Annotated in this window: 96 protein-coding genes (2 of these 96 cut by a window edge); 60 read left to right on the plus strand and 36 right to left on the minus strand. The window is 46.8% G+C overall.

All coding sequences use genetic code 11. From position 1 onward, the window contains the following. Both HB364_RS13620 and HB364_RS13625 read right to left on the minus strand, forming a co-directional pair. A protein-coding gene (locus HB364_RS13620) for a MauE/DoxX family redox-associated membrane protein (RefSeq protein WP_167288519.1) crosses the window boundary here: on the minus strand, positions 1-407 show its 5' portion. 67 nt of this gene lie to the left of the window's left edge; only the first 407 of its 474 coding nucleotides appear in the window; it begins with the start codon at positions 405-407; its stop codon lies off the left edge, out of view. A 483-nt stretch (positions 408-890) separates the two neighbouring features. After that, complete coding sequence (locus HB364_RS13625; protein ID WP_167288520.1) at positions 891-1895, minus strand: helix-turn-helix domain-containing protein; 1005 nt, start codon at positions 1893-1895, stop codon at positions 891-893. 592 nt (positions 1896-2487) lie between these two features. On the opposite strand from HB364_RS13625, the gene HB364_RS13630 reads away from it, so the two are divergent. After that, on the plus strand, positions 2488-3111 hold the full coding sequence (locus HB364_RS13630) for a hypothetical protein (RefSeq protein WP_167288521.1): 624 nt from the start codon (positions 2488-2490) through the stop codon (positions 3109-3111). Positions 3112-3163: 52 nt separating this feature from the next. On the opposite strand, the gene HB364_RS13635 is transcribed toward HB364_RS13630, so the two are convergent. Together HB364_RS13635 and HB364_RS13640 are read right to left on the minus strand one after the other, a co-directional pair. Continuing rightward, positions 3164-3346, minus strand: coding sequence for a hypothetical protein (locus tag HB364_RS13635; RefSeq protein WP_167288522.1), 183 nt, complete (start codon positions 3344-3346; stop codon positions 3164-3166). A 33-nt stretch (positions 3347-3379) separates the two neighbouring features. Beyond that, positions 3380-3682, minus strand: a complete 303-nt coding sequence (locus HB364_RS13640) for a hypothetical protein (protein ID WP_167288523.1) — start codon at positions 3680-3682, stop codon at positions 3380-3382. Positions 3683-5065: 1383 nt separating this feature from the next. Here HB364_RS13640 and HB364_RS13645 point away from each other — a divergent pair. The 8 genes from HB364_RS13645 to HB364_RS33130 all read left to right on the plus strand — a co-directional run bounded on the left by HB364_RS13645 (position 5066) and on the right by HB364_RS33130 (position 12202). Continuing rightward, positions 5066-6034, plus strand: coding sequence for a DNA cytosine methyltransferase (locus HB364_RS13645; protein WP_167288524.1), 969 nt, complete (start codon positions 5066-5068; stop codon positions 6032-6034). Positions 6035-6167: 133 nt separating this feature from the next. After that, positions 6168-6452: a hypothetical protein gene (locus tag HB364_RS13650; RefSeq protein WP_167288525.1), complete on the plus strand. Its 285-nt coding sequence runs from the start codon at positions 6168-6170 to the stop codon at positions 6450-6452. Between the two features lie 157 nt (positions 6453-6609). Beyond that, on the plus strand, positions 6610-6912 hold the full coding sequence (locus tag HB364_RS13655; protein WP_167288526.1) for a hypothetical protein: 303 nt from the start codon (positions 6610-6612) through the stop codon (positions 6910-6912). A gap of 223 nt (positions 6913-7135) precedes the next feature. Next, positions 7136-7540 carry a plasmid mobilization protein gene (locus tag HB364_RS13660; RefSeq protein ID WP_167288527.1) on the plus strand — a complete coding sequence of 135 codons (405 nt, stop codon included), beginning with the start codon at positions 7136-7138 and terminating at the stop codon, positions 7538-7540. Between the two features lie 21 nt (positions 7541-7561). Beyond that, complete coding sequence (locus tag HB364_RS13665) at positions 7562-8569, plus strand: hypothetical protein (RefSeq protein WP_167288528.1); 1008 nt, start codon at positions 7562-7564, stop codon at positions 8567-8569. Then, positions 8505-10118 carry a relaxase/mobilization nuclease domain-containing protein gene (locus tag HB364_RS13670; protein WP_167288529.1) on the plus strand — a complete coding sequence of 538 codons (1614 nt, stop codon included), beginning with the start codon at positions 8505-8507 and terminating at the stop codon, positions 10116-10118. Before HB364_RS13665 ends, HB364_RS13670 begins: the two co-directional genes overlap by 65 nt. Positions 10119-10166: 48 nt before the next feature. Further along, positions 10167-11273, plus strand: coding sequence for a YWFCY domain-containing protein (locus HB364_RS33125; RefSeq protein WP_246228489.1), 1107 nt, complete (start codon positions 10167-10169; stop codon positions 11271-11273). 74 nt (positions 11274-11347) lie between these two features. Then, positions 11348-12202 carry a TraM recognition domain-containing protein gene (locus tag HB364_RS33130; protein WP_246228490.1) on the plus strand — a complete coding sequence of 285 codons (855 nt, stop codon included), beginning with the start codon at positions 11348-11350 and terminating at the stop codon, positions 12200-12202. Positions 12203-12248: 46 nt separating this feature from the next. On the opposite strand, the gene HB364_RS13680 is transcribed toward HB364_RS33130, so the two are convergent. The 4 genes from HB364_RS13680 to HB364_RS13695 all read right to left on the minus strand — a co-directional run bounded on the left by HB364_RS13680 (position 12249) and on the right by HB364_RS13695 (position 16116). Beyond that, positions 12249-13523 (minus strand): hypothetical protein, encoded by a 1275-nt coding sequence (locus tag HB364_RS13680; RefSeq protein WP_167288530.1) that lies wholly within the window; start codon positions 13521-13523, stop codon positions 12249-12251. A 260-nt stretch (positions 13524-13783) separates the two neighbouring features. Further along, positions 13784-14194 carry a hypothetical protein gene (locus tag HB364_RS13685; RefSeq protein WP_167288531.1) on the minus strand — a complete coding sequence of 137 codons (411 nt, stop codon included), beginning with the start codon at positions 14192-14194 and terminating at the stop codon, positions 13784-13786. 10 nt (positions 14195-14204) lie between these two features. Further along, on the minus strand, positions 14205-15050 hold the full coding sequence (locus tag HB364_RS13690) for a hypothetical protein (RefSeq protein WP_167288532.1): 846 nt from the start codon (positions 15048-15050) through the stop codon (positions 14205-14207). A gap of 472 nt (positions 15051-15522) precedes the next feature. Then, a complete protein-coding gene (locus tag HB364_RS13695) occupies positions 15523-16116 on the minus strand; it encodes an RNA polymerase sigma factor (RefSeq protein ID WP_167288533.1) in 594 nt (197 codons plus the stop codon). 990 nt (positions 16117-17106) lie between these two features. Here HB364_RS13695 and HB364_RS13700 point away from each other — a divergent pair. From HB364_RS13700 to HB364_RS13715, 4 genes are all read left to right on the plus strand, one after another. Beyond that, on the plus strand, positions 17107-17724 hold the full coding sequence (locus HB364_RS13700; RefSeq protein WP_167288534.1) for an RNA polymerase sigma factor: 618 nt from the start codon (positions 17107-17109) through the stop codon (positions 17722-17724). 191 nt (positions 17725-17915) lie between these two features. Continuing rightward, positions 17916-19211, plus strand: a complete 1296-nt coding sequence (locus HB364_RS13705) for a FecR family protein (protein WP_167288535.1) — start codon at positions 17916-17918, stop codon at positions 19209-19211. Positions 19212-20137: 926 nt separating this feature from the next. Beyond that, positions 20138-23587 (plus strand): SusC/RagA family TonB-linked outer membrane protein, encoded by a 3450-nt coding sequence (locus tag HB364_RS13710; RefSeq protein ID WP_167288536.1) that lies wholly within the window; start codon positions 20138-20140, stop codon positions 23585-23587. A gap of 11 nt (positions 23588-23598) precedes the next feature. Then, on the plus strand, positions 23599-25038 hold the full coding sequence (locus HB364_RS13715) for a RagB/SusD family nutrient uptake outer membrane protein (protein WP_167288537.1): 1440 nt from the start codon (positions 23599-23601) through the stop codon (positions 25036-25038). Positions 25039-25186: 148 nt separating this feature from the next. On the opposite strand, the gene HB364_RS13720 is transcribed toward HB364_RS13715, so the two are convergent. The 3 genes from HB364_RS13720 to HB364_RS13730 form a co-directional block, all read right to left on the minus strand. Next, positions 25187-25468, minus strand: coding sequence for a hypothetical protein (locus HB364_RS13720; RefSeq protein WP_167288538.1), 282 nt, complete (start codon positions 25466-25468; stop codon positions 25187-25189). 405 nt (positions 25469-25873) lie between these two features. After that, the gene (locus tag HB364_RS13725) at positions 25874-28588 is read right to left on the minus strand and encodes a class III lanthionine synthetase LanKC N-terminal domain-containing protein (RefSeq protein ID WP_167288539.1); all 2715 of its coding nucleotides are present in this window, start codon (positions 28586-28588) and stop codon (positions 25874-25876) included. 17 nt (positions 28589-28605) lie between these two features. Further along, on the minus strand, positions 28606-29106 hold the full coding sequence (locus HB364_RS13730; RefSeq protein WP_167288540.1) for a TlpA family protein disulfide reductase: 501 nt from the start codon (positions 29104-29106) through the stop codon (positions 28606-28608). 476 nt (positions 29107-29582) lie between these two features. Between HB364_RS13730 and HB364_RS13735 the strand changes: the two genes are divergently transcribed. From HB364_RS13735 to HB364_RS13875, 29 genes are all read left to right on the plus strand, one after another. Next, positions 29583-30770 (plus strand): hypothetical protein, encoded by a 1188-nt coding sequence (locus tag HB364_RS13735; RefSeq protein ID WP_167288541.1) that lies wholly within the window; start codon positions 29583-29585, stop codon positions 30768-30770. A gap of 150 nt (positions 30771-30920) precedes the next feature. Beyond that, positions 30921-31760 carry an RteC domain-containing protein gene (locus HB364_RS13740; RefSeq protein ID WP_167288542.1) on the plus strand — a complete coding sequence of 280 codons (840 nt, stop codon included), beginning with the start codon at positions 30921-30923 and terminating at the stop codon, positions 31758-31760. 98 nt (positions 31761-31858) lie between these two features. Beyond that, positions 31859-32404: a hypothetical protein gene (locus tag HB364_RS13745; RefSeq protein WP_167288543.1), complete on the plus strand. Its 546-nt coding sequence runs from the start codon at positions 31859-31861 to the stop codon at positions 32402-32404. Between the two features lie 60 nt (positions 32405-32464). Further along, complete coding sequence (locus HB364_RS13750; protein ID WP_167288544.1) at positions 32465-32974, plus strand: hypothetical protein; 510 nt, start codon at positions 32465-32467, stop codon at positions 32972-32974. A gap of 224 nt (positions 32975-33198) precedes the next feature. Then, a complete protein-coding gene (locus tag HB364_RS13755) occupies positions 33199-33549 on the plus strand; it encodes a DUF4134 domain-containing protein (RefSeq protein WP_167288545.1) in 351 nt (116 codons plus the stop codon). Between the two features lie 124 nt (positions 33550-33673). Next, positions 33674-33994, plus strand: coding sequence for a DUF4133 domain-containing protein (locus tag HB364_RS13760; protein WP_167288546.1), 321 nt, complete (start codon positions 33674-33676; stop codon positions 33992-33994). Positions 33995-34000: 6 nt separating this feature from the next. After that, positions 34001-36547 carry a TraG family conjugative transposon ATPase gene (locus HB364_RS13765; protein WP_167288547.1) on the plus strand — a complete coding sequence of 849 codons (2547 nt, stop codon included), beginning with the start codon at positions 34001-34003 and terminating at the stop codon, positions 36545-36547. 73 nt (positions 36548-36620) lie between these two features. Further along, positions 36621-37001 (plus strand): hypothetical protein, encoded by a 381-nt coding sequence (locus HB364_RS13770; RefSeq protein WP_167288548.1) that lies wholly within the window; start codon positions 36621-36623, stop codon positions 36999-37001. 45 nt (positions 37002-37046) lie between these two features. Then, positions 37047-37724, plus strand: coding sequence for a conjugal transfer protein TraI (locus HB364_RS13775; protein ID WP_167288549.1), 678 nt, complete (start codon positions 37047-37049; stop codon positions 37722-37724). A gap of 19 nt (positions 37725-37743) precedes the next feature. After that, positions 37744-38175 (plus strand): hypothetical protein, encoded by a 432-nt coding sequence (locus HB364_RS13780; RefSeq protein WP_167288550.1) that lies wholly within the window; start codon positions 37744-37746, stop codon positions 38173-38175. Positions 38176-38246: 71 nt separating this feature from the next. Beyond that, entirely contained in the window at positions 38247-38906 is a 660-nt protein-coding gene (locus HB364_RS13785) for a hypothetical protein (RefSeq protein ID WP_167288551.1), read from the plus strand. Positions 38907-38932: 26 nt separating this feature from the next. Next, complete coding sequence (locus HB364_RS13790; protein WP_167288552.1) at positions 38933-39571, plus strand: TerB family tellurite resistance protein; 639 nt, start codon at positions 38933-38935, stop codon at positions 39569-39571. A 48-nt stretch (positions 39572-39619) separates the two neighbouring features. Beyond that, a complete protein-coding gene (gene traJ / locus HB364_RS13795) occupies positions 39620-40777 on the plus strand; it encodes a conjugative transposon protein TraJ (protein ID WP_167288553.1) in 1158 nt (385 codons plus the stop codon). 69 nt (positions 40778-40846) lie between these two features. Beyond that, on the plus strand, positions 40847-41461 hold the full coding sequence (gene traK, locus HB364_RS13800) for a conjugative transposon protein TraK (protein ID WP_167288554.1): 615 nt from the start codon (positions 40847-40849) through the stop codon (positions 41459-41461). Between the two features lie 3 nt (positions 41462-41464). Then, positions 41465-41962 carry a hypothetical protein gene (locus HB364_RS13805; RefSeq protein WP_167288555.1) on the plus strand — a complete coding sequence of 166 codons (498 nt, stop codon included), beginning with the start codon at positions 41465-41467 and terminating at the stop codon, positions 41960-41962. After that, positions 41959-43299 (plus strand): conjugative transposon protein TraM, encoded by a 1341-nt coding sequence (traM, locus tag HB364_RS13810; protein WP_167288556.1) that lies wholly within the window; start codon positions 41959-41961, stop codon positions 43297-43299. Before HB364_RS13805 ends, traM begins: the two co-directional genes overlap by 4 nt. A 25-nt stretch (positions 43300-43324) precedes the next feature. Further along, the gene (gene traN, locus HB364_RS13815) at positions 43325-44206 is read left to right on the plus strand and encodes a conjugative transposon protein TraN (protein ID WP_167288557.1); all 882 of its coding nucleotides are present in this window, start codon (positions 43325-43327) and stop codon (positions 44204-44206) included. A 105-nt stretch (positions 44207-44311) separates the two neighbouring features. Next, positions 44312-45097: a hypothetical protein gene (locus HB364_RS13820; RefSeq protein WP_167288558.1), complete on the plus strand. Its 786-nt coding sequence runs from the start codon at positions 44312-44314 to the stop codon at positions 45095-45097. 26 nt (positions 45098-45123) lie between these two features. Further along, on the plus strand, positions 45124-46371 hold the full coding sequence (locus tag HB364_RS13825) for a hypothetical protein (protein ID WP_167288559.1): 1248 nt from the start codon (positions 45124-45126) through the stop codon (positions 46369-46371). A 48-nt stretch (positions 46372-46419) separates the two neighbouring features. After that, a complete protein-coding gene (locus tag HB364_RS13830; RefSeq protein ID WP_167288560.1) occupies positions 46420-46977 on the plus strand; it encodes a hypothetical protein in 558 nt (185 codons plus the stop codon). A gap of 79 nt (positions 46978-47056) precedes the next feature. After that, positions 47057-49072 (plus strand): hypothetical protein, encoded by a 2016-nt coding sequence (locus tag HB364_RS13835; RefSeq protein WP_167288561.1) that lies wholly within the window; start codon positions 47057-47059, stop codon positions 49070-49072. Between the two features lie 18 nt (positions 49073-49090). Beyond that, positions 49091-51247: a hypothetical protein gene (locus tag HB364_RS13840; protein WP_167288562.1), complete on the plus strand. Its 2157-nt coding sequence runs from the start codon at positions 49091-49093 to the stop codon at positions 51245-51247. A gap of 84 nt (positions 51248-51331) precedes the next feature. Continuing rightward, positions 51332-53380 (plus strand): hypothetical protein, encoded by a 2049-nt coding sequence (locus HB364_RS13845; RefSeq protein ID WP_167288563.1) that lies wholly within the window; start codon positions 51332-51334, stop codon positions 53378-53380. A gap of 92 nt (positions 53381-53472) precedes the next feature. Next, the gene (locus HB364_RS13850) at positions 53473-55479 is read left to right on the plus strand and encodes a hypothetical protein (protein WP_167288564.1); all 2007 of its coding nucleotides are present in this window, start codon (positions 53473-53475) and stop codon (positions 55477-55479) included. A gap of 43 nt (positions 55480-55522) precedes the next feature. Beyond that, positions 55523-57541, plus strand: a complete 2019-nt coding sequence (locus HB364_RS13855; RefSeq protein WP_167288566.1) for a hypothetical protein — start codon at positions 55523-55525, stop codon at positions 57539-57541. Between the two features lie 44 nt (positions 57542-57585). After that, a complete protein-coding gene (locus HB364_RS13860) occupies positions 57586-59559 on the plus strand; it encodes a hypothetical protein (RefSeq protein ID WP_167288567.1) in 1974 nt (657 codons plus the stop codon). 69 nt (positions 59560-59628) lie between these two features. Continuing rightward, complete coding sequence (locus HB364_RS13865) at positions 59629-61614, plus strand: hypothetical protein (RefSeq protein ID WP_167288569.1); 1986 nt, start codon at positions 59629-59631, stop codon at positions 61612-61614. Positions 61615-61779: 165 nt separating this feature from the next. After that, the gene (locus HB364_RS13870) at positions 61780-63615 is read left to right on the plus strand and encodes a hypothetical protein (RefSeq protein ID WP_167288571.1); all 1836 of its coding nucleotides are present in this window, start codon (positions 61780-61782) and stop codon (positions 63613-63615) included. An 80-nt stretch (positions 63616-63695) separates the two neighbouring features. Beyond that, the gene (locus HB364_RS13875) at positions 63696-64520 is read left to right on the plus strand and encodes a DNA adenine methylase (protein WP_167288573.1); all 825 of its coding nucleotides are present in this window, start codon (positions 63696-63698) and stop codon (positions 64518-64520) included. Between the two features lie 533 nt (positions 64521-65053). Here the strand turns inward: HB364_RS13875 and HB364_RS13880 are convergent. Next, on the minus strand, positions 65054-66910 hold the full coding sequence (locus tag HB364_RS13880) for a UvrD-helicase domain-containing protein (RefSeq protein WP_167288575.1): 1857 nt from the start codon (positions 66908-66910) through the stop codon (positions 65054-65056). After that, on the minus strand, positions 66907-68889 hold the full coding sequence (locus HB364_RS13885; RefSeq protein ID WP_167288577.1) for an AAA family ATPase: 1983 nt from the start codon (positions 68887-68889) through the stop codon (positions 66907-66909). Before HB364_RS13885 ends, HB364_RS13880 begins: the two co-directional genes overlap by 4 nt. A 249-nt stretch (positions 68890-69138) precedes the next feature. On the opposite strand from HB364_RS13885, the gene HB364_RS13890 reads away from it, so the two are divergent. The 3 genes from HB364_RS13890 to HB364_RS13900 all read left to right on the plus strand — a co-directional run bounded on the left by HB364_RS13890 (position 69139) and on the right by HB364_RS13900 (position 74124). Then, positions 69139-70647 (plus strand): hypothetical protein, encoded by a 1509-nt coding sequence (locus HB364_RS13890; protein ID WP_167288580.1) that lies wholly within the window; start codon positions 69139-69141, stop codon positions 70645-70647. An 860-nt stretch (positions 70648-71507) separates the two neighbouring features. After that, positions 71508-72251 (plus strand): LytR/AlgR family response regulator transcription factor, encoded by a 744-nt coding sequence (locus HB364_RS13895; RefSeq protein ID WP_167288582.1) that lies wholly within the window; start codon positions 71508-71510, stop codon positions 72249-72251. A gap of 7 nt (positions 72252-72258) precedes the next feature. Further along, positions 72259-74124 carry a tetratricopeptide repeat-containing sensor histidine kinase gene (locus HB364_RS13900; protein ID WP_167288584.1) on the plus strand — a complete coding sequence of 622 codons (1866 nt, stop codon included), beginning with the start codon at positions 72259-72261 and terminating at the stop codon, positions 74122-74124. Positions 74125-74128: 4 nt separating this feature from the next. Here HB364_RS13900 and HB364_RS13905 read toward each other — a convergent pair whose 3' ends face one another. The 3 genes from HB364_RS13905 to HB364_RS13915 form a co-directional block, all read right to left on the minus strand. Next, positions 74129-74968 (minus strand): RteC domain-containing protein, encoded by an 840-nt coding sequence (locus tag HB364_RS13905; RefSeq protein ID WP_167288586.1) that lies wholly within the window; start codon positions 74966-74968, stop codon positions 74129-74131. Between the two features lie 744 nt (positions 74969-75712). Continuing rightward, positions 75713-76495: a hypothetical protein gene (locus HB364_RS13910; protein ID WP_167288591.1), complete on the minus strand. Its 783-nt coding sequence runs from the start codon at positions 76493-76495 to the stop codon at positions 75713-75715. Positions 76496-76507: 12 nt separating this feature from the next. After that, positions 76508-77188, minus strand: a complete 681-nt coding sequence (locus HB364_RS13915) for a hypothetical protein (protein ID WP_167288594.1) — start codon at positions 77186-77188, stop codon at positions 76508-76510. Positions 77189-77578: 390 nt separating this feature from the next. On the opposite strand from HB364_RS13915, the gene HB364_RS13920 reads away from it, so the two are divergent. Next, complete coding sequence (locus tag HB364_RS13920; protein ID WP_167288596.1) at positions 77579-78337, plus strand: hypothetical protein; 759 nt, start codon at positions 77579-77581, stop codon at positions 78335-78337. Here the strand turns inward: HB364_RS13920 and HB364_RS13925 are convergent. Further along, entirely contained in the window at positions 78334-78720 is a 387-nt protein-coding gene (locus tag HB364_RS13925; protein WP_167288598.1) for a hypothetical protein, read from the minus strand. The two genes, HB364_RS13920 and HB364_RS13925, sit on opposite strands and share 4 nt — an antisense overlap. A gap of 31 nt (positions 78721-78751) precedes the next feature. Between HB364_RS13925 and HB364_RS13930 the strand changes: the two genes are divergently transcribed. Beyond that, complete coding sequence (locus tag HB364_RS13930; RefSeq protein WP_167288600.1) at positions 78752-79903, plus strand: hypothetical protein; 1152 nt, start codon at positions 78752-78754, stop codon at positions 79901-79903. Positions 79904-80187: 284 nt separating this feature from the next. On the opposite strand, the gene HB364_RS13935 is transcribed toward HB364_RS13930, so the two are convergent. From HB364_RS13935 to HB364_RS13960, 6 genes are all read right to left on the minus strand, one after another. Next, a complete protein-coding gene (locus HB364_RS13935) occupies positions 80188-80997 on the minus strand; it encodes a hypothetical protein (protein ID WP_167288602.1) in 810 nt (269 codons plus the stop codon). Between the two features lie 127 nt (positions 80998-81124). Continuing rightward, on the minus strand, positions 81125-82465 hold the full coding sequence (locus HB364_RS13940; protein WP_167288604.1) for a hypothetical protein: 1341 nt from the start codon (positions 82463-82465) through the stop codon (positions 81125-81127). A 209-nt stretch (positions 82466-82674) separates the two neighbouring features. After that, entirely contained in the window at positions 82675-84411 is a 1737-nt protein-coding gene (locus HB364_RS13945; RefSeq protein ID WP_167288606.1) for a hypothetical protein, read from the minus strand. 76 nt (positions 84412-84487) lie between these two features. Beyond that, positions 84488-85210 (minus strand): DUF4974 domain-containing protein, encoded by a 723-nt coding sequence (locus HB364_RS13950; protein ID WP_167288608.1) that lies wholly within the window; start codon positions 85208-85210, stop codon positions 84488-84490. Between the two features lie 234 nt (positions 85211-85444). Continuing rightward, positions 85445-86515: a DNA-methyltransferase gene (locus HB364_RS13955; protein WP_208419952.1), complete on the minus strand. Its 1071-nt coding sequence runs from the start codon at positions 86513-86515 to the stop codon at positions 85445-85447. A gap of 124 nt (positions 86516-86639) precedes the next feature. Further along, complete coding sequence (locus tag HB364_RS13960; protein WP_167288610.1) at positions 86640-86975, minus strand: hypothetical protein; 336 nt, start codon at positions 86973-86975, stop codon at positions 86640-86642. A 293-nt stretch (positions 86976-87268) separates the two neighbouring features. Here HB364_RS13960 and HB364_RS13965 point away from each other — a divergent pair, with 293 nt between their 5' ends. After that, a complete protein-coding gene (locus tag HB364_RS13965) occupies positions 87269-88006 on the plus strand; it encodes a DUF4262 domain-containing protein (protein WP_167288612.1) in 738 nt (245 codons plus the stop codon). A 2-nt stretch (positions 88007-88008) separates the two neighbouring features. Here HB364_RS13965 and HB364_RS13970 read toward each other — a convergent pair whose 3' ends face one another. Further along, positions 88009-89736: a DUF262 domain-containing protein gene (locus HB364_RS13970; RefSeq protein WP_167288614.1), complete on the minus strand. Its 1728-nt coding sequence runs from the start codon at positions 89734-89736 to the stop codon at positions 88009-88011. Positions 89737-90022: 286 nt separating this feature from the next. On the opposite strand from HB364_RS13970, the gene HB364_RS13975 reads away from it, so the two are divergent. From HB364_RS13975 to HB364_RS13985, 3 genes are all read left to right on the plus strand, one after another. Then, positions 90023-90586, plus strand: coding sequence for an RNA polymerase sigma factor (locus HB364_RS13975; RefSeq protein ID WP_167288616.1), 564 nt, complete (start codon positions 90023-90025; stop codon positions 90584-90586). A 535-nt stretch (positions 90587-91121) separates the two neighbouring features. Beyond that, a complete protein-coding gene (locus HB364_RS13980) occupies positions 91122-91406 on the plus strand; it encodes a hypothetical protein (protein WP_167288617.1) in 285 nt (94 codons plus the stop codon). Between the two features lie 201 nt (positions 91407-91607). Then, entirely contained in the window at positions 91608-92381 is a 774-nt protein-coding gene (locus HB364_RS13985; protein WP_167288619.1) for a hypothetical protein, read from the plus strand. A 144-nt stretch (positions 92382-92525) separates the two neighbouring features. On the opposite strand, the gene HB364_RS13990 is transcribed toward HB364_RS13985, so the two are convergent. The 5 genes from HB364_RS13990 to HB364_RS14010 form a co-directional block, all read right to left on the minus strand. After that, positions 92526-92867: a hypothetical protein gene (locus tag HB364_RS13990; RefSeq protein WP_167288621.1), complete on the minus strand. Its 342-nt coding sequence runs from the start codon at positions 92865-92867 to the stop codon at positions 92526-92528. 286 nt (positions 92868-93153) lie between these two features. Beyond that, positions 93154-96087 (minus strand): DNA polymerase III subunit alpha, encoded by a 2934-nt coding sequence (locus HB364_RS13995; RefSeq protein WP_167288623.1) that lies wholly within the window; start codon positions 96085-96087, stop codon positions 93154-93156. 22 nt (positions 96088-96109) lie between these two features. Next, on the minus strand, positions 96110-97255 hold the full coding sequence (gene dinB, locus HB364_RS14000) for a DNA polymerase IV (protein ID WP_167288631.1): 1146 nt from the start codon (positions 97253-97255) through the stop codon (positions 96110-96112). A gap of 334 nt (positions 97256-97589) precedes the next feature. Next, positions 97590-97811, minus strand: a complete 222-nt coding sequence (locus HB364_RS14005; protein WP_167288633.1) for a helix-turn-helix domain-containing protein — start codon at positions 97809-97811, stop codon at positions 97590-97592. Between the two features lie 621 nt (positions 97812-98432). Next, complete coding sequence (locus tag HB364_RS14010; RefSeq protein WP_167288635.1) at positions 98433-100697, minus strand: hypothetical protein; 2265 nt, start codon at positions 100695-100697, stop codon at positions 98433-98435. Between the two features lie 616 nt (positions 100698-101313). On the opposite strand from HB364_RS14010, the gene HB364_RS14015 reads away from it, so the two are divergent. Beyond that, positions 101314-102357, plus strand: a complete 1044-nt coding sequence (locus tag HB364_RS14015; protein WP_167288636.1) for a GPW/gp25 family protein — start codon at positions 101314-101316, stop codon at positions 102355-102357. A gap of 101 nt (positions 102358-102458) precedes the next feature. Here the strand turns inward: HB364_RS14015 and HB364_RS14020 are convergent, their stop codons facing one another. After that, the gene (locus HB364_RS14020) at positions 102459-102812 is read right to left on the minus strand and encodes a hypothetical protein (protein WP_167288638.1); all 354 of its coding nucleotides are present in this window, start codon (positions 102810-102812) and stop codon (positions 102459-102461) included. Positions 102813-103447: 635 nt separating this feature from the next. On the opposite strand from HB364_RS14020, the gene HB364_RS14025 reads away from it, so the two are divergent. From HB364_RS14025 to HB364_RS14035, 3 genes are all read left to right on the plus strand, one after another. Further along, complete coding sequence (locus tag HB364_RS14025; RefSeq protein WP_167288640.1) at positions 103448-105436, plus strand: hypothetical protein; 1989 nt, start codon at positions 103448-103450, stop codon at positions 105434-105436. Between the two features lie 212 nt (positions 105437-105648). Continuing rightward, positions 105649-105816, plus strand: a complete 168-nt coding sequence (locus HB364_RS14030) for a hypothetical protein (RefSeq protein ID WP_167288642.1) — start codon at positions 105649-105651, stop codon at positions 105814-105816. Between the two features lie 100 nt (positions 105817-105916). Further along, on the plus strand, positions 105917-106228 hold the full coding sequence (locus HB364_RS14035; RefSeq protein ID WP_167288644.1) for a hypothetical protein: 312 nt from the start codon (positions 105917-105919) through the stop codon (positions 106226-106228). 54 nt (positions 106229-106282) lie between these two features. Here the strand turns inward: HB364_RS14035 and HB364_RS14040 are convergent, their stop codons facing one another. The 3 genes from HB364_RS14040 to HB364_RS14050 form a co-directional block, all read right to left on the minus strand. Continuing rightward, complete coding sequence (locus HB364_RS14040; protein WP_167288646.1) at positions 106283-106888, minus strand: DUF4240 domain-containing protein; 606 nt, start codon at positions 106886-106888, stop codon at positions 106283-106285. A gap of 437 nt (positions 106889-107325) precedes the next feature. Next, entirely contained in the window at positions 107326-107706 is a 381-nt protein-coding gene (locus tag HB364_RS14045; RefSeq protein ID WP_167288648.1) for a hypothetical protein, read from the minus strand. A 732-nt stretch (positions 107707-108438) separates the two neighbouring features. Then, on the minus strand, positions 108439-109284 hold the full coding sequence (locus HB364_RS14050) for a hypothetical protein (protein ID WP_167288650.1): 846 nt from the start codon (positions 109282-109284) through the stop codon (positions 108439-108441). On the opposite strand from HB364_RS14050, the gene HB364_RS14055 reads away from it, so the two are divergent. Both HB364_RS14055 and HB364_RS14060 read left to right on the plus strand, forming a co-directional pair. Next, entirely contained in the window at positions 109271-109630 is a 360-nt protein-coding gene (locus tag HB364_RS14055) for a hypothetical protein (RefSeq protein WP_167288652.1), read from the plus strand. The two genes, HB364_RS14050 and HB364_RS14055, sit on opposite strands and share 14 nt — an antisense overlap. A gap of 62 nt (positions 109631-109692) precedes the next feature. After that, on the plus strand, positions 109693-109851 hold the full coding sequence (locus HB364_RS14060; RefSeq protein ID WP_167288654.1) for a hypothetical protein: 159 nt from the start codon (positions 109693-109695) through the stop codon (positions 109849-109851). A 44-nt stretch (positions 109852-109895) separates the two neighbouring features. On the opposite strand, the gene HB364_RS14065 is transcribed toward HB364_RS14060, so the two are convergent. Beyond that, positions 109896-110426 (minus strand): hypothetical protein, encoded by a 531-nt coding sequence (locus HB364_RS14065; protein ID WP_167288656.1) that lies wholly within the window; start codon positions 110424-110426, stop codon positions 109896-109898. A gap of 130 nt (positions 110427-110556) precedes the next feature. On the opposite strand from HB364_RS14065, the gene HB364_RS14070 reads away from it, so the two are divergent. Next, positions 110557-111345 (plus strand): hypothetical protein, encoded by a 789-nt coding sequence (locus HB364_RS14070; RefSeq protein WP_167288658.1) that lies wholly within the window; start codon positions 110557-110559, stop codon positions 111343-111345. Positions 111346-111427: 82 nt separating this feature from the next. Here the strand turns inward: HB364_RS14070 and HB364_RS14075 are convergent, their stop codons facing one another. Next, positions 111428-111685 carry a hypothetical protein gene (locus HB364_RS14075; protein WP_167288660.1) on the minus strand — a complete coding sequence of 86 codons (258 nt, stop codon included), beginning with the start codon at positions 111683-111685 and terminating at the stop codon, positions 111428-111430. A gap of 727 nt (positions 111686-112412) precedes the next feature. On the opposite strand from HB364_RS14075, the gene HB364_RS14080 reads away from it, so the two are divergent. Both HB364_RS14080 and HB364_RS14085 read left to right on the plus strand, forming a co-directional pair. After that, a complete protein-coding gene (locus HB364_RS14080) occupies positions 112413-112694 on the plus strand; it encodes a hypothetical protein (RefSeq protein WP_167288662.1) in 282 nt (93 codons plus the stop codon). Between the two features lie 679 nt (positions 112695-113373). Then, complete coding sequence (locus tag HB364_RS14085; protein WP_167288664.1) at positions 113374-114768, plus strand: RagB/SusD family nutrient uptake outer membrane protein; 1395 nt, start codon at positions 113374-113376, stop codon at positions 114766-114768. Between the two features lie 121 nt (positions 114769-114889). On the opposite strand, the gene HB364_RS14090 is transcribed toward HB364_RS14085, so the two are convergent. Beyond that, positions 114890-115343, minus strand: the 3' end of a protein-coding gene (locus HB364_RS14090) for a terpene synthase family protein (RefSeq protein WP_167288666.1). It continues 572 nt past the right edge of the window; the window shows 454 of its 1026 coding nt (coding positions 573-1026); its start codon lies beyond the right edge, outside the window; the stop codon is at positions 114890-114892.

The following is a 115343-nucleotide window of genomic DNA, read 5'->3' on the forward strand; positions in this document are numbered from 1 at the left end:
GAAAGCAAATAGCCGGTTATACTAAAGCCGACAAAAATAAGGTTGAAATACAAATGATCAGGCCAGTCCAGTTTATTGATGACGCCACCGCAGGCACAGGGGATTCGACCGAATACTTTCATCAAAATTAACGCGATATAGATGGTGAAAGCTGTCATCAAAATCAGGCTGCCGAGAAACCCAAGATTTCTCCATCTGTCCGTTACCAACATCGCTGTAAGTACCAACTCAATGGCCGGGATGCCCCATGCCAATGGATAGGTGAGCCAGTCGACAAACGGCTGGTTGCGCATGGCCGTTACATACCTGTTATAATCCAATAATTTGGCTGCTGCCGCATAGACAAAGAGTAAGATGAGCGCATAGCAGCATACATTCACAAGGATAGATTTTGTTTTAACCGTCATTGTGGTTCTTGTTTTATTTCCATAAATAGGTTGATATCACCGGACAAGAATATTCGCTCAGCTACCTAACACCTGAAATAGAGCCACGGGCCCGGCCCTAAGGACCCTCAATTGCAATGGAGCATGTTTTAGGTCCGGTATGCCCGTAGCATCTTTATTCCGAATGTTGATTCATTTAAGGTAAAAAAGGGTATTATCGATAAATACAAAGGGTTAGTTTTGGCGCGACCTTAGTAGCATCCCCATTGTCCGGGGAAGTGCCGATGCTATTATCGCCTGCATCAGCAGCTACACCCGAACTGGGAAAATCTCATGTGTTTGTTGGTTGCCTCTTTTCTCTAATAACGGCAAACCATATATGAAATATGATGTCGGTTAACTACCTTTCCTGATTTCCTCCCACACTCGCTCCTGTCCTGGTTATAGGCAGTCTTCCCGTTTGCCTTTACAAATATATACCACTCACTTACGGATTAGAACACGTTAACCTGACTTTTGGTAGGCGAGGATTCCGAATTCATCATTGTTTTTTCTGAATTTAAGCCTATAATCATTGGGTGCTAATCCGAAAAACCGGGTAAACGCTCTTCGCAATCCGCTTTCATCTTTGTATCCCAGGGCCTTGGCAATGGCAGGCATTTTTTGACCAGCATTTAATTCCTTTTCCGTATAGGCCATCCTGGCCTCCAACAGCATGTTTTTCGTTGTCACCCCAAACAGCCTGGGAAAGAGATCCCTGACCTCATAATAGTTCAAATCAGCTAAGGCCGCCAGTTCCCTGAGGGTGTATTCGGTTTGCAGGTTGGCCATGATCGTCCTGCGCACCAGGTAATATTTCTCTATCTGCTCCTGAGACACCTGCAAGGGCTTGGCGGGCTGCCGGTGCAAGATCTTATTGAGCGCCATGTCCAGGACCTCATAGAGCAGGTTGACAGTGGATACATCCTCGGAGGACCGTTGCAGTTCATGGACCCTGGAAAGCAAATTATAGTCAGCAATAAAAGGCGTATCTGACACTGCCACCGGATGGGATGCCTTTATACGTTGGAGGATCACCCGAATATGGGGGAAACGTAAACCGAACGAATGAAGGTATGCCGGATCTATACAAATCAGCAGGCTGTGATTAGCCGAAAGGCCCGAAGCCACATGCGCCAGCCAAAACGGCACATAATAGAAGGTATAGGCCCTTTCATGCAATAGGATAGTGGAGAGACCTTCCACCGTGTATTGGATACTACCTTCCAGGCTCAGGTGGAATAGTAACACCCCTTTTTGGCACTGGGCCACCAGTTGATTAGATTCCAACTGGGAGATGTAGGCATCATGGATCATGGCCTCACTGGTGGGTTTGGACTGTAAAAGCAATTTATTAGCTCCCCACATACCATATTGCGGCTGGGCGCCTGGGACTTTGATGTGTTGTAACCCTTCGGGTACACGTGGAGATAATAGCATTTCACCCCGTTCGACGGATAGCTGGATCATACAATAAGGTTTATTGCGCCCACCCCTACAGTAGTACGCATGGTTAATAACAAATCAAAGTTCGAATGTGAGGTGATGCTCTGAGAAGAAGAATGCTACCAACTGCAAATTCATTATTTCCGATCACATCCACAAAAGATTTTAGCAGCAAACCGTTAAAAATTGATTAATCGCAAACCCTTGCTGGGCGGCTGTATGCGCCAGTGATGCAATCCTATCATTTTCAGGCAGCAAGGGATTTCTTCGGTTGAGAGACCCGGAAATGATCCGAACGATATGCCTAAGTGTTTTCCCGTAAACAGGATGGATAAAATTTCTTATCTGCGATTTTTGGTGTAGCATTGCAGGGTCAATATTCACTTGTACAACTATACTTCTACGTTTCTACTTGATCTTTCAACATAGGACTTTTACGACCCAACCAACGCTTCGTACCCCTGAAACATCTACCTGGTTAAGGCAACATATGCCGCGGTTCCGATTCATCAGTTTACCTGTCGTTCAACAGCCGGCGGAAAAAACCTGATCGCCCGTGGCGGATCATGCCATCCTGGCCGCACCTTCCGGGATGGTCATCATTAAATTGGTTGCTATGAAAAAAGTTATCATGGAACCCGAACCTAACCCATTAACGGCCATTTGTCAGGCCATTGATCCCTATCAGCCCACCGATGTGGCACACCTGCTGCACCAGCCAACAGGGAGGCACTTTCATATTCGAACCCTTGATGCCGCCCATGATCTGGATAAGCTCATCGACTGGCTGGGTCCCGACAGTCCGCCGATCCGCCAGCGGCCTGGAAGCGATTATCTGGATTCTTACCTGATGGTGGCCCAGCAGCCCGACATGCAGGCCTTTATGGTCCTGGTTGATCAAGAACCCGCTTTACAACTTGATGTCCGACAGGAACCGCTGTTATTTCAGCACATCAGCAACAGGACAGACAACCACCTGCTGACGTTAAACCTTTCCCCCCTGGTCACCATGGACGTAATCAACGATGCCCTGCAGGCAGCCGTATACGCGCTGTTTAGGATCCAGGCGGTGGACACTTTGTTTTTGGAACTGGACGGCAACCAGGCCTTCCTAGGAGGCTGGGTGAGGGAGGCGGGATTTTCGCTGATTGCCGTTAATGAGGAAACCGTTATACCGGTTCGTTACTATCAATTCCCGCAGCTTCCCGGATTTCTGCGGTTACGCCAGCTTTTTGCATAAGTTGTCACTGTGCTATGATATTCCCAGACCTGCACACTCAACTTTTGGCAGGTTATTGTCCCAGGCTTTCCCTGCTCTTCAGTTCCCCGCTTGTTATTTCCCTTTTCGGATGTAATTGTTGCCACACCAGTGCTGTAATAAAATTGATCATCTCTTCGGAATGGTTGGCGATCGCTGCTTTATCTGCTGGATGGCCATGCGTTTTCTCACTGCCTCTCACCAATAGTCTGGCCAAACCACGCTGCAACCGATCCCGTCCAAAGTGTTGCTACTCATAAGGCAGACCATAGGGAATGTGCGCAAATGCACGTACGCTGTTTAAGATTTGATCCAACATCTCGTCCAATAATTGCCAGGTTACGGCATAACTACTGTTGTAACCCATAAATGACCTTGCCCTTACCAGCTCCTGGATGGTGGACGATTGTGCGGCCAGCAGCTGCCTGAAGTCTTGGCAATGACCATTTTCTTTCGGAAAAAGCATAGTTACAGTTGCTGCTGTCTTTGGGAATTCCAAATCCCATTGTTGTGCGACATGCTGCGCAAGTTGTTGCCAGGTCACCTGTGCCATTTGCCATGTTTTGTGCCAGCCCCCATACCATGTAAGCGTTGTAATGCCGGCGTTGGAATGAATAGGAGAGTGACAACAAAATATAAACCTATTGTCTTAGCTGGTAATAGATAGGGAAGAATAGGAGAATGGTACATTCGCGTTCTTGGTTGTGAAGATCCGAATGCGCTCCTATGGTCAAACAAAAAAAAGAGGGGCAACCTTTGCCCCCCCCCTTTAAGTGCTGCGTGTATGGGCTTCTCATCCAATGCAGATTAAAGATAGATGAAGTGATACATTACGCTCTTTTTTCAAAGGCTTTACTTTTCCCCACAACATCCCCAATGAAATGTCCCGGTTCAACACTCTTGATGGAAAGATGGATATTGCCAGGTGAACGTTGCAGGTTATCAATTGTAAAGTATTAGACAATGGAAAAGGGCTGGATGGCCAATGGGAGCACCTGATCAATGTATCTACTGAACATGCCAAAAAGGGGAGCAGCCTATGCTCCCCTAAAGTGAAACTTGAGACCTTGCCTGTAAGAACCTAATGATAACGAATGAGCGATACTTTTAACTATTGTTTTCCCAAACTTCATCCCTGGATAATGTACCAGCAACTGAACATAGGGTCACTAAAATTAAAAAGTTGATCTACCTCCAGCCTCCATGACAATGGCTACTTCTTGGGCAATACGACCTACCATTTGCCTTCTAGCAACTGCTTCAGAGCATTTTTATCTATTCACAATTGACCCGTAGATTGTTTTGGATTCGTTCAGAATTGTGTGAGGGATTGGTTTTCCTGACGATAGCATTAGCCTGAAGGTGTTCTACAAAATTTGGATGCATCACTATTCCTAATGGTGGTAAGGTGAGCATAACGGGGATGCAAAATGCAGATGATCTGAGGAAAAATCATTCATCACAGCGGACCGGTATCCCAAAAAAGAGGGGCGCCTTTGCCCCTCTCAAGTTCTACGCCTGGGTCCTTCGGAATTGACCCTGATGGTGGTGACCACGTGAAAAACGTAAAAATGAACCTCCAAACCTGCTATTTTTTTTGTCATCCACCACACCTTTAGGCAGCACCATCCCGACATTCCTTCTGTAACAGGAAGTATTCCTGTTTGCACCCGAAGAACAAGATGACTGGCTAACCATCACTCCAGCCTGCTTCATAACTGTATACCTAATTTGTATTGATAGGCACCAATACTACCCGTTCCGCCATCGTACCGGTCAACTTTCACACACCTGCAACGGTCCATTTTTCACGGAGCAACTGCGGATAACTCGTTAGCATTAGCAACACACAACTCCAGGACCTGCAGCATTGAACACTGTCCATGCTGCCCGAAAGCCATGTTGTACTTTAAAAAAAATCCTTCTCCCTTATAGGATGATGTCGCGCTTCCTTCTCATGGTTTGGCGGAAGTTGCACAAGGATTGCAGGCAGCCCACGATTTATTCACCGCCTCCTTTCCTTTCAGAGAAAGGCGGCAACAACTACGGCAGCATGCGACATGGAAGTCTTTTTTCCGGCATCGGCGGGTTTGATTTGGCGGCAGCGTGGATGGGCTGGGAAAATGTTTTCTTTTGTGAAATCGATCCATTCTGCAGGGTTGTCCTTCAAAAATATTGGCCCCATGCGACGTGCATCGAAAACATCGAACAATTCCCCACAGATCCCTTTTCCATCGATGTCCTTAGCGGTGGATTCCCCTGCCAGGCATTCAGTGTCGCCGGAAAACGAAAAGGCATTGCAGATTCTCGTTACCTCTGGCCTGCAATGTTTAACACAATTAAACGCCTTAGGCCACCCTACGTTGTGGCAGAAAATGTTGTGGGACTCATTTCTTGGGAGCAGGGAATGGTCTTTGAACAGGTACATCTTGACCTGGAAAGTGAAGGCTACCAGGTCTGGACTTTTGTATTGCCAGCTGTGGCCACGGGCGCCCCACACGTGCGAAGTCGCGTCTGGTTCCTTGGTTATAACCCTGCCAACGACCACCGGCAACCTGAACCTTCAACCACACCATCCAGATCTGGTACCAGGAACGAAACTGGTGCTGCCCACACCGACCGCCAGGGATTGGAAGGGGCCACAGGCAAGGGCCAAAAACGGCCGCCCAGACGATCTGGGGGGCGTATTACGGTACCGGTATGGGATCATTGGCCAGCTGAATCCCCGGTTTGTCAGCGAGATGATGGGTTACCCGCCCGACTATCTGGTATTACCTTTCCTCGATGGCGAAACAAGTCCATAATGGCACTGGGCAACGCCATCGTTCCCCAAGTAGCCCTGCGCATCTTTACCTTCATCGCGGAACATCGTGCCCACTTCATCGAAAAACCACCTGCACTATAAAATGCCAGCGAACGCCTGCCGGGCGGATCTACTTTCCAACTTGCACCCCATAATTTTTCCTTCATAGGAACTTCTCAGCCAAATCATTTTCAAACCACAGCAGATTTGCGCACAAGCATTAATTCCGTTACACATGCCAGTAAAACCTTCAAAGCTATACTTAACCTACGAAGTTGAAATCGGAGGAACCACCTTTCATCCGAAAATTGCCATCGATAATATTGATCAGGCCGATAAGATCACCGCGGCCAAACAAGGTCATCCATCCAAAGAAATTACCTATGCCAATTTCAAGGTCATCCAGCGCCCTGGTAAGCTGGTGGTCAAGGATTATAATTATCCCCAGCGGGCGAGACTGACCATTGACGACCAGGTGGCCAATGGGATAGAAAAGGGACATGGCCCGCCGCGTTCGTGATACTTGTTCGTTTTATAATGGGAAGGCTCACTTGTTTATGACTTAAAAAACTCACGTTTTTATTGCTGGCTCCCGCATCGATGTTCTCCATCCTCAAAGGCATTTGGAGCTGCGCCGGATACAGTATATCACCAGAGAAAAATAAAAAGTGTTTGTTATGGCTATTATTAAAAAACGCGTGCTGATTTTAAGTTCATCCCGTCAAATAAAACTGTCAGGTCACACACTGTGTATATCTAACTCTTTTGAAATCGGAGAGGGCTTTACCAAAAACATCTTCAGCGCCGTGGAAGGAATCAAACCCGGCAGTGGTGTATCGGCAGTAGTCAATCCATTTGAGCTGACCAAAGATGACTGGTTTGAAATCGCCGATTATAAAATTTTTTTGTGGATGCATTTTAAAGATCGCATTCGTCAATTCGGTATCGATAACCCGCAGATCTTTAGAGGAAGTCTCTAGGATGTTGATTGCATCGGAATTGACAACTTGTCCGGAAAATCGGTTTCCTATGGCCATTGGCAAATGCGGAATGGCCCTGCGGGCCTTTTCCCTGGGATTGTGGACGCATTTTCTGCGTCGGCAAGATGTACAGTTGTGCACAACTATTATTGGCCTCCGGAGTCGGCCATTTTTAAAACTAGCGCCATTCCCGCTCTTTTGGCAGGAGTAAAAAGTTGAACTCATGAACAGGCATAAGGTAGCAGCAGATGAAGCCTTGCGATTTGATGTAAAAACCCGGATTAATACCCACCACTTTAACCGGTTACGGCAATTGTTATCTAGCTCCCACTACCGCACCATGAGCGAGCTATTGCGTGACATCATCTGCGAGGGAAGGGTAGTGGTCATCACCCAGGACGAAAGCCTGGACGTAGTGATGGAACAGCTGGTCATCTTGCGCAAAGAACTAAACGCCATTGGCAACAATCTCAACCAGATCGCCAAAGCGCTCAACACACCTGCGGAAAAAAAGCGGCAACCAGTTCCCACAACGGCCATCATTGAACAGATCCAGGCCCTTGGCGCAGATATGCAGCCGATTTATTCTCTGATTGCCAGACTCTCTAAAGTATGGCTCCAGGGGTAACACCATTAAACATGCAACGGAATGAAACAAGCAAACATCGATCAGATGCTGGCCGTATTGGAGCAGCAGTCGCAGGCTGGAAAGCCCTGGGTGGTCTATGAAAAATATAAATTACCGGAGCACCCCAGCGAACTGTCGTTCTTTGATTCTGCCACCGCCGCTGCCGCATTCTGTGAAGCAAACCAATGGGTGCGTGACCCGGAAGACGGCAGCTACAATGAGGGATGTTACCACTTTCACACGGCCGCTAACCTACAAGCTGAATACCAATATCTCAGTGGGGAGCCTCCTAAATTGCTGATTTCACCTGATGTGCTATGGCGGCATTTACTGGACAATAATATTCATCCGCACAATTTGTTTGACGAACGCAGTGCAATAATCAAGCTGGCCTATGGCAGGACAGAGGTCATGAGCAAACCGATCACCTTTATCCCCAACCAAGTCAGTTCCCAATACCATATCGTGCAGCATTCCCACCAGTCAGCCGGGTTGATCTACGAACTTGGGCACGGGACCAAGGTGTTGTATTCTAACAGCGATTACGCATCCGCAGTAGGGGAATTTTTCTCTTTGGGGGAAAGACTTCCTCCTGATCAAAAGGGCTACTCTATCAACCTAAATTTCATCATCCAGTACAAGGACCTGCCATTGATCCTGGACATGGAAGGACACCCGGCCAATAATTGTGGGCTAACGTTGGGATATGTCAACAACAGGAATGGACAGGTGGCCTTTGAGTTGGTGTGTGATCACCATCGTCCCATTATTACTAACCTTCAATTTTTTACCCGCTACGATCCTGAGCAATCCAGGCTGATCCACCTGGATGACCGATTGACGGAGATATCACCAGGTTCGACCCTGCTCTCCGTTTCTGAGCATTACTACCATTCCAGGATTGACAACAAACTCATCGATCAGGTGCTGTATAATAGTCAAAAATATCATCTCCGGTCTTCTCATGAAAATCCTGGCATGGCAGGACCTGATGGAGAACAACGCATGGACACCGGCCTCAAACCGTAATGAATATACCCGTAAATGTGGTTTTCAAATGATCGCCCGTATTACCAGCAGTAAAAGTTTTAGGCAAGTGGTTTACTACAATGAAAATAAACTGAAAGACAAATCAGCGCAGTGCATCGATGCCGTTGGTTTCGGGCAGGAACACTACACCCTGACCTCGAAAGAAAAACTGCAAAGGCTGCAGAAACAGGCTCGCAAAAACCGGCAGGTCAAAACCAATGCGATGCACATCAGTCTCAACTTTGAACATGGTGAAAAGTTATCCCAGTTCAAACTGCGGCAGATTGCGGCCAGTTACATGGACAAAATTGGTTTTGGCGGACAACCATACCTGGTCTATCTCCATAAAGATGCCGGGCATCCACACATCCATATCGTCACGACTAATATCCGGGATGATGGCAGCCGCATTCCCACCCATAACATCGGCGCCACCATTGGCATGGTAGCGCGCGAACAAGTGGAAGAAGAATTTGGACTGGTAAAAGCTGCCGGTCGCGGCAACGCCTACTTCCAAGGTATTGTACCGGCAGATATCGAAGGGATCCTGGGCGGTACTGTAAAGAACAAAGCGACAGTGTCCAATATCGTCCGGGCCGTGCTTTCCAAATACCAGTTTACTTCGCTGGGAGAATTTAATGCCATTCTCCGGCAGTTCAACGTGATGGCGGACCCTGGTGCCGAAGGCTCCCTGCTCCGTGAACGGGAAGGCATACTCTATAGCGCCATCGACAAAGAAGGCGAAAAAGCAGGGGCGCAAATCAAAGCCAGTAGCATCTACGTCAATGGCTGGGGGAATTTACCCAACAGTCCAACCACCCGGTTACTGAAAGCCAAGTATGAGCAGTCCGCTTATCGCAGACAGGCGTTCCGGGATGAACTTGCGGCTACCATTGAACAGATCCTGCAACAGGGCGTGCTCTTTTCTGAATTCAGGGAGCGGCTCCGGGCAAAAAAGATTGAGATAACGGTGCGCTATAACGTGAAGGGGCATATGTCAGGGATCATTTTTGTAGACCATGAAAACGGCGTAGCCTTCCAGGGTTCAGACCTGCGCAAAGGGATGGGCGCGGCCGGCATCGCCGCGCGGCTGGTCAGCGCAGAAAATATTACCCGCTCCTTTAACACCCGTCTGGTCAACGACACCCTGGCTGCCACTGTATATTCGGAGGGGTTTGTCCAGGTGCTACGGGCATGGAAAGATAGTGGGCTGCAAGTAGAAGCAAGGCAGTTGCCTGATGGTGCGGTGTACTTTTATATGGGCGCAACCCATCTTCCCACGGGCAGTTTCATCCCGGCTCCATCTCATATTCAAAAGTATTTACTGGTCAACCTTTCGCGTGCTGACAGCCGCACCAACCGTGGTTACCGCCGCCGGGAAGACAGCCCCGCCGAGATCCATGCCGCCGTGTCTACTTTGGCTTCTTCCGGGTTATGGTTGCATTCGATCATCCGCGAACTGGTGACCGCCGAAGAAGAACAAGGTCATCTGCCGTATGAATTATTAAAAGAAGCCAAGAAGCGCAAAAGAAAAAAGCGCTCCAGGTAATAAAGTTATTGCCCACACGCATTGCTCCACCTATAAAAAGTTACATCCATGAGCACCGGGGAAAACGACCAGATGCTCCGCGGGGTCATTGACCTATTGCGGCTTTCCAGTATCGTGTTACTGGGATTACACTTTTACATTTATTGCCATGGCACCGTTCTCGACTGGGGACTGACTGCCGATTTTCTGACGGGCATGATTCGCAAAGGACAACACAGCCCATTTTTTACCAACCCCCACCTGATGAAGGCAGGGGTACTGGGACTCCTGATTGTCGCCCTTATCGGACTGAAAGGGAAAAAAGACACCAAAGCAAAAGGCTCAAATATAATTTGGCTGCTGGCGATTGGGTCGATCTGTTATTGGGCCAGCCCCCTGTTGATGCATCCAGCGATATACAGCACCTGGAACGGACCATTGTATATCCTGCTAACAGCCTTCGGCTACATCCTTTTGCTCACCGGCGGTGCACGAATATCCCGGTTGATCAAAGTACACCTGGACAAGGACGTCTTTAACGAACTGAACGAGACCTTTCCGCAAGTGGAAGACTACCAGGCCAACGAGTACAGCATCAACCTGCCTGCCAAATATAACCTGAAAGGCAAAGTCCGAAAAAGCTGGATCAATATCCTGGCGCCCTTTCGCGCTACCATGATCATTGGCTCCGGAGGTGCGGGAAAATCCTATTTTATAATTCGTCATTATATCACCCAAATGATCTCGAAACATTTCACGATGTTTCTTTACGATTTCAAGTGGGATGACCTGAGCAAAATTGCTTACAATGCTTACCTAAAATACAAGGACACCTATCCTAAGGCACCAAAGTTTTACTACATCAACTTCGATGAACCATCGCGTACGCATCGCTGTAATGTAATTCCACCCGACAACATGATGGACATTGCTGATGCCGCCGAGTCCAGCAGAACCTTGCTCCTGGCCCTGAACAGGGACTGGACGAGGAAATCCGGCGAATTTTTCATCGAGTCGCCAATAAATTTTGTGACTGCAGTGTTCTGGTTTTTAAAAAAGTATCGCAATGGAAAGTATTGCACGCTACCGCATGCTATCGAATTTATGCAGCTACATTATGATGACCTGTTCCCGATACTGGGGACAGAAAATGAGATTGAAGTCTTAATAGGGTAGCGCTCATCCATCAACGTGGATGAGCGCTACCCTCCAGGATAAACCCGTTTATTTCGGCCTACCTGAACCGGGCCATGGAACAACTCGAAGGTCAGGTGGCCAGCGCCAAAATCGCACTGGCTCGTTTGGTATCACCCTATCTGTATTATGTGCTCACCGGTAACGACTTTTCACTGGACATCAACAATCCAGATGATCCAAAGATTGTCTGCGTGGGTAATAATCCCCAACGCGTACAGATCTACGGTGCGGTTCTATCGTTATACATCACTCGCCTCAGCCGGCTGATCACACAAAAGGGCAAATTACCCAGCACTATCATTGTGGACGAGCTGCCCACAATTTATTGGAATGGGGCGGAAAATTTGGTAGGAGTTGCACGAGGCTATAAATGCGCCTGTGTTTTTGCGGTCCAAGATTATTCTCAGTTGAAAAAAGATTACTCACGGGAACAGGCGGAGGTACTCGTAAATATTTGTGGCAATCTCTTCTGCGGCCAGGCGGTGGGAGACACCGCCAAAATGGTCTCTGATCGTATCGGGAAAATCATGCAGCCCCGCGATTCGGTGGCCATCAACCGGCAGGATACCAGTGTTACCAAAAGCACCCAGCTGGAAGTGGCCGTACCTCCATCACGTATATCCCAGCTATCAAGCGGTGAATTCGTAGGGATGCTGGCCGATACTCCCACTGAGATTATTAAACGAAAAGCATTCCATTGTCACATTCAAAATGATCATGCCGCCATTGCCGCCGAAGAAGCTGCCTACCAGGAGATTCCCATTGTAAAGGAAGTCAGCCATGCGGAGGTGATGGCCAACTTCCAAAAAGTAAAAGATGATGTCAATGAAATCCGCTACACCGAAATAGAAAGAATAAAAAATGACCCGAATCTTTCCCATCTCCTATTCATCAAACCGGGGCAGTAATCCTATTGCCCCGTCCTATTATAGAATACGGCGATTACAGTGGAGGCTATAAATCGCCCAAGGTGAGCCCCACAAAAGTTGATAGTGGCCGAAACCAGCTCCCATCTGTAAACAACGTGTTGGAATGAAAAATACGTCCTACCGAAATCGAGATATTATCGATAACCGGAACGGTGATCTTTACCAAGGGCGCCAGCCGCAATGGCCGGACCAGGGCATCTGATAGTTCCAGGGTTTGCGATTTGCTGCTGGTGTAATGGGGATACGAGGTCCAGGTAAATATGCCTTGCAGGCCGGTAGACAAGGATGGAGAAAACCGCGCCCCCGGCCATGGGGTATAGCAGACTTGCAGGGCTAAAGAGAGGTCAATATAGGCGGAGTTAACATCAGTGAGATGTTCTCCTCCCCAGGTAGGAATAGTGTCCATCGTATAAACATCATAGTAACTAAAATATCCCATGGCCTCCACCTTAAAGGCTATTTTCCCCCGCAACAGGGCTGGGCCCACCCGCTTGCCGATGGCGGCAACGAAGGGTAGCGCGCCAGGAATATGGTAAGGCAAATGCGGTCCCGATGATGACTGGTGCCGCAGTCCAGTCCAACCAATTGCGATCATCAAATAAGGCCCTTTGGGCTTGGGGAATAGCACTCCTTCCTTGCTGGCGTCATAAAGGATATCGGATTGGAGCATATTGAGCCTTTTGACAATACTGGTCAAGGGGCCTACTTCATAGGTTGCGTCCAGGATTTCCTTCTCCATGAAATGCAACTGAAATTCCTTAGCCAGATCCAGCAGCTTTTTTTTAAAGGCATTGTTGAACAATAATTCCTGTGATTCCTCTTTTGCCCCCACGCCATAGTCTAACTCCCTTATCATGATATCATTTGAATTACTGTATTGCCAGAAGAAATGGTCCTTATAATCCCGGTAATAGTACAGGTTCAGCCGGTAACCCTCAACCAGCTTTTTCAAAAATACGGTCGCCTTGCGGGTTCGCTGCTGACTAATATTAAGCAGCGTTGATCCCTCATCGACCGGCCGGTCATCTATTTCAACCTCCTTGCAGAGAAAGGCACAGAAACCGGGCATCTCAAACCCCTGCAGGTCCCGCGGGAAATACAACACCTCCCGGCGATCACCGTCAAAAGAAATGAAATGGACATTCTTAGGTGTTTGCATGCCTTGTTCGATCCGCAGTTTACCAAAAAGGGTATCTCCGTTTTTTTTGATGATATAACCATCCTGGGGCCGGTATTGGGCATGGCCAGTCAGGCACACGAGGCATAGCAGGGTGGCCGGCAATAAGCATTGCTTGAACATATCGTAGTTATTGTTTATGGTTAACAAAATCGTATAAGCACATACGCCCTGATCCAAGACGCCGCCGTATGCAACTGCTTCCCTGGTTGGTTAAAAAATAGAGGGTTACGATGGACATCGCCTCCCCCCATTGATGGTTGTTTTCAAGTGTGTAATGCGGATGTGCAGGCAGGGAGGGGTATTGTCCTTGTTATCTCCTCACGATAACAAATCTTTCTAAAAGTCTCTCATAGGGAAATATCCAATTTTGTTGCCCCAGACTAGAGTGTGTCTATTTGTACGAAACTAAAAATCTCTATTGCGAACAGTTCATTACCATCGGCCAGTTTATCCTTTACCAAATAAATTAGGTTTTCAAACATGCCGGCCTCTTTACCCATGGCATTTTTGATTCGTTTTGCCAGGTTAATTTTTGCCGTATCGAATTGCTGTGTATATTCCATTTTAGCCATTCTCAGCTCTACATCGAGTGACAGGTTTGTTGATGCCGAGTCCATCAGCCTGCAGGCAAAACGAAGGTCGAATCTTGGCATTTCCTTTCTTGCAAGACTATCTAGTCGCCTGAAAAAGTCCATGTTTAATGCTGGAGGCTTCACTGGTTTAGGCTGGCAGGCCGGTAGAAAGGGTAAAACAGCGGGTACCAGCCATAGGATAACGATGAGTTGTTTCATCTAAGCGTGTTTAATGATTAGTGGATGTTTGATGATTATGACGATGTTGAACTATATCCTTGTTATTCGCTTTGATTTTTGTCAACAGCAACATCTCGATTCTGGCAAGTTGCTTCGATAATCTGCATCCATAGTTAGCCAGTTCCTTATTGAGTTCCTCCAAATCTGACCCATCCGTGGCCAGCGACATATTCACCGGACCCGGCCAATGGCTCTTGTCCACCACCGGCACTCCCGGCGAAAAAGTATATTTAGTATTCAGGTAAGACACCAACTGATTGATCCCCTTATTTCGAAGGGTAATTCCATCACTGCCCACCTTAAACTGGGATTTTTCATGACCGGATGGGATAAGTGTTTTGCGATCATGGGTAAGGCACAGGCAATACATTGCCCGTGTAACGATTCTTCCCCGCAAACCATACATAAAACCGAAAAACCGGTTTAAGTCCTCCATCATTATCCTAAACAAGGTCGCTTCATGCACAGTGCTGATCCTTAAAGCATAAATAAAACCATGTTTGAGCCGCCAGGTTTTCTGGAACGATTCATCCCATACCGCAAGACTGGTCATCGGCGGCAGCACCAGCTCCTGCATCGCAGGCGGCAGCTCATCGATCATCAACCGGTTATAGGGCAGGTAACGATCACGAAAGCGACTGAGCGCGACCAGGTACATTTCCGCTATCGATAAATTGAGCAACTCCACCCGATCCTTCTGAATGCTGATCACTCGTGCAGCACCTGGCAACGCCGTACCTTTTGCAAACGTGCTCTGTTGCTGTAAAAAGACATAATCCGATTCTACCTGCAGCTCTCCGCCAGGCCATTGTAAAAGGACGGTTTCTACCTTCATCTTGTTTTGCTTTATTTAACAGCCACCAAGGATGTCGATGCTGGGGCAGGATCAGCACATTTAGGTTGCATCATCACGCTCAGCAAGTACCCAACAACACGATCTCCAGAACACGATCTCCACAATCCATAGATCACAACCAACCACACACCTGAAATCGATTTTACCACTATCCTCCAACCACTTCCCTCATCCCTCAGCGCCTCCTATAAGGAAACGGATGGAACCAGCCAATAACCAATATTGTTGATATTTTGACCTGTCCTCCACCAAACAATCTGTTCTGAGAACAAGGGGAACATCGAAACTAGGAATGGGGATACCTGTTTATATGGGCGCAAAGGCTGCTGCCGGCCATCGCGCCAGCAGCCTCCTGAGCGCTTGCGGAATACGCAACTCCTAATAATATAGAAAAACGTTTTTAGGTAAATAGTACCCCTGTGGAACCGGATTTTTTAGCCGACATGGAAGATTATAACTTTTTGGGGGATTTTCGGAGGTTTTGGACCTTTTTGCCGAGGGCCGCTGCCTTGCCTTGCAGGTATTTTACACCCCGTTTCTTCAGGTTTTTAACCGACTGGACCTGAATGTTTAATCTACGGGCAATTTCATTCGGCCCCAGGCCATGGAGATAGGATAGCACGATGATCTCCCGGTAAGTCTTTGGCAGATCGGCCAGTTGGGCGTCCAGCTGTTGGTTCAGCAATGCTGAAACCTCGGCATGAATGATCTCCCGCTCCAGGTCCGGGGTGGGCTCCTCGGACAGCGCCTCCAGGTAGGCGTTTTCACCTGTGAGCTTTTTCTTGTATTTCTTTCGGTAGTTTTTGCAATGGCCGAGCACCGAAACGTACAGGTAGCTTTTTACGCGGGCAAGGGTTGCGAACCGCTTATTCTTCAGTTTCCATAAATCCAGCAGGGCATCATGGACCGCCTCCTGGGCCTGGGCGCGATTGTCCAGCAACCGCTCCGCGAAATTTTGCAAACCCGGGCCCATCATGTCCCTGATCTCCGCCAGGGCCTTTTCGTTCTTAGCCATTAACCCCGCAATAATCTCCTGCTCTGTCATCGCTGTTTGTTTTACTAATCATTCCCCAGGATCCGCATCAGGGGTGCGGGTCCGTTTTTTGCTGTTTACACAACAGACCCGGCGCCACCAGGCATCCCGACAAGGGATGTGTCCGTATGGTATATGTAAGGACGGGGGATGGGTTCAATGTCTTCAAACCCGTACCTTACCTGTAACATATTCCATAACGCTTTAGACCTGAAATGCCACTGGCCTTTCAGGTCTGCACCCGTTACGAAAAAATTCATTATCAAATAAATAGCTGCACCCGTGTAATACCAGGTGATCGAGAAAGTATTGATCTATGAGGTTGGTTGGGAACCTACCGGCTTGCGCTGCCCGGCAAGGTTTGAAAGTGAACGGCTGCTAAGAAAGGAAAAAGGTGCAACACAGCAAAATAATGTGGACATTTTTCATGGAATTGACAATTGTATATTTTTTATCCACTAAGTGGTTATTGATTCGACAGGTTTTCGAATTATAAATTAAATGATATAAATTCGACTGAAGAACAGAAGGTGTAATAGCGTAAAAAATTAGTTTTATCGGGCTCAAGCGATTTTGCAGGAAATAGTTTATTTTGTCAGCGATAATTGCTGATACTTAGCGCTTAAAAAACAAATGACCCCTTCACCCTGCAATGTTTGCTTCAGCCTGAATAGCTGCAAAGGATTCAATATTGCCGGGCCGCAAAGGGCCATTTATTTTTAGAACACATCTTCCATACCAGACCATCAAACCTTATTGCAGACTCCAATAATTCAACATCCAAATTTACTTGGTTGGTTGGTTGTACTCTTTTTGAAGAAAGTTGCGGGTGAGCACAGGCCAGCGGCCTGATTCATTCCAATCGGTTAAGGCATAGATTAGACAGCATTTCCGTAAAATGCCTTTTAGTTGCCTGGCTAAAAGCCATACTGCATGTATTAACCTGATTGCATGATGCCCCACTGTTGGATGAAGCAACCGATTTTTCCGTATTGAACCACAATGACCAATTTACCGATGGGGACTACAACAAAAAATGATCTGGTAATCAAGTTCCAGGAAGGCTGTGCAAGGGCGTTTTCGGCTGTATACGATGAGCTGTCACCGTTTCTGTATTTGTACGCCCGTAAGCTCACGAAGGACAAAGCGATCGCCGAAGAAATTGTCCAGGACGCCTTCGTTGCCCTCTTTCACAAACGATCCGGACTGGACCTAACCAAGGGCCTGACCGGCATCAAAGCATACCTGATTGTCTGCATTCAACATCGCACCATGCGCACCCTGGAAATAAAAGCCAAAGCAGAAGCGCGAATCCGCGAATTAAGCCATCACATCCCGGTCGCCCAGGACCCGGAAGTCTTCCGCCAGGAAATCGTATCCTCCATCTACCATCGCATGCGCCAGGAAATTAAAAAACTCTCCAAGACCCAGCGGCAGGTCTTTGAACTGCTCTTTATAGAAGAAAGGACCCCAGAAGAAGCCAGCCAGATCCTGCACCTTTCCAAAAAAACGGTGGAAAACGCCAAGAGTCATATTGTCGGCATCCTTAAAAGTTCTGAACTACATTTCACGACCATCCTGCCGATTTTCATTGCCTTATACCTCGAGTCCTATAATTAGCCTTTTCCCTACGACTTACCTTACCAGGCATGGAATTCCTTCAGGGATACTGGATGCCTGATCATTTACGGTATTTGTAAGCCATTGATTTTTAAACAGCTTAAAAAAAGTTCAAAAAAAGTTCACTTTTTTCGGGAGGATTGACCCTGAAAATGTATTTATATATACAGAGGGTCTACCTTGATGTTAAGATGACCCTGGTAAGCGGGAATGAGAAATACGCCAATGTCAGCAATTATCAATTTTCAATTTTCCCCATGAGCAACAAAACAGACTACGATCTTTCTAAGTTGATATATCGCCGCATCAGCGGTGAGGAACTCAGCGATGAAGAAGATGCGTACCTGCAACAATGGAAAGACGCCGATGAGCGAAACGCTGAAACATACAACAGCCTAGTGGACTCAGCAAAAAGGCAGCGGGATTTTTTAGACGTGCTGATCACCACGCGTAAGATGAAAACCATCGTTGAGGACCGCCTCAAAGAAAGCTTTACCTCTGCGCGCAAGGGTCCCAACTTCTTCTGGAAAACATTGCCCTACTGGGCTGCAGCGATTCTGGTTATTGCTGCCGCTACCGTTTGGCTTTTAAAGCCTGATCGCCAGAATATAGTTAATACTGCAGGTAAACGTACGCCGGCCCTAATTCAACCTGGCACCGACAAGGCTATATTAACATTGGCTGATGGATCCACGCTGCCACTCAATGCACAAGATACCGGGTTGCTGACCAAACAAGGCAAGGCGGTAGTGGTGCAACAGGGTAACGGCCAATTATCATATCAAAATACATTGCCGACCGATGCCGTGGTATACAACATCATCACCACGCCCCGCGGCGGACAATATCGTATAGTCCTGGCTGATGGCTCGAAGGTATGGCTCAATAGCGCCACTAAACTTCGTTTCCCTTCAAGTTTTGAGGGCAACCATTCCCGGACGGTAGAGTTATTAGAAGGCGAAGCCTATTTTGATGTCAGTCATAACAAGCAACTACCCTTCATCGTAAAAGTGCTGCTGCCTTCGATGTCCCATCCCATGGAAGTAACCGTGCTGGGTACGGAGTTTAATATCATGGCCTATCCCCGCGAAGGGACCGTGCGCACCACGCTGGTCGCCGGGAAAGTGGCGATCACCAATGGAGCTTCCAGGTACGAGCTGCGGCCCATGGAGCAGGCGATCTCCGATACCAGAGTTGATAAGATGAACGTTTCCGCGGTGAACAATATTGATACGGTCGTGGATTGGGTACATGGGATGTTCGAATTCAAAAACGACAACCTGACCACCTTCTTAAATAAGATTAGCATGTGGTACGATATAGACGTAGAATATGCGAACGCTACCGAAGGGCAGGCTAGTTCCAGACGAAAGGGCATCACCGCCAGTATCCGGCGCACGACCAGCCTTAGTGAAGTGCTGCTGGCATTGCGTGGGGTAGGAGTAAACTACGAAATCAAAGAACGAACTATTATCGTGTTCTTGTAAATAGGTTTTCAACTTTGTTGGTCCTCGATTTAGATTTTGGTAAATGACTCATGTGTTAGAGGACCCGCGGTGCGGGTGCTGAAAGGCAGTACAGCCAATCGTGGTCCATACAAACACATGGGCTATCCCATTACAACAGAGGATTCGGTGTCGCTCTGACTCCTCTTTTAATTTTCTTTATCTGACTAGTGATATATTAAAAGAAATGAGCAGGAATTTATTCATAGAAAATGCAACGCATGCATGTAATGATGTACTACGCAGCCATGCGCCCCTGTGCGCCGGCAGCGTATTGCACCGTCTATATATTAGGGGAACTGTTTTTCACCATAATGGGAATACAGGTTTTCGAACCTTTTACTTGGTGTTGAAGTTGAATACTATTTTTCACCTGATCCGGCAAATGAGGAACGCCGGTGATCCAACACAGAAAAGGATCCCCTTCATTTTTCATCATCCAACCATTAACCAAAGCCGAATCCACGAACTGATGCAAAAAACTGAAAGGTTTTTATCCTGGCGTCTGTTCCCCAAAAAAATGCAATGTTACCTCGCTGTTTCTCCTGGTTCCGACCCGTTTCCGGTTCCAGGGGAGGCAGCGGGTATTGCCTTTTATGGACAGTAGGCACTATCAACGATTGTTTCTCCATTTTATCCCTTTGCCATTACACTTATCCCATGGATCCTTCATCTTATGAGGATAGCGGCAGGTGCAAAACAACTGCTGGGCAACATGAATAGGGAATTTAGCCATAGATAAGAACACATGTGAATTGTAACATCGAGAATCCTGGAGTTTTGGGAGGAATATGGGAAGCTAATTGCCTGCAGACCAAGCAGCACCGGGGACTATTTTATAAACTATAAATCAATTACGGTTATCCGGCATAAAAAACCGCGCGGGTTAGAGCCCCGAACGGTTTTGGGTGTCAGGAAAATTACCAAAGAAAAATCTGGCTAAGGATTTTGCTTATTTAATTAATTCACCTAACAACGACAAAGTTATGTATTCCTCTACTTTCAACCAAGTGGCGCGGCCTGCCGTGCGCGATCGCTCCATGATTAAATTGTTGGTTATGAACAGCTTTACTTTTATCCTTTTATTCCTGTCCTTCCAGCTTTTTGCAGGCGATGGCCTGGCTCAGCGTGTAACATTGAATTTTAGGAACGCGAGGGTGGAGGATGTGATCAAAGAAATCCAACGTCAAACCACCTATAACTTCCTTTACTTCGAAAGTGATCTCAGGGATGCAAAAGCTGTTACACTTCAATGCAAGGATAATCCCTTGGATCAGGTGCTGGAAGTGTTGAAGACAAATCAGCCGTTTGATCTGGTCGTGGAAGGAACAACGATTTTACTCCGTTCGCATAGCTCCAAGGAACCTATTCCAGAACAAGTGGGACCTCCTGCAGTGAATATTTCCGGGCGTATCACGGATCCTAATGGAACACCGTTAGGAGGTGCTACGATCATAATTAAAAGAACACAACGTGGTACACAGGCTAATGCCAATGGTGAATTCAAACTCACTGAAGTGAGAGAGGACGATGTTTTGATAATATCCTTCGTAGGTTTTCAATCAAAATCTGTTACGGTTGGAAAAGGCCAGCAATTTCCAATAGTACTGGAGATCGCATCTAAGGAGTTAGATATGTTTGTCCGACGTGGATATGGCGTGGTAAGTGAAAGGTTTAACGTAGGTAACGCCACAGTTGTTAGAGGGGAGGAAATAGCCAGGACGAATGTATCAAATCCGATGCGCGCCTTAATTGGCAAAATTCCAAATGTGGATGTTTCAGCGACAGCGGGAAATGTTTACGCACCTACTAATATTGAAATTAGAGGAAGGGAATTTATTGGATCCAATCTTGCCCCCAATCCTTACATCCTAATAGATGGTGTTCCAATGACAATTTTGGATATTGGTGGCCAATCAGGTGAAGATGGTTCGAGGGGCATTACGCAGAATAAGTTTAATGGACCAGCAAATGGTCAAGATTTAATGTTCAACTTGAACCCAGAGGACATTGAATCAATTACAGTACTCAAGGACGCCGCAGCGACTGCAATATATGGATCACTTGGTGGGAGTGGTGTTATTTTGATTACTACAAAGAGGGGCAAACCTGGAAAATTAAAATTAAATATTAGTGCGTCATCGGGTGTTAGCAGAGTAACAAGGTTTCATGATATGCTTTCAACTGAACAATATGTGGAAATGAGGAAAGAGGCACTGAAAAATGATAATCGACCTATAAATAATTCGACAGCTCCAGATCTGACGCAATGGGGGGAAAAAAATTACACCGATTTTCAAAGGTTTCTGTTTGGAAAAGATGGCAAGAATAATTCGATTCAGGTTAGTTTGTCAGGAGGTGAGAAAAACACGGTATATCGAATTAGTGGAGGATTTCAGAAAGTGGCAAACATTACAAATTATAGTGGTTCTAATGATAAGGCGTCATTACAGTCAAGTTTTCAGTATGCAACAAACAATCAAAAAGTGAAGATAGGACTCGTTAGTTTGTTTAGTTATTCCAAAGTGGACGAAATTTCTACTTTTTCTACTCAATCATTACTTCCACCGAATGCTCCTGCTATTTTCGATTCTCTTGGTCGACTAAACTACCAGGGATGGCAGCCTCTAACTGGTTACTTCGGATTTAGCAATTTGCTCATGGGGTATATTTCTAAGACAGATTTTTTTACTTCCCAACTTTCAATTGAGTATGAGCTGTTGAAAGGCCTCAAGCTTTCAGCAAATTTAGGTTTTTCAACGATTCGGAATGGTCAGATTCAAAAAACTCCAATTATATCACAAGATCCTGAGTTTAGTCCTACTGGATCAGCTCAATTCGGTAATAATAATAGTAGCAGATGGATTGTCGAGCCTCAGCTTACGTATCAGCGGTTGATCGGGCAGGGGAAATTGGAATTACTATTGGGTACTACAATTCATAAAAACACACAAAATGGAAATTCAATTATTGGTTTTGGGTATGTTAACGACAATCTACTCAACTCCGTTTCTAATGCTCCAGGTGTTGAGGTATCCGATGGTTGGGGGCAATATAGATATGCTGCTGTATTTGGTAGGCTTAATTACAATTTTAGAGATCGCTATTTGCTGGAAGTTTCCGCAAGACGCGATGGTTCTTCGCGGTTTGGCCCAGGGAATCGATATGGGACTTTTGGTGCAGTTGGCGTTGGCTGGATACTATCGGAAGAAAAATGGATGCAATTCGCATTTCCTGTCTTAAGTTTTCTAAAGTTGCGCTCTTCTATTGGATCAATTGGTACTGACAATATTGGAGATTATTCATATTTAAGTAGGTGGAGCGCATCAATTAACTATGCAAAACCCTACCAAGGTACTCAAGCTTATGTTCCATTACATCACACAAACCCCGATTTAAAATGGCAAATAAATAAAAAATTTGAAGTAGGTTCTCATTTGGGATTTTGGAATGATAGAATTTTCTTGCAAGCGACATGGTATAGAGACGATTGCGGTAACCAGCTTGTTACAATGCCCATTTCTGCCATTACTGGATTTTCCACAGTCAATGCCAATCGTAATGCGGTTGTTAGAAATTCCGGGTGGGAGTTTTCACTTCAATCCACCATTCTAAAAGCAAAGGATATTAGCTGGATAGCTAATTTTAACTTGGGTTTGAACCAAAATAAGCTTGTATCATTTCCTGATCTTGATAAATCTCCTTATGCTACTGTTCTTGTCGTAGGCGAGCGGCTGTTTCGACCATCACGATTAAGATTTTTAGGTGTTGATCCTCAAACTGGATTATATGTGGTTGAAGATGTTAATAAGGATGGCGAAATTTCACAAGTTCCCATTAACCAAGGTGGAGATAAATACTACTTGGACGATGCACACGTAAAATACTCTGGAGGTTTCGGGAGTGAATTTAGGTTCAAAGGACTAGAGATTAATGTTTTTTTTAATTATGTCAGAAATCCCAGATTAATAAGTGGGATATATTCATCAACTATCCCTGGCCGCCTAAGTGCTTCTGGGAATCAATCAGTAAAGGTTTTAGATAGGTGGCAAAAACCAGGTGATATCGCACGTTTCGCAAAATTTACTTCAAGGTCTGATCTTACCTATAGCTATTTATTGGACTCAGACGGAATATACTCTGATGGTTCTTACATCCGCCTCCGGAACATCTCTTTCGGTTACGAACTTCCTGATCATTGGATAAATAAATTAAACATCAAGAGTGTTAAAATTATCGGTAAGGCAGATAATATTCTAACATTTTCCAAATTTGAAGGTGTCGATCCTGAAATTCCGACTTTTGGTTCTGTGCCCTCTCAGAAAGTAGTCACTTTCGGAATTCAAATAATTCTCTAAAAAATTGCAGTATGAAAAAGACATTAAGAATATTCAACCAAGGCTGGAATATAATAATAGCTTTTATTTTAATTGGATTATTGTTAGGATGCAATAAGTTAGTTGAAGTTGATCCCCCTGCAAATTCAATAGTTACAAAACAAGCATTTGTGGATGACGCAAATGCAAACGCTGCAATATCTGGAATTTACTCTAGTTTTATCAGTAAATCAAGCGCGAATCGTTTTGGAAATGGTTGGATGACCTATTTTTGTGGACTATCTGCTGATGAACTTGTACCTGTTACCCTAACTGGAAGTCCAGATGTTTATTATAGAAATGTTGTACAATCAGATGATGGAATTATTCATTCCGTTTGGAGCCAAGCATATGGAATAATTTATCAAGCTAACGCCTGTATTGAAGGGGTTAACAACTCAAAGAATATCTCAGAAAGTGGGAGGCGTCAATTCATTGGTGAAGCGTTGTTTTTAAGAAGCTTAAGTTATTATTACTTGACATCAATGTTTGGAGATGTTCCATTTATTACTTCAACTAACTGGAAGGAAAACATGGCTGTTCCAAGACGAAATGTTTTAGAAGTGCAAAATGAAATAATTAAAGATCTTTTGGTTGCTTCCGATCAACTACCAATTAATTATAGTTTATTCCAAGATGAGAGAATTCGAGCCACGAAATGGGCCTGCTATGCATTGCTATGTCGCTTGTACTTAGAGCATAAAAAGTGGACTGAATGTAACAGGATTGCATCCTTAATTATTGAAAATACTTCCTTGTTTGGTCTTGAGGAACAATTAAATAACGTGTTTTTGAAGAATTCGAGAGAGGCGATCTTACAATGGCATAGTTCGAGTGATATATCCACTTATAATGTCCTTCCTGAAGCTAGTCTTTTACTGCCAGTTTCAAATGCTGCAAATCTACAGGTTTACCTATCCAATGGTCTAGTCAATTGTTTTGATTCAATTGACCTTAGGAGAATAAATTGGATCGGTGAAGTAACAGATGGGGCAGATACATTTTTATACCCTTATAAATATAAGGTAGGTCGTGGGCAGATGCAGGTGAATGCTCCAGTTTTGGAATACTATATGGTTATAAGGCTTGCAGAAGTAGTTTTGAATAGAGCTATAGCGAGAGTCATGAATAATGATTTTTCAGGTGGATTGGCTGATTTGAATTTGATTAGGACCAGAGCTGGACTCGCAAGTTTGAACTCAACCTCCCAAGATACTATTCTGAATATGATTCAATCCGAATCTAGAAAAGAAATGTTTTGTGAATGGGGGCACAGATGGTTTTCTTTAAAGCTGAGTGGCGCGCTTGATAGTGTAATGTCAAAGGCTGCTATTGATAAAAATTCACAATGGGCTTCGTTTAGGCGATTGTTTCCAATAAGTTTGGTAGAATTAAATAACAACCCGGCAGCTACTCAGAATCCGGGTTACTGAGTGTTTAGATAGGAAAGCGAGTTCAAATTAGTTTTTAGATATAAAGTCCGCCCGGAATTAATAGAATCTCCTGAAGAGGGGCCAGGGTTAACTTATCAAAAAAAGGGTGGGGATGTACCACCCTTTTTTTCTTTTTCTGCAAATGATATTATGGATTGAATTTTAATTCTACTCCATTACAATCGCTATCGGCGTTATTTACACCGACACCTGTGTAGATTAATCGATCAGTACCGCCGGCTGATTTTATGGATGCACTCAGTCCGCCACCACTTGTTGAAAGATAGTTGTTTGTTACATCAATTGCAATGCAACCAACAGATGAATTGGCCCAGTAATAGCCGCTAGTCGCAAAAAATTTGTCTTTTGCAATTACAGTACCTGCAATTAAGAATAATGCACTTCCTGCAATAATTAACGTCTTTTTCATAATCGATAAAATTGGTTTAAATGAAATACCTACTCTTTTCTAAAGGTTTTCGGTTTTCCCTTTTCCCCATTTGCTACTGGTGTTTATTAGTACACGGGAATTGTACCACCCAGTTGTCTTAGGTAGCTACTAAGTACACTTTATTCGAGTATTTTCAGCATATCTAGTGTCGTTGCATATTGTTCCTCGTAAATTGGTTTTCAATTCGCCAACAAATTGGTTATTCAGATTGATGTAATGTATGAGTACAGCTCCTTCTGTTTGTAAATGAGTTAGTGGGTACCGATCTGGAAATGCTGTAAACTCAAATTGAACGACGTGGGTTAATCTTGATTTATAATTAAAGGATTCTTTTCAGTCACTTTTTGTAAATTCCTTAAATTCGATTCAAATAAATAATTTGCGTTACACAATATGGTTTATATTTTCAATTGGGAAAGGTAATCTATTGGCTTGTATTGATTTTTCACATTCTGGAAATCCAATTTCTTTTGGAAAGCTATATTTTAAAAATAAATGAATAATTCCCGCACTTCCATTGATTAGACCTGGTAATGGATTTGATCTATTGTTTCCTGTCCAGAACAATGCTCCATCTACCGTTGATTTATGGCAATTATAGACTAAGTCTATTATCCATTCTGCCTTCGTTTTCCATAATTTATTGTTGGTAGACTCGTAGGCTGCCAAGTAAAGCTCTCCAAGGCCACATAATCCTGTGTTTTGGGAAAAGTTGTCTGAGGATATGCAGTTTGGAAATGATGAAAAGATAGATTCGAATATATCCGTATAGGTTGAGTCTTTTAGGACTTCTGCAGCACATATAAGTATTTTTCCTATGCTAAGTGTGTTCTCGGACACTTGATAGCCTTCTCCATATATCTGCGACATTCCTTTTTGACTGAATTTTAGTATTTTTCGTTTTATTAGAATGTCTAAAGAGTCTAAGTATTTAAGAACAGTTTTTCTGACTTCAGCGTCTTCAAATTGCGACAGGTAATTTAAGAGAAAGTATGTAATACCTAATTTACCTTGGTATATACTTTCTGAAATGTTGCTCAATTTGGTTTTACTACATTTTAGCCAATTCTGATCTGAATTAACATTTTCAAAAATTTGCTTGATTATATTCCGCAGTGTACTTTGGGTTTTCTCCGCAGGAAAATACTCAGAATTTCGCAGTAAAAGAAGCCCAAGGCCTGATAATCCGGATCCAATTGTTAGATCGTTTGATTTTTGTGGCAGACATTTTAGCAATAAATTTCTATTGCTTTCATTATCTGTCAAATGGCCAGCCTTTATGCTAGACGTTATTGCAATGCACATACCAATGAAATCACGACTTAATTCATTGTTTGGTTTATTTGAAAAGGTTAAATTTACGGCATAACTTAAGTTTCGTTGATATATATCATAAAGTGGCGTGGTGTCAAATTTTAGCTGTTTAGCGAGGTCAATAATATATGTAATACCGAATATTCCGTAATAATAATTTTGTAAAACGGTGTGCTCAAGAATTTCCTCATTTTGTAAGCTCTGGTAGCCTACCGAAGTTGTCCAATATTTATTTTTATTATCATAGAGTGGATCCTTACCTAATGCATATATGCAAGATTGAATGAATCCATGTTTTAATTCATTATTTAGTGATGTAAAGGACCTTAGCTCTTGAGGATGATTTTTTTCATTGACTAAATTTTTTAGACAAGTTGAAAGTGAGTTAATAGTTGGCCTTTCCTCAGGATGCTTACTTAAACCTCTAGTACATAGTTTCGAAAATGTACTACTTTTTGTAAGAAAGAATATAGTTCTCTCCGTGTCTTCCGGATTGGAAATTGGTATTGTTAATGGTGATATTCCGGTTACACAATGTAATATTGTAGCAGATAAACCATATATATCTTCCTTTGGGGTGGGTTTTTTTACCGCGATTTGCTCTGGAGACATGTATCCTTTTGTTCCAAGTTCAAATGGTGGTGTAGGGTAGTCTTCTACCATCGAATGTGCATATTCAAGATCTATTAGATGAACAATTTTTCTTTTTGAAACCATATAGTTAACTGGTGTAACATCTCTATGGATGATTAATTGATTGTGTAGTTCTGATGTTGTGCTACATACTTGGGAAAGGAGATCGATTATTTGTATTTTCTGTTTCTTAGATAAATCAAAGAATGCCAATTGGTTTTTATTGATTAATCTCATTTCCTCCAGAAGTGTTTTTCCATTAATTTTCTTTATTACAAGAAATGCAGCATCATCTCGTTCTATAAATGCATAGGGTTTTGATAGTTTTAATTTTGATTTTAATTTGTTAAGCAGTATGAATTGCCACTTAAGTCGGTCGCAGATATCCAGGTTTTTAGAATTGGAAATCATATGACGTTCTCCACGCTTTACAATTGCAACTATTGGTATCATCCCGAAATGTCGATAAATGCACTCAAAGACGCTTCCCTTACCGGATTGTTGTAGGAGTTTCGTAGGTATAAACGGCATTTTGGGTAAATTTTTCTTTCGGTCACTTTGTGGTGATTGATCAAATGGCCACATTAGTCTAGGATTATATCGAAAAGGTATTGGTTGGATATCTTCGATTAATCTTTCCTGTTCACCTAGATAGAATGTCTTTCGTTTTCCATTCTTGTCTATCGAAATGATTTGTTTGTGAGCTCCATGCCTACAATAAACACATCCACCCAAATGGAAATCAGTAAGTACTTTAGGGCCGAAAAAATCTCTAGTAATTTCGATAAGTTCATTTGCGATGTTTCTCGCAGTTTCGGTTGAATCTGGATATATAGTTACTACTTTACCTATCATTTCAAATCCTAATGCCCCATCGAGAATCATGCTTGCATGTACTTTATCTTCTGGTATTCTAAATGGAATTTTTGCTGAAGTTAAAGACGGAATAATGCTAGTAATTAATTGACTGACCTGCGTGATGACAACAGAAATGTGGAGAATCCAGCCACTCGTATTTTTTATTTCACCTACCTGTAAATAACTTCCAAATTCAGAATACTTTAGACTGTGTTCGTCCAGTAGTGAAGAATATTGGATTACTTCGTCCAAAAGTATGTTTGAATCTGGTGGTATGAATGTAGGTGCCTCCATTTTTATAGTGATGGTTGTTAAATCGACTCTCCAATGTATTGTAGTAATATTTCCAATGTAACTTCCCCCATGAAAATTTTCTTAAGTTTTTGCCTGCCTGTATAAAGAACCAATAACGGAAACTTTCCCGTTTCGATGAATTTCGTGAATGAGTATGTATAATCCTTTGCAATTGTTGCATTAGGCAATGATGAAATTCTATAGGTCGAATCATATTTCCGTATTTCTTTTAATTCTGCGTATGAAAGAAAAATTAATTTTGCCGCCTTTTGGATATTAACATTTTTTGTCAGGAGTTCTGTCTCCCTTCTGCAATATTCACAATCTGGACTGAAATAGTATATTAACGTTGGCTTATTTGCAGTAGTTTCCCTCGTAATTATTGTTTGCGTACTGTCTAAGAGAAGTATATTAATTTCTGGTAAAGTTTCAATTTCAGAAATATTCTTTTTAGCAAGTTTGTTTTGATAATCGTTTCCGCATGTCAATGTTAGAAAGCTATATATCAAAATTAGCACGAGATGGATTTTTGTCTTGCAACGCATTTTTCATTTGTGTGATTATAAAGTTATGCTGTTATAATAATGAGAGTGGTAATGACTTCAAAAAAGAAAAAATATCTTGTAACAGTATATCTGGGGAGTAAATTTGCATTAACGTTATGCTGTAGATGGGAATTTATACTTGTACTGTTTTTATGGCCATCGGCTTACCATTTTTCTTTGCCGCGGTTGTATGAGGAATTGTGCGCCCTTGCCGATTTCATTGTTTTGCCACCATTTGGTATACTTGACTTAATTTTAGATTCTTAAATGATGGTTCCATTTCTATTTTTAAGTTATTGATAGGGGTTTGAGGTTAATAAATCTACAGCCCCGGTATTTAGGTTGGTAAATTAGCCGGTGGATCCCTAATTGTTACCCGGCTGAAAAAAGTGCAGGACACCATTTGGGCGGTGGCTGCACTTTCCTATATTTGTGGAAACCTAACACCTATGCATGCAGCCTTGTCTGAGTTGGATAACCTCATTCGCCGCAAGCTCGACCCCAACCAAATTGAATTATCCGAAGGCATCACTAACCTAAAGACTGAAATCCCACAACATGTCCGGTCAACCCTTGAGTCAATTCGAAAGTTCTCCCTTGACGCTGTAGATCAACTAGTTGATAAAGATGCCACCTATCGGTTCGTTACTCATGTGGCCACAAACTGCGTCCACCATTTTCAAATCCTTGAGATCTATTCCAAACTAGGGGAGAAGGTTTTTACCCACAAGGCCAAAACGGTTTACCGAGCCATCCACTCTTCAGTTTGTAAGGATCTGGACGGTTTTATTTCATTTTTGCAGTTCCAGTTTAGGCCCTATTTTGACCTTGACTTACCCGTTCCATACACCCGTGTAGAGAAAGCTCAGGTATCGTTTAAAAACAGGATAGAAGCACTTAACCCACTGCGTGAATTTTTGGGGGAATTTGAACAACTGCTGGACGTTTGCCTTATGCCAATTCAAACACTTATCACCCGAGGCGGCACCGTTACCTTTCGGCAAATGGAATATCATCTAGTTTTACTGGATCGGCTGGAGAAACTTTTGGAGAATCCTCCCGTGGACACCAATCTCGCTCTTCATCAGACCTTGGTTTCGATTAACTATAATAACCAGGATTATATCCAATACTGTATAAGGCAGCTCCATTCTAAATATGCTGATCTTACACTACTACAACAGCTTGAGAAGTATAACTGGTATATCAAGGCTCAGCGACAGGTGGAGAAGGATCCCGTTTTAGTTTTCCAACCAGGTAATGCCTCAGCCTTCGATCAGCTCAACAACTACCTCATACACGAAATTGAATACATTCAAACCTTAATTAAGCTGGACGCCGGCTATATTGACGGCGTAAAGGTGTCAGAAAATGGCCACCATAAACTCCGCCTTAACATGTCTGTAGACGTAGCAGCTGCCTGGTTAAATTGCCTTTGGGATACCCATACTATACTTGCTCAAAGCAAAGAAGAGGCTATAGAGGCCTTCGTAAAGGTATGTAGTACCGTTGGAACTGATAACGTGAGCTTTAAAAGTCTCCGATCCAAATTTTTTAGTCTCTCGCAAAACTCCGTGTCCCAGGTAATGGATCTGCTCCATAAGCAACGAGAGGCATCCCGCACATACATGAAATAGTTCCCTACAAGAATTCGCCCACTAGGGTCACTAACCCAGCCCCCTTGGCTGGGTTTTTTCTTTTTAAGTATTTGCGCACAAATCCCCATAAGGCCCTGTGAATACACGATTTTAATCCTGCCCTGATTCATTCACCATTAAACTCCCACTATGGAACAACTGCCGCCGCAGTCCATCCTGGCATCATTGGACCAGGAGCTGGACAAATATTCGTTTGCCCCACCAGGAGATCTTCAGGGATTATCCGCCTGTATTGACATTGTTTGTAACCACCTGCATGAGCTATTCAAATGGGCCCGTCAGCACACCTTCCCTGACACCGAAGCGGAAATTCATTACTTTAAACACCAGCAACCAGGTGTGGAAAGTAAACTCTTCTTCTACAGCCAGGCATTGCTGCTGGAGCAATACCTGCCCACCCGCGGAATGGATGAAAAGCTCGACTATTATCGGCAGGCCTATCGTAAAATTGATCGTGCCCTTACCGAAATGGCAGAATTTTACCGGTACTTTCAACTGGGGGCCACCCACCTGGACGCGGTGTATTTTGTAAGGCCGGCTGGAACACGGCCACCTACCTGTAGCGATTTTCTGCTCAGTGATCCCGCACTGCGGGCCCCGCGTAGTCTGGACCAGGCACGCATCATGGGATACAAAGCCCTGGAATCCTACCTGGATACCCGCATATGGCTGCTGCAGCAACCTACCGGCAGCCGACCAGGACCCGCACCGCTGCGTTGGCAAGCCTCCCGATCTGCCCTGACTGAACTGATTTATGCCCTCCTGGAGGTTAAGGCCTTCGGGAGCGATGCCCCGGATGTAAAGCGGGTCAGCGATTATTTCCAGCAAGTATTTCACATTCAGATTTCCAATATCTACGCCACCTACGAGGATAACCGCCTGCGCAAGAAAAACCGCGTACCCTTCCTGGACTCCTTGAAAACAGCGCTGGAACGCCGCATGGATCAAGACGATCTGCATGCGCTGTAATTATTTTTCTCCTACATAGGCGTATCGAAGAATGATGGGGCGCATCGCGCCCCATTTTTGTGTCCGAAGCAAAAGCAATCACCCAAAAAATTGATAACATGCTTTCTCAAATCAGCTGGGCGCAATTTTTTCTTTTTGCAGGAGGCGCTACCGTTGTCTGGGTATTATTTGTACTCCGACATCATATTCTCGGACGACACCCGAAACAACCAGACAATGAAGGTGAAACACCCACTTCCACCCGCCGCATCTGGAGTGTAAAGGAGGATGGCCAACAGGTGAATCACGCTCCCATCAATGAGCCACCTCCACAACAAATGCCACCCAGATCCGGATATGCGTACCCCTCTGATATCGTAGATGAGAATGAGGAAGAACTTCGGGAGCCAGAAGATGAAGAAGACACGACCGATTACCAGGCCCTGGAAACCCTGGCCTTGGAAATCCATGAGCTGACCGCCAGCCTCGGCATTGCCACAACAGAAGAGAAACTCCTTGAAGCTCTCCGGTATACGATTCATCGCTACCCGATGCTGGATAAACCGGCACAACAAAGTGCCATTAATCACCTTGTCATCCGCTGTAGTCTGCAAGACTGTCGTATCACCCTGCAGGAAGCAACATTGGCCAGCCTTTGGGAATAGGAGTGGAGCCAAGTAGAAGAAAACTAAAACACAAGAATCACCGTACAATCACCAACAGCCATGAGTAAAAACATGCTGCCTTTCCATCCGGACACCATTTCATTATATAGAACATTACCCGGCGTAGATGAACTACGGGAACGACTAAACGGAAACATTCCTTTTGAAGACATGAACGGCCAATCCTTTTATGTCAACATCCGGGACATGGAACATCAGCCCAGAAGCTTCGAAGATCGAGTTGGGATCTGCCTCAATATGCAAGCCAATTTGGGGACAAGTAAACTGCCAATTACTTTTTGCTGCAACCCGACCATCAAGAGCGAAACGCAGTGTAATTGCAATAAAGGGAACCTGTCGAATGGCATCGTGATGATGGTAAAGCTACCTGATCTCTATAGCCTGAATCCGATTGGTATTGCCGGGTATGACCATCAACGCCCAACACACTATTTGAGCACGCATGTACTGGTGGTGCATCGGGTCAACGATATCAAGGCACAGAAAAACTCCATTCAACTAGCACACTTCATGGTAGACATCCCACATGGTGAAGGCTTACGAACATAGATGATCGCTTAATTATCCCGCTGCATGGACGACCAGCGTCCGCACCGCCCACATTTCATTTCATTTCATTTCATTTTTCTCCCCACACTTTTCTCAGCAAACTGATTTTTCAACTCAGTGTATGGGCCCGGCTTGCCGGTGCTCACCCGTGCATCGCTTGATTTCCTCTGCTTCCCTCAAGCGGGCAGGCCGGCGCTCATACCACTACTTTTTAACACTGTTTTATGTCAAGTAACTGTATTAAAGCCATTTTCAAACCCATGCCGCGTATGAGCCACGCAGATATGGTGTTCAACCTTTTGCTCCTGGGCTGCCTTATCACCACGCGCCTTCTTGCGCAAAGTGGAGAAGACGGACTGGAAGCGGCCATCGAAGAAGTGAGCGGTTATTTTCAACTGGGGGTGGACCTCATGTACGCCATCGGCTCCGTAGTAGGATTGGTGGGCGCTGTCAAAGTCTACAACAAATGGAACAGCGGCGACCAGGACACCTCGAAAGTGGCGGCGAGCTGGTTCGGATCCTGCATTTTTTTGATCGTAGTAGCTGTCATCCTGGAAGGATTCTTTATCGGATAACCCATAGCCACAACTGCTTACCAACTCATCATTTAACCATCAGTAGGTGTAGCAAAAACCACAGGACGGTGTAAGCCGCCTGTGGTTCAAAAAAAAAAGTTTCATTACCATTAAGCCAATAAACATGAGTATCGTATACGAAATCAACCGGGGAATAAACCGGCCCATAGAATTCAAAGGCCTGAAAGCACAGTACATCTGGTGGCTGGGCGGCGGACTGGGAATTCTGCTCGTGTTGTTTTCGATAGGATACCTAGCGGGGGTGCATCTGTATGTGTGTATAGCGATCACGGGAATTCTAGGGTGTGGGCTGTTTTCCCAGGTGTATCGCTTGTCACATAAATATGGCGAACACGGCCTTATGAAGGCTGTAGCCTACAAGCAGGTGCCCTCCGCTATTTGTTGTTATAGCCGGCTACTATTTACCACCCTTCGCTCCAAATAATAACTCATGGCCTTTCTAATTACCGTGGCACTCCTGGTTGTCGCAGCGATTCTATTGCAGCTGCGCGAACGAAAACCGGTAGCCAAAAACCTGGCATCGCTGCTACCCGTCTATAAGATCGAAAACGACCTGCTCGTTAGCAAACATGGCGACATCACCGCCGTCTTTAAAGTGGAACTGCCGGAACTGTTCACCCTCTCCTCAGAGGAATATGAAGGGCTGCACCATACATGGGTCCGCGCCATCCGGCTGCTACCCGCGGGCACCATCCTGCACAAACAGGACTGGTTTGTTGAAGCCAAATTCCAAGGGAAGTTTGAGCGCGAAGAAGCACCTACTTTCATTCAACAGGAAAGTGAACGTTTCTTCCACGAACGCCCTGTCCTGGACCATGACTGCTACGTGATGATCACCCGCAAAGCCAACGGCCGCAAACCTTCCAGTAGCGTATTTTCTAATTTGCTTCGATCCAGTATCGTTCCACAGGATGCCGTTACCGGCCAGGCCCTTCATGACTTTACCGACAAGCTCGGCCAATTTGCCCGCCTGCTCAGCGATGGCGGCTGGATAAAAGTAGAACGTATGACCGGTGACCAACTGGGTGGAAGCGATACCGAAGTAGGTATCCTGGAACGCTATCTTTTTTTACACAACAAACAGGAGAAACCACTGATCCGAGATATCCGGTTTAAACCCGAATTCATGGTCGGTGAAAAATACTGCCAGATGTTTGCCATGGCAGACGTGGAGGATATGCCCAGTCTGGCCGGATCCCGAATCAATTATGACAAGTACAGCACCGACAAAACCAAATTCAGCATTGGCTTTGCCGCTCCTTTAGGACAGATACTATCCTGCAATCATATCTATAACCAGGTGATCGTAGTAGAGGATACGCAGAAGGTGCTTAAAAAACTGGAGTCCAAACGGCTCCGCCTGCAATCCCTCAGCGCCTATTCGCGCGAAAACGCCATTAGCCGCGAAGCTGTCAACGCTTTCCTGAATGAAGCTATCAGCCAGGGACGCCAACCCGTACGGGCACATTATAACCTGTTGGTATGGTCGGAAAAAGCCAGCGACCTGAAAGAACTTCGTAACAAGGCTGCCTCCGCCCTGGCACAAATGGATGCCAACCCTCGCCAGGAAATTGTCGGGGCCCCGCAGATCTTCTGGGGATGCATGCCTGGCAATGAAGCTGACCTGCCCGACAATGAAATGCTGGACACCTTCGCCGAACAGGCCGCCTGCTTTTTTACCATGGAATCCACCTACCGCGATTCCATCAGCGACTTTGGCCTTCGCGTGGTAGATCGCTCCGGGCGACCCATCTGGCTGGATATATCCGACATCGTGATGCGCAATGGCACCGTCACCAATCGGAACAAGGCAGTGTTTGGTGGCTCGGGTTCTGGCAAAAGCCTCCTGATGGCGCACCTCCATAGGAGTTACTATGAGCAGGGGGCACACATCGTTATCGTAGACGTGGGCCATAGTTACAAAGGTTTATGCGACCTGGTGAATGGATATTATTTCACCTACTCGGAACAGAACCCCATCAAATTCAATCCATTTTTTGTCGATAGCTCCGACATTATGGACACAGAATTTAAAGAGAGCTTGAAAACACTCATTTTGTCGCTCTGGAAAAAAGATGATGAACCTTTTCGTAGGTCCGAGTACGTAGCCATTTCTAATGCGCTCCATTATTACTACGAATATCTTGGCCAGCACCCGGAAGTTTTTCCCTGCTTCGATACCTTTTATGAGTGGGTGAAAACCGACTATGTACAGATCCTTGACAAACAGGAAGTAAAGGAAAAGGAATTCGATGTAGCCAACTTTCTCTATGTTCTGCGGCCCTTTTACGGCGATGGTGAATTCGGGTACCTGCTCAATGCCACCGAGAAACTGGATCTGCTGCATCAACGGTTCATCGTGTATGAACTGGACAATATCAAGGACCATGCAATTTTATTTTCTGTGACCACGCTGATGATTATGTCAAATTTTATCTCGAAGATGCGCAAGCTCAAAGGCGTGAGAAAGGTGATCACGATAGAAGAAGCCTGGAAGGCTATCGCCAAAGCCGGGATGGCGGAATTCATCAAGTATCTCTACAAGACGATAAGAAAATTTTACGGTGAGGCGATCGTTGTGTCTCAGGAAATTGATGACGTGATCTCCAGTCCCATTATCAAGGAAGCGATACTGAATAATGCGGATTGTAAGATACTTCTGGACATGCGCAAATTCGCCAATCGTTTTGATCAGATTCAAACTACGCTCGGTATGCAGGATAAGGGCAAGATGATGGTGCTCAGCCTGAACAAAGCCAATGACCCAGCCCGTAAGTACCGCGAGTTTTACGTGGACCTGTCAGGCCAGGTAATGAAGGTCTATGGCTACGAACCCAGCCCGGCCGAATACTGGGCTTACACGACCGAAGAAAAGGAAAAGCTGCAGGTGCAACAGTATGCTGCCAAATTTGGCGGTGATATCAAACAAGGCATCCGTGCTTTATTGGCGGATTTAAAGGAAAATGAAAAAAAATAGGCTTTATTGGCAGCAAACGCTTTACTGGCGGCGTTTTTGCTCTGAAATTGTTCATTCTAAAACCTGTCAACATATGCGCAACATTCCTTTTATCGCCCTGCTGGGCCTGCTTGCCGCCTCCGCCGGCTGCAAACAGTCCGGCACATCACCCAAAGGGTTAACCGGTACCTTCATCCGACCAGACACCACGCCCGTATTTATTCAGGGTGATACCATCACGATCACGGTCAGCGCCACCCCCAAAGGTATGCAATACAATATTGAACGCAGGGTGGGGACGGATTACTTCGAAGCCGATGTCAGGGACCGTTATGAGGTGAAGAACTATTTGGGTAAACCCGGCGCGCAGCAAAACGTGATCGATGTGCTGCAAACCGAATGGCATTGGATCATTGACGACAAACTGGGTATCCTGCAAAGCGGCAAACGGATCTATTTCCGCGTGCAGGATTAAGCACCAAGCAGAGGGTATTGTTTCATTTTATAAATGATACCCATCATGAAACGGATTTTTTTTACTTTAGGACTGACTATGACCCTGTGTCTGGTAAGTATCCGCCCGGCGCAGGCCGAACCGATTACGGTGATCATTACCACCGCGGTAAAGAAAATACTTAAGGCCATGGACCTGGCCGTGCAGCGGCTGCAAAACGTGACCATCAAACTCCAGAATGCACAAAAGGCTTTGGAGAACGTCATGAGCAAGCTGAAGCTGGACGAAATATTTGAGTGGACAGAAAAGCAACGGAAGTTATTTGCGGGCTATTACGAGGAACTCTGGAAAGTCAAAAATGCCATCGCCACCTACAAACGTACAAGGGCGATTGTCGACAACCAACTGGCCGTACTGGCTGAATACAGAAGGGCCGTTCGCCTGTTCTCCGGTGACCCGCACTTTACGCAGGAAAAGCTGGACGACATCATGGAAGTCTACCTTGGAATCCTGAACGAAAGCCTTAAAAACGTGGAACAGATCTCCATTGTGATTAATGGCTTCACCACCCAGATGTCAGACGCCAAACGGATGGAGATCATCAACGCAACGGATGATAGGGTAAAGAGGAACCTTATCGACATTCGCAAATTTACCAATGACCAGGTCATTGCCAGGGTGCAAAAGGCCCGTGACGAACAGGAACTGGCGACCCTGCAACAGTATTATGGAATAACGGAATAAAACTGCCAATGTAACATAGATGGACAAGATCACCCAAGACATCAACGCCATGGCCGTCTTCATGCGGCAAAAGGGCTACACCGGTAACTTTACCCTTGAAGCCGATGAGCTCCGCAACAAGTTTACCGGTGATATCAGGCGGGTGCTGACGGCACTCTCCCAACACGCCGCCCAACAAGAAACGCCCATGGGGTCTTTTATCCTGTCCACCTTTGCACAGTATAACCATCACCAAGACTATATCAAAACGCAGTTTTATATAAGCCATGAACCAAAAAATGGATTTGTAATTTCTCAACAGCACTTCTCCCACAACGCGCAGTACCCGACCAGGATGCATATCGCTTCTCACCACCAAGTGTTAGGCAGCCAGGCACTCATCAACCGCTATCCCAAGCCCAAACCCTGGGATGACCTCCGCAAAGGAAGGCCGTGGCGCCCCGGTCGATAATCAACTACGCGTGCAATCATTGCCCAGACGTGTGTTCAAATTTTATTTGATCACCGCATAAACACCTTTTTATGAAAATGTGTGTATGGGCCGCCGTGTGCCTACTGGGGGTGATGATCACTCAACCCACCAGCGCGCAAATTAGCTTTAATTGGAACGAATGGTTTAGACAGAAAAAGACAGAAAAACGATACCTGGCGCAGCATATTGCCCAGTTGCAGGTGTACTTGCAACTCGTAAAAGAAGGGTACCAGGTAATAGACAAAGGTGCGAAGTTCATCCACCAGGCCCGCAACGGGGAACTAACCCTGCATGATCTTTTTTACCTCTCGCTCAAAATGGTAAATCAGCGGATTAAAAACTACCCGGCGGTTTCAAAGACTATCGATCATCATTCCTTCATTGCCCGCAAAAGTCAGGACCTGCTGAACCGCATTGATCAATCGGAATTTTTGCGCGCCGATCAAAAAGAATATGTCCACCAAACCATGGGTCGATTGCGCAGCGACATGAGCGCCAGCCTGGATGAACTGGTGACCGTTTTGAGCGATTACGCGCTGGAGATGGAAGATCATGAGCGGATCAAACGTATCGAACGCCTCGAGGCATATGCCCTTGAACGGGTACTGTTCATGAAGTCCTATTATGGCCATGTGCTGGCCATGGTTGGCCAGCGCATGAATGAAACTGTAGACATCTCTGTATTGGGCAACCATTACGGCATGCCCTAATCATCCCCACAGCAAAAATTATCATCATGAAAACGATTTGTACATGGGGGATGATCCTGCTGCTGCAGTTACCCCTCTTTGGATCCAGGCTTTACGCCCAGTCGCATGAGGCCGCTGTTCTGTTGCTCAACATTGAAAAACTCAATCAGCTACGCGAAATCCTGGACAAAATGTATGACGGCTATAAGCTGGTCTCCGATGGCTATACCAAAATTAAAAACGTCACCAGTGGCAACTTCCAGTTGCATGACCTGTTCCTGGATGCCCTTTTTGTGGTCAATCCAACGGTAAGAAAATACCGGCGTGTAGTCGATATCGTAGAGTACCAGTTGCGGATTGTACAGGAGTACAAGGCCGCCTACCGCAGATTCCAGCGAAGCGGCGTATTTAAACCTGAACAGTTGGTATATATCGCCGAAGTATACGGGAGGCTTACAGACGACAGCCTCAAAAACTTAGACGAACTGCTATTAGTGATCACCGCCCGCAAACTACGAATGAGCGATGACGAAAGGATTACCGCCATCGACCGAATATTTAGTGATGTCCAAAAACAACTGATGTTTCTCAGGCGGTTTAATAACCAGCAAAACATGCTGGCTATTGAACGGACACGCGAACAAACAGAACTCAACAGCGTGAAAAACTTATACGGCATTGAGTAACTGTACTCCCATATAAAGTCCAATACCGTAACGACAAAAACAACATGTATGCGAATACGTATAATCGTCACCTTGGCCACTTCTATCCTTTTACCCTGCCTGGCACAGGCCCAGGGGGTGCCAGAAGAGATCCACAGCCTTCATGACGTGCTGGATGATCTCTTCGATGAAATGCTCGTCATGAGCGAAGAACTGCTGGACGCCAGTCGCGTCATAGCAGGTTTTGCCGCCGTGTTTTATATCGGCTATCGCGTATGGAAACATATCGCCAATGCGGAGGCGATCGATTTTTTCCCTTTGCTACGCCCTTTTGCACTAGGATTTTGTATCTCGATTTTTCCGCAAGTCATCAGCCTCATGAATGCCGTGTTATATCCCACAGTAGCAGCCACCAGGGCCATGGTGGAGAGCTCTAACACCAGCATCGAAAAACTCATCGTGCAACGGCAAAAAGAACTGGAAGAGACCAAGTCTTATAAAATGTATGGCGTAAACGATGGGGAAGGAGATCGTGATGTCTGGATGTACTACACCCACCGAACAGAAATCGGCGATGAGGGCCTGTTTGGTGGCATCGGGAACGACATTGAATTTTCCATGGACAGGGCTTATTACAACCTGAAAAGCTGGTTTAAGGACGTCATTTCATTTTTACTGCAGTTGCTCTATGAAGCGGCCGCGCTTTGTATTAACACCATCCGTACGTTCAACCTGCTTATTTGCGCATTGCTGGGACCCTTCGTCTTTGCACTCTCCATTTTCGATGGCCTGCAACACAGCCTCACTGTCTGGCTGGCCCGCTACATCAACTTCTATCTCTGGCTGCCAATCGCTAACGTGCTGGGTTCCCTGCTCGGAAAAATACAGGAAGGCATGATCAAACTCGACCTGGAACAAATGGAGCGATTCGGCGATACCTTTTTTACCACGGCCGATATCGGGTATTTAGTGTTTATGATTATCGGAATTGTCGCCTTCTTTACCGTACCCAACCTCTCTAACCTGATCATCAATACCGGCGGCGGCTCCATCCTCACCTCCAAAGTTACCAATATGACTATCGGCAATGTCAGCTCGTTGGGCATGGCTGCCGCTGGCGGTATCGGCATGGCGGCAGATGCCTTTGGTAATAATAACCTGCGCATGACCAAAGGCGAAAGCGGCCATGGCGTAGGCTCCGGGTACTTTGGTGATAAACTGGGGTAGGGACCCTGACAAAAAAATGTGCATTTTTTTCATTCGTGTTTTTAAACCTATTGAAAATTATTGAACGTCATGCAACAACTTAAAAATATTGATTCGGCCTTTAAGCATGTGCGGCTTTTTACCCTGGTGCTCATCATCGCATACACCGCCCTGTTGGGTTATGGCGTATACCGCTATACCGATCAACTATCGCACGCTTCGGAACGAATATTTATCATCAATGACGGCAAAGCCCTTGTGGCCACCAGTTCCACCCGCCGCGAAAACATTCCGGTCGAGGCGAAAGACCATGTCAAAACCTTTCATGCCCTGTTTTTCACCTTGAGCCCGGATGACAAAGCCATTGAAGCTAATATTCGCGCAGCCCTGAGCCTGGCCGACCGCAGTGCCAAGGCACAATATGATGACCTGAAAGAGAAGGCCTACTACAGTGGCATTATTCGTGGTAACATCAGCCAGGAAGTGAGCTGCGATTCCGTTGCTTTTTCCATGGCCAGCTATCCCTACCGCTGGCGCTACTTTGGTAAACAACGGATCATCCGCACCACCGCCATCCTTACCCGAACCATAATCACCGAAGGCTTCCTTCGCACCATCGAACGTACTGAAGATAACCCACATGGCTTTTTAATCGAAAAATGGACCACCCTGGAAAACAAGGACCTCCACCTCGAAAACAGATAACATATGTGGAAACGAAAGAAAACCGGCGAGCAGCGGCGGCCCTCCCCGCTGGTGGAAAAAATAGGGGGCAAACTTTTAGCCGTCCAGCATCGATGGGCTACAGGACTCAATAAGCGCACAGCCCATTGGTCACGCCAGCAACAGATCCTATTCGTTGTGCTGGCCTGCGGGGCCCTGTCAGCCCTGAACCTGGTGGCCCTCGTGGATAAGTCCCCAACCACCACCACGCTGCACCAGAAAGCCAATGTCGTGCCCATTCCCAAACACTGGGTATTGCCCAACACCGGCCCGCAGTTTAACCGCCAGGACACCCTCACCTTCCAGGCACTGCGTCAGCGCCTTGACTCTCTGATGGCCACAGATACCGGCAGACAACAACTGCAGGCGTTTAACCAACGAAGGCCCGGCTTCCTGGACTCTCTGCTCCATATCGAACGACAAATATTTCCCACTCTACCACCCATCAACATTTTTTCACCTGACAAAACGCAAACACCATGACACAGCCGACAAACGAAAGGCCGAATAAAACCAAATTATTATTGGCCGCACCTCTGGTGGTGATACCATTTTGTGCCCTTTTTTTTCACGCCCTCGGCGGCGGCAAGGGTACCGGGGACAAACAGCAGGCAGAGCAACCCAAAGGGCTTAATACCTACCTGCCTTCTCCTAAAATCAAAGACACCCGCCAGGATAAACTTTCACTCTATGAGATCGATGAAAAAGACTCAGCGAGCAAACAAAAACAACATCGCGGGAGCCTTGATCTCTTTGAAATGGAAACACCGCCGATTCCTGGCGAGGCCGTCCACGATGAGCAAACAGCAGACATAGATCCCTATGGCCGCGTGACCAACCCCTTCTCAAGTGGAGGTGCCAGCGAAAATCGCCGCCGCAGGGGCAACCGGGCCGAAATGGCAGAACAGCCCGCCGATGAACTGGAACGCAAGCTGAACGTGCTCCGTTGTTCGCTGCAACATGATACCTCCAACCAACCTGAACCCGCCGAGCCGGCTGACGAACCCACTCCGCAAAACGATGCCGTATTTAAACAGCTGGATGCTGCGATGGCCGCCATCAAGGATGGCACCGATGGCGGACAGCCCGATCGGGAACTGGGTATGATGAGCGGCATGCTAGATAAAATTCTGGACATTCAACACCCGGACCGCGTAAAAAACCGGCTGGAGAAACAAACCACCAGCGAGAACAAAGGCATGCGCGTGGCCGCCATTTCCACGCCTTCATTGATAGATCCGTTATTACAAGCCACAGATCCCAGCACAACACGTTATTCCGTCTCCACAAAGCCACAGCAGGTTGATGGTTTTTATGAACTGGGTGACCCGGCCCAGGCTGGTACTGATGCCGTCCCTTCCATTGCAGCCGTAGTCCATGGCACTCAAACCCTGGTCAACGGCGCCTCCCTGGAAATCCGGCTGGATCAAGACGTGTATGTCCGAGGTCAGCTAATACCTAAAGGGACATCCCTACACGGAAAATGTTCTCTGTCAGGAGAGCGGTTACAGGTCAGCTTCAATATTATCCGGCATGGACAGCTGCTGTTTCCAGTAGACCTGGAGGCCTATGGCCTTGATGGCATCCCCGGCATCAGGATACCCGGCTCTATCACCCGCGATGCAGCCAAGCAGGGGACCAATGAAGCTATCCAGGCCATCGGCCTTTCCACCATGGACCCCTCGCTGACTGCGCAAGCCACTGCCGCCGGCCTGGACGCGGCTAAAACACTGCTCACTAAAAAAGTGAAACTCGTAAAAGTAACTGTCAAAACTGATTGCCCCCTCCTGCTCAGGGACGGCACTAAAAACAATAAATAATTGATCACCCAAAACATCCTCCAACATGCACACCATTTTGTTTATCCGCATTATTTCTGTAACCGCCCTGGTGCTGGCCAGCCAGCTCAGCGCCGGCGGCCAAACCCCATTTATTACCAGGGCCAGCGATGTGATCACTACCCACATGGAACTGTCCACCCAGCGTACCACCGTAGTGGTATTTTCAGCACCCATCGCCGAAAATGGTGTTGACCGCGGCAGCGCTCAGGTATTGGCTAAAACAGTAGATGGCGTGGGTAACGTCATCAAGGTGAAAGCCGCCTCTGACAGCCTGCTACCCACCAACCTCACCATTTTTACCAGTGATGGCCGTGTATACCGCTTCCTGGTAGAATACAACGCATCGCCCCGTCAGGATTTTTATGATTTCAGTGGGCTGCCCGGTCAGGCGGCCAGCAGTGGCGTTCGCTTTCTTCCGGACCGCATGAATGAAGCTTCCATTATCCGTACATCCACTCACATTACCGAATTGCCTGCTCATCGCCGCCGCCCCACCAGTAAATCCAACGGGGACATGAAGCTCAGGACCAAAGGCATCTTCTTATCGGAAGGCGTGCTGTTTTTTCATCTCAGCCTGGCCAATAGCTCAGCGATTCCCTATGAACTGGACTTCATTCGCTGTTATCAGCGGGACCGGAAAAAATCCAAACGTACCTCTCAGATGGTAAAAGAGGTCAAGACACTGGCCACCAGCTTTGTAGGCAAGCCTGTCATCGGTGCGGGTGACGCAGGGTTCTCCATGGTGCTGGCCTTCGAAAAGTTCACCATTTCGGACAGCAAATATTTTATGATTGAGCTGTTTGAAAAAAAGGGTGACCGCCATTTGGTGCTCAAAATTAAAGGCGATGATATCCTCAAGGCCAAACCGCTACTGGTAAGCAAGTAAAGCTTCCGGTTACGCGCCAAAGCGATTTTTAAGGTGCAACACTTCCGCCAGTTCTGGCCAACAGCACTCACCAGTGGTTTTTAGCATCCCATAAAACATTATGTTATGAGTGACAACAGAGTTAAAAACGATATCGATGCATTCTGGGCCAACCTTCAACAGGAATACGCCCAAAACCCAAACAGGGCAAACAGCCCTGGTTATTTGAAAGGGCAACTGCAACTACTGGACGAGATGTTGAAAAAGTATAAAAATCCCGCCACCTTGAGTCCATCAGAAAGGGCCTCGCTGGTGACCCTCAAATCCGACAGGGATGAATTTTACAAACGCGTCCATCTTAACAGCCCCGGCAACCTGCTGAAAAATATAGGCAAAATTTCCGGCAGGGGAGTAAATGGCCTCATCAAGGGACTCGGCAACTTTCTCTATAACGGCGCCACCGGATCCAGCGCCAATATGATGCAACGAGCCCCCTGGTTGGTGCAAATTCTCTTTAATATCGCCCGGTTAATCATAGCCCTTGCTGGTCTCGCACTGATAGGTGCCGGCAAAACCCTGGACTGGATCCTTGGTAAAAAACCTGACACTGGAAATCCTAACCAAACCATCTCTCAGCCACCCACCCCCCAGCCGCGGCAACAGCAGGCAGGCAAACAAAAACAAGCAGGTCAGCAAAGCTCCGAACAACAACAACAGCCACCACTACCTGGCCCCAGCCAAAGACCCACCCAGCCTGGCGACCCTTCCCAGTCGCCCGCAAGCCCAGGACAAGGCCCGCAGTTACGCGCCGATCAAAAAAACGGGCAATCCAGTGCCCAACATATCAACCGCCGCGTTCGCGTCATCCACCCACCCAATAACAATAACCCATCCCAAGGCCCACGCCGCTGATTTACTCACTTTAAAATGCAATGATTATGACACCCGAACAACAATATCACCTGGACAACGAACATAAATACGCAGGATTTGGTACCCGCCTTAACCAACAGGTTGTGGAACAGGTTGCCCAGGGACTCACCCAACTGGACCTGCGAAGCCAGGACGTGCATGGCATGGACCGCATGTTTTACAAAGTGTCCTCCCGTATCGGTGATACACAGGCATTTTACAATGGCTTTGAAGCTATCATCATTAAGAACATGCCGGCAAACTTTAAAGTGGATGGCCTGGACCTCAAGGACCTTGAAATAAGGCTCTCGGCACCGCCACAACCTTTTCATGGCAAAAACGATCCTGCGGGGCAGTTTGAAAAGGTGCTGGAGGAATATCAGGTCGGTGTGAAAGCCGACATGGCCAAACTCTATCACCAAAACAAAGACCTGTTTTATAAAGTGGCATTTGCTTATAAGGAAGTGCTTGAACCTTTAATCAAGGCCGATCGCAAGGCCGAAGTAGACCAGGGTATTGCCGCACTCATGGGCAACGACATTCGCAAGCAATGGTTTCCAGCAGATCAGGGTATTACGCGCGTGGAAGCCTTTAACCTGCTCGATGAAATCGATCACCAGCGCGCTGTGTATAAAACCTATCGCGTACACGAAAAAAAGGGTGGGGAAGAAGCAGCAACCGCTCCGGTCCAATCTCCCGAAGGCGAGAGCGCCACAAAAGAAGCACGCAAAACCTACGGGGTTTGGCTACTGCTGGACTATGTAGATGTGGAAGCCAATCACCCGGAAGGGAAACTGCAAAACCCTACCAAACATGGTAACCGGCTCCTTGAAAGGATTGATGACAATTATGGCTTTGACATCCGCGCCGTCCTACCCCGTTTTGGATGGAAGGGAACTGATAGCGATAAGGTGATCGATGACCTGGCCAAAGCCCTGGAAAAAGGCAACAAAGTGGAAGTGGCCCCTATCGATCAAAGTAAGTATGAAACGGTCTTCATTTATGCCAACCCACGCGCCAAAACCATCACCATCGAAGACCATGAAGGAAACCGCCTGCCCCACGCGATGTTCTTAACCGAAGCCGCCCGCCAGGAACGTTCCGAAAAACATCAAAACCAACCCTTTAACGGCCATGCCTTCCGGGTTGCCAACCGGCCAACACAAAAAGCCGCCGGTGCTGGGGAAGAAGGGGAGGCGCACGAAAAAAAAAACAGTAACCCGCACGCGCGGATAGTCCAGGATGGAAAAGGGAAAGGCCATGGCGTCTCCTAATTACCAAGGTGAATAGAACGAATCAAATTCTTAAAAATATTTACGCTTATGAACAGCCTTCCTACTGCTGACCCATCAATGCATGAACACTATGTCCTCGGAACCCGCCCCTATGAGGGGGCAGAATCCGACCAGAACCCCGCAGCTGTTTTCCAGCAACCCTTTGGGACACTGTCCGGCGCCTTGTTAGCGTTGCTGGATAGCAGCCTGGCCCTGCTATGCCCTGGGCTGGCCACTTCCAAAAACGCACCTGCCCTGATCGGCAGCAACCAGATCCTGTGTATACCCTCTGGTTACAAGGTCAGTCTTGGATTGAGCGATGACATCTGGATGCTGGACGGGCAGCGCTGCTTCAAAGTGGGCATTATATCAAACATGCCTAAACGATTATTTCAACAGTGGACAGGCCTGGGTGATCCCGTTTTTGCCGGCCGCCGCTGGCCCGTTTTTATTCCGCTCCTAACAATTAACGAGAACAACCAGCGCCAAGCCCATCACACCCGCATCGCCAACATTAAAGCACAACTCAGCAGTCGGGAGGCCCGACAGGCCAAAAACCCGCACAGGCTTTTGCCGCCCAGCCACCACCAGGGCATCAAACCCTAACGTGCGGACGATCATTGCCCCGCCAGTTGAACGACAAACGGCAGCCCCCCATTTTTTAAAACATGGTAATACCAAGAAGATGGAAAACAATATTTTGCTCGATAACGGTGAATTCCCCGGCCAGGGCCCTGCACAGCACCTGCGATTTATCCTCGCTGAAACCAATATCCCCATCGGAGAGGGTGAGGCGGTCAGTCAGCAATCTGTGTTTTTTTCACTCCATCATGCCTTCTGTAAATTGCTGGCCGGTAACCTCGAAAATGTTGAATTACGCCTAGCCCGGCAAAAGGGTCTCACACATTATGGCTCCCGCAGTATCACCTCCGTTAACGATGGGACCCTATACGGAAAAATCGTGGGTATCCTTCCAGGTAATGACCAGCTAGCCGCTCCCCCCGGCATTTATCTGCAATCGGATTTCAGCGCGGACGAACTACGACAGATGACGGGCATCCCCTTTCCATCCACCCAAAAAATGGATAGCGATTTTCTAATCCCACTTAGGACCTATAATGAGGATTTTACTGATACGTCTCCCAATGTGTATTTTGAAAGTATCCAGGAACATGTCAGGCAATTTTTAAATGCCGCCCAAACTGCGGACGCCGGCCTGGACTATCACCTGACGTTTAAGGGTGCCTTTATGCAAGCGTCGTCCGCTGGAGAACATCTCTATGTACAGCGGCATTACTTTGACAATCTGTTTGAGCCCGTCAAAAAACTGCTCAGTACAGATCCGCTGCTGTTTGACGATAAGTGCGCCGATAACGAATATGAAATTGTTCATCATTATGCCTACATCAACCGTCCTGGTACCCAAGAACTCATCTCCATTAATGTCATGCCGATTAACGATGCGCTGGATGGCATGCCCACTGCAGGGATTTACCTTCATATGGAGGAAGACATCCAAAACCTGGAACGCGATACCGGAATCGGCCTGCACAATGCCCACTTCTACGATGAGGGGCTTCCCTTTTTGTTGCTGGCAGAATACGTGTATAACCGAGGCCTGCGGCTGGTACCCGATGAAGGCATCGTGGAACTGGCCCGCAACCTGCAGGACCAACACTATAACGGAAAACAACAACCCAACAGCCCCTACGTCCTCACGGTTGCCTATGATTTCAACCTGGAAACTGCTGCAAAACCAGCTGTTTCTACTGCCTGGGACAAATATCATTACCAGCTATTGGAACAAGCAATTTTCAAACTGGTCACGACCGACCTGCACCTGTTTGGTGATCCACGCCATAGGGTGGATGCGCCTTACAGCATCACCTCCGCTGAAATATGTGATTCACAACAACGGCCCATGGCCAGCCTACAACTGGCGCCTGCCAATGTCGAGGGACATGCGCAAATGCACCTTGTCATCGAAGGGGCCATGGCAGACCTGGCCCCTGCCATCTATCAGGCCATGACTTTATTGTTTACCGGCCACCTGGATGTACAGCGGCCACCTATGGCCCTCCATATACCTGTTGCTCATTATAACCGAGAGGGACAATATCTTCCCCATCCGGTTAACCAGCAGGAAATATTAACCTTCCTAAGTTCGGCCATGACGGAGCGAATTTCCCGCAAAATTGCCTCGGACCATTCCCCTATATCGACAACCAGTGCAGGGGGGAGCTATCATATTAACCTGGAATGGAGTGAGCCTGCCCCACCCACTAACGCAAGCACCACCAGCATTCACCAACCCGACCTGGACGTGGCCCACCGCTACCTGCAGCAGATGCATCCACAATTGTTTTTGCACACCAACCCTGGCGGCCCACAACGCTATATCGTACGCGCCAGCCTGGTGGACAGCGATACCGATCAGCCCATCGTCTCTCGTTTTTACCACCCGGCCTCCGACCCGGTATTGGCTGCAGGGTTTTACCTCCAATACCATTTGGACCATCCTGCCAGTTCCCAATTAAAGCCGGCAGCTGATGGCCACACCAAGATGATGGAGGCTGCTTCCAGCATTCATTTGGCCACCTATGCTCAACCTGTCATTTTACCTGTTCACCTGCAAGCCACCCACCCGCGCACCTTGATGGACAACGAAGGCCGAGACACCGGACCCGGCATTAAGCTATAAGCTACCGGATATTTTTTTATGGATACAAAAGCCGACAGGGCGCATGGTTTCACTTCATTTTTAATAACTGTTATGGATAATTTCTTAGGCATTTTTGATGGCGACTTCGCAGGCGAGGGCAATATAGATTACCTGCAGTTCCGGTTGGAACGGATCCAGCGATCCCGCCAACCGGACAAAGAACCCATCCACAACCTGGAAGGTTTTTTCTCGCTAAAACTGGCCCTGTGCACCATGCTGATGACTAAACCGGACTTGGTCGACCCCGACCTGGTAGATTCCCAAAAGAAAACCTATTATCACAGCATGCGCATCCTTCGCGCTGAAAATAATGCCACACTGGCCACCCACATCTGTGTCAAACTATATGACAAACAGTATCACGGTCTGCCTCCCGGTATTTACCTCCAGACATCCTATACAATGGATGAGTTGCGGCGATTGACTGGCATTCCCTTCCCACCCAGCGGGGCGCTTCCCGATGATCACATGATCTGCCTGGCCCATTATCATAGCGATTTTAAAGCCGCCATTCCCACCTCCTTTTATGAAAGATTGGCCACCTATGCCAGTGACATTTTGGAGATAACCCGGCGGGACATGGAAGAGTTTACCCATCAACTTACCTATAAGGGTACCTACCGGGGCAATGATCATCAGCCTATGAGCGGAAAGGGAAGCAAATACGTAGAACAACACTATTACAACAACCCACATGAACCGATAAAAAAGTTGTTACTAACTGATCCCTTTAAGTTTGATCACCTTTGCAAATGGAACAGCTATCTCGCACTACATGACCATGGCTACGTTACCAATCCCAATGAGGACGTCATCGCTACTATTGAGGTAGTCGGATTCAATCCATCGCCCACTTCCCAACTCACCCCCGGCATTTATTTTCACTGCTTGGATGAGTTGGTAAAATTTCAACAACAGGCGCAGTTGGACCTCCGATTTATGTCAGACTATGTTGACAGCCAAACCACGCTGGCACTGGCCCACTACCAATTTCAACAGCGATATTCCCTGCATGTGGCATCCCCGCTCGTAAGTTTTAAATCCAACTACCTTACAGGTCAACTGGACATGGGCGCCGTACCGCACAGCCCATTTACTACCACGACCACTTATCAGTTCGATCCATTTGCGCCCACTGCACAGCCATTCCGAATCGCCTCGGACTACTATCACTATGAGACGCTGGAGATGGCTCTCGCCAAATTGCTGGGAACCGACTTTACCTTGTTTCAATCCACTATGGCCCAATCCGTGGGCTATCATATTTTGCAGGCCATCGTTTTCGGCAAGGATGCCACCCCACTGGCCAGCCTTGAACTGATGCGACAGCCACCCCCTCCCGGCATGACAGAGCCTCTGCCATGGCATATCTACCTGCAACTGCATCAAAATATTGAGCTGCCCAATGACATCCGCTCAGCTTTGGCGACGCTGGAAGGGAGCCATGTGTTAACCCAAAACGAGGAGCGACATCTCTGCATTCCGGTGGCGCGTTTAACGGCTGACCAGGTCATGGAACCGATTCATCAAAACCTGCGTACCATTTGTGCAATGCTGGGCCGGCCAATGCCCGATAAAACACTGGACGGCGATCAGCGTCACGCCCAAAGAGCTGTCTCCTCCACCTCCGCAGAATCCGATTACTTTACGTTATGCTTTGATAAGGCTAAACAATTACCTGGAGAGGGGCCTTCCATCGAACAGGAACTGGTGACCATAAAGGGACTCTCCAATGCCTATGCGCTGCTGCTGCTGCTGGACCCTGAATCCTTTCAACCCGGCAACAGTCGTTATGGGAATGCCCACCTGGCCCGCGTCCGGTTATATGAGGGCACGATCCCTGCGGTTGCCGAGGGTAACACGAGTGTCGTGTGGACCCAACCATCTCCTGAAAATCTCCTGGTCACGCGTTTTTATCAAACCTACACGGCTTCCGACAGGCCACCGGGTTATTGTCTACATTTCAACGAAAGTCATCCCAAAGCCATCCATTTGGCCATGTCAGAACTTCCGCCGTTGTTAACGGCGGCCTGCGAACAACACCACCTGGTGTTTTCACTAAATGCCGCGCAAGCACCGGACACCCACAAACCACACCCACGAAAAATACCAGACCCTGACGGCAACAGCCAGGCACCCGGACCTAAACTTTGATGTTGACCGACCACTTTCTTCATTTAATGATTCGCATCGCCCACCTGCAAACAGATAACCATCACACTTAAACGAATCCGCAATATGGACCATCAATTTATCAGCACGCCACCCGATCTTTTGAAACAAGGGCCCATTGATTACCTGCCTTTTCACCTGCAGCGTACCCAACTGGACCCCGCCAGCGGCACCGAGACCAGCGCAACCAGGTTCGCTTATTTTACTTTGAAGGAATGCCTGTGTGAGCTGTTGCAGACACCGCTGGCTTCACTGGATCCCAACACTGCCAACTTCACCAAATTGCGCCGCTACCAGCGTGTTGACATCAAAGACGCGGGAGATCTCAAAAGGGCATCCCTGGTGGCCATCCGGCCCGGTCTGCCGTATGAATTCGAAGCAGCACCAGGCATCTACCTCTTTATCAGCCGATATTTAGGAGGTCTTGACCAGGTTCGCCAGATCACCGGTATGCCTTTCCCGGATGCTGATACCCTGGAAAAACCTTATTTGATTCCACTGGCCTCTTATCATCCCAATTATACCGCCATAGAAGTGACGCGTGAATACCTGGACCTTTACCATTTTGCCCAGATCTACCGTCAGCAATTACATCAGCAACGAACATCCTTCACCCATCAACTCGTTTTTAAAGGGGAGGTCAGGCCAACAGATGCTGCCCCGCATGATCCATACTCCAAGCCCTATCACCTTTTAAAACATTACTATGATAACCTGCATGAACCTGTGAAAGCGTTACTCAGCACCAACCTGTATTTATATGACCCGTTTTGTGTTTCGAACACCGTAGCCGACATTCACCATCACGCATTTGTCAAAGACAATAACAACTGTTGCCTTGCACGCATTAAGGTTATACCAATTGATCAGGCAATCAGCGGCCCGCCCTTTGCCGGCATTTACCTGCAAGCTCATCCTGATATCGCTACCCTGGAAACCATCGCGCAGCTGCGATTTCATACTCCTGTGGAAAATATGGGTAGTGACGCTGAACTGTTACTTGCCGCCTATCACTATAATCAGGGCTATCGCATGGCCTTTAACAAACATACAGGTGAAGGGGAGGCCCAATTCCATTTTGATGTGAGTGGCAACTCTCTTCCGAACAGTCCCTACACCGTTGGGCTTTTTTATTTATCAGATGATGACCGTTATTTGCAACAACGCTATGGTCTTGTCAACGAACATTACCATTTTTCTGATATCCGCAAAGCCCTACAATGGTTATTACATACTGATTACGCGCTGCTGTCAGACACGCCTCAACCGCGGCAGATGTTGGGATATAACCTCTCTGCTGCTGGCATCTATGATGACCAACCCGGTCCCATCGTCTCGCTTCGCAGGGTTGCCCACCATCCATCACACACGGAAAGTGGCGTGATCCTGTTACATTTCCACCGTCCAGGCCAATTGCCCCCGGATGTCATCTCGGCCATTGCCGCACTTGAAGGCAGCAGCCAACCCCTGAAGGGCGGCCAGGATGGAGAATTTTATTTTGTCCTTGGCCATCGGGATCCAACCGGAATTAACGTTCTCCATAACCACATTCTAAACGCGATGGAACGCATATGCGCGTTACCCGAACAAATAGCGATGGTCCCAGAAGTGACCAATGTTGCCACCAAGTCCCAGAGTAATCCTTCGGATAAATTTACCATCGAGCTTCAATGGCGTCTTCCCATTTCTTCACAGCATGAATCCCAACCTCCACCTGAGGAACTAACAGTAACAGGACTGGATAGCGCCCATCAGGTCCTGCTTGCGCTGGACAAGGAAATAATCCAAGTGGCCGAACTTTGGCCAGATACCATCTGGCTGGAGCGTGCCCGCCTGCTGCATGGGGAGGCCAAAGCGGAAATTGCCTCCCGCTATTACCAGTCGGGGGAGAGGACGGATGAACTACCCGGCCATTTCATCACCTATAATTTGGCCCACCCACTGGGTGAAAAACTGGCACTGGCCCAGCAGCACCTCGACATGGTGCTGATTCCTGCCAACCCACATACGGTTACATATATGCTGTCTCCACCGCTTACATTGCCTGCACCCGCGCGTCATCCCCGTGTGATGGGCCCACCGCCAGATCCAGACAGCCCAGGTCCGAAATTATAAAACCGGGCAACCGGCCTGAAATCCCGAGCAAATTCGCGCCATCACTCCCCACACCACGGCCTACTTTATCAACACCACCCTCAATTATTTTTATGTACCATCCACTACCCATTACGGCTAATAATCCTCCGGGCCCCGGCACCTTCGATTACCTGCAATTTAATTTGACCACAATTACCACCGACATGGTCACTGAAAGAGAAACGACAACCATGCGCGCCTACTTTCATCTTAAACATGCGCTGTGCCAACTCCTGGAGACAGACCTTCGACATATCGACCCCAATGTGGCGAGGTTTTCCGGGCTGGACCATTCGCTTCGCGCCTACGTGCGTACCCCTGATAACTATAACGACTATGCTACTCTGATATATCACCATCCGCATAGTGATAATTCACATAAGATTACCCCTGGCATTTATTTGTACTCTGATTTATTATCAAACGAGCAAATCTATACTACACTTGGTCAGCCGATGCCTGCGGCCATCAAAACGGCCTTCCCGTTTAATATGCCACTGGCCTACCTGGATAGACATCAACGGGGCTTAGTCTTGCTGGAGCATTATGAAAAACTTCGCAACTACGCCACCGAGTACCTGCAAATGCTGCAGTCGGTTACCAACGGCATGGACCATCAGCTGGTTATCAAGGGGCAGTACCGGAGCCGCAAAAGCCAGGAAGGAAAATTTGTCCAACACGCCAAATATGTGGAGCATCATTACTTTGATAACGCCCAAAGGCCAGTTCAGGCCCTGCTGGACACCAATCTCCTGAGCCTCGATGGTTATGTCGCCGACCAGCAACAACAAAAACATCACCAGCATGTCTACACGCTCGGGGTTGACCAGCAACTGACCGGCTCCATCCAGGTGGTCCGCATTGGGGATGACAATGACAAATATCCCACCGCCGGCATTTACCTGCTGGCCTATCCCGATCTGCACACTCTGGAGAAAACCACTGGTATCCCCTTTAGCCGTATTACTCACTGTGACACCAGCAGTGGCCATTTACTGCTGGCATCCTATCACTATAACTTTGGCTATAGCCTGGAACCTGGGGATGGCCTGCTGCAGTTAATGCAGCAACAACAGCTTAACCGCAGCGCCGAGACCCACCACCCCGCTCCCACCTACACTGCCATCAGCACTTATGAATTCAGGGAAGGCCCGGACACCTTGCAGCCTTTTAAACACGCCACCGCATTCTTTCATTACGACCGACCTTCGCTGGCCTTGCTGCAACTGCTGAGCCTGGATTTTGCACTTTTCTGTACATCCAATCCCAACAGCCCGCATAAAATGTCGCTGCAAGGCGCTGGAGTACAGGACAGTGCCGGTGCCGTCCTGGCCCACCTGCAAAAAATACCCGGCCCCGAACAGGGACTTCACCAGGTGATACTTGTCCTGGAAGGCGCCCTGGCTACAATCGTGGCAGCCGCCCATCACCCGCCGCGCACGGACGACATCCATACCAGCGGCGAGGCCGTACACCTGCGGATGGGTCATTTTAACGCCGAAGGCGTTTTTGAACATGCCCATGACAACCTGAACTTTTTGAAGGGACTGCTGCAACAACCCATATCGATGCTGGACCATGCCATGCAGGTGCATCAGCCTATTCTCATGCCGGAAACGCCCACCAAACCTTTTATAGCCTTACAATGGCAACATGGCAATCAGCCCCCTGGGTCAGGGACGGTCACCCATATTGTGCGACATTCCCTGGAAGATGCGCATCAATTTCTGCTGGCCATTGATCCGAAGTGGTTTTGTCCTGACCCTGATCATCCCGGTGTACCTCACCTGTTAAATGCCCATCTTTTCGATGGGGGTGATCCTCAAATGATGGCCATCCGGTATTACCTGCCTATGGCGATAGGCTCAGTACCTGAGGGGTATTATATCCATTATAACGCAGACAGTGCCAAAGCCCTGGCTCTGCCATCCGGACAGCCAAGTCTTGAACGGATAGAGACGGCCTCTAGCGATCATTACCACACCTACCGGCACCAAACTAAACTCACTCCATCCGTAGAAGGCCTTCACCTCCGTGTGTTTGCCCGACAGGAGCCTGGCAAAGGTCAAGGCCTTTAGCTACATGCCGATTATCCGATTTCTGTTTTTAAACCCATGGATTATGACCATTAACAATGACCGTTATCTGCTGCGTATCGAATACCTCCCGGTCAACACGGAGATACAAAGCCAAGGGCAGCCACCCCTTATCAGTGCCCGACCTACGCTGGAACAAGCTTTGGTAGACCTGCTGACCCAACCGATGGACAGCTTCCATCCGGCTTCTGCCAAACAAATGGGTATGGACTACTTTATCCATCAGGCAAGGATCATGGATATGAAAAATGGTGAGCATGTGATCACCTTCCTGCGGATGAACAATGACATGCCTGTATTGGCAGATATTGCTGTTTATTTGGCTATAGAACCCGGCCAGGCCACTGCTGCCATCTCCAGAATGACGCAGGTATCCCAGGAAATACTCCATCGGCAGGGAACCAAACTGCTGCCTCTGCTGGCCCTGGAACCAGTGGGCCAGTTCCTATATCCGATGACCATCTACCGCCACCTGGCTGCATCTGCCTTCCATGATGTCTACCACCTGGAAGCAGCGCTATTCCCCTGTCAATTCCTGACCCGCTTTGATGGCATCAGTTTAAACGAGTCATCGGTCCGGGAAACCGGCTATCAACAAAAAGGTATAAGCATTAAGCATTTTTATCCTACAGAAAAGGATGCGTTAGCCAAATTGCTGCTGACGCCGCCGCTGTTTTTTGACATCGCAGGATCGGCCAGACAGGATGCTCCTTATTATTTTATCGCCGCGTGTGCAGGTAACATCTCATCGGAGGAATATACCGCTGCCACTCACACCATTCAACCGCCTACATTGGATGACGATCATACCTACAGGGACGCCGGCCGTTATCTCGCCTGCCCTGAAGGATGGGCATCCTTATTGGATAAAATAGGCTTCCCCTACGACCCCGACCATATTCCGAACTTCGGCGCTACCCTGCTTAAGCTAGATTACTGGAATACCGCTATCATCCCTGCACTGGTGAAAACCGAACTCTCCGAAAGGATCACCGAACACCTGGAAGCACAATTAAACCTTCAGCAGGTAGATCAGACCTATCTCAGCTATATCCGAAGCACTCCCCAGATGCACCTGCCCGAGCTGGACAACGGAAAGGTCTCGGTGGCCGATAACGAATTACATAGCCATTCCAATAATCTGGCTACCGCCCTGGCTCAGATGCTGATCCAAGACTTCCGTGAATTTGACCTTAACCTGGTGACTGAGAAAAATCTGGCCCATCACATTACCAGCGCCTACCTGTCCGATCCCGCCGGCAAGGAGCTTATGCATTTCCGGCACGTGGCCCAGGACGGGCCTGATTTGAAAAGAGGCGTTTATATGGGGGTGCATAAAGACCTCGTGGGCGACCCTGCATTTGCAATGATGGAACCGCACATGGTGGCCCAGGCGGAACGGCTTCGCGGCAACCAGAAAGGCGATTATGTTTACCTGCAGGTAGCCAGGTACAATAGGCTTGGAAACCTTGTAGAGATGCCTCTTTATGACCGCTTTTTTGTCTCTGCCACGCACCGCCAGATTGCCCTACAAGCAGACATCGATCCGGCTTTATATAAAACGATACCCAATACTCTTCCGGCAAACATGGCCTACAAGGTGCAGCTGCAATGGGAATATCTGGGCAACCCGGCACCCGATGGACCCTTGCGCTTTTCATATTTCCAGGGGTTCGGCACACCGGAGCGGGCCATGCAGGCTATTTCAAAACTATCCAATGAGTTATTCGACAGCCACAGCCAACTACAAAAGGACACCCCATTCCGGATAGTGGATATCACCCTTTTTAACCAGGATAACAAGGCCATTTTAATTAAGAGCGGTGAAATGGATGGTCCCGGCATCTATCATGAAAAATTCCTGGATTACCTGACACCCAGGATTCAGGCGGCCTATGACCATTTTTTGGGAAGGGGGAGTAGTGCCGGGCAGCAAAAGGGACAAGACCCACCGGATAAACATGCCAAACAACACACCCGCCACCGGCCCCGGATACAACGAGGTAAAGATGGGCCAGGCGAAAGCCAGGGCCGCGGTTTGTAATCCAGCAGATTATCCGCCATTTCAATTTTTAAATGTTTAAGATCATGTTAGAACTTCACAATCGATACCTGCTATTGGTGGAATGCGGCGATGCCAACACCGCAGAGCATAATACCCTGGACTATCAGACCGCGTCCGCCGCCACCCTGCATGAGGCACTGCTGCACCTCTTTAAAATCCCGCCGGACCAATTTCATCCCGATGCCGCCATTCTCAACGATCAACCATGGTTTGTAAAAAAAGCCCACATCCTGGACCTGGTGGATGGTACACCCGTAATCCACACTCTCCATGAGCCCCATCCCAAGCAACCAGCCTTTGACGGCATTCTCCTGGTCATCGTCGAAGGAATTCCAGTTTCAGCACTCAAAGCCCAACTGGGAGAACCATCCAACCGCACCAGCCTCGATCAACCCGCCATCTTTGATTTTCTCAAGTGGGACCGCGATGCTGAGCACATGGTTCCTACGCCGGTTTTTTCGCAGCTCTTTAGCGCAGCCGTCCATATGTCGATCGCCGGAACGGCTACTCTCATTCCGCACCAGTTTGCATATACCTTGGAAGGGTTTAAGATCAAAGCTGATGCAGATCCCGACGGTCACCATTTTGCGCCCGCGTTTACCGAACATCATTATTTTGAAACCCTGGCCCATGCCGTGATAAAACTCTTGCTAACCCCCTCCTCCCGGTTTTCCTATACCCAAAGCCGCCAGAATGGTGCCCTCACCTTTTACGATAATGCCACGATTTCCCCTCTTCCCCCGGCCACCGATAAACCCTTGGCCAGTTGCTACCTTCAACCACCCGCTCATCAGCAATCCGCACCTAACACCCCAGTGCCAGGAAGATACCTGGAATTCGGCCCTACCATCGCTGAGGTTCTCCAACGACTGGGCATCGAGCCTGCTTATTTTAATTCCATCGGGGACCGCCAAACGCTGCAACTGGATCAGTATTCCCGCCATGCAACAGACACGCTTGCCCTTTTGGAACATCTCCAGGTCCCAACCGTTGGCTTAATGTATGCATTTGGGCCACAGGGCCCCACACTCGACTATGAGGCTGTCGTCGGCCATCGCATTGCCCTTCCAGCGCCTCTGGGGGAGGGCCAGCATAACGCACTGGTGGAACAAATCATTCATACCCACACTAACGACCCACTGCTGGCCCTTTTTCAAATGATCTCTCATCCGGTAGCGGTCTTTGATGAAATAAAACCTGATACTACCGGCTTTCAAATAACGCAAGCCAGCATTATTGATTCAGAAAAAACAATGGTGCTGACGATTACATCCCAACCACCGGATACTGAACGTATGGCACCTGGTCTATACCTGGCCGTTGCTCCCCAGCTGATGATTCACCCAACCTTCCGTCACCTTCATCCCGGCCAGTTAGCCGCTGGGGGAGCTGCCTTTCAACAACATGGCGCCCTGCTATACATTCCCATCGCCTATCCCGAAGAAGGTGGCCTGCGCATCAGCCCCGGTTATCAGGGCTTTTCTGCCACCGCACTGGCGCACTATTTTATCGATCAACTTGGACAGCGGCCCGAGATGCAAAAGTTTGCCTCCAAGACCCTTGAAGATGATACACCCTACCTTGTCACGCAAACCTGGGTGATAGATACCGGCCATCTCACCGACCATTTTACCATCGTCCGAGCCAGTCAGGACCCAATCTCAAGCCTGCGCCAAATCGCCCGTCTTGCCCCGGAATTATTTACACCCAAACCACTCGGGGATCTTGGTATCCCTATGCGCCTGGTCAGTGCCAACCTGGTACAACGCCAGCAGGGTGAACAACAAACCCTTGTACGAAAGTTCGGCCATCCGCTGGACGAATCACGATTTAATTACAGTCTTCACAGCAAGGACCCTATCGTTACGGCGGCATTTACCGAAGTATTTGGTGGTGAACATTTGAAGGCGGCTATAAGGACCGCCTCCAGGCTGGACCGCATTGAACGGATGTTTCGCTCAACGCCCCCAGGTCCATCACAGGGCCTCGGACCCTGAGCTGGCCAGGAGGGTGCTATCCCCATTGTTGATATTACCATTACTGTTCGTTTTAAAAATTCAACACATATGCAGATCAACCATCCATATCTGCTCTATATGGAGTTTGCCTCACCCCACTCACCGGAGGACCCTGCCCAGGTGGATAGCCATGCAGTTACATGCGCAGATATCTGGCATGGCCTCAAAGAATTGCTCAAGGTACCACTCGATCAGCTCCACCCTGAAACGGCCATTACTAATGGCTACCCGCGGTTTTTAAAAACGGCCAGACTCGTGGATTTCAGGGAAGTGGAGGTGGTGGCCCAGCTGCTGGTCCATCCCCCTGTAACGGGTGACGATATTGGCGACCATGTATTTTTGTTGATCAAAAGTGAGCTGAGAGATGTGCTGGCAGCCGAAGGGATCCGCGCCGATTTCCATGGGGGGGATATGGGAGAGCGGTTATATTTTACCCTGGCGGTGCGATCAGAAGACCAGACACATCTGTGTCCCACCAAATCCTGTGATGAACTGGTGACAGCCACTATGGACATGATCATTCACAGCGATTCCGGCATCATGCCACATTCCTGTACGCTGCGATTTAATGGATTTGACCTGAGCATGGCCAGCGCTGTCGGTGATAACATCGAATACCAGGCACTGGCCGAACATCACTTCTGGATGGATGAAAACGAGGCGCTGGTACACCTGCTCAAAACGCCCTCCGCCCACTTTGATAAATCTTCTGCCTTTGATGCCAACCTGGACCGGTATTTTTTGCAGGCGATTATTACTTCTGCCAACAACAAAGACAAAAAGATTGCAGAAACAGCGACCAGTCCAAAACTCGTCTGGAGTCCTCAAGATCCTGCCCAAACAGGCCGCGTGCTGGCGATTGAAAACCGGTTCATCCCCCTGCTTGAAAAACTTGGATTTAGCAAAGAAGAATTTCTGTCCTACGGCCACCACCAGGTCGTCCGGCTGGATCGTTGGGATCCCGTGCATCATTTGCTCAGGCCCAGCGAAAACTTTGATCGAGTATTACAGCAATTGCCCCACACTACATCGGACCTGCGCACTGCTTTTCCTTTTACGAGCATCTACCGCAAAAGGATAACCCATCCATCTATCGGCACCCACCAGGCTCCCAGAGTGGCGGAGCATTCCGTGTTTTTTTACTGCCAGGACCTGCTGCCCGCCTTATTTCAAATGATGGTGCGAATGCCAGAGAGTTACGATGAAGCCCTTGTGAAAGCAAAAAAACTGGATAGCTATACTATTCACAACGGCATTTATGACGCCAAGGGTAATCAACTGGCCTATATGGGGCCGGCACCTTCCAACCTCCCAGGTGCCGAGCCTGGCATATATGTAGGATGGGATGCGCAGTTGCTCCGGGAACCAGCCGTGATTAAACTCGACCCTGGTCAACTCAGCCAGGGCAGCCAGCAACAAGTGCTCATGGACCATGCCATGTCGTACATGCAGGTGGCCTATTACCGTGACAATAAACTCTTGGCCACTACCGGCTATTCCAAATTTGTGCAACTACTGCTCATCCATCATCTGGATGGTCTTATCCGGCAGTGTCCGGAAAAAATGAGGATTGCGGACAGTGCCCTACTTCCTGCCAGTCCCTACCAACTGCGGATGGAATGGGCCTTGCAACACGCAGGGCAAGCCAGTATCGACCATTTTTCCTTTCGCATTCCTGTCGACACACCGCAACAGGGATTGGATGCACTGGACCTGATGCCACTGGTATTGTTTCAATCTTACATGCAGGCACAAGAAGGCGTACCGTTGCAATTGGTGACAGTAGACCTGTTATCCAGTTCATCCCAACAGGTCATCATGGCCAAACAGCCAATCATTGAAAAGGGGCAGCAATATCATTACATAGCCAATCGGCACCTGATGGACGCTGCCTTCCTGGAAGCATTTATCGCCTTTGAACAAAAATTGGCCGGTCAGGCTACCTTCCAGGTCAAAACCCTCGGCCTTCCACCGGGCCCTCAACAGCGAATTTTCATCTCACCAAATCCTGAAAAAAAGAGCCGCGGGCTATAATCATAGGGTAGCCTTTGGCAGCAAACTTACATGATCATGTCAACAACATTATTTCAATACCTGGTTGCCATCACCTTCACCCACTCCGGGCGAGGCACCCACCCTGTCCCGAAAGCGCCGATTATTCAGCCCTGCCCCAGTATCCAACATGCACTTAAAGCACTATTGCTACTGCCCATGGACCAGTATCACCCCGCCACCGCCGGCCCCTATGGATTAGACCATTATATCGACAAGATGAGCATCATCGACCTGCACAACGGACAGTCCGTTGCCTCGATTATTAATAACACCATCCTGACAACCGGTGGGGAGATCGCCGTGAGCCTGGTATTTACGCCTGGTGCACCTCCCATTCTTCCGGATGGAAAACCCGCCGACCCTACAAGGCCCAACCCCATCGAACCCCAAACCATCCCCCTGATGCTGTACAGCAAACAGGACAACTGCCTGGTCCCCACTGGTGAATATAATGCCCTCTTTGAGACTACCCTGCATGGCTGTATCCACCCTGACGCGGTTGTGGAACCCGGGAAATACTGCACGGCTTTTGAAGGCACCCAGCTTGATAAGGCATACGTGCAGGGCGATGCGCTCATTTATCCCAACCTTCAACATTATCATTTTTACGATAGCCTTGCTGCCGCCTTTTCCAAACTGATCGCCGAACCAACCGTAAATTTTGATATGGCACATGCCGTTAGTAGTGGGGCGCCTTTTTATTTTGAAAAAGGACTCCTTACCACCATTGCTACTACACCCGCCATTATCGCCGAAATTACCCTGGTCCCTCCACCGGGTCTCTCCCAGGGAACCCCGCTGCCACTCACGGGCCGATTTCTGGATGTTTTTCCTCCTATACCCGAACCACTTGTTAGCCCGACCTTTCAGACACGGATGAGGCGCAATATTGACTTTAGCCATGTGCAGTTGGACGAATGGGTCCTGGACGAAAACTATATTCTGCAGTCCACCCGGAATCTGCAATCCTTTATCGCAACCCTTGGAATTCTCTCGCCGCAAGCGGCCCACCGCACAGACTATGTGTGCAAAAAGTTGCACCTCTTCCGTCAAAAGGAGGATGACCCGGCATCCAAAACACGAGAAGCCATCTTTCACCTGCACACGGACGAATTTTCGGCGGCCTTCGCTGAACTTATCGATCACCCTGTTAACCAACATGACCCCGGCCTGGTGATCAGTTACAATTTGGATAGCCAGGTGCTCAGCGGGGCCATCACCGATCGTGACGGTCATATCATCGCTGAATATACCAACGAACAGCCCGCAAAATGTGAAACACCCGGCCTTTACCTGGCCATTCGTCAGGACTATTTGCAACACCCTGCCTTGATGCCCCTCTGCTCTAACCAACTCATGCAGGATTCTCCCAACTGGAATGTGGAAAGAGGGGAGATGGTTTATTTTCAAATCGGTCAGTACGATGCAGGTGAACTTCGTTCTACGCTGGGTTATCTTAAATTTCAACTATTGCAAAAAGCCATTTTCATCGATGAGCTGCTGCAACGCCACCCCGACAAGGCCGCGACCATCCCACCTCCAGATGTTACCGAACCCTATAGCCTTCGACTACGATGGGAGCTTCGGACGCCAGGCCAACCAGTTCAACAGTTTTTCTCCCAGAGGACCTGCCCGGCTACAGCAGTTGCACTTGTGGAATTTTTTAGCCTCCCCAATGACCTGTATACCGGTAAAGCACCTGCACTGGCCCCATACGATCTGCGTTTGGTAATCGCCGAAGTCCTGGAAGGGCCCGATCGTCATGTGGTGTTAAAATCCCACCTGAGTAAAGATGATCCGGGGAAAGTGGCTTATTTCTATAACCCGGAAGATGCCTCAGCTCACCTTCGCCAATTCATCGAAAGTGGCACGGGTCAAGACACGCCGTATCCACTCACTTCTGCTGCTGCCCACCGGCCCCGTAATATCGCACCTGACCCGCCCAGCTCCCAGCAACAGCAGAAAGGGCCATCACCTTAATGCATATACGTAAACCTTCCCATACTCCACCCACACTTCCAAGCGCCCACCAAATTTTTTAACATCATAAATGATTTGGTATGAAAAGCCTCCTGACTTATTATGGTGGAAAGCAGAAACTCGCACCCCTTATCAATACCCTCATCCCGCCGCACCAGCTATACGGGGAGCCCTTCGTTGGTGGCGGCGCCGTTTTCTGGATCAAACGGCCCTCGGAGGTGGAAGTGATTAACGACAGCAATGGTGAACTCATCAACTTCTATCATGTGGTCAAACACAACTACGATGGACTCATTAGCCTGATCAACGATACCCTTCATCATCGCCGCCAACATATCCACGCATGGGTCATCTACCTGAACCCTGAGCTATTCAGCCCTGTCCAACGCGCCTGGGCCGTCTGGGTGCTGGCCTCCCAATCTTTTGCTGCCCGGCTGGATGGCAACTGGGGATTTGATTTGGAATTTAACGTAACCACAAAAAAGATCATGCACAGCCGAGATGAATTTACCCGGCTCTATGCTACCCGGTTGGAACAGGTTCAACTTGAATCCAAAGATGCCCTCTATATTATCCGCAGCAGGGACACTGTCGATTCATTTTTTTATTGCGATCCTCCTTATTACAACAGTGATATGGGTCACTATAAGGGCTATACGAAAAGAGACTTTTACGAACTACTGGAGACGCTGGCATCCATTGAAGGGAAGTTTTTGCTTAGCAGCTATCCTTCCTCGGTGCTGGCTGCCTTCGTTAGCCGATATGGCTGGCACCAGCAGACCATTGAGCAAACTGTCTCCATCAATATTAAAAGCGGAAAAGGCAAGCCCAAAACTGAAGTGCTCACCGCCAACTACATCCTCGAACCTCAGGCGCCCCAACTGGTACTCTTTGACGACTTCTAAAGATCTTGGCCGAAGTGGAGCGGGGCTCTGCTGGAGAGCAACCCTGCAAGTGCTACGCCAAGCAAGTATGGGCCTGCCCATGAGCCTGGAACCATCTGGTTCCGGGCTTTTTTTATGCTCATCGCTATTTGGCCTCCTGCCACGAAACCCATCTGGAACTTGAGCGAGTTCCCAATTTACAACTGACAACCTCCCTCCATTAAAATAATACGTCTTGGTGGTTATGCTTTCGACTCAAACGTTATAGTTTTTTCATCGGATCAAGCTGGTTAGCTTGGTTGATGGAATCGATTAGCAAAAAAGGGGTGGCCTGTCCAGGCTGCCCCTCTATATTTTGGGCGGTCCGCTCGGGAAGCCACCAGATCCTAAATTCCTGCAACAGCTCCAGTAAACATGGTTAATTCATCGTTCAAAACGTTCTAAGTTGTTATCGGAGCAAGCAATAATGCTTGCTATTAGCAATTAAATAGCAGAAAAAAAGAGGGGTGACTTTTCCAGGTCGCCCCTCGCGGTTATTGGTCATTACTATGGTGCTATGTTTTTGCACTGCCCCTGAAATCCACGACCACCGTATCATTAAAACCCATGATAATATCGTGGATGACCTGGATGTTATCTGATTTTTGCTTTCGGGAGTCGAAACTCCTTTTTTCGCAAAAGGTGAATAACACCCGCTCCCTGGCCCTGGACAAGGCAACAAAGACCAGGTTGTTATCCTGCACTGCATTGTCGTGATAGGTCCAGAATGCCGCGTCCTCCAGCCCGATAAAAATCACCGTGTGATACTCCAGCCCCTTGCTTTTATGGGTGGTCATCACCGGAATGGTATCAGCCCCAATCAGGGTATCGAGCGCTACCAGCATGCTGCCTGATTCGCTAAACCGATCCCGCAAATAGTGTAACAGTGTATTGAGCAGTTCCTTCAGCCAGCTGCCCTGCGCGTATTGAGGGTAGGTGCTCTTTATCCTGGCGACTCCAGCAAACTGGAGGATCTGCTTAAACACGCTCAGGATGGATTCGGGGGTTAGCGTTGCCGCACTATATTGGGCCTGCATTTTCTTGCAAAACGCCAGGTACTGGCGCTTTAAACGCACCAGCGCGCTATCCTCCAGGCTGGCATTGATTCCAGCCAGGAAATGAAATGCCTGCTCACTTTCTGGACCGAACTTGCCAGAAAATATCACCCGCAGGATAGCCGTCATAAAAATCGTTACCTCCTCAGTGAGCAGATCCTGCAGACTGCTTTCATCCCTGGCCTTGATGCCACTGGCGGCAAGCAGGCCAATTAAATCCTTTGTATAATTCTCAGGTAACTGTTTGACCAGGATGCAGATGTCGCGCGGCACCAGCCCCTGTTCTAACCAGCCCTGGACCTGTTTTAGCAAGTAACCCATCTCTTCTGACTGGCTGGCAAAAAAGCACATACGCGCCTCTCCCTGGTCCGGTTTCCAGCGCTCGGAAGGAACGGCAAAATCTGTTTTATGGAGCAGCTCCTTTACCAAGTGATTTTGAAATGCCACCAGGCGCGGCGCCGACCTGAAATTGGTGCGCAAGGGTATCCGCTTCGCCTGCGTATCCTTTTCAAACACGCTAAAAATATCGGTCATTGCCCCGGCCCATCCCATAATCGTCTGCTTATCGTCTCCCACTGCGGTATAGTAGGTATAACTGCCAGCGAAACCGGTTTTTAAAAAATCATACTGTACAAAAGTCGTGTCCTGGAACTCGTCCAAAAAGACATGGGAATAAGTTTGTTGCAGGTGTGCTTTCACCTTCGGGTTGGCCACCATCATGTATTCTGCCAGCCGCATGATCATCGCAAAACTCAGCATTGGTTTTTGCGCCCCACTGAGCCGCAGCCACGCTGCCCGCATTACAGCCATGGCCGGTTGTGTTACATCGTAGGGGAGGGGCACACTGGTCAGGTACGTATTGTAATCATGGGTATTAGTTTGAAAATAATGGTTGTCCACTGCGCGGAAAGCCTCCGCGATTTCTACCCGAGGACGCCCCATGATCGCATAACCCGCCGCCGGCTGGTAGGGGGTGGGGATACCTAAGCGGAAACGGTCCAAGAGTTGTTTGGCAAAGCCGTCAAAGGTAAACGCATCAAAACGCTTGCTCAATTCCTGGCCACACCGTTTTTTGACCCGCTCACGGATGTTGGCCGCCGCATCCCTTTTGAAACTAAGGGCAAGGATCCTTCGCGGATAAGGACAAGCGCCTGTCTGCAACAGGAATCCCGCCTTTTGCGCTAGGAGCTCTGTTTTACCCGAACCTGGACCTGCCACCACCAGCACATGGCCAGGGGCTGTGACCGCCTCCCTCGCATTATCTTCCAAATGCAGTCCATCTGCCGGCACCCATTCCTGTGGCGCTATCTTTTTCATGACCGTAACAGTTGATCCATTTTTTTAAAAATATCGGTGAACACCTGGGGCAACATCGTCTTTAAGACCCCATCCCTTATCCTGGACAGCACCTGCAAGTGGGTGACTGGCTTACCTCTTCCAAGGAAATGATATTTGTACCAGATCATCAGCGCCTTTTCCTCATCAGTGTAATATTCGCCTCCTGCATTTTCGACCTTGAGCGTAGCATCGATGGCAGCCTGTAGGTATTTTTCATAATGCTGTTGCGCAGCCTCCTGGTCTGGGATCCTGGGGCCTCCGCCATCTGGATAGGACCATTTAGCAGTATACCAACCCTCGTAGGCCACCAGCATCAAAAAATCCAGATCAAGTGGGTAAGAAAAATAGACGTTGTAGTCCTCCAGCCTTGCCATCCAGGATTTAATTAACCTCATGTTTCTATAGCTCCAGTTATGCATATCGTTAAACTCTGCCTCCGACAATTCACCGTCCGTGATTGCCAGTAACGCCGATCGGTCCCCACCCGCTGCAATCAACTCCCGCAATGCATATTGCACCCTTCCCCAGCCACCGCCAGGCCGTCCCAAATCCAGGTCCAGCAGTGTAATGTGAGGGATATTTATTTTTGCCAGCAGCTTCCAGATATGGGCAACAAAACGATGGCCGAGCGGAGCGAAGGTGATGAAGTTGTCATCCAAATCCTTTTTCAACAACTTTGTCAAATGGTTAAACACCACCTCCTCACTGTCCCCCTCGCCAATGAGGACCAGGCGTGCAAAATAAATTTCCGGAAAATTCTGGACCGCCTCCTTGACATATTTATACGCATCGTCTTGCCGATCGGGCAACTCTATCCGGTTGACCTCCGTGGACAGTTCCGTAGTTAACTGGAAATGAAAAATCATCTCCGGATCCAGCCTTTTTACAATGGCCGGGGTATGGGAGGTCAAAAACACCTGTGTATTGTTGTTGCCGGCAATCTCCATCAGGATATTAATTACGCGCCCCAGAATTTGGGGCGCAATATGATTTTCAGGTTCCTCCACGGCCAGCAATGTGAGCAGCGGCCTGATGTCTCCTTCGATATCAGTATCGGGGGCGAGTTTGTCCTCCATTTCAAGGACCGTGCAGACCAGGGTGATATAAAAAAGAGAACGATAGCCATCTCCCAGGTTGTCAACCCCGAACTTGCGATCCTGGCCAGGAGCCGGTGTAAAACTGATTTCCAGTTTTCTGAGAATTTCATCGATTTCACCAGTACCAAAACTCATCGCCGCATCGCGGTACCGGCTGTCCTTATGAAAGCGCGACCATAAACCCTGTAGAGATTCCTGAATGGCCCCAATGCCCGGTAAGCCTGAAAATAAATCATTGACCGCCTCCACTGCCTCCTTGTACTCCTGCTTGAATGCATCACTATATTCCACCGTCCTGAGCAACCGATGCAACATCGACCCGGATGCATACCGCAACTGGTCAGTGGTCTTTCGCAGTGCCGGCACATACACCACCTGGAAAAGCTGATGCATGAAGCGCGGGAATTCCTTTTTTGCCAACTCATCCTCTTGTTCCCCCTCCGCCACCTGGATAATAAATAGCCTGGCATCAATCACCCCCATCATATCCGTGACGGAGGGCTCAAAGTCAGCTTCGAGCCGAATCCGGATGTAAGGATCTTCACCCGGTGCCGGGACCACCATATCGGAAAAGAAATCAGCGGAGCCAAGATCCTTTTCCTCAAACTTAATTTTGGCCTCTATCTGCAGCTTTTTAGCAGGAAGGGTGGCCGGATCTTCGTCATGGGCAACATGAAAATCCTCCTTGCTAACCCTGCGATCCGTTGTATCGCCAAAGAGTTTTTTTAGCGCCTCCAGCCCAGCCGTCTTACCAGCGCTGTTCATACCAATAAAACAATTGAGTTTATGATCAAACCGCAAGGTCTGCTGCTGGGGGCCAAAGGATCGGTAGTTGGCAATCGTCAGTGAGACTATTTTCATTCAATTAATTTTGGTGTTCTCCAAACATTGTCACAATAAAGGTATCAGGCAATTTAATTAAATATTTCTGCAACCTGCCGCTACTGTAAGTACCCGTTTGAAAAAGTACCCCTGAAACATCAACTTTATTTTAAATATAGTTTTTCTTTTGCGTGGTTGAGTAAAACCTGTATCCGTTCTTTACAATGCCGCCGCGCGCCTGTGAATCCTAACAGGCTTGCAACGCGATGGCATCATAACCATTACCATATGATCAAATACTTAACCTTGTCGCTGCTATTGCTCTGCATTTTTTGCTGCAAAAAGGACGGCGCCTATGATTGGTCAAAACACATCGTGATAGACAGCACCACCCTCATCGGTTATAATCAGCTTCGTATCAAAGTCAGTATTCACAACCTGGCCGATTCGCAAGTCCTGGAGGCAGGCGTCTGCTGGGATCATGTTCGCGAGGATCCTACCAAATACAGCCAATTCATCACGTTTGCGGACCGCACAGACATGGATACCCTGATTACCGGGCTGCTCCAGGGGAGGCCTATATATTTTCGCGCATTTGTGACAACAAAGAAGGGAACAATTTACAGCCAGGTTGTTATAGTCAATACACGCAGCATTACCAAGCTCTGGGAGGAAGACCACCCTACCCAGATACAACACATCAAACAGATTGAACAAGTGCCTGGACTTGGATTTTATATCCTGGCCCAAGATTCTGCTACGGATAAACGATGGCCCGAATTGCTACTACTCAATTACCAGGGTGATCTGATATGGCACAAGCATTATTATCGAGATCAGGCCCACACCACACCGGACTACCTGATGGCCCTCCCTGACGGGCTGCTGGTGGCCACCACTCACCATACACCCACGGGCGATAAAACCTTTTTGATGAAGACCCAAGCGGATGTCGACCCTATTTGGGATAAAGCATTTACGCAATTGTATCATAATGAATTTGTCCGCCTACGGCCCGGCCCCAACAACACCATAATTCTCACCACGAAAAGCTGGGATAAACCGATCGCCGGCGTGGATACTAAATATTTTCTGGTGGATCACCATATCGACATGAACGGGGACCACACCCAACCCAATACGATTGTTCCATTAGATCCCATTTTTGCCAGGGCCAACCTTACCGGCACAACTGATGTGGGCAGCAACGGATTTGTTGCAGTCACGCATATGCCGACCGATATCAACGATGCCGGCAGCCCATCGGATATTTTCCTGCACCGCTTCGACAATAATATGATGGTCAGCCAGCAAAAATTTGGCGGGATTAAACCGGACGCACCCGTCTCCATCATCACCTCCACTGCCGGTAACCCAGTGGTTTTAGGATATAGCCAATCAAAAGGAGCGATCGCGCAAAGTGCCTGGCTATTTGAGTTAGACGCCGCCAGCGGCAATCCGCACTGGGAGTTCCTCTACCAAAATTCTTTTTTTGGTTTTCCTTCTCGAATGTATCCGCTGGGGCTGCAACCTGTTAAGACGGGCGGATATTTAATTGCAGGCAACATAGGTATGTCCCGTTACTCCGCTTTTACGGATGGATTTTTTGCCTTCATAGACGGTAATGGCCAACTGCGGTGGGACTGCTTTATAGAACACGATAACAATCAAGACCTATATATTGATTATCCAAAGGACGTATTTGAAATCAACGGTATGCTTTACGTAATCGGTACCCTAAATGGGTATGATGACGATGATGTTAGTACACTTTACATGATTCAATATAAACCCTAATCGGCCGTGTAAGGATTTTCATATGGCACATGGATAAGGTGAGCATTCAAAGCTCCCATCAGGTGGTTTTCTATCAAGGGCATCGGCGGCGTTTTTGCCGGTGCCTTTCCTTTCCACCCTACAGCGGCTGGAAGTAATTATGATATTATCGTTGGTTAAGGTTACATGGTCACCGTAGTGTTTGGTTTATAATTTCTTTTACGCCTTCCCCGCTGTAAACCTTTTACAGCAGGCAAAGCCTTGGTTTTTTAGCCAGGGCTTTCGGTGTTATATGCGCACTAACGGAAATGTAACAACGCTGCACGAATATTATTGGTCATCTTGCATTGTTGCTGTAGCTTACCACCATGTTGTTGCGATAGAGCCAGCATCCATCTGCTCGTATCAACGTGGGAAGCCTCATTATCATATGTGGTATGCCTGTTTTTAGAACGACTCGCGTCCCACGCAATAACGGCTGAGTTTCTCAGCGTACGGATAACACTGTTTATTTAGGCCTTTTGTTATTTGGCTTAAGACCCCGCTGAGGTACGCGGGGTCTTTTTTTACATTCCTATCACCCAATGCGTCCCTTCCTTAAAGTTGTCCAGCCTTAAATACTGCCAACAAATATTACACTTCAATTATACTTTTTTGCTTATATTTCGGATAGTCATTATCGGTATTTAGGATTAGAACATGCAGCCACCGACAGGCGAAACACCCACCAGATGCAATTTGTGAGGACCCGAAACTATTGCCCGCATCCGCATGCTATCCAGCATCCCTGAATGGGAACTGACAGTATAGATATAATTGCCGGCGGCCACCCTGTAATGGTGTCACCACAATTCCTTCTTGGTATTTATTCATCCAAACTTATGGCATATCAGAATGTTAGAGTAATCGTGGTAGAGGACCAACCAGCTCCAGCGGCCCGTTTAAAAAACCTGCTTGAACGGCAGGAGGGGTTCAGTTATATCGGCACCGCCTCCAGTGTACGGGAAGCTGTCCTGTTGATCGCCGCCAGCGATCCACAACTGGTGATCCTGGACATTGAATTGGGTGATGGCACCGCCTTTGATATCCTCAAACAACTGCATCCTTTTCCCTTTCAGGTCATCTTTGCCACCGGCTTCCAGGAATACGCGATTAAAGCGATCAAATTTGGCGCCATGGACTACCTCCTTAAACCAATTGATGAACTGGAATTCGCTGCCGCTTTGTGCAAAGTGCAAACTCCCGGACCAGGAACCGCACAACTGGAGTTGATGCACCAACATTACCTGCAACCTGAACGCACGCGCCGCATGGCCTTGCGCAGTGGTGCCATTTTAAAAATCGTGGATATCGACCAAATAATGTACCTCGAAAGTGGGACCGATACCACCTTTCATCTCCATGGTGCAGGAGCCGTGCCTACCCACAAAACCATCAAGGACTTCGAAGATCTGCTGGACGGCACTCAGTTCGTGCGCATACATGCCTCCTACCTGGTGAACATCCGTTTCGTAGACCACTACCGGCCCCCCGGCTCTATCGTACTGCAAAATGGCATACAACTGCCGGTAGCAGCCAGGCGAAAAGATAGCCTGGTAGCCTATTTGACCGGAAAATATAAATAATTCCCTTATGAAACACCTCTGTTGCTTTCTGCTGGGGGCAGCCATCGCCTGTCAGCCATCCACACCTTCGGCCAATACTCTCACTGACTCACTTTATCAGCAGGTAAAAACGCGCATCGGCCTGATCAAGGGCTACGATCAGGCCCCGTTGTTGCTCAAGCATTTGGATACACTCATCACATTATCTATGCGCGACCATCCGGAAATGACCGCCTATCATCGCGGGTATAAAGGTTATGTGCTGGCTATTACCGGGCTGCCGGATTCAGCGCGCCTATACCTGACTTCCCTGCACCAGCTTGACACCACCACTTCCCAGAAAGACTCAGTGGGTTTTGTTAATGCTATGGGTTATGCGACCCTCTACCGGATGGAGAAAAAAAGGGACAGCGCCCTGGCCGCCGCCATCAAAGCCTACCAGTACTCCAGAAACCTGGGCGCCGAAAAGCGCCTAAGTGCCATTGCCTATCTCTGTGATATGTACATGACCATTGGCGAACATGCCAGCCTCAGAAAATTTATCGATGAAGGCCTGTCGCTGGACCCTGTCCCCGCCCAAAAGGTCCTGCTGCTATCTTACCTTGCCGTTGTGCATGAACGGGTGGGGAAGCCTGATAGCGCCATGATCACCTTTCAGCAGGTAGTCAACCTCACCCCGAAAGATAACCTGCAGCTACAAGCTATCAACCTTTGTAACCTTGCCAACGTAAAAGTGAAGATGGGCCTTTATGCTGCCGCCATGAGGGATATGCGCAGAGCCTTTGACCTGTTTCATACCGTAGGGTGGGTGCATGATGAAGCCTATTATAACATGGCCAGACTGCTGGTCAGAATGGGCCAACGGGAAAGGGCGATCCCCTATTATGATTCGGCCATCGCTCGCGCCCGCAAATTACAGGACTTCGATCAGGTGGATGACTTTACCATGGAAGTGAGCGAACTGCAGGCACAGCAGGGGAATTTCCGCAGCGCCTATGCCTATGCCCATCAGGCGCTCAACAATGTCAAAATCCGCGACAGCGTGGCCCTGAAAACCAAATTGTTTGAACTCGAGACCAGGATGGGTGTTCAACTCAAAGATGAACAAATCCAACGCCTTGCCCTCATACAAGCCGCCACCCAGGCCACCAGCCAAAAAAGGGTTATCATCATTATCGGCCTGAGCCTGGCCGTAATCATGGGGGCCGCGATCGCCATCCTGTTATTCCGACGCCAGCGCACCCAACGGCAGCTCTCCGAATTTCAACTCGAACAAAGGTTGTTACGTACCCAAATGGAGCCGCATTTTATTTTCAATGCACTTTCCCAATTGCAAGCCCTTGTCCACGCCCGCCAAATAGAAAAATCCCTGGCATACCTCCTGCAATTCTCGCGCCTGCTGCGGGTCATTTTAGTCAATACCCGCAAGGGATTTGTGCCGCTTACCGATGAAATAGAAGCGCTGGAAAGTTATCTGCACCTCCAACAACTTAACCTGGATGGTGCATTTAGCTATGCGCTGGACCTCTATCCGGATTATGCCGAGGATGTCATATTTGTGCCGCCCATGGTGATACAACCATTTGTCGAAAACGCCTTCCATCATGGCATCGGCACCCTGCCTTCCGGGGGGATCATTCAAATTCACATCACCAAACACGGCCAGGCGATCCATTGCCGGATCGAGGATAACGGGCCAGGACTCGGCCAACGCAACCCCAGGTCTCAGCGGCCCTCCCTGTCAACCCATAATACCCGCGACCGACTGGCCCTACTGCAGAAACAAACCGGCACACCTGCCTCCCTGACCATTACCGACAAACAAGCAGCAGACCAAAGTGGCGTGATCGTGGAACTTGTGATTCCCTACCGGCTCAGCCCACTGGGTAAGTGACCAGTCATCCCAGCGCATGCTCATCATCGTAATCATATTTATCGTTTAAAAACTTGCGCAGTTTTTCAAGAAATGGCGTCCTGTTTTTTTTCCGCATCCGGTTATCTTCATGGGTGGCGTAGATGTTGGATATCTTGATATGAAATACCCGGCCCAGGTATTCGGACAATTTTTTAATGTCCTGCGTTTTATCATTAAAAGCCGCCACCTCATTAAGCGCATAAATCAACTCCACCAGCTCAGCTTGTGAGCCGGTCCAGATCAACTGATCGTCCCTGCTCCTGGCAGGATCCCAGAATGCCTGCTCCAACTGGTAATTGAGGAATTCTGTTACCAGACCGTAGGCGAAAAAATGAGCGAACAAATTGCTTTTGCGGCTATGAAAACGTCCATCCACGAATAGCAACATACCATCAAAGACCGGCCAGTCCCCATCGCCGCCACGGGTGAAATAATATTCGTCCAGGTGAGAGAAATTTAATCGGTAATACATGTGCAATTCCGCATGCTCCCGGTAGAACTGCTCGATGGCCACCAAATGCGTCTTAAAGTAGTTGCGCCGCTCCTGGAGATCGGAGATGGGGGCCAATTGTAGAATGGTCAATAGCCGCAGGTAATACAGTAGCCTGCCATCGACCTGTGGTTTGCGTTGCTTGAAAAAATGAATTTCTTCAGCCTTGTCGGTGAAGGTATAATCCAAGAGCCTGTCATCCAGCTCCTTGACTGCCCCCGCCGCCAGACGGGCGCACTCCATCATGGCCGGCAATTCATTATCGGTGATATTGATCTGTTCAAGGCCGAGCAGCAAACGCTCCAGCAGCTCGCCAACATATTGATTGATCATGGGTACTCGTGTGGGTTTAGTGATGATTGGAATAAAAAAAGCGGGTGTGATCACAGTATCAAAATTACCGGTGCAACCCACACGTTTTCCCATTTAGTAAACCAGGCAAAATCAACCGATATGGTCTGCAATTCAGGATAGCGGCTGCTTTCGGGGCGCAAAAAAAATATTAATTTGGGATGGACGGCTACCCGGCGGGGACAATCGTAGCAGGAAAAAAATAATCGTAGTTAAATCGGGAATTTTTGCGCGGGGGATCATGCGCAAAAAAATGGAGAAGCCATCAGGCTTCTCCAAACGGCAGGTGATATTTCCCATTAAAAACATTAAACCTTACATCACGATGCCGCTTCACTCGGAGATGAAAAATTCTCCGATATAAGTTAATCGAATAGGGGTGGGGCCTCACCAGGGCTATTTTAAGCGCAGAAATCTAACATATTCCGCGTAAGCGGCCAAAAATTCCTGTCGACCACAACGGGTCAGGCCACTAATAAACTTCGCAAAATCATCCCTGCTTCCCTGCTTCCCTAAATCCCATTGCAGGGTTTTTCGCTCCCAACGCATAGGGGTGTAGTAATTGACAGGCACCCAACAGGATATTACCCTTGCCATGGCATAATTCCCAGCGACCTTCGTCCACACCCGCACTCGCTGACGCCGGGACAGACACCTGTAATATTGATGCTCCATTTGCATGCCGACAAATAATTAACCACCTTTTTTTAGTAGTTCCAATATTGCTCAAGGCAGTGGATGAAGGGCCACTTTTCCACGCAGTTCGGGATGGCAGGCGTAAGCCTCGCTGTAAGAGGTGTAAGAATTATCCCTAGAGGATACAGCATACCTTACCCCCTTAAAATCTTTGTTCGTTTTATTTAACACCCAGTGGTCCACCAGCGCATGCCATCGGGCGCTTCTTTGCGGCAACCACACGGGCGTACCATAGAAAACAGAATCCATCATCATCACCACCTCCAGGGTATCACCACGATCATAAAATCGGCCTAAACCGTTATCCTGGGCAAATGAGGTTAGAAAGACCCTGAGCTTCTGATCCCAGGTCAGGGGATAGACCGGCAATTGATAGCGCTTAGTGGCTTCCGGTGACAACTTCGGATCCAACTCGAGTATAAACGGGTCAATGCCTGGCCAGCGTTTACCCAGGCCATCTGTAAAATCAAGCATATAGCTCGGGTAATATTGCAGGCTGTCATCACCGATATAATCAAGGGCTAATAAATGAAATGCTGCTTTAGACATGTCGTAAATCATATCTGTTTTTTTTCGGGCGATCATCCAGGTCAGGTGCATTCCTCCATCTCCTGGTTCGGTGTGCGGAATCGCAAGGATATTTTCCCCAATGGCCCCAGCCACGATTTTGCCTCTTTCATATACCGTATGGTTTCGAAGATTTGGAGCCGATCGCTCCTGGTGTTGGCGAGCTCCACCATTTGGATTGTCCTGGGGATTCAGGCAGGACCAAAGTATGAACATAAACAGGTAACAGGAAAAGTGTTGGCGCATAATTGTATTTGTTTAGTGTACCGTCCCTTGGAGGACGCGCGTGGAAATTTTTAGTTGTCCGGCTATGGTATTTTTGATGATGCCACGATGCGCCGGATCCTGAAGTGTGGGCCAGGCATCTACCACTACCTGGCAGCTGTGGTATCCCTTTTTATTGAGTTGGAACATTTCCTCCCGAATACGATGGAGCGCCGAATAGTCATCGAGTAACTCATATCCGGCCTTACATGGACAGGTGATCCGGTTGTTGTCCCAAGCACCAAAATGTGGATGTGGCCTACCGATGCTGGCCAGATCGGCCATCCTGCGTTGTTTTAATTCTGTCAATGCCGTTTCTTCGTCCACTTCCAAATGAAGGACAAAAGGCCTGACCCTGGCCATCATCTTTCGGTATTTCTCATTAGCCGGTAACAGCGGCGTGGCACCCAGCAACAAGGGATGGGAACCGCTGCGACCATCCATGATATATTGTAATAAACAGACTTCCGCTGCCCTGATCATGGCAGGCGCCCTGTCTCCCATTTGTAAATAGACCGTGTTCAGATCGGCGTACCCCAGACATTTAGCCAACCACTTGCGTGCGAAGATCACCTCCAGGTCCTGACCATGGAAACTGGCGAACTCTTCGAGCAAACTCACCACCGCCCGCTGTGCGTAGCTCGTCAGGATAACCACCGGAGAAATATTTATCATGGCATGGATTGAGGTAACAAAATGGTAGCCCTGCTGACCCGATCACCCCTTCATGGTATCATCAGCAGCGGCTACCAGTGTCAATGTGTCAATATCACTTGTTCTAACTTATAAAACGAACGACCCGCGATTTTAACCCAATGATTTCGTCAAAAAGTTGAAAAATATTTTCTTTCGTTTGTTAGAGGCAGGTAGGATGTTTTTTAGTACGTTTGTTATCCAACCAAACCTCCCGTTTTGCGGCAATATAGTTTTTTGTAAATCGCTGTAATTGGCTACTGTTCAATGTTTCGTGTTGTTGCAAATTGTCCTGTGGAAAAATATTTCCCCTTTTGAAAAAAATAGTTTGTTGGCCAGGGGTACTTTTTATTTTTCACTCTAATAATTTATATGAGCCCTCTCTTCCTTGCTATCAGCCTTTGTTTGGCGGGTGCATCCCAAAAGGAAAAATCCATGCCGATTATTGCCCCCGTCAAGGATGTCTTCCTACACGATACCGCCATGACCATTGACCAGAAATGTCAACTTCTCCAAACATTGATCGGCGAGGATTGCCGTTATCGCATCAACGCATTCGATATCAACTTTGAACTCCGGGCCGACAATTGCAGTTATGAACAAATCAAGATGTTGGCCGATGCCTGGTCACTGCTCATGTTCGATTTTGTGGTCGGGGACAGCCTGGCTTATTTCAATACCATCGACATCAGGATTATTCATAACCAAACCGGTTTACTGCGCCATTCCCTGTTGGCCTGGCAACAGCTGGCGTCATTTCAATGTCGCCGCCATCAATTTCCCAGGCAGGCTGTCGACCCCCATGAAAAAGTGAGGGCCATGTATCGCATTATTTTAGGGGTCGATACCACCCGCAGTGATTTTATGTTTTGTGAGGACTACATTATTTATGACATCTATCTGCCAACCCTCCACTATCAAAATGATGTTGGTTTACTCGCCCGAGCCAAAGCGATGCAGGTACTTTCGCAGTGGTATATATTCAGCGATCTACCATCACCCATGAAATATGCCAAGTGGAATTTTTTCGATCGAACCAATGAGGGTCCCGGCAAACAGGTAGGGTATAATCATCAAAGCAAAACATTTAAATCCGGGCAGGTGAAATGGCCAGCGACTATCAGGCTTTAGCGGGAAGGCTGCCGGGATATGAGATAGGTAATTAGTTCTGCAGTGACCGTTTTTGTTTTAACAGGGCAAGCGTACCAACCCTGGCGTTGTCCTTGTAAATAAGGAATTGTTTGGTGGTAAACCAACCGTCTGATGGTTGATTGCAGCCGTTCCGATGTGGTAATAGTTGGCCACATTGCTTTCACCGCGCCAAAGACGGAAATGGTTAAACAAAGTGGTACGTAATTGTAAGCATAGACAGGTGGAATATGGGGATAGGGGAGAGCATCGGTCGCCACTTCCGATGCACCACTTAACACGGCATCGATGAGAAGGTAGGTCCCCATGAAGTACGGCTGGAAGCCCGATTCGAAAGATGGTTGGTTAATGTTATCCCATTGCATGGTCTAACAAATATATTAACTGAAATAAATTATGGCACTATTTATTTACGCAAGTGAAATTAGTATTCCAGTAACACAACCGGACCAGACTGAAGCGATCACCGGGGTGGGGGCCCTGCTAACACGTGATCCTATTGAACCTTTAGTGATATCGGACTCCCTGAAATTATTAACTACGCAAATAATGGAAGAAGGCAAACCTGTTGATAAAGCATCGGAACGTGGCTTTTTTCTGCCGATGGAGGATAGCGATATTGCCAGAACGCATTTACTGTTGACCATCAACGACCATGTTAAAGGCCTGTTTATGGTCACATTTTTTGATCAGCCACCTTCACCCACCGGGCGAAGTGAACGCATCCTTTTTCAGTTCCTAAACACTATTGCCGCACGTGTGATTGCCAGCGAACCAACCGTGAACATTCAACTATTAGGGCCATTGGATCCGGAGATGGATCTGAAAAAATTCAATGAACACCTGTTAGGTATCATTCTCGCCACCCAGCCCAACCATGCCGGTGAAAAAACTTTTTATCCTTTGATATGTCTCGAATCTGGCACCCAGGAGCAACCCGGTCACCAGGTGCTCAATCTTCTGTTGTGGGCCGCCGCCAATACCCGCATGCCTGAACCTGACAGGACCTGGCAGGATAGCATCATCTTTGGTGCAAATGATTTCATCTCAGATGGGGAGGCCATAACCTATCATTATTCTCTTAACGTCCCCGTAGATCATTTTGTGCGGCCCTATCCTTTTCAAATCAAAACGAACCTTTCTATAGACAATGGCATCCTTGGTCTGGCCATCATTGAACGTTGCTACCGTCATCTTAAACCCGCACAATTTAGCCTTGACAATCCTTACCTTGCCGCGCCATGCCTGTCCATTATCAAAAGCCTGGCAAATGCCGGTAAAACGCTTGACAATGACCTGCTGGCCAAAATGGTCAGTACCTTTTTAGGGGTGTTTGATAACCTGCCGGTATATAATGAATGGTCTGATTCCAAAGATGCCTGGGAGGACTGGTTACTGGCCAAGGAAGTGGCAATTCGACTTGGCCCCGGCAACCCGGGCGCATTTGAGCAACTGGTAGAGGCTTATAACGGTTGGCGGGAAAACATCCTCCTCCACCAGTATAAAGAGTGGTGCAGACTGATGCGCATAGCCCCCGGCGGCGCGTGAAGACCAGAAAAATACACCGATCCGGTGACAGTTATATTTTTTTTCTTCCGTTTTGTTAAATGAGCGCATAAACTCAAGGGTATTATGAAAAAGTAATAGACGCTATGCTATATTCTTTAAGCACAATCGCCATCGGAGCCAATCACCCTTCAAAGGTAAACCTACTTTTGCCACCGAAGCGTGGACTGGTGAATTATCTTGAGGAAAGGAATATTTTGGAGTACTACTTCAGCGGTTAAACTTGCCGTATCCAGATGAATGGTGCATACCGCCTGGCTGTTTTTTTATCGAGGTTTGCGCTTTTGATGATTGGGTTTGTCGGATGGAACAGTACGCCGGTTGCCATCCCTTCTTGCCCGGTTTTCCTTAATGAGCTGATGGATACCCAAAGATCGCCAGGAAACTTCAGTAGCATGCCACTCCATGACAACCGGCCTAAATCGCAGTGTTTCCATGATGTCCCAGCCATTGTCTCTTGCCCAACCGTAAGGATCGAGAATTTCGGGGATGGGAAATCGCATGGGAAATACACCTTTTGGAACCTGCAGTATCTCTTTCAAATCTACTTCTTTGCATTGCCGTTGGGCAGGATCAAATGGGATCAAGTAGTAGTCTGGGTTTTTAGGATCTATCAAATCCGCAATGTCATCAAAATAAATTCCTTCCAAGGGATAGCCCTTGGGCTCTATCCGGCCTAGGTGGTAGTTCACAAAAAACGGGACATCCCGCAGAAAAAGCCAAGGCTGCTGCCCCTTTACGATTCGCAGGTCCAGTGCCTCCGCACTATTGACAATGTAAACATCGGACATACTCCTGACTTCCTCCACCGATTTACCATACTGACGTGCCATGCCTTCAGGATCTAGGGTGCCCAATGCAGGCAGGATGATGTGGTGCAAGGATCGGTTGGTCAGATCGATGGTCTTGGCGGCCATATTGTAATTGAAATGATACACATTCTCATACGCATCGTAATGTGTATCACATAACCGGATGATATTACGGGGATTATCTGCCTGCTGCAATTGATCTTTGGCTATGTCGATCAAAAAAGTAGTCCCCTTCAGGTCTGCCGTTTTTAAATTTTCATTCATATAGAACTGTTACAGGTGGCGATTGTTTCCTTGTTTGTTTGACACTGCCCAAAATTCGCTTTTGGTAAGATCCCGGCGGCAGTTGGTCGCGCGCCGGGATAATGATCGATGGTGCAGATAGGCCAACTCAGTTACAGTCGCCCGTATTGGTTGGAGCATGGGACGGACCAAACGTTGCACCTGTCAGCTTTCGCAGGTCTTCTCCGAACGCCCCAGGGTTAGCGCCCCGTCCAATGATCCACCAGCCTTCTGTTCGCGGCAGCGTTGTCCCCGCGGCTCTGGCTACATCCAGCACGAAGTCGACACAATTGTATCTTTCCATATCATAGACTGCATTGAATTGCAAAATGGCATTGATGCTTCCGGCCAAAGCTTCCGCATTAACCGGGATGGCATACGATACATCGTAGGCGCGACCCTGGTCATTTCCGAGGATACTAACGGATGAGGTCCGAGAAAAGGGATTAACTGATTGCGCTGGGTAAAAACCCATCGTTCTGCGGATGGCATGGCCATCCAAGGTTTGTTCGATGGTCAGGAAAGCATGACCAATGCCACCAAGGATAGTAATGGGCTCATCAGAACCACGTGCCGGTTGATCGGCATAGACAGTGAGCGTGGCAGGCTTGCTTAGATCGAAGCAGGACAGATATTGCGCTGCGTCACTAATGCTGGTGGAGGGTGGGGCAAGGATGGTAGGTGCCGGTTCCGGCTCAGGTATCACCGGACTACCACCGCCGCCTGGGGAAGCTGGTGCTTCCGACTTATGATCAATAGCACCTCCCCAGGAGTAGTAATCATATTCAATGGTCCAACGAATATCGGTAATGCACTCGCTGTGATAGACAATGTTGCCAACACAGTTTCCTTGGCCATCGCCGGTGCAGGACATCCACTCATAACATACACTGTACACGCTGGCGGTCATCCTCGTAGTGACTGTTGTGGGCTCTCCTTTTGTAACCTTGATGGCATTGAACAAAATCCCTTCTCTGTTTCGCGTTTGCAACCCCCACATTGAAAAATCAAAAAGGCCCAAAAGGCGCACTGCTTGTGGTGCTTCGTCTGAACGTTCAAATACTTTCATGCGCAGGTTTTCCCCCCATTCTATGGCCAGCACCGCCTGGGTCTGGCGAAGAGTTGTATTGACAATCGGTAGCAAACATACCAACTGCCCTGATTTTAGGGCTGTTAGCGCATGTTGCCATTGCGCTACCCCATAAGTGCTTACGACCTTTTTGTAAAATGCCAGTGTTGGATCATCCGTTTTGATTCTTTCGGCCAGTTTAAGCAATGCTTTGTCCCCGCCAACGTAAATGTCATCTTCGGCATTTATGGGAGAATGATTTTTACGGCAGCTCCATATCAGCAGGCCGCCGGAAAGCATGACGCCCAACCAGAGCGATCCTGACAGCCCTATAGATGAGAACTTCCTTTTTCTAATAGGTGAATGTGTACGTTGCAACATAACAATGGTGTTTGATGAATACACAATTTGCTAAGTGCCACTATTTGAAACTCCCAGTTTTTCCTATTTCGGGGTTATTAAACAACTGGCGGTTCGCCTAAAGAGTAATTCAGTTCATATCGGGAACTGCAGGTGGTGGACAGCGGAAAGGGCAGATCCGAAATGGAACGCTTAATGCAGCCATTATAAGTCAAAATCGGTGGAAGGGATTACGGCGCAAAAGGGCCAAATTTGGCAAGGATGTCTTTCTCTATTTGCGTAATAATTTGTGGCAGGGTCATGGTGGGGTGTTTGCGGATATAACTAAATAGCACCCACCGCATACGGTTGACCAGTATTGGAAAGGAATAGAAAAGTTTAACCTTGGCCCGATCATGGGAGTAACCGGTATGTATATCTGCGTTGCGCAACTCATAGGCCTCCTCCAATAAGGAATAGTAATGCTGACGGATTCGCTGCAGTCGCTGTTTGGTAAGGCGATCCACCATCTGCTGATAGGCCTGTTTAAAGAAGATACTTTGAATTTTTTTTGCCAGCCCTTTTAGATTGGTGGCTCTTTTCACATACGCGACCTGTTCCTCAAAGGTGATGCCCAGATCATTGGCGTTGGAGTTAAAATGATCAATTATGTTTTTGAGATAAGATGAAAGCCGACTGGTCCGGAAGGTTTTTTCATCGAGTAAAATGGCTCCACTTAGAAATTTTTTTGCCTTTCCCTTGCCAAGCATCACCTCCAAGTATCGCCAAAGTTCAGCGGTTTGTTCCCGGTATCTGGCATCGACATAAATATCCTCGTATTGCAGGAACGCGGATTCGGAGGCAAAGTTCTTTCCGGCGAAAAATTGATACGCATTATCCTCCAGCACTTTAATATCAAAGTCCTGTAACGTAAATGGCTGGCCCAGCCCCTTTAGACTATAGCCATAATTTACCCGATCTGTACTGAAAAAATAATTGGCGGTATTTAAACGCACGCCCCGATCCAACACTTTATTGATGTAATTGATCGTTCTAACCGCATGGACAGTCGCTAACATGTGCGCAGTGGATGCTTTTACACTATTCACTTTCACCTCACAGACAGCGATATTTCTTTTGGAAAGGAAGCCTTTGATAGCTGGATCTTTTGATTTGGCGAGCCTGGCCCGCAGCCCTTTCATGGCAAAATTGCTAGGCGAACAGACCAGGCAGTTACCATAGATAAAAGTGTCTTTTTTGTTTAGTATCAGGTCCTCCACGGTGTATGCGACATACCAACCCTGATCGGGTTGCTGATAAAAATCAATGATGGCTTTTAGTGTTTTGTATACATCCTTTGTAGCGAAATACTGCTGCTTTTCTTCATCCGTTTTAATATGGGGTGGATAGTGAAAATCCCTATAATCCTTGCCCATGATCTCATTAAACAATACACGGACTTCCTCTTTACTTTTTCTGCGGAAGATCAGCTCGGTTGCAATGATTTGCGTATAAAAAGTAATTCCCTTTACATGTTCCTCGGGGGAATGCTCGCAAAGTACCTGGGTGATAATCTGATCACAGGCAGACTCCATCATTTGCTGGGACAGTTCCAGTTGCAATGCCTGGAAGACAGCGAGCAGTTGTGGCGCCTGCAGCTTAATGTAGTTATGGCCTCCGCCCGCTGCCACCCAAGCTTCCAGGGCTTGGCGCACCGGTTGATAGGCAGGGAATTTCCGGGTGTAGGATGGGGGATAGGCTAGCAACTTCTCCGCATGATTTTTTAGATAGATGATGCACTGGTGGTTATTTACATTAGTCTGCAACTGAAAAATGAATTTCTCCGTGTGACTAAGTGGATTGTCCAACTCTAATCCAGCCATCAGGCCACTGAAATGCAGAAAGTAATTAAAATAGTCCACGAAAAAATTGAGCTTTTGCTCTTTATCGGGATATTTCGGAAGCCTTACCCGGTTAATTCCGCCCATTATGCGCTGTTTATAACTTACTAAGATAGTATAATCACCTGACCTTAGCAGATCTATGGCGTACATTGTGTTTTGGTCACCGGCAGGCCTGCGTGGTTGTTTCTTTTTTATAACATGTGAGGACATTACCTTCCAAAGTGTAACACAGATAATTGTCACACACACGAATATACTTTATGACATCGGATACCTTTGCTCTGCGCAACGTCAGCCAACCATGGAGCCTGCAGTCTAAAGTGTCCTTGTAAATGACCGAAAGACCGAAATACCTGCCCACCTCGTTGATTATTTGGAACAAAGGCCTGCTTTCATACACTATCCGCTCCTTGATGAAAGCGGTATCGTTGGTAAAACGATCAACCCCAAGGTATCTTACTGAATTGGTGATGACCAGGGCGGATGTATCTGAAACCCGATAGAGGGCATCTTTGACCCGGACCTGCAGCGTCCCTTTGGTGGTTGAAATCTTGGTTTCCCGGTCTTCGGGGAAGTTGGACAGGAAAACATCGGTATTGGAAGTTAGGGTGAAACGATTAGCCCCATGCGAGATGACCGTTAAGTAATGATCGCGAGTCCTGTCGTGATTGATCTTTAGAAACCCACTCCCTGAAAGCGCCAGGCTGCCTGTAGGCAAAGATGCGGAAAACGTAGCTGAGCTTCCTGGCTGTAACCAGAGGGTGCTGCCTTCGGGCAGGATAAACTTCATTGCCGGCTGGCCTTTGGGGGCTATATATGTCTGCGCGATTATCTGCCATGTACAGGTAAGGAAAAGCAGGTTAAACATCAATGCATGTTTCATAATATCGGTGGTTTTAATGAATGGATGAATCGTTCTATTGTTGGGTAAAGCAGGGCAATGCATAATTGTATTTTATGTAAAACGGCCATATCCCGATTTGATCATCGATGAAAGGAAACTTTATTTTAGATTTATTTTTCCGCGCAGGGGTACTTTTGATGGAATATAACTTTGAAGGCTATGCGGAATTATTTAACCCGGATTGTCCCTTATCACCCAGCATGGTATATACCTTTATATTTTTGGGGTATACCAGTCCTCAACCGGGGAGGGCATAAACATACCAAGGTCCTTTTTTAACCGGGAGACAGCCATCTCCACATAGGAGGGGTTCAATTCAAAACCTATAAAAGTTCGCTGGTGCGAGGCCGCGGCGATGGCGGTAGTACCCGCTCCCATAAAGGGATCCAGGATCAAATCTCCAGGTTTACTACCCGCCAGAATGCACAGCGTCGGAATTTCAAGCGGGAAGGCAGCGAAATGTTTTTCCTTCAGGGGGCGGGTGGAGACTTTCCAGACTGTGCGCCGATTGGCCATTTTAGGCTGAGCACCCTCCACAGCTTTCTCCTTCCACCGGGCATTAAACCCCTTGTGACGCGGGCCATGTTGGTCCTGTTTGTTATCACGGGGGCTGAGCAGTGTATGTTTTCGCCCGCCTGGCACACCTTCCACATATTTGTGATTTTCTCCCATCCCACGTTCCATCCTGGCTGCAGAACTGTCCAGGACCGGTGTTTTGATGGCATCGGCGTCATAGTAATATTGCGAATTACGGGAAAACATGAATATCTGTTCATGGTTGCGGGTACAGCGATCGGATATACTTTCCGGCATACAGTTGGGCTTGGCCCAAATAATTTCCTGCCGCAGAAACCAGCCTTTCTCTCGTAATGCAAAAGCCACCGCCCAGGGGATGCCAATGAGATCCTTTGGCTTCAACACCGGATGCTTCCCAGTGGTTGGCTTGCTGAAGCGGCTTTTTTCGCTGGAAGGCTTGCCAAACTCTTTGTGACGGGCCTGGTATTCCGGGTTATTGCCCGCTTTGCCACTTCCCCAGTATCCATCCCCTAAATTGAGCCATAATACCCCATCAGGACGTAACACCCTTTTGACCTCCTGAAAGACTTCTACCATCCTGGCAACATATTCCTCCGGCGAAGACTCCAAACCAAACTGGCCCTCCATTCCATAATCCCGCTGATGGAAATATGGTGGGCTGCTGACACAACACTGTACGCAATCGTCAGGTAACTGGCGCAACCCTTGCAAACAATCGATGGGATGTATGGTATTAATAGCGAGCATGCGGCAATGAACAATCGTGGAGAGATTGGCGGGCGTGTAGCTAAAATAGCCGGTCTAAGGCACGGACTATCCAATCTTGTAATAGCTAGGATGTTTTGATTGGGTAACGTTGACTATAGATCCGCTATAGCCGCCTGCGCCCATCCTTACCAGGAGGGCTGCGCCTCCGGGGTTTTTTGCCCGAAGGCCCTGGTTGGGGGACACTTTTCTCGCCGTGGCCTGGCGAAGCCGTGCCCAGGTAATGGCTGGCGGTTTCCAATAGCGATGCTACAGAACGGTCTGGAATGATCCCCATCGCGTGTAAAATTTGCGCCTGAAACTGCAAGGCTCCATAACAGGTTTTATTGGTGGTATGACAGATATGGGAACTGGAGAAATTGGCCAGGTAGTTTCTGATCTCCGCCATTCGCTCGGCGCTTAAATGGATCGGCGTAGAGCCAAAGATGCAGGTTTTGCACATGGCCGTATTGCAGTTTTGCGGAGATAATCTGTTTTGCTGGCTGTGTTTCATGGGGTGACCTTGGGTAGACTGTTTTTCAAGGTCGATAAAAGTAGGTAGTTGAAAAGGTAGTATGGCCTATATAGGATTGTTTGTACCTCCTTCCAGGTGGTGATGTTACATCCTGTATCTCAAAAACTACTCCATAGGAATTACTCAGATTAAATGAACATAAACATCGGCATTTTTATGGAAAGGCTATTGGACGACATTGTACCTGCCAATTGAACAGGCAGCCGAAAGAAACCGCTAACATGAAAAACAAAAAAGAATTCCTGGAGGCACATGCCCGCTGGGAGCAAGCGATGATGGCGCAACATGGTTGGTATATTCATTATGTGATCAGCGATGAACGATTTCCCTGCAAGGTGAACTACCATACACATGGCATTCCGGTGTCTTTCCAACATCCGGATCTGCAGATTTGTCTTAATATTTCCCCTCAACATGCCGGATCTGTTTTTCATACTATTATCGACCGAATTAAAACAGGCCTGCGGTTTGAATTAGACCGGGACTATAAGGGCGTGTTGCATAATGATTTTGCACTGCGTTTTGCAGCTGCCAGGGAAGGTGGTCGCAAACTTCAACGGGTACTCATCCCCGATCCAACAGGAAAATTGGATCAAGATCCTTACCATCTTCAGCTGACACAATTAACGGATGGCATCCCCCTAAAGGCACTATACTATGAAACGGCCGATATTTCAACTCCTGATCATGTTTACAATTTCTTTAAGGCACTCATGGTTGATCACCAACTGAATTTTCACCCTGATGACCGCTTTGAGGATTATATCGACCTGAAAAACAAGCAGAAAACCTTTACTACTGCGGAATCTGCCACGCTCAACCAGGTGATGGATCATTGTTTTGCCGTCTGTGGCAAGGACACTGATATCTACGAAATTGCCCTCAAGGTATTTAAAGATTTACAGCAACGGTCCCAGCGAATCAAAGATGAGGGTAGATCCAGGCGCCCTAAATTGTAAGCCTATAAAGGTAAGGCACCTTTCACGATGGGATCGCCTATGATGTATTGGGTAACCTTTTTAAAAATAAGTCCTGCTCTTGCCGTAATAAACTGTACAAAGGCTTCCTCATCCCAAATGGTAACATCTGCTGGTATCAGATGCTTGTGTACAAAAGCATTTTTGTCGGTGACATGGTTGTCTATCCACTCCCGAAAAGGCTTGGCGTTTTTTTCTCCTCGGTTGGTTCCATAATCCAGTAACTGGAAATTAGCCATGCTATTGATTTGATGCCATTCGTATTTTCCTTCCAGTAGTGATTTGGGCATGATGTGGTCAATATCCTGAATCCTGATCACCTGTTTGCGATCATAGATTAGATAAAATAAAAACTGGCTTTCAAAACTATCCAACTTTGTTACATCTAACTCTTCGGTAAAGGTGACACCATGTTCGTAATACACATCGAAAAGTTCTTCGATCGGAAACAACCCTCCCTTGGTATGCTGGATAACACCTAATATCTTTTTAATGCCTGTGCGATAAGGAATCCATCCAGCTCCCTTGCTGCGAAATACCCCATTCAACAGCGAGTAATACATCCACTTTTTCATCAACGGATAATTCGGATGGTTGGCATCCGCATTATCAAAAAATCCTTCCACCTTGTCATCGGCAATAGGCAAATGAAAAACATGGTACGCAATAAAAAACAAAGGAATAAATGAGCGGTTCCCTTCCTTATAATAATTGTAAAGATCTGCCTCCTGTAAAAATGATCGGAGTGCCGATAGCGTGGCAGTGATTCTTTCCCGCTTATCAATAGCGAACTTGGCATCGGCGGCTTCAATGTCGGCCAATTCCTTGATATGGTTGTCCCTGAGCAGGAAGATGAACTTAATCAAATTGTCCTGCGTGAGGCCGATGTCTTTAAAGTCTGCCAGCGTTTTTTCCAAGAAACCCTCCATTTCCCAGTTGTATCCCTTCATGATAGAGGCCACCAGATCAAACGGCGACAAGACGGTGCCACCCATATTGAGCCGGCGGAACAGCTCCACAATTTTTTGCCTGTTCATTGTTTCATCGTAGCTGGTGTTGACAGATACTTTTGAAACGCCCACCGCTTCAGCGCCCAGGATATTTTTATAAAAGGCCTTGACGTTTTTGGTGATGTGTTCCTTTAGCGTGTCATCGGTGACTCCTTGCTTTTTGATAATTTCTGAGGCCACCTGATCCTCATCGTTGGTGTCCCGTAGGCGCTTAAGCAAACTTGCTGCCAGATACCAGTTGTGATCTGCAATGGTTCTGTCCCCATTGTCTTTGGAATGTTTGGGTAGCTTGTTGCTGTCCTGTTCAAAGGTGAACTCAAACTCCTGCCGGTAGTCACTAAAGAGATCAAAATACAGGACCTTCCCGTTGTAGCTGCCTTTAAGTCCAATATAAAATGTTTGCAGCCGTTGCTGGCCATCGATTACAAAATACTGGGACTGGCTGAGGGTGTTTACTTCCCGCGATGCAATGACCTCCCCACCTTTGGAAAATGGACGGTAGTTAAAAAGGGGGGATTCCCCTTTTTCTTCCTCGATGACAATGATTCCCCCAAACGAATCGCCTTTCAGCAGGGTGTCGAACAGTTCAATCATTTTCTCTTCGTTCCATACCAGCCGCCGCTGGATGACCGGTAGTACAAATTTTTCCTCTTCAATATCAGCGATGATTTCTGAAACGCGGTAAGGTTTCCAAATGGCCATTTGTTTTAATTATTGAATGTTTGTAATAAAAAAGGTATAGTCAACCACACGTTTCAACCATTTAAAAATACGACTCCTGCTCTGAAGTTATGCCATGCATTTAACAGGCCTCCAAAACGGGCTGTTGGATATTGGCCTAGTCGGCTGACGGCGAATGCCTGGTGGCAAAGGACAGTGAAACGTTATCACCAAGTCAATTTTTGTTGGACCGTGATCGAGTGTTCTTTGGTTAATTCGTTATACTTGCACTTTAACTCAGTATTTATCACTGAAAGCCTGTTCTACCATGAAAAATGTATATCCCCCGGAAAATACAGCTGGTAAACGCGATGAGGATGATGAGCTCTTGAATGACGCATTCACCCATTACCGGGCACTTAACTATTTTGGATTACTTTTTACGCGGGACATTACCGCCACCACGGATTTGGTAAAAGACACCTATACCGATTGGTGGAAGAATCACCACCAGCACCAGGCTCCCGTAGCCATTCGGGAATTTCTCTTCACCCACATGATCGACCTTAGCTTTGATTGGATGATCCGTACCCGGACGCCAATCCGGTTACCTGTAAACCCAGCAGAAAAACCTCCTGCCATCCGTGACATAGGTATAAGCGATGCCCACCTAAAAGCGGTCTATGTATTTACAGGCATTCAGCTTTATCTATTAAACCTACCACCGGTAGACAATCAAGTACTTACCCTATTTTTGCTGGATGATAAAACAACAACAGATATTGCTGAACACCTTGTTCTGCCGCTTTCTGCAGTCACGGACTTGATTACCACGGAAATACCTCCGCTCAAGCAATACATCATAACCGGTGCTAAAGCAATCGGATCCTGATTTTTCCCAGATAGGGATCAATTGATCCTGGCCATAATAATGCCCCCGGCAACCGCCGGGGGCTTTTTCATAGCAGGTATAATGGTCATGGCAAATTCGATGGCCGCAGATGCTTTGCTACCTTTTATACGGATCGTTTAGAAAATGTCACAAACGATTTGTGATCCCCGGAAATCCTCATTTAATTGGTGAACGTATGGGACGATGGGATTTTATCAACAGGCATGGAGCAAAAGGGCTGGCATGGCCAGCTCCATCTTCCCGCATAAAATGTTGTTTCAATTACCCTCCACATAATATTTCTGCTGTCCCTACCTCTTTAGCAGCCCAATTCCCAATATATAATACAGCGCAACATTTGTTTCATTTAAAAGAATTGCGAATTTATTTTTGGTATGCATGTTTTCCCGCTTGTTTTAACCGCATTGTGAAAAGTACCCCTGGTAACCTCTCTTTTTTTTAATTTTAATCCAGGGGTATCGCGTTGTTTTTACGAATTATACTGTTTATTTGTCACGACTACACTTTTATCCTTATGTCCAGTAATGACCCAACCTTGGATACGTTGTTGTTGCGCCTGGGAGAAGCGCTTGTGGCTGAAAGCCAGCTAAAAGCCAGCGTGATTTTAAAAATTGGCCTTAAGGCCTTATCCGAAAACAAACTGCCGGAATGGGTAGGCGAACTCCACGAACAACTCAATGGAGGACGCGTGCGCCGCGTGACCAGAGATACCAATGATACCATTGTTGCCCTGGTCCGTGAAATTAGTCCATTGCTTCCTCCGCGGGATGTTGGTCGTTCATTAGCCGATATGTTCTAACCTATTCGTTTATGCCGTTGAGTAACCTCCTCTACCATAAAAAGCGTTGCATTGGAAAGATGTCTACTCTGCAATATTTTTTTGTAGAAAAAGGTCGATCGTACACCAGTCCCATAGTTAGGTGTTGATCAACAATCGTTTCATTCCATTGTTTAGCTGGCCATCCAGCAATGTCTACCAAAACCTATGCATATGCGGCCATTGGCTTATTTCAAATCTCCTATTTTTATCCTCCTGATCGTACCGCTTTTATGCCTTGGTGGCTACCTTTGCCAGAAGACCCAGCAAGCGCGGAAGAATAAAGCGCCCCAAAACATTATCGAACAGGTGGTATTTCGCTGTGACGGGAGAGGAATGATCATTGGCAATCTGGTCTCTGAAAATGCAGGCTGTTACGCGCGTGGCCGACCAGGTCATCGTGTGTTACATTTTGTGCTGCAGGCCGATACGCCGGAAGTCATGGTGCAGCTATGGCGCACGGAGCAATTCCTCTATGAAGCCGGCATGCGGGTAGCCATGGGGGACAGCATTGTACATTATGATAGTGTGGGCGTGACCCTTAAATGCGGCAAGGACACTATCTTCAGTCGGGTAAGAGCGGTGCTCCCACTTAACTCCAGGGAATATTTAGCGCTTTGGGCCAAGGACCCCAGTTATTGGTATCAAAGCCTCGCTGACGCAAGCCAGCTGTTTGATTTTATTACCGTATCCCTTGATCAGACAGGCTTTCGTGCCCATGCTGTTCTTGATACGGTCCTGCATAACCTGAAAAAAGGGGGGCTACCTGACCGCGTATACAATGCCAGAGGGTTTCTCTTTTTCCTGTATTGCTGCCTGATTAATTTAGGGATTGACGCCGAAAATTTTGATCAGCCCATTGGCTATTTTAGATTCTCCCATCCCAATGGTGCCATCCTGTGGGATAGTACGGTGTATTTTCAGCTACCAGCGGAAAAAAAGAAAAGGAATCTCTGATAAGCAACCCCATCACCGAAGGCGGGTGAACTGTACAACAGTTTGGTATATTATAATAACCACCGATGGGGAAAATTTCACCTTGCCAAACCACCAACCATTTTCGGTAATACTGACTTATCATACTATGCTTTGTGCTGGCGGTTATTGCCATATCCATGCCCTGCTTACACCCAGTCCGAGCAATAGCATTGCAACCAGGCATATTATCAGTATCCTTCGCCATCTCGCCCGCCTTTTTTGAGATGCCCGTACATCCATTTCTATGCTGGCAAAAATTTCTTTATTGAACTGATCCATCTTGATCTTATCGGCCAAACGGATGAATTTAATTAAGGGCCTTAAATCCAGAATTTGCTCGAATAGTTCTCTATGTTGCGCATTGCGGCTGACGATACCGTCCAACTCCTCGGATTCTGTTGCGGAGATCTCTCCATCGATGAATTTTAATGTGAGGATAGCCAGTCTGCTAAATTTTATATCCATAATAAGATGATTACAATCGCCTGTACTATATAATAACCTCGTTTTTTTCTATTTTAACCATTAGTAGCGTAAAAATATTTTGGCTGCTGCAAAAACAGGGATCAAAGAATGGCTTACGCGGTCTGGCATAGCGGTTGAACTGCCGTTTAACCATTCGGGATTACAAAATGTTACGTATTTTTTTTCTGACTATTTCTTTAATGCCATATTGTAGGCTTTCTATCTGGCCCATATTTCTACACAAAATGCGCCATAACCATACAGTCAACCTGTAATCAGCTTGTTATCATCGAAATGGTTTAATTCCTACCTTTTCCATTTGTTCCACTGCGATGGTATAAACGCCGAATTCTTCGATCACCTTCCCGTGCAGCCTGTAGAAACCTTCCCCTTGCAGGGGGTAGCGGGCTGCCGCAGCAGGGAAATGCACTGTATCCAGCCACTGCCCCTCCTTGTCTAAAAAACAGCCAAAAAACATGCGTTGCTTCACTCCTTTTTTTGTGACGGTATCTTTAGAAGTGACCAGGTAGCCAATGGTCACTACCTGCTGGCCTACGCAAGATGGCAGCTCTGCCGCGCCTGGGTAAACCGAGACATCATCATCGAGCAGGTCATAGATATTGCCTAATGGAAATCCCAACAGTTCAATTTCTGTATAATAGTCTTCCAGGGGATAATGCGGCAACTGGGGCAGCTCAAATTCTTCTGTCGGTTCTTCAAAGAGTTTACCACCCTGACCAACCCGTAACTGGGTGTTGGCGCCCATAAAATTGGCTTCCCACAGCAAATACTTCTTAGCCTTGCCGGTAAACCGGAATGCGCCTGTTTTGATCAGCACCGAAATTTGTTCGATAGATGGATCGATCCGCTCCATAAAATCCTGGAGGCCCCGGAAGGGACCAGCAGCATAACGCTCCTGCAGGATCTTTTCTATCAGCTTCCCTTCCAATTTATGGATAAATTCCAATCCCATATAGACAATGCCATTAGCGATAGAAGTCTGCACCAGGCTGCGGTTCACACAGGGCGGCTCAACCTGTATACCGGTTCGTTTGAGTTCATGAAAGTAGATCTGGCGATTGTAGAAACCTCCCCAGTTATTAATCACAGCGATCATAAATTCTACCGGGTAGTAGGTCTTTAAAAAGAGGCTCTGGTAACTTTCCACGGCATACGATGCGGAATGTGCTTTGGAGAAGGAATACCCGGCAAAGGATTTGATCTGCCGCCACACTTCCTTAGTAATGTCTGCTGGACGTCCCATCTGGGCGCAATTTTCAAAAAAGCGGCGTTCCAGGGCGTCCATTTCTTTGGTGCCCTGATACTTTCCACTCATGGCGCGGCGCAAGACGTCTGCTTCTGCCAGCGTAAGCCCGCCATAAAAGTGTCCAATGCGGATTACATCTTCCTGGTAGATCATGACGCCGTACGTTTCACGCAGTTGCTCCTCCATTACAGGGTGCAGGTATTTAAAGTCATGGGGATTTCGGAAGCGGTGAATATATTGCTGCATCATGCCGCTTTCTCCCACTCCCGGCCGGATGATGGAAGATGCAGCCACCAGCGTCAGGTAATCACTGCATTGTAGTTTTTTTAGCACCTGGCGCATCGAAGGGGATTCGATATAAAAGCAGCCGATGGTATCTGCGCTTTTGATCTGGGCGGCAATACGCGGATCGTTTTTAAGCGCGGCCATGTTATGAATATCCACATCTTTGCCATGCCGCAACCGTATCAGCTCGATGGCTTCTTTGATGTGTCCCAATCCTCGCTGGCTCAGAACATCGAGCTTATGCAATCCGATCCGTTCCGCCACAAACATATCAATGTGCGCAGTGGGGAAACCTTTGGGCGGCATGGTCACCGATGTATAATAATAAATAGGCTTTTCACTAATTAGGATACCACCCGGATGGATGCTGTGATTTTTTGGAAACCCCTGGATCAACCTGCCAAAGTGCAAAATCAGAGCATGAATGCGATCACCCGCCTGGAACCTGCCTTCAGCGAGCATATCAATCTCAGCCTTGGGCAAACCAAAAACCTTACCTAACTCCCGCACCGCCGCCCTGAACTTAAAGGTGGTATGCATCCCTAGCAGCACAACATGATCTTTGCCATATCGCTTAAAGACGTAATCAATCACTTCATCACGGTCACGATGAGAGAAGTCCATATCAAAGTCCGGCGGTGAGGTTCGGGAGCTGTTAAGGAACCGTTCAAAGTATAAATCCAATTCTATGGGATCAACATCTGTTATTTTCATGCAAAAAGAAACAATGGAATTAGCGCCACTTCCTCTGCCTACGTAATAGAACCCCCTGGAACTGGCATATCGGACAAGATCATGGGCCATGAGAAAATAAGAGTTAAACCCCAGATCATTGATCACCTTCAGTTCGCCGCTGACCCTGCCGGCGGCTTCCTTGTTGCCAGGACCATACCGGTATAGCAGCCCGTCCTTAGCCAGTTTTTCCAACAGCACCCGGTCATCTTCCTTACTGGCACTGAAGGCTACTTTATTCTTGTCCACACCAAAATCCATTTCAATTTGACAGCTATCCAGCAATAGCAACGTATTGGTGAGCAGTTGCGGAAAGGCACTGAATTGCGCCATGAGTTTAGATTGCGGTACAAAGGTTTCATCTGTGCCTGCGAGCGCAGAATCCGGTATACGCGTTCCAGTAACATTAAGATCAATGGCCCGCAGCAATTTGTGGACATTATGATAAGATTTGTCTGCAAAGGTGACAGGCTGCAGCACAACATACTTATGCCCATAGGTTGCTAATGGTTTTCCGAACAGGCGGTTCTTTTCTTTTTCCTTCACGCCGATCCGTTCCATCTCTCCCAATGTTTCCGGCTCCGACCCTTCCAGGGGATAAATCACATATACATCAATGAGCCCTGTAGGCCGGGCCGGAAAAGGTTTTTCAACTTTGAGGTGATCACTTAAAAAGCGATTGAGTTGCGCAAAGCCTTCATTACTTTTAGCTAACAGTATATAGAGAAAAGTACCCTCATTACGGACTTCAGCACCCAGTACGGGCTTAATACCCACTTCTGCACAAATCCGCACATAATCCCAGGCATCGGCCGTGTTATTGATATTAGTCAGTGCAGCTGTGCTGGCACCCGCCTCTACCGCAGCTTGTACAAGGCTCTCGGTAGAAAAGGTACCGTATAAGTATGAAAAATATGACTTACAATTCAAATACATGTGGGTGCAAAAAGAAGGTTGATTACAGCGAGCTGCCACGTACCAGGCTCGAAATACCGAACTGGCCTTTGATACTGTCGATTGCCTGGTAAAGGGCGGCCTTTTCAGCAGTGCCATCAAACATGTTGAGTTGAAAATTTCCGGGGATAAGGTCGGTGAAGCGAACGCCCAGCAATCGTACCAGCAGGCGCCGGTCGTAGAGTTTTTCAAACAATTTTTTAGCAGTGTCTAACAGGATATGATCCTGGCTGGTGTAGGTAATGCGTGTTTGTTTACTGACTGTATCAAAATTTGCATACCGAAGTTTAATACTAACTGTGCCAGTCAGTTTATTCTGGGAGCGTAGTTCATAACCAATTTTGTCCACCATCTCCACGATGTTGCGGAGCAGGAAACTCATGCTAATGGTATCTTCTGAAAATGTCTGTTCTGTGGAAATACTCTTTTGTTCATGGTATGGTACCACGGGCGTTTCATCAATGCCTTGTGCCCGCTCAGAAAGCGTAAAGCCGGACTTGCCATATTTATTGACCAACATCCGCACCGGGATCTGGGAGAGAAGGCGAATGGTTTCTACACCCATGTCATGCAGCTCTTTGGTGGTTTTGGGCCCGATGCCTGGCATCTTCTTAACGTCCAGCGGTGCCAAGTAAGCCTTCTCTGTCCCAAATGGGATCATCAACTGCCCATTGGGTTTTACTTCGTTGGCCCCTACCTTACTCAGCAATTTATTTCCTGCCAAGGCATAGGTGAGCGGTAAACCCGTTTCCCGCTTTACTTTCTGGCTGAGTTCTTTGACAAAAAGGTCACTTTTTAAAAAACGATCCATGCCGGTAAGATCCAAGTAGAATTCATCGATAGAAGACTTCTCGACCAGCGGCGCACCTTCTGTCAGGATTTCGGTCACGATGCGCGAATACTTACCATAATCCTCATAATCTCCCCCAATCACGATGGCTTGTGGACATAAACGCCGGGCTAACCGCATTGGCATCGCGGAATGAATGCCAAACGTCCTGGCTTCATAGCTACACGCTGCCACCACACCCCGTTCTCCTCCTCCCACTATCAAAGGCTTCCCTCTGAACTTCTCGTTCTTCAAAACCTCAACGCTGACAAAAAAAGCATCCAGGTCGAGGTGTGCAATCGCCCGACTATTCCGTTCCATACCAGTTATTTATGATCTCGGGGTAAAAATACTAATATTTTTAGTACACAAACTAATTTGTTTAGCATTTTTGATCAGAACCGGCATTGGCGGGGATTCCAATTTTGCATCGGGTGTTAGCCGTCCCCTAATTGTACAGATGCAATCGCTTATAAGTCAATAAAATCCAGAATGTTTTAGAAATAGGCGGCCCTTTTTAATCATGATCAACAATGGATTGGACTCCGAACCTTCAAAAAAACACAGGAACCTACGCGTGGATAGATTAAAGAAGAGATGCTGACATTTTGGTTTTTGTCCGAGGCAGCATTGTCTTTAACGGAACAATTGGCGTTTACTTTTGCATTGCATCCATCAAAAGTAAATGGGGTGCAATATTGAGCGCAGCTGCAATTTTGCCCACTTGTTCCAGGTCAGGATCATGTTTGCCCTCCCAAATGGCTTCTATGATTTCAATATTGATCGCTGTGCTTTTTGACAGGTCTTGTGCTGAAAGTTCATTCTGATGGCAGTACTCCCGTACGTTGCGACTGAATAACTTAACAATTTCCTTCATGTCAGTTGGGTTTACTGCAATGTAATAGATGTTAGGATTTATTTACGTGGAAAAACACCTACAGTTGTTAATGATTTTGTTATTACCGCAAATAATTAAGTAATGGAAAAGCCGGTTTCGAAGAACCAAAACCCTTGCTGGGCTAAGGTCTGAAATCCATTATCTTTTTAATAGGATCATATTCCCACGGTTATTTAAAAGCAAGGAATTTCTCCTCATATTGATTATTATAACTGCCGATAGAATGCTTTCACCTTCTATTGCAGGAATTCAGGATGCGTACAGTAATATGTTAGGTGAGCCCAACCTTCACTACTCAACTGTCATCCATATTAAGAATATGCAGACCCGAAATTATGCGACAATACCTAAATTTCTAGAGAACGATCCGAGCTGATACGCGACAACTTTATGGAGATGAAATTGAGATAGATCCTTGTCTCCCAGAGAATATAACTTATCTGATCCGGTTGCATTTTCAAAATTCATAAAGGTCTGCAAACGATAAAAGATCAAAAATTAGTGGCGCTGCATTAATCCAACAACACCAATACTTTATAAGAAGCAAGTTTCTTGTATTATGTCTGATACAGGCAATAATCCAGTGTGCGTTTTTGGAACTTAATATCTAAAAAATCGATAACTTTTTAGATCATATTCAGGCACCCGTGTTTGATAGGAATATACCTGTGATCGGAGCCCCAATCTTTTTATGTAGTGCTCCAGGTATTGTTGTGCACGTTGCAGCCTGTCGTATTCATCTACTGTGCAGGAAAGTATGATAAAGTCAGGATTGACGATTTGAGCAATTTCTATAAGATTGTCCAGGCACTTGTTTTTATCTGCAAAAAATAAATTACTGTTGTGTTTGCATTCGCCGATATAAAATAGACCATTCACTATACAAATGATATCCAAGTCCATTACAGGTTTGGAGCGATGGTAGGAATCAAATATGTCAATCTGAGGAACATACTGAAAGCTAAGAGGAGCTTTATTCCTAAGATGAATGAGGGTCTTAATGGCTGTGTAGTTTCCATCGGGAGCGAATTTGCCGTCTCCATTTCTCATCCCGATATTATTCTTTACTAAGTGGTTGAGTTTATAAGATATGGGTGAGTTAGCAGCGAAAAAATTCATGGTACCACATCCCTTGCAAGTGATCTGAAAATCTGTTTCTTTTAAGGAATACCAAATTATTGAAGAACAACTTTTGCATTTAATGTTATAGCCTGGTAGAAATATACGGCGATTGATAAGTGGTTGCAGTGTATCCTGGACGCCATACCGAAGATTTTCATCGTTATAATGTGTTTCCGATTTTGGGCCTATATCATTGATGCCAGCTTCTGTTATAATATGATAATATCGTTGGATAATTTGGTCAAATGTGATTGTGTCCCCCTCACTTTTGGTATTATCTGTAAGGTCATAGAATATGTCCGCCCAGAACTTATCAAATAGGTAATCTTCGATGTAAGTGAAGTTCCCATCAAATAGGTTGATAAATTCCTTCAACCGGTTACTGCCATCATTGAATTTGCATTGTAGGTATTTTGTAGGCGGCCGCTTATATGGAGGTTCATTGATAGCACTTGGGGAAACAATTACTTGGTGAATAATAGAAAAAAAAGATGGTGTCCTTAATCTTATATGACGATTGTTTCGACTATTCAGAATGGCAACGAGCCTTCTGTTTTTATTGATCCGGGCTAGTGAACGGACTAATTCAAATCCCCTTGTGTTCATAGGGAAAAAAATAGAGTTGTTTTTACTTACCTCTGTGATTGAAATTTCTGCACACCAAGATTGATCGGCTTGTTGAAGGGATACAGCAAAAGATAAATTGGGGATTTCCACTAGGTGAGTTTCTCCGTACACAATATGCGCCAGTGATTGTTCCTTGTTGACAGCGTGTCCTTTGTTATCGCTTTTTTCATAGGGGAAAATTGGACTTGGCGCTACTAAGAATCGCACGTGCGTTGCAAAGCCTTGAAGTTTTTGTACAGTTTCCAGGAGTTCTTTTTCCGATAGTGAAAATGAAACCACGTTTATTGTGGCATCGTTGGTTGGCAGTTTTCCTAAAATTCCTTCAAAATATGGATCTCTCAATAAAAGGTCTAGCTGTTCTTCTGTGATGAGGAATGAGGAAATGGGGTAGTTACTGGGTGAATATAATGCCCTATTCCAATGGTAAAGTAGGTCCTTTTGACTATCATAGTTCTTTGTCAGGATTAACTCAAAATGCCTATAATGTGTCCCGGCAACAGTCCGCATTTGCGTTGTGTCGGGGTTGAAAGCTGCGAGGGCGATGGAATTTAAAGGCGAGTATTCAACGAGTTGCTGGTTAAATTTTTCAATTTCATACCCATTGAAGTGAATAATATGATGAGACCCTATAATACGCCTAACAAATTGATGGTGGTCATCAAAAAGGTAGTTGAGTTTATAATATTCCTTTAAGGGACTTTTAGATTGCCAAAGGCCAGAAGATTGCGCAATGTAATTGCTCATGGCAAATGGATTATCAAACGTAGAAAGTAAAAACTGCGAGGGTATACCTTCCATGCGGAAGACATTATCTTCGATATTGAGTACTTTGAGCGGGTTAAGCCCTAATTGTTGACAAAACTTTATGGCCAACGCTTCCGTGAAACCATTGGTATAGCCAACATAGTCTGGATCATAGTTCTTCGCTAGTGCTTGCCATTCCGGGGTGAGGCCTTCTGCACCCACAGGTATAATTGGATTCTGCCTACCACCCCATAGTTGTTGGTTTTTATTAATCAGGTCCAATAATTTGCTGCCTGTAAAGGTCCCGTCAATGAAAAACATATAACGAAGGTGCCTTGGTTTCGTAATAATCTGATAACTTGTATTTTCCATTTTATAAGTACAAAATTTATTGACAACAACTTATTAGTTGCAATGAACGCTTATTGTTATTGAAAACTTCCTATGACCTGAACCATCGATGATACCAGGATGGACATACAATGTATGAGATGGTGGCTTTCGATGCAGTCTATTTCGAATATACGGCATCTGTTGTCAATTTGAGGGCTATTTTCTGGAGATAATGAAAAGGGAGGATCTGCGCTCCATTGCCTTTTAACTAACAAACAAAGCCCTTGACAGGATGGCCAGGGGAATTTTTACATAAGACTAATTGTCATGGCAATAATATCTTGATCGACCCAATAAAGTTGCATTGCGTTGGTCGCTAACGGTCATCCTGCAATTACAGGGCAGCATTTCATGGAAGTTAAGGGTATGCTCATTAATGGTTGCTAAATGGGTTCTGGTAAGCGGTAACTAATAAAAGAATCACTGTTCTTGGCAGCCTGTAGTCAGGTGTCGTACATTTGCTGCGCATGCAGAGAAAGGCTGTCCGGGGAAGATTCGATCATCGTGGAAGACATACCACCCAGGTGAGCAATTAGATCCAATTTATATGCGAAATAATTTTTCCGATAACGTAAAACGCGCTCTCGCCCTTCGCGTGGCACACCGATGTTCATTTCCTGGATGCGATGAAGTCACCGCCGGACCCGGTCAGGAAGACGCCTCCAAAGTTGTCATTGTTGGGGAGGCAGCGCATATCCATGCCGCCTCTCCCGGCGGACCCAGGTTTAACCCGGATATGAATGCAGAACAATGTAGCAGTATAGAAAACGGGATCTGGATGTGCCGCAAACATGCCCGGATAATTGATGTAGACGATGCCAGCTATTCCGCTACCACACTGCAGCAATGGAAAGCCATGGCGGAGCAGCGCGCCTTTGAGCAACTTAATGGTTCATCGTTTGCACAACCCTACCTGCCGGAGGTCCTGATCCGACTGAGTCGCCGGATTGTGTTCTGGGGCCATTGGCTGCGAATTGAACAGTTCCAATGGTGCTTTCGTGTTGGGAAATTTGTGGAAGGCGATGTTCAGCTCCTGCAGGAGTTTTGCATGAACTTTTTACAGTTGCCAGACTATGAAAGATTTGTCATCGTGGAATCGCAAGGTGATGGCAGGGAGTTGGAAGGCATCTCATGGACATTGGAAAGGGAAAATGCTATCGTGCTGGATTGCCTGACACGTGCAAAAGCTCCCAGAACAGATTACAATTTCCTGAGCGATATTGCCCTGGACGATGAAGGGGATCCGCGATTTGCCGATGGGGACTTCGATACTGTGATGGGGATTGAGGCCGCCATTCAGGCCATTAGTGCAGTACTCAGTACTGATTATGGGGATTACCCATCAGAGCCCTGGCTGGGTTCTGATTTTAGCCAATTGATCCACCAATATCAGCACAGCCCATTATTGAACCCAATCATCAAGATGGAAGTGGCACGATTGTTAACTGTCGGAGCGGTAGGCAGGGAAAATGCCCTGGTGCCACCATTAGACTTCATTCATATTGTCCTCGATGTGCAGGTGCTTGGGGTGCGCCAACTACCCATTTGCCATCCTGCCACCCTCTATATTTCCCTTCAGTTTGGCACCGGAGAATACTGGAAAGGCACCATAACCATTCCCATTCGGGGATCCAACTGAAATCTGCCGGATTAGCCTTACCGCATTAGCACTTATCGGTCACCACAGATGACTTTATACCGTTGTGTGGATCATTCAAACAATTTGCAGGCAATTCATCTTTACCCACCAATTTTTTTATACTTGCCTTCCCTGGTATACAGAATGCGCTTTCTTGGATTGTAGCGCATTTTTGCGTTGGTGCTATCCTCAATGATGGTACTGGTGTGAGGCTTCAGAGCACCTGCGCCATATCGCACAAAGGATGTGTCTTTTAGTGTCGAATCCTTATAGTCAATGGCCTTTTTACGCCAAATCGCGTAACGGCCATAATTCTCCTTCCAAAGAATAATGGAATCCGATATAGTGCGCCCAAATTTGTGATTCGCCTTGTGATAAATGCCGGTAGTGGCTTTTATCCATGGCCGGCATGATGCTAAAAGCGCAATCAATGCGCTAACGATGGTGTTCCGCATAATATATGGAATTGAAGAAGGGTGTTGGGTATTTATAATTCAATTATGACTTTTCGTGGGCGTCTGGTGGGTAGGAGAGGCGCGGCGACATTTGCAATATTACCCCCAACACTAATAGGAAAGACCGATATAGGACATAATAGGGAAACCATCACTTTGTCGTACACATAACACCAGTTGTTATTTAGGTTGGCAGAGAGCATAGGTCCTTCATTCAGAAAGTGTCGCATTAGCTGAGGTTTTCTACCTATACTATCACCAAGGCCTATTTATCATCCTATTGAACACACATTTATTCCCCAACCTGCTGGGAGTAATCGCGGTTGGAGGATCGTTAGTACCCACTCGTCAACTAGAATAACGGAGTTAAAATACCGAACAGCCTACACGGCTACCTTTCCTACCTCGGACATATTGTTGGGGTTACGATCCAACATTGGAATTTCGTGGGAATGAAAAAATGAAAAATAAATTCCTATTAGGTAAATGTCGGAAGTTATTTGCCCCCTCATGACCATTTTTGCAGGGAGATCCTGTTGTCGTTGAAGCCAGGGCCTCCCATGGTTCAACATCGAACCCTCACAGAATCTCGCGCCTTGCCATCTGCATTGATGACTAACTTAACCACCGAGCAAATGGATAATCATATCACCATTTTTCCCGATGAAAAAAATAGCCATGGTCCTCTGGATTATATGCCCTACCGGTTAGTGACGACTGCCTTTTCCCGACTCCGCAGGTTACCCAGCACAGAGGAAAGTATCGCTTATTTTTCACTAAAACAGGCTTTCTTTACTTTGCTGCTGACCGATCTCAAAAGCATTGGACCTCGTCTTGAACGCAGTATAACCGATCATACCGGTGCTCAGCTTTATGGCCGGTTGTTCAGAGAATCACCTTACGGCCCTCAACCGGAAGGTATTTATTTGGAAACCGGTATGAGCCCCGAAGCCTTTTGTTCTCTTTGCGGATTGTTTTATTCCGCCGAGGACCATCCAGGTTCATCCAAGGCACTGTTGTTGGCCACTTTCAAACAGGATGGCAACGAGATTTCACCCACCCTGATTTGTGAAGCACTGTGGACTCGGGCATCGGCATTCATGGATGAAATATCCCGCATTATGGGCGAATTTCCACTTCAGACATCCTTTCAGGGCTTTATTCATGAATTGGAAATGGCAAAAATTGGGGAGAAGGCGCAAAGCCGATTTATCGAACAGCATTTCTTTAACCATCCCGCAGAAGGACTATTCATTTTACTTAACAAGGACCCTCGGTTTTTTGACACTTTCAGTGAAGTGAAAAAATATTCTTACCAACATGAGTTTGGATTCCTCCTGGATGTAAGTAAAGACCATCTTGCCGAAATTAAAGTTATCCCTATCCAGCCTTCCACCGCCGCAGATCCCACTGCCGGCATTTATCTATTTTGCCCTGCCGGCATTGCATCTTTGGAACAACAAACCAGTATGGATCTGTCGAAGTTTGCAGATTATGATCCCGGCAGTCAGTACTTATGCCTTGCCCATTACAAATATGACCGCGGCTTTTCCATTCGACTTGACCCCATCATCCAAAAGTTGGTTATTTGGGAGGATGCCAATGATCAACTGATCGGCATACAACCAGCCAGCCCATTTGTTGTATCCACCCATTATCAATACCATCCGATGCAAAGCGGGCATCAGCACTATGCAACTGCTTCGGATCATTATCATTGTAATACATATGAGCAGGCGCTACTCAAATTGCTCGGCACTGACTTTTCTTTATTTGAAACACACCAGCAGGTGTTAGGCCCCTTTTCTATAACATCCGCGAAAATTGAGGGCAGTAACTTCCTCCAACGTACCTGGCTGGAAACGGAAACGGTTACCCCTCCAGGGCAAAAGGGTAGTCTTTATCCCACTCAAATAAACCTGATATTTGATGCCAAAGCACCCATGAACGAACAAATGGCTATGGTCTTGCCACAATTGGAGGGGTTTGGAGAGTTCAACCAGGCAGGCCGACACATCCGGAAGATTATCATTGCCCGACCGGATAAAATGGGGCTCATGGAGCCGGTTGCCGCCAATATGAACGTTTTGCTGAGATTGCTGGCGGCTGACCTCGCATTGGATGGCAATGAATCGGTGGCGAAAGTAACCCTGAATGCAACCCCTACCGACCTGAATAGATGCCGGCTGGAATTGCGATGGCACCATCATGCAGAAAATGCCACCAGCCCGGAACATATCACCATACCTGACCTGGACACTGCCCTCAACATGCTATTGGAACTTACCCCTAAGCAGTTTACTCCCGCAGCACAACAGCAGGGACAGCAATGGTTGAAAGGCGCCAGTATCGTTGATCTGGAGGAAGGTAGGGTACTTGCCCACCTCTTCTGTGAATTTCAAGGTACCGCTTCCCTTGGTCCTGGGATGTATTTAAACATCTTTACTGACAGCAAGGATCTGATTGCACTTGTTGCAGCGCGGACCGAATTGCAACCACGCGGTTCCCTTGGTTCCGAATACCTGCAATATACCAATACCCGGTTTTCAATAACCAATCCTGTGCAGCATCCCCGGATCATAGGACCAGACCCTAATAGCGACCAAATTCACAATCGGCTATAGCCGCCCTGCACGTATGCGCAATCAACCCTGGGTGCTCCCTTATTGAAAATGGAGTATGTTCCTGCCTGCAGGATCCCTGTAAAAGCAAGTAACCTTTCTGTTTGTGTAATACATACACGGCTGTAAATTATCCCGAGATCCAATATCGTGACCAGTTTGAGCGCATGTTTAATTTTTATTCTATAAGTTTGAATACATAACCTACTACTGCCATGCAACTATACGAACGTTCCTATCCCTTCCTGCGGTTGATGTATGATAACTTAGCAACAGCCCCAGTGAATCACTATATGGCTGCTCCCGATGACCATGCGATGGCGTTTACTATACAAAACCAATCATTTCAGGATTTGCTGGCCTATTTTCCTGCCTCCAAATAGATATATATCGCGGCAATTTGATGTACATTATTTAAGCCCTTTGCTCTTTCGGACGATGGATAGTAATGATGGTGTCCGAAATAAATATTTTGATGCCGCCATGAAACAAATGCCGGCCGCAGGATGTGGGATTATCCTGTTCCCCAATGAAGGGCAGTTTTTGTACCTGTACCTACCAGAGGCGGAATCCCAACAATTAAAGTCAGTCAATGGCAGATGTATTGCCACCACCCTTTTTATGGAAAATTGCTTTTGGGGATTTGAGGAAGGGGTTTTTTCCAAAGGGCTGGTTAAAATCCAACTGAGGGTTATTCCTCATACCGGCTATTACGCCGGCAGCATGTTGCCTGGTGGATACCTTAGTTTTTTACTCACCTTTCTTGGGCATAAACAAGACAAGGGGCAATTCTGAACCAAGATGGACACAAACGCACCTTGTACAATTTGGATCTTGATGTTGGTGCGCCTATCGCCTGGGTTTTCGAGATTTCGAAGGAGGCGACAAGGTATCTTTAGCAGGATTCATTTTGTTATACAGTTTAGGGCAAACCGTTTTCATATCGGCAGGATTGTCCGTACACCAGGAAAAGGAAACCTCCGGATATTGGCCTTCTGAATAGGGGAAGTTTTTTGGGAACTGGAACTCTACAATTTGTTTGCCGGTTACTTTTTCGATGGCGTAATGTGTACCGTACCGAAACGATTCAAACTCATAATATTGGATGGAACTATCGATCTGGTTGATCAGGCTGTCTGGATCTGCGACTGCCGCGTTGTACACATCCTTTCCGCAAGAGATCAACCAGGTCTTAAAATAAATGAATGAGTCGTCCGACACAAATCCACGATTCATAATTGTTACGGCGCACCATAAATTACTTGTGTGCGCCTGGTGCAGCAATTGTTCCGTTCGTAAACGGAACTTCCATATTTCATCCGCCGACAATTTTGTTAGCAGCGCCACCAGGTTGTCAACCTGTGATTTCTGGTCAACGGCATTGTTTTTTGATTGTTGGACAATGTCCCAATATTGGTCCTCATCCATTAAGTCACTCATTATAAAGGTAGCCATACATGGAGCAATTATGGTTAATTGATTCGTGGGTGGTGGCTGGAGTGACCCAATTTAAACAGTTACCGCGAGTATTGCTATTAGATAGGAAATGTAGGAATTATGTTTGCAAATTAATTGGTCGGAGATTTTTTTGGTTATGGTTAGGCCCAGCGGATGGATGGAGATTAACTTTTGACGATGAGCATTAGTGTTTTATGTTTTCATATTGCTGAATCAACTGTATTCCACAATTACAAAACCTAAATATCCACCAGGACCCAATATCCTAACATCATCAACCCGATCCTCGACATCAAGCCGTAACTGATCGATGTCATTGTTATCTTCTTCGAAGGCTTTTAAACCATCACGATTGAAAAAGCTGTAGCGATGTAACTTTTTTCCCGATAGAACAGCTGATGGATAGTCATTTCAGAATGCACCAGATAAGGCGTTTAATTGTCGGTGGGGTTGTCAGGAAAAATCATTTTCCCACTGATTTCATCATAGTTTACTTGATTAAGGATAGAGAAGGGATGTAACATTTTTCCATTTTTAATCAGTCCCTCGATATTATCCAGTATTAAATTGCTTTTTTCCTCACTTTCAACATTGTCCATTTTCCCAATCACTTCCCTTCCCAGTTTTCTATTATTGGTCCAGATCTCTCCCAGGAACTTGTCTCTGCCGCTGCTGTCGGTGACCAGCATTTGCGTGTGGTCAGGAAAAGTATATCTTACTTCTTTAACAAAGGGGGCATTCAATGTATATGTGTAATAGGCGGTAGTTATTCCTTCACCTGTTACCTTTTGAAAGATGATACATGCATGTTTCATATTGAAAGGTTTTTATCAAAATTACTCAATTTAGAAATCCACCCATCTCCTCGGATAAAAAGGGGGTTTCCCCGGTTTTTTGAGGTATTTTCCTAAATATTAGCGGTAATTAGGAACTGGCGCAAATGAGTTTGTTAAACAGGAATGCTTGCCGCTTAGGTAAAGTAACTAACTACAGTTGAATGGAAATTCGACTTGGTAGTGAAAACTTGCAAAGGGCATGGGAAAGGGGGCAATGATTCCATTTAATACAGGAGAAATGTTATTCATTTAGGACCATTACCCTATTTAGTATTCACTGTCGCCTTCGGGGGCAACAAGGCCAAGGTCTGTGTCGTATGTTGCATTAATCACTGGAAATCCCTTAAACATTCGGTAATCTCGCAACGCAGTTTTAACTGGGCAAGGGCAGAGGTCATCGACCAGATCCTCACTGTTTTGCTCAAAGTGACCCTCAATTAAAGCCAGGATGGAATGACCGCCGTCCGAGGTGTAACAATACCAGGACTCGAGATCTGCGGGGAGGGTAGAAGGATACCTCTTTCCGATAACAAGATAGGGGGAGCCGGCAAAGAAATCTGCAATAATTTTGATGGGATCATAGACAAGCAATTTGAGGTTGTAATATAGGAAGAACAGATATTTTTTCCGACCTAAGGTTTTCCAACATGCAAAAATCTGAGCTGTAGTTTTGGCGCCAAACTACCACCCGGATTATGTTCGAAATCGATATTATGTGTGACAATTTCCGGTGCATTCTCCACTCCATAGCTCATCTGTTGAGGTGAAGTTGATTTGATCCAGCGGCTTGAGGCTTTTATGTAAATAACAGGGATTTTGAATTCCTTTTGTCGTGCTATTGCGGATGGCGTTATCAATCCGTATCGCATCCGCAAAATCATCCGGAGCATCCCGCTTCATTTTTGCCCAGCCAGCATCGGATTGATAAGGGCAGAAAACACAGGCGCTTTTTTCTGGAACGGGCAAATTTTGGTGCACATACCAACTGATTATTTGATTTCGATCCATAGGCGGCATCCAAAGAATCCGGCGCCAACCCTCCCGGTCAAATTCAAAACCCGTAAATGGGTATACATTGGTCTTCCAGGAACTGCGTGGTTGATCCATTCTCTCCACCTCATCCATGCTAATCCCTTTCCAGACAAAGGTCTGCGGCCTTCGTTGATATTTTCCCAATCCATATAAGTCCCTGATGGCATTGTCCACTACCTGAATCTTATATTCATTTGTACATTGACGCCGCAACATGCCTGTGGTTCCATCACTGTTGCGGGTATATGATGGAATGGATGAAAATCTATTTCCATGGCTATTGTTTTGATTGAGCAGGTCTGTAAAAAGATTCTTATCCTTTTTTACAATGATTGGGATCCCTGCATTTTTCTGTTGCCATTGCAACAAGTGGTTAAGGTACGCGTACGTGCTTGACTTTTCCCGACCTGTATCAGCAACGATAGCATAATCCGCAACCGGCAGCAGTCGCATACTGGACATGTAATATAATGCGACAGACTGGACACCGAGTCCTAGTGAAATAATTTGCATGGATGGCTTCATGACACAAGCGATTTGCGGAGATAAGCCGGGCGGCTGCCAGGATGCTGTACGAATCCAGCTGCGGGGTGGGATGATGGGAAGAGGCCTGCACAGTGATATCAACCATAGCGGATGGGGACTTATTTCCTTGGTGACTGGTGTGGGACTATGTAAAAGTCATTGTTTTGGTGGTCAATCCTTCCTACTTGATCCTATCAAGGAGCGTAAAATCCTGCTATACCGCAGATTTATTACCAAACTGTTATCGGATCGCTATGTTCAGGAATCACCACTATGGTTCCGGATAGAAGCCTGCGATGTGCCAATCCAGCCTGGCGCATTGAATAAACCTGAAAAAAGTTATTGAAATATGTAAACGTTTTTAGGTTTTTGTCGATTTCATTATTGACGCAAATACAAACAATTTTTATGGATATGGATGAAGTTACATTATTCAACCTATCCTGGATGTTCTATATCGGAGCAACCTTAACGTGGAAGGAACAGATACTCTGGGACCAATGGCAAAAGGCCAATCCAACAACACTTACCAGCAGTGCTGCCTGTAGCAGCACAATTAATGGCTAATTAAATGGGGATTATCATTGAGAAACCTTAATGATTTACGAGCCTTATATCTCTATCAGCATCACTTTAAGATGTTGGGTGTTGTATGGAGGGACTGACCATGTGAACGCGGTGTTTATTTTCAGCAAAACGCTTCCCTTTACAATATTGGTATAGGGTTCATTGCCGACATTCTGAAAAGTACAACCCAGACTCCATGCTTCTGTAAAATGAGTTTGATTAGTGCCATAATAGGTATGGGTTACTGAGAGCTGGGACCGGAACAGGGAGTTCGGATCCCTTTGATCTGAGACACTATAGATAATTGACCGAATGGGACCGGTCACCTGAATGACCGTCCCATTTTCTAATATTACGCTTTTTGCATTGACACTTGCGCCTCCCAGGTACTGCACGAGTTCGCTATAGGATTCTACACAGAGCACTCTAGGCCTTGGTCGCCAGGGGATAGGTAAAGGTCCGGCAATAGGAACGGGTTTTTCAATATAAGGTGGCTGAATCGGCGAAACCATATCCTGTTTGGCACAGCTACTTAAAAGGTATAGTGGCAACAATACCAAGCTGAGAACTTTCATAATAAATAAATTTAAAAAGGTTAAGAAAAATTGTATGACAATAATACTGTTGACAAAAATTAGAAAGTCCCATATAGGAGAAATAAAGGTGTGGTAAATGTTATTGGGTGAATGGCCATAGATTTTCTATATGGCATTTGGGGAATTGGGGAAAGAACTTTCCGGCAGGAACAGCTCGCAACTGTTCATTGAATGGTATGTTCGCCGCCTGAATTATTTTTTAATTCTTTCGAATGTTCTTTTTGGTTATGTCAAATATGTGTTCGTGTTTTGGGAAAATTACCCACAAATGAAAAAGTTCCCATTCAGTTACTCCACCTTCCCCAATATATACCGGAGGGCAAGGAGAAAAGCAGCGAAGAACAAGTCATCTATCGCTAAGGAAGTACATGGATTTTTGTTAGTGTATGTAGAAGACGAGCCGGAACTTCCGGAGGATAGTCTCCCCATTGAGTATGAGTCCTTAAAACCCAAGACGAAGCGGAAAAAGCCTGATCCGGCCGTTGAAGGCGCGCAAGGTGAACCTTTGGGCGACGAAGTTGGCCCTATTCAAGAACATGAGAATGGTATCCCCCCTGTTGAGCAGACATTGGGTAAAGGCCTTGACGCTGCAGATGTTGAGGAACAGGCGCCAAACGAAGAAATTCCCGGAAATGTCGTTGATGCAGCGCCAGCACCGGATACAGAGGAAGTGTTGGGAGAGGGAGCACCTAACCCCGATGGGTTAAATGGAATGAAAGGACGGGTAAAAGGTAAAGTGCCTGCCATCAAGAAACCAAGCATTGTCGCCCCGATGCCGCGTAAAGGTGGGGCCAACTCCCAAAAGAATGGCAAGGGGAAAAAAGGCAGCAGCAGCCAACGCTTGTCTTCAAAGGTTAAAACAGGAAAGCCCAGTAATGCAAAGCAGCGGAGTAAATAGTCGCTGGATCGATATCCTATAGTTTGTACCCATTTATCACGGAGGCCTCCGTTTGTAACGTATCTAATCCCATACCGTATTATTAAAAGGTAGCTGTTGATACTGCCTGCCTGTAAGACATTAACCACTTGATTTGTGCTAATCGTTTGCGAGCGGCTTTTTTGTCATTTGGGGACTTGAGGGCAGCGGGAGGTTTTGCCTGCCTCGATGGTTGAGGGTGACGCAAAATTGCACCTAAATTGACCAGATTGGAATCCCCTTCAACCTTGGCTTTTTCCAGCATCGCTGGTGATAATTTGCCTGTCAAATATTTTTCAAGCACCTCCCTGAAGTTTTCCATGTCGACTTCTATCCACTCTTCTTCCTCATATTGGGAAAAAAATGGCGTGCCGACTACGGCCTGAAAAATAATTTGATCCGGAGTGACAACCTTATTGGGACTACCGATTTTTTATCCGATCCGCTTTTTAATGCGTCATTGACCTCCCTGAGCAGTTTCGGCAGGTGTTTTTTATGAAGTATCATGTTGTTTTGTAAAAAGTACCCATTCTGGTTATCGTTAGGGTATAGACCTCCCTATGTAGTAATAATGATTTCGAGAACTCAACCTTACCAACGCTATGGATTGCTCCACCATTTGCTTGTATTTAATCAGGCATTGTACATGCGATCCAGGTGGGTTTTATCCAAATTGAAGCTCGGTGGACAAGGGACCTGCAATCCCGCAATGCCATAAAATTATTGTCAGGATAATCACCATTTCAGGTGTGTTTTGAAAACATTAATCTAAATGTAATTGTCTATTTGATTGATTGCCAATAAAAAAGGATCTACTAAGGGTTGGCTTGAACCTGTACTCACCAATCGGCGAACAGGATTTTAGGGAAGTTGCGACTTTTAGTTGTAGATCTTTTGTTAAATTAGATATGGAAGGGCTTATAAATATTTAAAACTAAGGCAGTCAAGCTACAATAATTTAACTACCAGTAAAGCTCACCCTATTTTAGTACTTTTTCCATCTTACTTTTGTACTTAAATTTAACCAAGTGGGAAATCTCCTTTCAAAAATGAACAAGTTTGCCAACTTTAACCCGGCAGATGTCCTTTATAAACTTGCCTTGAGGCAACATTGTGCCATAAATGCCATTTTTTCAGAAGAGCAACAGGAAAATGCATTTAAGGAAATTTGCAAAAACGAAGCTATCGATTATGAATATTCCTATCGAGAATTCTTAAAAATGGCAAGGGCTGAAAAAGCGAAGTTTTCTGAAGCCTTACAGCAAAATTTCACGGATACTCACAAATTATGGATCAAGGACATTGGTCTGGGAGAATTTCTCCGCCAATAATCGGTTAACACTGCGGAATAAATAATCGGGTGCCCAAACTGATCATCAATATTGCGTTGCCCGCCATTCTCAAAATAAATAACACCTGATTATTGCATGCCTGACAGATAGCCCGATAATATCCAATACCCGGCATTCTAATAGCATGAGCTATAAAAGTTACAATAGATGTATGTTAGGATATAGGCAGCTTTATTCTTAAAGCTGTATTCAAAATACATATGATGTCCTGATTATAATATTTTAAAAACGACTTTTTAATTACCTCGCTGCCTGATAAACTGTTCCACTTTATTTTATATATTTATTCCCCCATAATTATTTTTCAGAAAAAAACCACCATACTTTTTTCTGAGCATGTCGTATTGATTGAAATATTCACTGTTTTTCTAACTATTAAATAGAACTCATCTACGTTATAATGAAGTTTCAATCGCCTGCTAAAATACATAGGCTGCTTTTTAATTTGCTTTGGTCTAAGATAGAAGTATTGTTGCCAAACCTATGTCTGGATATGCATCATTTAAGACATAGGCAATTGAGGCCTTTGTATCTGATATATTAAGCACTGATACCTTCTTTTCTTTCAAATGATCAAATACTTGCCATGCAGCTACAGCCTTTTGCATTCAGAAGGTAAGGGGTATATATTTTAAAAAATTTTCGAAATAATAATTCAATGAACAAGTACAATAGGCTATGCATGATTTGCATAGTGCAGATGATTTTTACAAGTGCGTGCGGCTACTTAAACAAATCTATCGACACCAGATCCGTACCTATAACAGAGGCGGACCTTGGTCGCATTAAAGGACTCATGTTTAATACAGATGTTCTCAATCATGGTTCTCCTTCCATCGGGGAGCTTTGCTCAGATAATTATTATTTTACCAGAGAGCAATGGCGACAGCTCAATGAGCAAACCGGATCATCTTACCTGTGGTATCCAATTTCTTTTGGTAGATGGATGAATGAATATGACCAGGTGTCGTATGCAAATTTTGCACTGGAGGGTTTGGCCAGGATTAAAAGAAATCCCTTCAATGCTACCCAGTGGGATGAAACTAAGGGACGCGCACATTTTTATAGAGCTACCGCTTTTTTTAACATTGCGCAACTAATTTCCCTGCCCTACGATTCTATAACCGCTTATAATGATCCTGGTATACCTTTAAAATTGACCACCGATACCAGCACCCGCCATAACAGAGGAACAGTCCAGCAAACGTATAATCAAATTATTTCCGACCTGAACAGCTCACTGGCAGATCTACCATTGATACCTGTAGCCAATATTACACCATCCGTGAGAGCCGCTCATGGCATGTTGGCAAGAGTGTTCCTGTCTATGAGGCGGTATGATCCTGCTTTATATCATGCGGACCAAGCGTTACAAATGAATGACCATTTACTGGACTTTTCGGCGATGAATCCTAATAGCATTTGGCCTATGCCTGACCCGCTTTCCAATAAAGAAATTGCCTTTCTTTCCTATATGGAATCAACGGGGATTATCGCCCCTCCCATCCAATCCACAGATCCTGCGTTGTACCAATCCTACGATCCTGCAGATTTACGTAGGACGATGTTTTTCACTATCGGCAGAGAAGGAGAAGTGTTGTTTAGGGGCAGTTATGCCAAAAGCACCACCTGCTTTTCCGGTATAGCCAATGATGAATTGTTCCTGATCAGGGCGGAATGTCATGCCCGTGCCGGCAGAACAGATAAAGCCATGGACGCACTCAATACTTTACTGGTCAAAAGATACCTGAAAGGACGGTTCAAACCTCTTTCGGCCCAAAGCGCCGAGGATGCACTCCAACAGATCCTAACGGAAAGAAGAAAAGAATTGGTCCACCGCGGACTTAGATGGACAGATCTTAGGAGATTAAATAAGGATCCTCAGACCGCGATCACCTTACAAAGAAAAATTGGCGGCAAGATATTCACCTTACCGCCTGTCGATGATCGATGGGTCTTTTTATTACCCCTTAATGAAATTAATGTCAGTTATATGCAACAAAATCCACGAGACAATATTTACTTGGATATAGAAGCCAACCAATCGCTCTGATAAAATGCTGTTCTAATGCAATAGAATCTACTTTGTTGTTAGGGATCCACACACTACTCCCGACCCAACTTTGGAGGATTCGAGAGGGGGGCGAGGTAAATCGCCACCCCTCCATTTAATATTACTGATATAATAAATAGTGGGACCGAGGCGCTATTTTTTGGATCTCCTCAGCATATGTATACGTATACCTGCTGGTTTCATAATCACTCCAGTCAATATTGGCTACCATAATATTTTCCAAACCGCTGACATATCTGTCTATTTCTTTCCTTGTATGGGGATTGTAAAATGCGAGTTTCTTTTTTATCTGCAGGAACTGTTTGACTTGACTATCATGGATTTCAATGGCTTGTTGTATGGCCTGCTTGCGGGAGAGTTTTTTATGATATTGAAGCAGGACCACCAAATTGTGATAGTCGCCATGCTCGATCTCTTTTGACAATGAAAAAAGATCATTGGCCCAGCAAACCGTGTTCCTGCAAAGAATCGTTATTCTAGCAATAAGCGGCTCTTTAAACATCGCCATGGGCAATTTAATCTTGTCAGCGATGGCGATCGTGTCGGTAGCAATG

This window comes from Paraflavitalea devenefica, assembly GCF_011759375.1.
GTDB lineage: Bacteria > Bacteroidota > Bacteroidia > Chitinophagales > Chitinophagaceae > Paraflavitalea > Paraflavitalea devenefica.

What these genes read in the sequence shown, in the direction of transcription:
- HB364_RS13850 (WP_167288564.1), top strand. Translation starts at nt 53,473, where the DNA reads ATGTACCATCCACTACCCATTACGGCTAATAATCCTCCGGGCCCCGGC.
- HB364_RS14025 (WP_167288640.1), top strand. Translation starts at nt 103,448, where the DNA reads ATGGATAATCATATCACCATTTTTCCCGATGAAAAAAATAGCCATGGT.
- dinB (WP_167288631.1), bottom strand. Translation starts at nt 97,255, where the DNA reads ATGGAACGGAATAGTCGGGCGATTGCACACCTCGACCTGGATGCTTTT.
- HB364_RS13750 (WP_167288544.1), top strand. Translation starts at nt 32,465, where the DNA reads ATGAGTAAAAACATGCTGCCTTTCCATCCGGACACCATTTCATTATAT.
- HB364_RS13665 (WP_167288528.1), top strand. Translation starts at nt 7,562, where the DNA reads ATGAAACAAGCAAACATCGATCAGATGCTGGCCGTATTGGAGCAGCAG.
- HB364_RS14060 (WP_167288654.1), top strand. Translation starts at nt 109,693, where the DNA reads ATGGATATGGATGAAGTTACATTATTCAACCTATCCTGGATGTTCTAT.
- HB364_RS13755 (WP_167288545.1), top strand. Translation starts at nt 33,199, where the DNA reads ATGTCAAGTAACTGTATTAAAGCCATTTTCAAACCCATGCCGCGTATG.
- HB364_RS14050 (WP_167288650.1), bottom strand. Translation starts at nt 109,284, where the DNA reads ATGAAGCCATCCATGCAAATTATTTCACTAGGACTCGGTGTCCAGTCT.
- HB364_RS13700 (WP_167288534.1), top strand. Translation starts at nt 17,107, where the DNA reads ATGACCAATTTACCGATGGGGACTACAACAAAAAATGATCTGGTAATC.
- HB364_RS14065 (WP_167288656.1), bottom strand. Translation starts at nt 110,426, where the DNA reads ATGAAAGTTCTCAGCTTGGTATTGTTGCCACTATACCTTTTAAGTAGC.
- HB364_RS13955 (WP_208419952.1), bottom strand. Translation starts at nt 86,515, where the DNA reads ATGCTCGCTATTAATACCATACATCCCATCGATTGTTTGCAAGGGTTG.
- HB364_RS13640 (WP_167288523.1), bottom strand. Translation starts at nt 3,682, where the DNA reads ATGGCACAGGTGACCTGGCAACAACTTGCGCAGCATGTCGCACAACAA.
- HB364_RS13690 (WP_167288532.1), bottom strand. Translation starts at nt 15,050, where the DNA reads ATGAAGGTAGAAACCGTCCTTTTACAATGGCCTGGCGGAGAGCTGCAG.
- HB364_RS13980 (WP_167288617.1), top strand. Translation starts at nt 91,122, where the DNA reads ATGTCCAGTAATGACCCAACCTTGGATACGTTGTTGTTGCGCCTGGGA.
- HB364_RS13920 (WP_167288596.1), top strand. Translation starts at nt 77,579, where the DNA reads ATGAGCCCTCTCTTCCTTGCTATCAGCCTTTGTTTGGCGGGTGCATCC.
- HB364_RS13790 (WP_167288552.1), top strand. Translation starts at nt 38,933, where the DNA reads ATGAAAACGATTTGTACATGGGGGATGATCCTGCTGCTGCAGTTACCC.
- HB364_RS13735 (WP_167288541.1), top strand. Translation starts at nt 29,583, where the DNA reads ATGCATGCAGCCTTGTCTGAGTTGGATAACCTCATTCGCCGCAAGCTC.
- HB364_RS13745 (WP_167288543.1), top strand. Translation starts at nt 31,859, where the DNA reads ATGCTTTCTCAAATCAGCTGGGCGCAATTTTTTCTTTTTGCAGGAGGC.
- HB364_RS13765 (WP_167288547.1), top strand. Translation starts at nt 34,001, where the DNA reads ATGGCCTTTCTAATTACCGTGGCACTCCTGGTTGTCGCAGCGATTCTA.
- HB364_RS13895 (WP_167288582.1), top strand. Translation starts at nt 71,508, where the DNA reads ATGGCATATCAGAATGTTAGAGTAATCGTGGTAGAGGACCAACCAGCT.
- HB364_RS14010 (WP_167288635.1), bottom strand. Translation starts at nt 100,697, where the DNA reads ATGGAAAATACAAGTTATCAGATTATTACGAAACCAAGGCACCTTCGT.
- HB364_RS13970 (WP_167288614.1), bottom strand. Translation starts at nt 89,736, where the DNA reads ATGGCCATTTGGAAACCTTACCGCGTTTCAGAAATCATCGCTGATATT.
- HB364_RS13930 (WP_167288600.1), top strand. Translation starts at nt 78,752, where the DNA reads ATGGCACTATTTATTTACGCAAGTGAAATTAGTATTCCAGTAACACAA.
- HB364_RS13960 (WP_167288610.1), bottom strand. Translation starts at nt 86,975, where the DNA reads ATGTGCAAAACCTGCATCTTTGGCTCTACGCCGATCCATTTAAGCGCC.
- HB364_RS13775 (WP_167288549.1), top strand. Translation starts at nt 37,047, where the DNA reads ATGAAACGGATTTTTTTTACTTTAGGACTGACTATGACCCTGTGTCTG.
- HB364_RS13890 (WP_167288580.1), top strand. Translation starts at nt 69,139, where the DNA reads ATGATCAAATACTTAACCTTGTCGCTGCTATTGCTCTGCATTTTTTGC.
- HB364_RS13965 (WP_167288612.1), top strand. Translation starts at nt 87,269, where the DNA reads ATGAAAAACAAAAAAGAATTCCTGGAGGCACATGCCCGCTGGGAGCAA.
- HB364_RS14035 (WP_167288644.1), top strand. Translation starts at nt 105,917, where the DNA reads ATGAAACAAATGCCGGCCGCAGGATGTGGGATTATCCTGTTCCCCAAT.
- HB364_RS13650 (WP_167288525.1), top strand. Translation starts at nt 6,168, where the DNA reads ATGCCAGTAAAACCTTCAAAGCTATACTTAACCTACGAAGTTGAAATC.
- HB364_RS13725 (WP_167288539.1), bottom strand. Translation starts at nt 28,588, where the DNA reads ATGGAGGCACCTACATTCATACCACCAGATTCAAACATACTTTTGGAC.
- traK (WP_167288554.1), top strand. Translation starts at nt 40,847, where the DNA reads ATGCAACAACTTAAAAATATTGATTCGGCCTTTAAGCATGTGCGGCTT.
- traM (WP_167288556.1), top strand. Translation starts at nt 41,959, where the DNA reads ATGACACAGCCGACAAACGAAAGGCCGAATAAAACCAAATTATTATTG.
- HB364_RS13950 (WP_167288608.1), bottom strand. Translation starts at nt 85,210, where the DNA reads ATGAAACATGCATTGATGTTTAACCTGCTTTTCCTTACCTGTACATGG.
- HB364_RS13785 (WP_167288551.1), top strand. Translation starts at nt 38,247, where the DNA reads ATGAAAATGTGTGTATGGGCCGCCGTGTGCCTACTGGGGGTGATGATC.
- HB364_RS13630 (WP_167288521.1), top strand. Translation starts at nt 2,488, where the DNA reads ATGAAAAAAGTTATCATGGAACCCGAACCTAACCCATTAACGGCCATT.
- HB364_RS13655 (WP_167288526.1), top strand. Translation starts at nt 6,610, where the DNA reads ATGGCTATTATTAAAAAACGCGTGCTGATTTTAAGTTCATCCCGTCAA.
- HB364_RS13880 (WP_167288575.1), bottom strand. Translation starts at nt 66,910, where the DNA reads ATGAAAAAGATAGCGCCACAGGAATGGGTGCCGGCAGATGGACTGCAT.
- HB364_RS14030 (WP_167288642.1), top strand. Translation starts at nt 105,649, where the DNA reads ATGCAACTATACGAACGTTCCTATCCCTTCCTGCGGTTGATGTATGAT.
- HB364_RS13685 (WP_167288531.1), bottom strand. Translation starts at nt 14,194, where the DNA reads ATGAAACAACTCATCGTTATCCTATGGCTGGTACCCGCTGTTTTACCC.
- HB364_RS14080 (WP_167288662.1), top strand. Translation starts at nt 112,413, where the DNA reads ATGAACAAGTTTGCCAACTTTAACCCGGCAGATGTCCTTTATAAACTT.
- traJ (WP_167288553.1), top strand. Translation starts at nt 39,620, where the DNA reads ATGCGAATACGTATAATCGTCACCTTGGCCACTTCTATCCTTTTACCC.
- HB364_RS13975 (WP_167288616.1), top strand. Translation starts at nt 90,023, where the DNA reads ATGAAAAATGTATATCCCCCGGAAAATACAGCTGGTAAACGCGATGAG.
- HB364_RS13780 (WP_167288550.1), top strand. Translation starts at nt 37,744, where the DNA reads ATGGACAAGATCACCCAAGACATCAACGCCATGGCCGTCTTCATGCGG.
- HB364_RS13760 (WP_167288546.1), top strand. Translation starts at nt 33,674, where the DNA reads ATGAGTATCGTATACGAAATCAACCGGGGAATAAACCGGCCCATAGAA.
- HB364_RS13875 (WP_167288573.1), top strand. Translation starts at nt 63,696, where the DNA reads ATGAAAAGCCTCCTGACTTATTATGGTGGAAAGCAGAAACTCGCACCC.
- HB364_RS13840 (WP_167288562.1), top strand. Translation starts at nt 49,091, where the DNA reads ATGGATACAAAAGCCGACAGGGCGCATGGTTTCACTTCATTTTTAATA.
- HB364_RS13670 (WP_167288529.1), top strand. Translation starts at nt 8,505, where the DNA reads ATGAAAATCCTGGCATGGCAGGACCTGATGGAGAACAACGCATGGACA.
- HB364_RS13990 (WP_167288621.1), bottom strand. Translation starts at nt 92,867, where the DNA reads ATGGATATAAAATTTAGCAGACTGGCTATCCTCACATTAAAATTCATC.
- HB364_RS14070 (WP_167288658.1), top strand. Translation starts at nt 110,557, where the DNA reads ATGGCATTTGGGGAATTGGGGAAAGAACTTTCCGGCAGGAACAGCTCG.
- HB364_RS14040 (WP_167288646.1), bottom strand. Translation starts at nt 106,888, where the DNA reads ATGGCTACCTTTATAATGAGTGACTTAATGGATGAGGACCAATATTGG.
- HB364_RS13860 (WP_167288567.1), top strand. Translation starts at nt 57,586, where the DNA reads ATGTTAGAACTTCACAATCGATACCTGCTATTGGTGGAATGCGGCGAT.
- HB364_RS13825 (WP_167288559.1), top strand. Translation starts at nt 45,124, where the DNA reads ATGACACCCGAACAACAATATCACCTGGACAACGAACATAAATACGCA.
- HB364_RS13740 (WP_167288542.1), top strand. Translation starts at nt 30,921, where the DNA reads ATGGAACAACTGCCGCCGCAGTCCATCCTGGCATCATTGGACCAGGAG.
- HB364_RS13900 (WP_167288584.1), top strand. Translation starts at nt 72,259, where the DNA reads ATGAAACACCTCTGTTGCTTTCTGCTGGGGGCAGCCATCGCCTGTCAG.
- HB364_RS13885 (WP_167288577.1), bottom strand. Translation starts at nt 68,889, where the DNA reads ATGAAAATAGTCTCACTGACGATTGCCAACTACCGATCCTTTGGCCCC.
- HB364_RS13865 (WP_167288569.1), top strand. Translation starts at nt 59,629, where the DNA reads ATGCAGATCAACCATCCATATCTGCTCTATATGGAGTTTGCCTCACCC.
- HB364_RS14085 (WP_167288664.1), top strand. Translation starts at nt 113,374, where the DNA reads ATGAACAAGTACAATAGGCTATGCATGATTTGCATAGTGCAGATGATT.
- HB364_RS14075 (WP_167288660.1), bottom strand. Translation starts at nt 111,685, where the DNA reads ATGGAAAACTTCAGGGAGGTGCTTGAAAAATATTTGACAGGCAAATTA.
- HB364_RS33130 (WP_246228490.1), top strand. Translation starts at nt 11,348, where the DNA reads ATGGAACAACTCGAAGGTCAGGTGGCCAGCGCCAAAATCGCACTGGCT.
- HB364_RS14020 (WP_167288638.1), bottom strand. Translation starts at nt 102,812, where the DNA reads ATGCGGAACACCATCGTTAGCGCATTGATTGCGCTTTTAGCATCATGC.
- HB364_RS13645 (WP_167288524.1), top strand. Translation starts at nt 5,066, where the DNA reads ATGATGTCGCGCTTCCTTCTCATGGTTTGGCGGAAGTTGCACAAGGAT.
- HB364_RS13995 (WP_167288623.1), bottom strand. Translation starts at nt 96,087, where the DNA reads ATGTATTTGAATTGTAAGTCATATTTTTCATACTTATACGGTACCTTT.
- HB364_RS13835 (WP_167288561.1), top strand. Translation starts at nt 47,057, where the DNA reads ATGGAAAACAATATTTTGCTCGATAACGGTGAATTCCCCGGCCAGGGC.
- HB364_RS13935 (WP_167288602.1), bottom strand. Translation starts at nt 80,997, where the DNA reads ATGAATGAAAATTTAAAAACGGCAGACCTGAAGGGGACTACTTTTTTG.
- HB364_RS13805 (WP_167288555.1), top strand. Translation starts at nt 41,465, where the DNA reads ATGTGGAAACGAAAGAAAACCGGCGAGCAGCGGCGGCCCTCCCCGCTG.
- HB364_RS13625 (WP_167288520.1), bottom strand. Translation starts at nt 1,895, where the DNA reads ATGATCCAGCTATCCGTCGAACGGGGTGAAATGCTATTATCTCCACGT.
- HB364_RS13915 (WP_167288594.1), bottom strand. Translation starts at nt 77,188, where the DNA reads ATGATAAATATTTCTCCGGTGGTTATCCTGACGAGCTACGCACAGCGG.
- HB364_RS13820 (WP_167288558.1), top strand. Translation starts at nt 44,312, where the DNA reads ATGAGTGACAACAGAGTTAAAAACGATATCGATGCATTCTGGGCCAAC.
- HB364_RS14055 (WP_167288652.1), top strand. Translation starts at nt 109,271, where the DNA reads ATGGATGGCTTCATGACACAAGCGATTTGCGGAGATAAGCCGGGCGGC.
- HB364_RS13770 (WP_167288548.1), top strand. Translation starts at nt 36,621, where the DNA reads ATGCGCAACATTCCTTTTATCGCCCTGCTGGGCCTGCTTGCCGCCTCC.
- traN (WP_167288557.1), top strand. Translation starts at nt 43,325, where the DNA reads ATGCACACCATTTTGTTTATCCGCATTATTTCTGTAACCGCCCTGGTG.
- HB364_RS13695 (WP_167288533.1), bottom strand. Translation starts at nt 16,116, where the DNA reads ATGACAGAGCAGGAGATTATTGCGGGGTTAATGGCTAAGAACGAAAAG.
- HB364_RS13925 (WP_167288598.1), bottom strand. Translation starts at nt 78,720, where the DNA reads ATGCAATGGGATAACATTAACCAACCATCTTTCGAATCGGGCTTCCAG.
- HB364_RS13845 (WP_167288563.1), top strand. Translation starts at nt 51,332, where the DNA reads ATGGACCATCAATTTATCAGCACGCCACCCGATCTTTTGAAACAAGGG.
- HB364_RS13680 (WP_167288530.1), bottom strand. Translation starts at nt 13,523, where the DNA reads ATGTTCAAGCAATGCTTATTGCCGGCCACCCTGCTATGCCTCGTGTGC.
- HB364_RS13910 (WP_167288591.1), bottom strand. Translation starts at nt 76,495, where the DNA reads ATGCGCCAACACTTTTCCTGTTACCTGTTTATGTTCATACTTTGGTCC.
- HB364_RS13940 (WP_167288604.1), bottom strand. Translation starts at nt 82,465, where the DNA reads ATGTTGCAACGTACACATTCACCTATTAGAAAAAGGAAGTTCTCATCT.
- HB364_RS13705 (WP_167288535.1), top strand. Translation starts at nt 17,916, where the DNA reads ATGACCCTGGTAAGCGGGAATGAGAAATACGCCAATGTCAGCAATTAT.
- HB364_RS13660 (WP_167288527.1), top strand. Translation starts at nt 7,136, where the DNA reads ATGAACAGGCATAAGGTAGCAGCAGATGAAGCCTTGCGATTTGATGTA.
- HB364_RS13905 (WP_167288586.1), bottom strand. Translation starts at nt 74,968, where the DNA reads ATGATCAATCAATATGTTGGCGAGCTGCTGGAGCGTTTGCTGCTCGGC.
- HB364_RS13830 (WP_167288560.1), top strand. Translation starts at nt 46,420, where the DNA reads ATGAACAGCCTTCCTACTGCTGACCCATCAATGCATGAACACTATGTC.
- HB364_RS13715 (WP_167288537.1), top strand. Translation starts at nt 23,599, where the DNA reads ATGAAAAAGACATTAAGAATATTCAACCAAGGCTGGAATATAATAATA.
- HB364_RS14045 (WP_167288648.1), bottom strand. Translation starts at nt 107,706, where the DNA reads ATGAAACATGCATGTATCATCTTTCAAAAGGTAACAGGTGAAGGAATA.
- HB364_RS14005 (WP_167288633.1), bottom strand. Translation starts at nt 97,811, where the DNA reads ATGAAGGAAATTGTTAAGTTATTCAGTCGCAACGTACGGGAGTACTGC.
- HB364_RS33125 (WP_246228489.1), top strand. Translation starts at nt 10,167, where the DNA reads ATGAGCACCGGGGAAAACGACCAGATGCTCCGCGGGGTCATTGACCTA.
- HB364_RS13855 (WP_167288566.1), top strand. Translation starts at nt 55,523, where the DNA reads ATGACCATTAACAATGACCGTTATCTGCTGCGTATCGAATACCTCCCG.
- HB364_RS13720 (WP_167288538.1), bottom strand. Translation starts at nt 25,468, where the DNA reads ATGAAAAAGACGTTAATTATTGCAGGAAGTGCATTATTCTTAATTGCA.
- HB364_RS13945 (WP_167288606.1), bottom strand. Translation starts at nt 84,411, where the DNA reads ATGGGCGGAATTAACCGGGTAAGGCTTCCGAAATATCCCGATAAAGAG.